General features: G+C 60.4%; 111 protein-coding genes and 9 pseudogenes. 64 read left to right on the top strand and 56 right to left on the bottom strand.

The annotated features are described in order from the left end of the window. Positions 1-151 precede the first annotated feature (151 nt). The gene (locus NKH98_RS11750) at positions 152-886 is read left to right on the top strand and encodes a GntR family transcriptional regulator (protein ID WP_352898553.1); all 735 of its coding nucleotides are present in this window, start codon (positions 152-154) and stop codon (positions 884-886) included. Positions 887-2,191: 1,305 nt separating this feature from the next. After that, positions 2,192-3,802, top strand: a complete 1,611-nt coding sequence (locus tag NKH98_RS11745) for an ABC transporter substrate-binding protein (RefSeq protein ID WP_352898551.1) — start codon at positions 2,192-2,194, stop codon at positions 3,800-3,802. Positions 3,803-3,970: 168 nt separating this feature from the next. Here the strand turns inward: NKH98_RS11745 and NKH98_RS11740 are convergent, their stop codons facing one another. After that, positions 3,971-4,735, bottom strand: a complete 765-nt coding sequence (locus tag NKH98_RS11740; RefSeq protein ID WP_352898549.1) for a GntR family transcriptional regulator — start codon at positions 4,733-4,735, stop codon at positions 3,971-3,973. Between the two features lie 304 nt (positions 4,736-5,039). Continuing rightward, a complete protein-coding gene (locus tag NKH98_RS11735) occupies positions 5,040-5,822 on the bottom strand; it encodes an HpcH/HpaI aldolase family protein (protein WP_352898547.1) in 783 nt (260 codons plus the stop codon). Between the two features lie 279 nt (positions 5,823-6,101). On the opposite strand from NKH98_RS11735, the gene NKH98_RS11730 reads away from it, so the two are divergent. Beyond that, positions 6,102-6,914, top strand: coding sequence for an SDR family NAD(P)-dependent oxidoreductase (locus NKH98_RS11730; protein WP_352898545.1), 813 nt, complete (start codon positions 6,102-6,104; stop codon positions 6,912-6,914). A 312-nt stretch (positions 6,915-7,226) separates the two neighbouring features. Here NKH98_RS11730 and NKH98_RS11725 read toward each other — a convergent pair whose 3' ends face one another. The 4 genes from NKH98_RS11725 to NKH98_RS11710 all read right to left on the bottom strand — a co-directional run bounded on the left by NKH98_RS11725 (position 7,227) and on the right by NKH98_RS11710 (position 11,171). After that, a complete protein-coding gene (locus NKH98_RS11725; RefSeq protein WP_352898728.1) occupies positions 7,227-8,243 on the bottom strand; it encodes an ABC transporter ATP-binding protein in 1,017 nt (338 codons plus the stop codon). A gap of 44 nt (positions 8,244-8,287) precedes the next feature. After that, positions 8,288-9,289 carry an ABC transporter ATP-binding protein gene (locus NKH98_RS11720; RefSeq protein WP_352898543.1) on the bottom strand — a complete coding sequence of 334 codons (1,002 nt, stop codon included), beginning with the start codon at positions 9,287-9,289 and terminating at the stop codon, positions 8,288-8,290. Further along, on the bottom strand, positions 9,286-9,903 hold the full coding sequence (locus NKH98_RS11715; RefSeq protein WP_352898726.1) for an ABC transporter permease: 618 nt from the start codon (positions 9,901-9,903) through the stop codon (positions 9,286-9,288). Before NKH98_RS11715 ends, NKH98_RS11720 begins: the two co-directional genes overlap by 4 nt. Before the next feature lie 248 nt (positions 9,904-10,151). Continuing rightward, on the bottom strand, positions 10,152-11,171 hold the full coding sequence (locus tag NKH98_RS11710) for an ABC transporter permease (RefSeq protein ID WP_050578024.1): 1,020 nt from the start codon (positions 11,169-11,171) through the stop codon (positions 10,152-10,154). A 470-nt stretch (positions 11,172-11,641) separates the two neighbouring features. Between NKH98_RS11710 and NKH98_RS11705 the strand changes: the two genes are divergently transcribed. The 13 genes and pseudogenes from NKH98_RS11705 to NKH98_RS11645 all read left to right on the top strand — a co-directional run bounded on the left by NKH98_RS11705 (position 11,642) and on the right by NKH98_RS11645 (position 25,978). Beyond that, positions 11,642-12,682: a threonine ammonia-lyase gene (locus NKH98_RS11705; RefSeq protein WP_352898542.1), complete on the top strand. Its 1,041-nt coding sequence runs from the start codon at positions 11,642-11,644 to the stop codon at positions 12,680-12,682. Further along, positions 12,661-13,119 (top strand): RidA family protein, encoded by a 459-nt coding sequence (locus NKH98_RS11700; protein WP_352898540.1) that lies wholly within the window; start codon positions 12,661-12,663, stop codon positions 13,117-13,119. The genes NKH98_RS11705 and NKH98_RS11700 overlap by 22 nt, the downstream gene beginning before the upstream one ends. Before the next feature lie 48 nt (positions 13,120-13,167). Beyond that, positions 13,168-13,299: pseudogene (locus tag NKH98_RS11695) on the top strand (FAD-binding protein); the annotation flags it as partial. Between the two features lie 281 nt (positions 13,300-13,580). Further along, the gene (locus NKH98_RS11690) at positions 13,581-14,846 is read left to right on the top strand and encodes a GMC oxidoreductase (protein ID WP_352898539.1); all 1,266 of its coding nucleotides are present in this window, start codon (positions 13,581-13,583) and stop codon (positions 14,844-14,846) included. Between the two features lie 32 nt (positions 14,847-14,878). Next, on the top strand, positions 14,879-15,925 hold the full coding sequence (locus NKH98_RS11685) for an amidohydrolase family protein (protein ID WP_352898537.1): 1,047 nt from the start codon (positions 14,879-14,881) through the stop codon (positions 15,923-15,925). Positions 15,926-15,958: 33 nt separating this feature from the next. Further along, on the top strand, positions 15,959-16,234 hold the full coding sequence (locus NKH98_RS11680; protein ID WP_352898534.1) for a transposase: 276 nt from the start codon (positions 15,959-15,961) through the stop codon (positions 16,232-16,234). Positions 16,235-16,310: 76 nt separating this feature from the next. Next, entirely contained in the window at positions 16,311-17,354 is a 1,044-nt protein-coding gene (locus tag NKH98_RS11675) for a zinc-dependent alcohol dehydrogenase family protein (protein WP_352898724.1), read from the top strand. Positions 17,355-17,699: 345 nt separating this feature from the next. Continuing rightward, positions 17,700-19,241 carry an acetolactate synthase large subunit gene (locus NKH98_RS11670; protein ID WP_502894237.1) on the top strand — a complete coding sequence of 514 codons (1,542 nt, stop codon included), beginning with the start codon at positions 17,700-17,702 and terminating at the stop codon, positions 19,239-19,241. Positions 19,242-19,721: 480 nt separating this feature from the next. Further along, the gene (locus tag NKH98_RS11665) at positions 19,722-20,819 is read left to right on the top strand and encodes a LacI family DNA-binding transcriptional regulator (protein ID WP_352898530.1); all 1,098 of its coding nucleotides are present in this window, start codon (positions 19,722-19,724) and stop codon (positions 20,817-20,819) included. 164 nt (positions 20,820-20,983) lie between these two features. After that, entirely contained in the window at positions 20,984-21,937 is a 954-nt protein-coding gene (locus tag NKH98_RS11660) for an ABC transporter substrate-binding protein (protein WP_352898528.1), read from the top strand. Between the two features lie 71 nt (positions 21,938-22,008). Then, positions 22,009-23,532, top strand: a complete 1,524-nt coding sequence (locus NKH98_RS11655; protein WP_352898526.1) for a sugar ABC transporter ATP-binding protein — start codon at positions 22,009-22,011, stop codon at positions 23,530-23,532. Then, on the top strand, positions 23,529-24,566 hold the full coding sequence (locus NKH98_RS11650; RefSeq protein WP_352898525.1) for an ABC transporter permease subunit: 1,038 nt from the start codon (positions 23,529-23,531) through the stop codon (positions 24,564-24,566). The genes NKH98_RS11655 and NKH98_RS11650 overlap by 4 nt, the downstream gene beginning before the upstream one ends. 62 nt (positions 24,567-24,628) lie before the next feature. Continuing rightward, on the top strand, positions 24,629-25,978 hold the full coding sequence (locus tag NKH98_RS11645) for a hypothetical protein (RefSeq protein WP_352898523.1): 1,350 nt from the start codon (positions 24,629-24,631) through the stop codon (positions 25,976-25,978). Positions 25,979-26,062: 84 nt separating this feature from the next. On the opposite strand, the gene NKH98_RS11640 is transcribed toward NKH98_RS11645, so the two are convergent. After that, positions 26,063-26,440: a hypothetical protein gene (locus NKH98_RS11640; protein WP_352898520.1), complete on the bottom strand. Its 378-nt coding sequence runs from the start codon at positions 26,438-26,440 to the stop codon at positions 26,063-26,065. Positions 26,441-26,716: 276 nt separating this feature from the next. After that, positions 26,717-28,201, bottom strand: a complete 1,485-nt coding sequence (locus NKH98_RS11635) for an NAD-dependent succinate-semialdehyde dehydrogenase (protein ID WP_352898519.1) — start codon at positions 28,199-28,201, stop codon at positions 26,717-26,719. Positions 28,202-28,327: 126 nt separating this feature from the next. On the opposite strand from NKH98_RS11635, the gene NKH98_RS11630 reads away from it, so the two are divergent. The 7 genes from NKH98_RS11630 to NKH98_RS11600 all read left to right on the top strand — a co-directional run bounded on the left by NKH98_RS11630 (position 28,328) and on the right by NKH98_RS11600 (position 35,758). Beyond that, positions 28,328-28,666 (top strand): tRNA-binding protein, encoded by a 339-nt coding sequence (locus NKH98_RS11630; RefSeq protein ID WP_352898517.1) that lies wholly within the window; start codon positions 28,328-28,330, stop codon positions 28,664-28,666. A 52-nt stretch (positions 28,667-28,718) separates the two neighbouring features. Beyond that, entirely contained in the window at positions 28,719-29,903 is a 1,185-nt protein-coding gene (locus NKH98_RS11625) for an NAD(P)/FAD-dependent oxidoreductase (RefSeq protein ID WP_352898515.1), read from the top strand. 87 nt (positions 29,904-29,990) lie between these two features. Next, entirely contained in the window at positions 29,991-31,295 is a 1,305-nt protein-coding gene (gene gabT / locus NKH98_RS11620) for a 4-aminobutyrate--2-oxoglutarate transaminase (protein ID WP_352898513.1), read from the top strand. 104 nt (positions 31,296-31,399) lie between these two features. Beyond that, entirely contained in the window at positions 31,400-32,296 is an 897-nt protein-coding gene (locus NKH98_RS11615) for an NAD(P)-dependent oxidoreductase (RefSeq protein ID WP_352898510.1), read from the top strand. Positions 32,297-32,349: 53 nt separating this feature from the next. Further along, positions 32,350-33,099: an electron transfer flavoprotein subunit beta/FixA family protein gene (locus NKH98_RS11610; RefSeq protein ID WP_352898508.1), complete on the top strand. Its 750-nt coding sequence runs from the start codon at positions 32,350-32,352 to the stop codon at positions 33,097-33,099. Between the two features lie 21 nt (positions 33,100-33,120). Beyond that, entirely contained in the window at positions 33,121-34,050 is a 930-nt protein-coding gene (locus NKH98_RS11605; RefSeq protein WP_352898505.1) for an electron transfer flavoprotein subunit alpha/FixB family protein, read from the top strand. Between the two features lie 439 nt (positions 34,051-34,489). Next, positions 34,490-35,758: a trimethylamine methyltransferase family protein gene (locus NKH98_RS11600; RefSeq protein ID WP_352898502.1), complete on the top strand. Its 1,269-nt coding sequence runs from the start codon at positions 34,490-34,492 to the stop codon at positions 35,756-35,758. A gap of 9 nt (positions 35,759-35,767) precedes the next feature. On the opposite strand, the gene NKH98_RS11595 is transcribed toward NKH98_RS11600, so the two are convergent. From NKH98_RS11595 to NKH98_RS11565, 7 genes and pseudogenes are all read right to left on the bottom strand, one after another. Next, a complete protein-coding gene (locus NKH98_RS11595; RefSeq protein WP_352898499.1) occupies positions 35,768-36,649 on the bottom strand; it encodes an ABC transporter permease in 882 nt (293 codons plus the stop codon). Further along, positions 36,646-36,888 carry an ABC transporter permease family protein gene (locus NKH98_RS11590; RefSeq protein ID WP_352898498.1) on the bottom strand — a complete coding sequence of 81 codons (243 nt, stop codon included), beginning with the start codon at positions 36,886-36,888 and terminating at the stop codon, positions 36,646-36,648. Before NKH98_RS11590 ends, NKH98_RS11595 begins: the two co-directional genes overlap by 4 nt. A 269-nt stretch (positions 36,889-37,157) precedes the next feature. Next, positions 37,158-38,505, bottom strand: a pseudogene (locus NKH98_RS11585) (aminotransferase class III-fold pyridoxal phosphate-dependent enzyme). A 240-nt stretch (positions 38,506-38,745) separates the two neighbouring features. After that, the gene (locus NKH98_RS11580; protein WP_352898496.1) at positions 38,746-39,237 is read right to left on the bottom strand and encodes an Lrp/AsnC family transcriptional regulator; all 492 of its coding nucleotides are present in this window, start codon (positions 39,235-39,237) and stop codon (positions 38,746-38,748) included. 21 nt (positions 39,238-39,258) lie between these two features. Next, positions 39,259-39,981 carry a haloacid dehalogenase type II gene (locus NKH98_RS11575; protein ID WP_352898493.1) on the bottom strand — a complete coding sequence of 241 codons (723 nt, stop codon included), beginning with the start codon at positions 39,979-39,981 and terminating at the stop codon, positions 39,259-39,261. 796 nt (positions 39,982-40,777) lie between these two features. Beyond that, entirely contained in the window at positions 40,778-40,999 is a 222-nt protein-coding gene (locus tag NKH98_RS11570; protein WP_352898723.1) for a hypothetical protein, read from the bottom strand. Between the two features lie 32 nt (positions 41,000-41,031). Then, positions 41,032-41,640, bottom strand: a complete 609-nt coding sequence (locus NKH98_RS11565) for an efflux RND transporter permease subunit (protein WP_352898491.1) — start codon at positions 41,638-41,640, stop codon at positions 41,032-41,034. Here NKH98_RS11565 and NKH98_RS11560 point away from each other — a divergent pair. After that, a pseudogene (locus NKH98_RS11560) lies at positions 41,636-41,731 on the top strand (P-type conjugative transfer ATPase TrbB); the annotation flags it as partial. The gene NKH98_RS11565 and the pseudogene NKH98_RS11560 sit on opposite strands and share 5 nt — an antisense overlap. A gap of 336 nt (positions 41,732-42,067) precedes the next feature. On the opposite strand, the gene NKH98_RS11555 reads toward NKH98_RS11560, so the two are convergent. Continuing rightward, positions 42,068-42,442 carry a single-stranded DNA-binding protein gene (locus NKH98_RS11555; protein WP_352898489.1) on the bottom strand — a complete coding sequence of 125 codons (375 nt, stop codon included), beginning with the start codon at positions 42,440-42,442 and terminating at the stop codon, positions 42,068-42,070. A gap of 40 nt (positions 42,443-42,482) precedes the next feature. After that, positions 42,483-42,989, bottom strand: a complete 507-nt coding sequence (locus tag NKH98_RS11550) for a hypothetical protein (RefSeq protein WP_352898487.1) — start codon at positions 42,987-42,989, stop codon at positions 42,483-42,485. A gap of 114 nt (positions 42,990-43,103) precedes the next feature. Between NKH98_RS11550 and NKH98_RS11545 the strand changes: the two genes are divergently transcribed. Then, positions 43,104-43,607, top strand: a complete 504-nt coding sequence (locus NKH98_RS11545) for a helix-turn-helix domain-containing protein (RefSeq protein WP_352898485.1) — start codon at positions 43,104-43,106, stop codon at positions 43,605-43,607. 102 nt (positions 43,608-43,709) lie between these two features. Here NKH98_RS11545 and NKH98_RS11540 read toward each other — a convergent pair whose 3' ends face one another. Beyond that, a complete protein-coding gene (locus tag NKH98_RS11540; protein ID WP_352898483.1) occupies positions 43,710-44,513 on the bottom strand; it encodes a hypothetical protein in 804 nt (267 codons plus the stop codon). Between the two features lie 759 nt (positions 44,514-45,272). Between NKH98_RS11540 and NKH98_RS11535 the strand changes: the two genes are divergently transcribed. From NKH98_RS11535 to NKH98_RS11495, 9 genes are all read left to right on the top strand, one after another. Further along, positions 45,273-45,470, top strand: a complete 198-nt coding sequence (locus NKH98_RS11535) for a hypothetical protein (protein ID WP_352898480.1) — start codon at positions 45,273-45,275, stop codon at positions 45,468-45,470. Next, entirely contained in the window at positions 45,467-45,949 is a 483-nt protein-coding gene (locus NKH98_RS11530; RefSeq protein WP_352898478.1) for a hypothetical protein, read from the top strand. The genes NKH98_RS11535 and NKH98_RS11530 overlap by 4 nt, the downstream gene beginning before the upstream one ends. Positions 45,950-46,539: 590 nt before the next feature. After that, positions 46,540-47,181, top strand: a complete 642-nt coding sequence (locus tag NKH98_RS11525; RefSeq protein WP_352898476.1) for a DNA-binding transcriptional response regulator — start codon at positions 46,540-46,542, stop codon at positions 47,179-47,181. 13 nt (positions 47,182-47,194) lie between these two features. After that, complete coding sequence (locus tag NKH98_RS11520; protein WP_352898474.1) at positions 47,195-47,773, top strand: putative pterin-binding protein; 579 nt, start codon at positions 47,195-47,197, stop codon at positions 47,771-47,773. After that, positions 47,770-49,035, top strand: a complete 1,266-nt coding sequence (locus tag NKH98_RS11515) for a sensor histidine kinase (protein WP_352898472.1) — start codon at positions 47,770-47,772, stop codon at positions 49,033-49,035. Before NKH98_RS11520 ends, NKH98_RS11515 begins: the two co-directional genes overlap by 4 nt. A gap of 2 nt (positions 49,036-49,037) precedes the next feature. Next, entirely contained in the window at positions 49,038-49,619 is a 582-nt protein-coding gene (locus tag NKH98_RS11510) for an NAD(P)H-dependent oxidoreductase (protein WP_352898470.1), read from the top strand. Between the two features lie 364 nt (positions 49,620-49,983). Beyond that, positions 49,984-50,382 (top strand): hypothetical protein, encoded by a 399-nt coding sequence (locus NKH98_RS11505; protein ID WP_352898468.1) that lies wholly within the window; start codon positions 49,984-49,986, stop codon positions 50,380-50,382. Positions 50,383-50,710: 328 nt separating this feature from the next. Further along, the gene (locus NKH98_RS11500; protein ID WP_352898466.1) at positions 50,711-51,097 is read left to right on the top strand and encodes a hypothetical protein; all 387 of its coding nucleotides are present in this window, start codon (positions 50,711-50,713) and stop codon (positions 51,095-51,097) included. Between the two features lie 59 nt (positions 51,098-51,156). Continuing rightward, positions 51,157-51,279, top strand: coding sequence for a hypothetical protein (locus NKH98_RS11495; RefSeq protein WP_352898464.1), 123 nt, complete (start codon positions 51,157-51,159; stop codon positions 51,277-51,279). Here the strand turns inward: NKH98_RS11495 and NKH98_RS11490 are convergent. The 4 genes from NKH98_RS11490 to NKH98_RS11475 are packed head-to-tail and all read right to left on the bottom strand — an operon-like array spanning position 51,273 to position 52,969. Further along, entirely contained in the window at positions 51,273-51,605 is a 333-nt protein-coding gene (locus NKH98_RS11490) for a hypothetical protein (RefSeq protein WP_352898461.1), read from the bottom strand. The genes NKH98_RS11495 and NKH98_RS11490 overlap by 7 nt on opposite strands. Further along, complete coding sequence (locus NKH98_RS11485) at positions 51,602-51,814, bottom strand: hypothetical protein (RefSeq protein WP_352898459.1); 213 nt, start codon at positions 51,812-51,814, stop codon at positions 51,602-51,604. Before NKH98_RS11485 ends, NKH98_RS11490 begins: the two co-directional genes overlap by 4 nt. Next, positions 51,811-52,371 (bottom strand): thermonuclease family protein, encoded by a 561-nt coding sequence (locus tag NKH98_RS11480; protein ID WP_352898457.1) that lies wholly within the window; start codon positions 52,369-52,371, stop codon positions 51,811-51,813. The genes NKH98_RS11485 and NKH98_RS11480 overlap by 4 nt, the downstream gene beginning before the upstream one ends. Beyond that, positions 52,352-52,969 (bottom strand): hypothetical protein, encoded by a 618-nt coding sequence (locus tag NKH98_RS11475; protein WP_352898456.1) that lies wholly within the window; start codon positions 52,967-52,969, stop codon positions 52,352-52,354. Before NKH98_RS11475 ends, NKH98_RS11480 begins: the two co-directional genes overlap by 20 nt. 244 nt (positions 52,970-53,213) lie before the next feature. Between NKH98_RS11475 and NKH98_RS11470 the strand changes: the two genes are divergently transcribed. From NKH98_RS11470 to NKH98_RS11410, 13 genes and pseudogenes are all read left to right on the top strand, one after another. Next, the gene (locus NKH98_RS11470; RefSeq protein ID WP_352898455.1) at positions 53,214-53,918 is read left to right on the top strand and encodes a lytic transglycosylase domain-containing protein; all 705 of its coding nucleotides are present in this window, start codon (positions 53,214-53,216) and stop codon (positions 53,916-53,918) included. Next, positions 53,860-54,207 carry a TrbC/VirB2 family type IV secretion system protein gene (locus NKH98_RS11465; RefSeq protein WP_352898453.1) on the top strand — a complete coding sequence of 116 codons (348 nt, stop codon included), beginning with the start codon at positions 53,860-53,862 and terminating at the stop codon, positions 54,205-54,207. The genes NKH98_RS11470 and NKH98_RS11465 overlap by 59 nt, the downstream gene beginning before the upstream one ends. A gap of 3 nt (positions 54,208-54,210) precedes the next feature. Continuing rightward, positions 54,211-54,456: a VirB3 family type IV secretion system protein gene (locus tag NKH98_RS11460; RefSeq protein ID WP_352898451.1), complete on the top strand. Its 246-nt coding sequence runs from the start codon at positions 54,211-54,213 to the stop codon at positions 54,454-54,456. A gap of 28 nt (positions 54,457-54,484) precedes the next feature. Next, positions 54,485-56,920 carry a VirB4 family type IV secretion/conjugal transfer ATPase gene (locus NKH98_RS11455; protein ID WP_352898449.1) on the top strand — a complete coding sequence of 812 codons (2,436 nt, stop codon included), beginning with the start codon at positions 54,485-54,487 and terminating at the stop codon, positions 56,918-56,920. After that, the gene (locus NKH98_RS11450; protein WP_352898448.1) at positions 56,904-58,079 is read left to right on the top strand and encodes a transglycosylase SLT domain-containing protein; all 1,176 of its coding nucleotides are present in this window, start codon (positions 56,904-56,906) and stop codon (positions 58,077-58,079) included. Before NKH98_RS11455 ends, NKH98_RS11450 begins: the two co-directional genes overlap by 17 nt. 19 nt (positions 58,080-58,098) lie before the next feature. Then, complete coding sequence (locus NKH98_RS11445) at positions 58,099-58,836, top strand: type IV secretion system protein (RefSeq protein WP_352898446.1); 738 nt, start codon at positions 58,099-58,101, stop codon at positions 58,834-58,836. A gap of 84 nt (positions 58,837-58,920) precedes the next feature. Then, complete coding sequence (locus NKH98_RS11440; protein ID WP_352898445.1) at positions 58,921-59,094, top strand: hypothetical protein; 174 nt, start codon at positions 58,921-58,923, stop codon at positions 59,092-59,094. Between the two features lie 3 nt (positions 59,095-59,097). Beyond that, positions 59,098-60,135 carry a TrbL/VirB6 family protein gene (locus tag NKH98_RS11435; protein ID WP_352898444.1) on the top strand — a complete coding sequence of 346 codons (1,038 nt, stop codon included), beginning with the start codon at positions 59,098-59,100 and terminating at the stop codon, positions 60,133-60,135. Between the two features lie 97 nt (positions 60,136-60,232). Then, positions 60,233-60,948, top strand: a pseudogene (locus NKH98_RS11430) (VirB8 family type IV secretion system protein). Further along, positions 60,945-61,754 carry a TrbG/VirB9 family P-type conjugative transfer protein gene (locus tag NKH98_RS11425; protein WP_352898443.1) on the top strand — a complete coding sequence of 270 codons (810 nt, stop codon included), beginning with the start codon at positions 60,945-60,947 and terminating at the stop codon, positions 61,752-61,754. Before NKH98_RS11430 ends, NKH98_RS11425 begins: the two are co-directional and overlap by 4 nt. After that, positions 61,754-63,199: a type IV secretion system protein VirB10 gene (virB10, locus tag NKH98_RS11420; protein WP_352898442.1), complete on the top strand. Its 1,446-nt coding sequence runs from the start codon at positions 61,754-61,756 to the stop codon at positions 63,197-63,199. The genes NKH98_RS11425 and virB10 overlap by 1 nt, the downstream gene beginning before the upstream one ends. 74 nt (positions 63,200-63,273) lie before the next feature. Further along, on the top strand, positions 63,274-64,248 hold the full coding sequence (gene virB11 / locus NKH98_RS11415) for a P-type DNA transfer ATPase VirB11 (RefSeq protein WP_502894236.1): 975 nt from the start codon (positions 63,274-63,276) through the stop codon (positions 64,246-64,248). A gap of 27 nt (positions 64,249-64,275) precedes the next feature. Further along, on the top strand, positions 64,276-66,450 hold the full coding sequence (locus NKH98_RS11410) for a type IV secretory system conjugative DNA transfer family protein (protein ID WP_352898440.1): 2,175 nt from the start codon (positions 64,276-64,278) through the stop codon (positions 66,448-66,450). A gap of 16 nt (positions 66,451-66,466) precedes the next feature. On the opposite strand, the gene NKH98_RS11405 is transcribed toward NKH98_RS11410, so the two are convergent. Then, positions 66,467-66,862 carry a YkvA family protein gene (locus tag NKH98_RS11405; protein ID WP_352898721.1) on the bottom strand — a complete coding sequence of 132 codons (396 nt, stop codon included), beginning with the start codon at positions 66,860-66,862 and terminating at the stop codon, positions 66,467-66,469. Positions 66,863-67,306: 444 nt separating this feature from the next. Then, positions 67,307-68,929 carry a gamma-glutamyltransferase gene (ggt, locus tag NKH98_RS11400; RefSeq protein ID WP_352898439.1) on the bottom strand — a complete coding sequence of 541 codons (1,623 nt, stop codon included), beginning with the start codon at positions 68,927-68,929 and terminating at the stop codon, positions 67,307-67,309. 238 nt (positions 68,930-69,167) lie between these two features. Here ggt and NKH98_RS11395 point away from each other — a divergent pair, with 238 nt between their 5' ends. Beyond that, entirely contained in the window at positions 69,168-69,953 is a 786-nt protein-coding gene (locus NKH98_RS11395; protein ID WP_352898436.1) for a class I SAM-dependent methyltransferase, read from the top strand. Between the two features lie 217 nt (positions 69,954-70,170). Here NKH98_RS11395 and NKH98_RS11390 read toward each other — a convergent pair whose 3' ends face one another. After that, positions 70,171-71,844, bottom strand: coding sequence for a relaxase/mobilization nuclease domain-containing protein (locus NKH98_RS11390; RefSeq protein ID WP_352898434.1), 1,674 nt, complete (start codon positions 71,842-71,844; stop codon positions 70,171-70,173). Between the two features lie 274 nt (positions 71,845-72,118). On the opposite strand from NKH98_RS11390, the gene NKH98_RS11385 reads away from it, so the two are divergent. Beyond that, entirely contained in the window at positions 72,119-72,280 is a 162-nt protein-coding gene (locus tag NKH98_RS11385) for a hypothetical protein (RefSeq protein WP_352898432.1), read from the top strand. A 232-nt stretch (positions 72,281-72,512) separates the two neighbouring features. On the opposite strand, the gene NKH98_RS11380 is transcribed toward NKH98_RS11385, so the two are convergent. Then, a complete protein-coding gene (locus NKH98_RS11380) occupies positions 72,513-73,004 on the bottom strand; it encodes a plasmid mobilization protein (RefSeq protein ID WP_352898430.1) in 492 nt (163 codons plus the stop codon). Positions 73,005-73,328: 324 nt separating this feature from the next. Here NKH98_RS11380 and NKH98_RS11375 point away from each other — a divergent pair, with 324 nt between their 5' ends. The 5 genes from NKH98_RS11375 to NKH98_RS11355 all read left to right on the top strand — a co-directional run bounded on the left by NKH98_RS11375 (position 73,329) and on the right by NKH98_RS11355 (position 75,976). Further along, a complete protein-coding gene (locus NKH98_RS11375; protein WP_352898428.1) occupies positions 73,329-74,018 on the top strand; it encodes an AAA family ATPase in 690 nt (229 codons plus the stop codon). 4 nt (positions 74,019-74,022) lie between these two features. Beyond that, complete coding sequence (locus tag NKH98_RS11370) at positions 74,023-74,346, top strand: hypothetical protein (RefSeq protein WP_352898426.1); 324 nt, start codon at positions 74,023-74,025, stop codon at positions 74,344-74,346. Positions 74,347-74,689: 343 nt separating this feature from the next. Beyond that, entirely contained in the window at positions 74,690-74,923 is a 234-nt protein-coding gene (locus tag NKH98_RS11365; protein WP_352898423.1) for a hypothetical protein, read from the top strand. Positions 74,924-75,201: 278 nt separating this feature from the next. After that, positions 75,202-75,480, top strand: coding sequence for an HU family DNA-binding protein (locus NKH98_RS11360; RefSeq protein ID WP_352631222.1), 279 nt, complete (start codon positions 75,202-75,204; stop codon positions 75,478-75,480). 217 nt (positions 75,481-75,697) lie between these two features. Next, complete coding sequence (locus NKH98_RS11355) at positions 75,698-75,976, top strand: WGR domain-containing protein (protein ID WP_352898419.1); 279 nt, start codon at positions 75,698-75,700, stop codon at positions 75,974-75,976. A 20-nt stretch (positions 75,977-75,996) separates the two neighbouring features. On the opposite strand, the gene NKH98_RS11350 is transcribed toward NKH98_RS11355, so the two are convergent. Beyond that, on the bottom strand, positions 75,997-76,308 hold the full coding sequence (locus tag NKH98_RS11350) for a DUF736 domain-containing protein (protein WP_352631226.1): 312 nt from the start codon (positions 76,306-76,308) through the stop codon (positions 75,997-75,999). 411 nt (positions 76,309-76,719) lie between these two features. On the opposite strand from NKH98_RS11350, the gene NKH98_RS11345 reads away from it, so the two are divergent. Next, positions 76,720-77,028, top strand: coding sequence for a hypothetical protein (locus NKH98_RS11345; RefSeq protein ID WP_352898738.1), 309 nt, complete (start codon positions 76,720-76,722; stop codon positions 77,026-77,028). A 91-nt stretch (positions 77,029-77,119) separates the two neighbouring features. On the opposite strand, the gene NKH98_RS11340 is transcribed toward NKH98_RS11345, so the two are convergent. From NKH98_RS11340 to NKH98_RS11245, 20 genes and pseudogenes are all read right to left on the bottom strand, one after another. Further along, the gene (locus NKH98_RS11340) at positions 77,120-78,049 is read right to left on the bottom strand and encodes an ArdC family protein (protein ID WP_352898416.1); all 930 of its coding nucleotides are present in this window, start codon (positions 78,047-78,049) and stop codon (positions 77,120-77,122) included. 243 nt (positions 78,050-78,292) lie between these two features. After that, the gene (locus tag NKH98_RS11335; protein WP_352898414.1) at positions 78,293-78,478 is read right to left on the bottom strand and encodes a hypothetical protein; all 186 of its coding nucleotides are present in this window, start codon (positions 78,476-78,478) and stop codon (positions 78,293-78,295) included. 614 nt (positions 78,479-79,092) lie between these two features. Then, complete coding sequence (locus tag NKH98_RS11330) at positions 79,093-79,440, bottom strand: zinc-binding dehydrogenase (protein ID WP_352898412.1); 348 nt, start codon at positions 79,438-79,440, stop codon at positions 79,093-79,095. Further along, a complete protein-coding gene (locus tag NKH98_RS11325) occupies positions 79,368-79,604 on the bottom strand; it encodes a zinc-binding dehydrogenase (RefSeq protein WP_352898719.1) in 237 nt (78 codons plus the stop codon). Before NKH98_RS11325 ends, NKH98_RS11330 begins: the two co-directional genes overlap by 73 nt. Continuing rightward, a complete protein-coding gene (locus tag NKH98_RS11320; RefSeq protein WP_352898717.1) occupies positions 79,498-80,082 on the bottom strand; it encodes an alcohol dehydrogenase catalytic domain-containing protein in 585 nt (194 codons plus the stop codon). Before NKH98_RS11320 ends, NKH98_RS11325 begins: the two co-directional genes overlap by 107 nt. A gap of 19 nt (positions 80,083-80,101) precedes the next feature. After that, positions 80,102-81,185 (bottom strand): annotated as a pseudogene (locus NKH98_RS11315) (Gfo/Idh/MocA family protein). Beyond that, the gene (locus NKH98_RS11310; protein WP_352898410.1) at positions 81,182-81,634 is read right to left on the bottom strand and encodes a nuclear transport factor 2 family protein; all 453 of its coding nucleotides are present in this window, start codon (positions 81,632-81,634) and stop codon (positions 81,182-81,184) included. The pseudogene NKH98_RS11315 and the gene NKH98_RS11310 overlap by 4 nt, the downstream one beginning before the upstream one ends. Positions 81,635-81,765: 131 nt before the next feature. Further along, positions 81,766-82,605 (bottom strand): SDR family NAD(P)-dependent oxidoreductase, encoded by an 840-nt coding sequence (locus NKH98_RS11305; protein WP_502894235.1) that lies wholly within the window; start codon positions 82,603-82,605, stop codon positions 81,766-81,768. Positions 82,606-82,724: 119 nt separating this feature from the next. Further along, positions 82,725-83,162, bottom strand: a complete 438-nt coding sequence (locus tag NKH98_RS11300; protein WP_352898407.1) for a DsrE family protein — start codon at positions 83,160-83,162, stop codon at positions 82,725-82,727. A gap of 107 nt (positions 83,163-83,269) precedes the next feature. Further along, positions 83,270-84,235, bottom strand: coding sequence for an MBL fold metallo-hydrolase (locus NKH98_RS11295; protein ID WP_352898714.1), 966 nt, complete (start codon positions 84,233-84,235; stop codon positions 83,270-83,272). An 86-nt stretch (positions 84,236-84,321) separates the two neighbouring features. Beyond that, on the bottom strand, positions 84,322-85,146 hold the full coding sequence (locus tag NKH98_RS11290) for an alpha/beta fold hydrolase (RefSeq protein WP_352898711.1): 825 nt from the start codon (positions 85,144-85,146) through the stop codon (positions 84,322-84,324). Positions 85,147-85,402: 256 nt separating this feature from the next. Further along, on the bottom strand, positions 85,403-85,702 hold the full coding sequence (locus NKH98_RS11285; RefSeq protein ID WP_056584964.1) for a tautomerase family protein: 300 nt from the start codon (positions 85,700-85,702) through the stop codon (positions 85,403-85,405). Positions 85,703-85,739: 37 nt separating this feature from the next. Continuing rightward, positions 85,740-86,720: a zinc-dependent alcohol dehydrogenase family protein gene (locus NKH98_RS11280; RefSeq protein WP_352898404.1), complete on the bottom strand. Its 981-nt coding sequence runs from the start codon at positions 86,718-86,720 to the stop codon at positions 85,740-85,742. 157 nt (positions 86,721-86,877) lie between these two features. Further along, positions 86,878-89,745, bottom strand: a complete 2,868-nt coding sequence (locus NKH98_RS11275) for an ATP-binding protein (protein ID WP_352898402.1) — start codon at positions 89,743-89,745, stop codon at positions 86,878-86,880. Positions 89,746-89,961: 216 nt separating this feature from the next. Further along, positions 89,962-90,930, bottom strand: coding sequence for an SDR family NAD(P)-dependent oxidoreductase (locus tag NKH98_RS11270; RefSeq protein ID WP_502894234.1), 969 nt, complete (start codon positions 90,928-90,930; stop codon positions 89,962-89,964). Positions 90,931-91,355: 425 nt separating this feature from the next. Further along, complete coding sequence (locus NKH98_RS11265; protein WP_352898397.1) at positions 91,356-91,943, bottom strand: hypothetical protein; 588 nt, start codon at positions 91,941-91,943, stop codon at positions 91,356-91,358. A gap of 465 nt (positions 91,944-92,408) precedes the next feature. After that, positions 92,409-92,744 (bottom strand): hypothetical protein, encoded by a 336-nt coding sequence (locus NKH98_RS11260; protein WP_352898395.1) that lies wholly within the window; start codon positions 92,742-92,744, stop codon positions 92,409-92,411. Beyond that, positions 92,741-93,628 carry a DUF7007 domain-containing protein gene (locus tag NKH98_RS11255; RefSeq protein WP_352898393.1) on the bottom strand — a complete coding sequence of 296 codons (888 nt, stop codon included), beginning with the start codon at positions 93,626-93,628 and terminating at the stop codon, positions 92,741-92,743. Before NKH98_RS11255 ends, NKH98_RS11260 begins: the two co-directional genes overlap by 4 nt. Beyond that, the gene (locus tag NKH98_RS11250) at positions 93,625-94,101 is read right to left on the bottom strand and encodes a UCP036055 family protein (RefSeq protein WP_352898392.1); all 477 of its coding nucleotides are present in this window, start codon (positions 94,099-94,101) and stop codon (positions 93,625-93,627) included. The genes NKH98_RS11255 and NKH98_RS11250 overlap by 4 nt, the downstream gene beginning before the upstream one ends. A gap of 90 nt (positions 94,102-94,191) precedes the next feature. After that, positions 94,192-95,889, bottom strand: coding sequence for a ParB N-terminal domain-containing protein (locus NKH98_RS11245; RefSeq protein ID WP_352898389.1), 1,698 nt, complete (start codon positions 95,887-95,889; stop codon positions 94,192-94,194). 340 nt (positions 95,890-96,229) lie between these two features. Between NKH98_RS11245 and NKH98_RS11240 the strand changes: the two genes are divergently transcribed. Next, positions 96,230-96,532 carry a BrnT family toxin gene (locus NKH98_RS11240; RefSeq protein WP_352898387.1) on the top strand — a complete coding sequence of 101 codons (303 nt, stop codon included), beginning with the start codon at positions 96,230-96,232 and terminating at the stop codon, positions 96,530-96,532. Next, positions 96,516-96,788, top strand: a complete 273-nt coding sequence (locus tag NKH98_RS11235; RefSeq protein ID WP_352898385.1) for a BrnA antitoxin family protein — start codon at positions 96,516-96,518, stop codon at positions 96,786-96,788. The genes NKH98_RS11240 and NKH98_RS11235 overlap by 17 nt, the downstream gene beginning before the upstream one ends. 12 nt (positions 96,789-96,800) lie before the next feature. Here NKH98_RS11235 and NKH98_RS11230 read toward each other — a convergent pair whose 3' ends face one another. From NKH98_RS11230 to NKH98_RS11215, 4 genes are all read right to left on the bottom strand, one after another. Then, positions 96,801-101,909 carry a helicase-like domain-containing protein gene (locus NKH98_RS11230; protein ID WP_352898383.1) on the bottom strand — a complete coding sequence of 1,703 codons (5,109 nt, stop codon included), beginning with the start codon at positions 101,907-101,909 and terminating at the stop codon, positions 96,801-96,803. 83 nt (positions 101,910-101,992) lie between these two features. After that, positions 101,993-102,391 (bottom strand): DUF3085 domain-containing protein, encoded by a 399-nt coding sequence (locus NKH98_RS11225; RefSeq protein WP_352898381.1) that lies wholly within the window; start codon positions 102,389-102,391, stop codon positions 101,993-101,995. A gap of 9 nt (positions 102,392-102,400) precedes the next feature. After that, positions 102,401-103,003 (bottom strand): DUF1419 domain-containing protein, encoded by a 603-nt coding sequence (locus NKH98_RS11220; RefSeq protein WP_352898378.1) that lies wholly within the window; start codon positions 103,001-103,003, stop codon positions 102,401-102,403. 462 nt (positions 103,004-103,465) lie between these two features. After that, the gene (locus tag NKH98_RS11215) at positions 103,466-104,371 is read right to left on the bottom strand and encodes a DUF3991 and toprim domain-containing protein (RefSeq protein WP_352898377.1); all 906 of its coding nucleotides are present in this window, start codon (positions 104,369-104,371) and stop codon (positions 103,466-103,468) included. 130 nt (positions 104,372-104,501) lie between these two features. Here NKH98_RS11215 and NKH98_RS11210 point away from each other — a divergent pair, with 130 nt between their 5' ends. Then, on the top strand, positions 104,502-104,840 hold the full coding sequence (locus NKH98_RS11210; protein ID WP_352898375.1) for a hypothetical protein: 339 nt from the start codon (positions 104,502-104,504) through the stop codon (positions 104,838-104,840). 139 nt (positions 104,841-104,979) lie between these two features. Here NKH98_RS11210 and NKH98_RS11205 read toward each other — a convergent pair. Together NKH98_RS11205 and NKH98_RS11200 are read right to left on the bottom strand one after the other, a co-directional pair. Beyond that, positions 104,980-105,266, bottom strand: a pseudogene (locus tag NKH98_RS11205) (SOS response-associated peptidase family protein); the annotation flags it as partial. Further along, a pseudogene (locus NKH98_RS11200) lies at positions 105,259-105,425 on the bottom strand (aminoglycoside phosphotransferase); the annotation flags it as partial. The pseudogenes NKH98_RS11200 and NKH98_RS11205, both read right to left, overlap by 8 nt. 334 nt (positions 105,426-105,759) lie before the next feature. On the opposite strand from NKH98_RS11200, the pseudogene NKH98_RS11195 reads away from it, so the two are divergent. Beyond that, positions 105,760-106,683 (top strand): annotated as a pseudogene (locus NKH98_RS11195) (IS110 family RNA-guided transposase); the annotation flags it as partial. A gap of 620 nt (positions 106,684-107,303) precedes the next feature. Beyond that, a complete protein-coding gene (locus tag NKH98_RS11190; RefSeq protein WP_023722567.1) occupies positions 107,304-107,522 on the top strand; it encodes a KTSC domain-containing protein in 219 nt (72 codons plus the stop codon). A gap of 312 nt (positions 107,523-107,834) precedes the next feature. Here NKH98_RS11190 and NKH98_RS11185 read toward each other — a convergent pair whose 3' ends face one another. After that, on the bottom strand, positions 107,835-108,023 hold the full coding sequence (locus NKH98_RS11185) for a hypothetical protein (RefSeq protein WP_352898374.1): 189 nt from the start codon (positions 108,021-108,023) through the stop codon (positions 107,835-107,837). Positions 108,024-108,487: 464 nt separating this feature from the next. Between NKH98_RS11185 and NKH98_RS11180 the strand changes: the two genes are divergently transcribed. Beyond that, positions 108,488-108,841, top strand: coding sequence for a hypothetical protein (locus NKH98_RS11180; RefSeq protein WP_352898372.1), 354 nt, complete (start codon positions 108,488-108,490; stop codon positions 108,839-108,841). 533 nt (positions 108,842-109,374) lie between these two features. Here the strand turns inward: NKH98_RS11180 and NKH98_RS11175 are convergent. Then, entirely contained in the window at positions 109,375-109,617 is a 243-nt protein-coding gene (locus tag NKH98_RS11175; protein ID WP_352898370.1) for a KTSC domain-containing protein, read from the bottom strand. Positions 109,618-110,104: 487 nt separating this feature from the next. Between NKH98_RS11175 and NKH98_RS11170 the strand changes: the two genes are divergently transcribed. Further along, positions 110,105-110,614, top strand: a complete 510-nt coding sequence (locus NKH98_RS11170) for a ferritin-like domain-containing protein (protein ID WP_352898369.1) — start codon at positions 110,105-110,107, stop codon at positions 110,612-110,614. Positions 110,615-111,926: 1,312 nt separating this feature from the next. Continuing rightward, on the top strand, positions 111,927-112,061 hold the full coding sequence (locus tag NKH98_RS11165) for a hypothetical protein (RefSeq protein WP_352898367.1): 135 nt from the start codon (positions 111,927-111,929) through the stop codon (positions 112,059-112,061). Between the two features lie 170 nt (positions 112,062-112,231). Here NKH98_RS11165 and NKH98_RS11160 read toward each other — a convergent pair whose 3' ends face one another. After that, positions 112,232-112,408: a hypothetical protein gene (locus tag NKH98_RS11160; protein ID WP_352898365.1), complete on the bottom strand. Its 177-nt coding sequence runs from the start codon at positions 112,406-112,408 to the stop codon at positions 112,232-112,234. 259 nt (positions 112,409-112,667) lie between these two features. Between NKH98_RS11160 and NKH98_RS11155 the strand changes: the two are divergent. After that, a pseudogene (locus tag NKH98_RS11155) lies at positions 112,668-113,123 on the top strand (hypothetical protein); the annotation flags it as partial.

Raw genomic sequence — 113,123 nt, 5'->3', positions numbered from 1 at the left:
ATCCGTCATCGGGACTGCTCTAAAACATGTTGCGGCTGACTGCTGCATGTGGATGATCACAGACTCCGACAGTGAATCCTGCCGCTACAGGTTTTGAGAGGCACGAGATTGGGATTCTGGTATTGTGGTGCCCGGCTACGGGCAGGGAGAAATGATGCTTGCGACAAAGACGGATGTTGAACGCTCGGATGAGGAAACGGACGACCGCATAGGGTTGAATCGCGACAGCCTGGCTGATCAGATTTATGCCAAGCTGCGCAGTGCGCTGATGACCGCTCGGTATGAGCCCGGTAGCCGTTTAAGCATCCGAAAGCTGGCCGCGACTTTTAACACCTCGCCGACACCCGTGCGTGAAGCAGTTATGCAGCTCGTAAGAGAGGGAGCCCTGGAACTGCGGTCGGGTTACCAGCCTATCGTGCCGGTTCTCTCGATTGCACAATACATCAAGATCCGCGACACTCGCATACCTCTTGAGCGGCTGGCCGCTGAACTTAGCACAGTCAATATTACAGAAGAGGGTATCCGACATGTTCGAGAGATCAATAACAAGTGGATGCAATTCGAAGCTGAGGGGGATTGGCAATCGGCCATTGCTGCTAATCATGAGTTTCATTTTACGGTGTATAGGGCATCCATGAACGATATTCTGGTTCGCATCATCGAGAACCTCTGGATGTTGTCTTACCCAGTTGTCTATTATCAATATCGGAACATACGCCTGAGCAGGTCTGGAGTGCACCCACATCTGCTGCTGATCGACGCGTTGGAAAGGCGGTCTCCGGCCGAAGCAGGCGAAATGGCGGTGCGCGATTTGCGCGAGGGTTCTTCCAGGATTATCGAACTGCTCAATTCGAAGAAAGAGAATCCGAAACAGAAGGTGATATAAGGCCAAGGGGAGCGAATTACCCAGCCGCCGGTCCGGCGGCTACTCGCCGCGCCTAAGGCCGGGTGAAGTTCGGCTGCGCGCGTTCTGAGGCTTTCGATGGCGAGATCATCCTGATCGAAAACTCTTATGCCACATTCCCCAGGCATGCGGTCACAGGAAAGACGGGCGCCAACGTGGTTGCATGGAACGTTCCGTAGGCGATGCCACCAAAACCACGCACTTGTCGACGCCGAAGCTCGCCGATTTGCCCTCGTACCGACGCGGGCAGGGCTGTTGAAGTACGACTCGGCGAGATTTCGTGCCTCTACCTCTGCGGAGAGGGCACGAATAGCGTCCCTGATCGTGGGCGGGATATGAGGCTTGAGCAAGTCCAGCACTGCGCGGCGAGTTTGACGTCATGTGCAGTTTAGAGGCATCGCTGCGGCGAGACCACAAAACTTCCTCGCCGACCAAGCAGCGATTTGGCGGTTTGAAGCCGACTGGCTGCGTCCATCTGCCATGGTTGTGCGCCGGAACGTATAGGGCGGTCCCGCTTGTCAAATCGGCTACAACCGTGGTCGTAGCAATCGCTGCCTTCTTTGTCGCGGCGCCAGCCTAAGCAGCTTAGCAACTCCAGAGACATTTGATATATCGTGGACCACAATTGAAATTACGCCAAGCTGCTTGCGAGGGGACAGCCATTGTATGGGAGGACTGCTTCCACTCGCGGACGTTCTCGATCATCCGGGCGTGGTCAAGCTCATCGGAATTGTATCGCAATTCCGGAGCCTGCTGTCTCGGGGTTCCATCGTTTACGAGGGGGTTTACCGCGCCACACACCATGAGGCGGTTGTGCACTGCCATTCGCGGGACGCGACAGCAGTTGCGCTCCTGATTGAAGGCATGGCGCGCTTCCGGGCGTAGTCCCGTCATCGGGGTAGAAATTGCAAGCGCGTCGCCCGGGGCCAGAATCCGATCACTTCAAGTTAGTTGTTGATATATCAAACGAGCGCTGTGCGGTATCGCCAAAACGTCATTGCCAAAAGCGGCAATTATGATATACCAAAATGACAGACCGTTGGGAGGACGGACAGAAATGCCGCCACACTCGCAGTTGGCTAGGACGGGGCCGTCGCACCGGCACGCACGTTCAGTCCCGCGTTAGCAGAATCTGCCAGTCACCGCTCGTCCGGCTTCTCCGAAGCATCCATGAAGCCATCGCCGGATGTCCACGACCAGCATCCGGTCCGAATGCCGATACGGCCAAGTCAATGTTGCGCGGCCGACTGGCGAATGAAAAGCGCACAAACAAAAAAGGGGAAGACCATGAATATTTCCTTGAAATCTCGCCCTTACCCGAACGGGTTGAGGGTCGCCGCAATTGCCGCATCGTTGATCGCTCCGGTCGCGGCTCCCACCTTCGCCTGGGGACAGGACAGGCCGCTCGTGATTGCCCGGAATCTGGACCTGAACTCACTCGATCCGTCGCGGGCCGGTTGCGACACGTGCATGATTTACCTGACGGCTACGTACGAAACGCTTGTTCATCTCGGCAAAGACGGGAGGTCCGTGGAGCCGGGACTGGCAGAGTCATGGGAGGCCAACGAGGACAACTCGGCTTTCGTGTTCAAGCTCAATCCCAAGGCCGTCTTTGCAGACGGTACTCCGGTGGAGGCAAAAGATGTCATCTGGTCCTGGAACAGGCTCATCAACGGCCAAGGCGGTAACGCCTGGACGCTGGGCACGATCAAGTCAATGGAGGCGCCCGACAGCCACACCGTCAAAGTCCAGCTGACCCAGCCGGATGGCGAGTTCCTTGGCAAGGTCATGGTGAGCAGCTCTGCGATCATCAACAGTGATCTGGCCGAGGCACACGGCGCACGGGCGGGGAAAGACGCCGGCACCGATCCTGCCGAGCCATGGTTTCTGTCCAACTCGGCTGGCAGTGGTCCCTTCGTGTTGGCGGCATACAGTCCCAATGCGGAGTTGCGATTGAAGCGGAACGATAAATATTGGGGGCAACCAGCAGGCGTCAGCGAGGTGCTCTTCAAGCAAGTAAAAGACTCGGTTGCGCAGGCGCAGTTGATCCAGAACGGTGATGTGGATATCGCGATGCAAATCGATCCTGATACGGCAAAGACCTTATCATCCCCCGATATCGTCGTCGATTCTTTGCCATCGGCGAACTATATCTATATGGCGCTTAGTCCTGGGGCGAAGGCTAACCCCGTTCCCATGACGAAGGAAATTCGACAGGCCATCGGCTATGCGGTGGATTACAAAGGCCTTGTCGAGTTCACCGTCGGTGGCGCCGGTCGGCTGCAGCCGTCTCCGGTTCCGAACGAATGGCCTGGCACGCAAGGCTTGCCGGAGCCTGAATACAACATCGAAAAGGCTAAGGAACTGCTGGAAAAGGCTGGATTGAAAGACGGGCTCGACCTTGAGGCGAAGTTTCCAAACATGAACTATTACGGAGTGGATATGTCCACTCTCATGCAGAAGCTTCAGCAGGATCTGTCCAAGGCCAACATTCGTATCAAGCTTGAACCGCTGACCTTTCCAGTCTGGCTTGATACCGTCCGTGGAGACGGCACGCCACTGACCGCGTCGTTCTATGCGCCTGACTATTATGGGACGGGGCAGTATATCGACAACTTTGGCATGATCCCGGGGACACGGTGGGCAAAGCGGTCCGGCGCCGAGCGCCTCGGATTGCTGAACGCCAAGGAGAAGGAGCTGCTGGACAAGGCACTGGCGGCTCCCGAGGCCAAGCGTGACGGATTCTTCAAGCAGGCTGCCTTGGAAATGATAGGGGATCGGGTCATCATCGGCCTCGTCAACCCCGACAACATTTACGTCTATAACAAACACGTGCAAGGCGTTCGTTACAGCCTCAACGACTTGATGCCACTGCGTGAACTAAGCTTCAGGCAATAGGTTGGCCACGTAACCCCAGCCCAAGGATAGTCGATCGACCGGCGAGGTGCTTCACCCGCCGGTCGATCAAAATTTTACCTGCGGGGCGTTGCGCCGAGACGTCGGCCGACATTGTCTGTTTTCAACTAGACCGAATATCTTGCTGTAAGCTGGCGCTGAATGCTTGGTTCAATCGAGCGCTGGGCCGTTTTTTTGCTTCGCTGCCGTCTTCTTCTTGCCGAGCCGCTGCGTTTCCTTCAACTGTTGAAGGATCAGGTAGGAGCCTTCGCGTGTGTCGCGCAAGACGAGGTCGCCGACCTCGCTCGGCGACCTGCGCACGAGCGCATCTATGATCAACACGTGCGGATGCACCTTCGATGCCGCTTGCAGAATGTTTGGATACTGGTTGTTCACGAACGGTCCGGAAAGTAGCCACAGGTTCTCGATAACGTGAACCAGGACCTCGTTTCCTGATGCCCGGTAGATCGTAAAATGAAACTCTTGGTTAGCAGCAAGAGCCGCTTTCCATTGCTCCTGCGCCTCAGACTTCACCCAGGTATCGTGAAGTTCGCGCAGTCTTTGGATTTCCTCCTCGGTAATGTTAACCGCACCCAATTCGGCAGCAAGCCGCTCCAGCGGAGCGCGTGTTTCCCGGATGCTGATGTATCGCGGAATTGACAGCACCGGAACCCGCGGCTGGTATCCAAGGCGCAATTCCAAGGCCCCCTCCCTTACGAGCTGAACAATCGCCTCCCGGACTGGCGTTGGAGACGTATTGTAGCTGACCGCCAGCTTGCGGATGCTCAGACGGGCTCCAGGCCCATAGAGACCTGTCATCAACGCAAGGCGCAGCCGCGTATAGATTTGTTCCGAAAGGCTATCGCGGTTTCGGTCGATGGCTTCGTCCGCCTCCTGGGCAGCGTCGTCGTCATCGTAGCTCTCGGTAACAGACATCGACTTCCTTTCCCAACGTTCAGCCGATCGGCTTACCCTGACGAAGGGGCAATCCTTTGTGACCTTCGCTCGACATAGGAGTTTGCGCCAATCAGTATAGTCGAAACGGCGCCAAAAAAACCACAGAGATGTTCACAACGCCGATGGGCAGAGGCTTTGCCTCTATACTATCACGCTGGCAGGCCCGCAGCCGTTCGGCTCCCAACTAGGGCACTCCAATTATCCTTCTGTTTGGCCGCAAAGGCGTGGCGGTTTGCGGCTGCTTGTTGGTCTTGGCCTTCGGACAGATGACCCGGAACGGCCGCTACCGGCTCAGGTCGCCTGCGGAGGTCTGGATGTCCTTGACTGTTTCCCGCGCGATCTGGCCAAGGAGCGTGGCGTCGCTGGTAATGGTCACGATGCGGAACCCCATGTCGATCATCCTTGCCGCATAGGCCGGAGCCGCACAGTGGAGGCCGGCAATCAGCCCCCTCTTGCCTGTCTCGTCGATTATGCGTGCGTAGACAGCAAGGAGTTCCGGATCCTCCAGGTCTAAGGCCGGGCGCAGGCCAAACGAGAAGGCCAAATCGCTTGGGCCGACATAGACGCCGCTAATGCCAGGAACGTCCAGGATTTCATCAAGGTTCTCGACGCCCTGGCGTGTCTCTATCATCGGCAAGATAAGCAGTTCCTCGTTTGCGAATTCCTGATAGAGGTTCCCGGGCTCTCCATAGCCACCCGCGCGAACCGGGCCGTTCGATCGGTTGCCAGCAGGGGGGTAGAGGCAGGCAGCGACGAAACCCCTCGCTTGCTCCGCAGTGTTGATCATCGGGCAGATGACGCCCCAGGCGCCAGCGTCGAGGACTTTGCCGATAATGCCAGGTTCGTTCCACGGAACTCTAACCATGGCCGTCACCGGATAGGCGCCGATCGCCTGAAAGCACTGCACCATAGTGAGGTAGTCCTGGACCCCATGTTGAAGGTCCACCGTGATGCTGTGCCACCCGGCCTTGGCCATGACTTCGGCGGAAAATCCCGAGGGGATAGCCAACCAACCGTTTAGACAGGCCTTGCCGCTCGCAAGACGCGCGTTCAGGGCGTTTTTCAAAAAAGTCTCCTGTGAGTTTTGGCCGTTTGATATATCTAAAGGTGCTCAGGTCTCGAGACGGAAAGACGCTGTAAAACCTGGCTCAACAAGAAACGGCTGGACCAAGTATCGCCGGTGCGACCTTTTCTACTTGCACCCTCTCGCACAAAATGCAAGTATGATATATCGTTTTACCCTAAATGTAGCCCCCGGTCGCTCTTGGTCTGACGACAGCCGATCAATGCTCTCTGGAGCGAGCTTTTTGGAAGCGATTTAGGCGTGCCACACGAGGGAAAAACAATGTCCAAATCCAAAGTGTTCCTAATCACCGGCGCGGCGAGCGGCATCGGCGCGGCGTTGGCCAAGCGGGCAGCCGAAGCCGGCAATACCGTCATTCTGGCCGACATCAACTTGGCTGGCGCAACAAGCGTCGCAGAGGGAATTGGGCCAAAGGCAGAAGCTGTTCGGCTCGATATCTGCTCGTCGCAGCAATGGGACCACGTTCTCGACGGAGTCAGGACGAAATTCGGCCGCTTGGATGTGTTGGTCAACAATGCCGCCATTGTCCACACCGGATACGCCCGCGATTTGAAGATGGAGCAGCATGAAGACACGATGATGACCAACTTCTTCGGGCCTGTCAGGGGGATGATGGCGGCACTTCCCAAGTTCAAGGCGCAAGGCCACGGTCATCTCGTGACGATATGCAGCATGACCGCCTTCCTGCCTTTTCCGGGCATCGCCAGCTACGCGGCAGCCAAGCATGCACTTCGTGCCTATCACCTCGCGCTTGCGCTAGAGGAGCGAGAAAGCCCTCTAAAATTCACGATTGTCCATCCAACGTCGACCGAAACGCCGATGCTCGACAAGGAAGCGGAAGACGACGCGATGGCCTTGTCGTTCGCGGGGACTCCCGTCACCGCGGAGTTTGTCGCTGGCATCGTGCTTGAGGCGATCCGGAAGAATACGGTCGAGGCATTTGCACCTCCTGAACGGGGCAAGGCTGTCAAGAAGCTTGGCGCCAGCCCACGCAGTCTTTGGAAAATGATGGAGCGAAACGCCGCGATTGGGGCCGAAAAACTTCGCGCGCGCCGGGCGGCCAAAAAAGGCTAGACCGATCAGGCTGCGAGGTGGAGTTGTGCGGAGCGGTTCCGCACCGCCGGCGGCCTGTGAACCTTGACTTGGTAAATAGGTGCGGGCGCGCCACGTCCGTAGGGGACAGCCCCGATCGCAGGCAGCCCATACATCGCGCCAGTCGAGTGCAGGGTCTTGGAAGAGGGCGGCCACGTGCGGCGTAGATGTGGCGCGAAGGTTCTGCCTCAGTTCGGCGGAACGCAGATAAGCTTAGCACAGCTCGGCGCGGCCTCTTAGGCTTCAATGCGCCCGCCCCTGTCTCGCCAGGCGCCTAAAAAGATCTCAACCGAACTATTGCGCTTGGGATTGCGATGCACGGTCCGGCTCAGGGAAGTGGCACGCTACACGGGAATTCCCTAATTCGCGCAGAACCGGGTCTTCTGTTGCGCATATGTCGCGTGCTTTCCAGCAACGCGTTCGGAATCGGCAACCGCTTGGAGGATTCACAGGATTTGGCAAATCGCCCTGAAGGACGATTCTTTTTCGGCGACGCTCGGTTCGGGGATCAGCCGTCGGAACGGCCGATAGCAACGCAACCGTGTAGGGGTGCCGAGGATTGCCGAAAATTTCTTCCCTGGAGGCGATCTCGACGATCCTTCCAAGATACATGACAGCGACCCTGTTAGATATGTGGCGGACGGTGGAAAGATTGTGAGCGACGAATAGGTAAGCGAGGCCGAGGCTCTCTTGCATTTCGGCGAGAAGGTTCAGGATGCCCGCCTGGATACTGACATCGAGCGCCGAGACGGGCTCGTCGAGGATAATGAGTTTCGGGTTGACCGCGAGTGCCCTCGCTATACCCACACGCTGGCGCTGGCCTCCCGAGAGCTCGTGTGGAAACCGCTGAAGGTGCTCTTTGTTCAGCTTCACCAATTCGATCAGCTCGCGGACGCGGCTCTGCCTCTCGCTTTTCGTGAGATCAAGCAGGCCGAGAGGTTCGGCAACGATTTCGCCAATCCGCATTCGTGGGTGCAGCGATGCGAAGGGATCCTGAAATACGACCTGAAGATGCCGGCGCTGCTGGCGCATCTCGTCATTGCTAAGCTTTGACAGGTCGACGCCATTCAAAAGGACTGCCCCGGAGGTCGGTTTGGTCAGCCTCAAAATACACCGCGCAAGCGTCGATTTTCCGCAACCGGATTCTCCGACCAGGCCAAGCGTCTCGCCGCGCATCAGATCAAAACTGACGCCTGCGACGGCTCGTACAACGGGGGCGCCGACGCCGGTCGCAAAGGCACCGCCTAGGCCGAACTCCTTGGTTAGGTTTTGCACGGAAAGCAGGACGGGCGCCGGCGCCTGGCCAGCCATTTCCGTATCACCATAGGGGGCCGATAGATTTTGGAGAATGTCCGTCATGCCGCTTTCCTTGGACTGCGGTATGCCGGAAGGCCATTTGCCAAGTGACATGCGACAGCTGAATTGCCTACTTTGGTGAGCAAAGGAGATAGCGCGCGACACTTCTCGATGGCGAAACTACACCGCGGGTGAAATGCGCAGCCATTCGGAATTGTTTGAGGCGTGGGGGGGGCGCCGCCGATGTCCGTCAGGCGTCCAATCTCCCCATTGATCTCCGGCAGAGAGCCCAGAAGGCCGCGGGTGTAGGGATGTGCGGGATTGTCGAAAAGGTCGTCGACGCTCGCCTGCTCGACGACCGACCCGGCGTACATCACGGAGACGGCTTCCGCCATTCCAGCAACGACGCCGAGGTCATGGGTAATCAGCACCAGCCCAGTGTTGTTGCGATGGCAGAGCTGCTCCAGCAGCTCAAGAATCTGGGCCTGTACCGTGACATCCAAAGCCGTGGTCGGTTCATCGGCGATGATCAAGTCGGGCTTGTTGGCGATGGCGATGGCGATCACCACCCGTTGGCGCATTCCGCCCGAGAACTCATGAGGATATTGCTCCATTCGCTTCTCAGGGAACGGAATTGCCACCTCGGCAAGCAAATCCATGGCTCGCCTGCGGATGTCGGTGTCCGACATCGCGGAGTTGTGAATGCGGATCGCTTCCATAACCTGGTCGCCGACTGTCAAGACTGGGTTGAGTGCGGTGAGAGGATCCTGAAAGATCATTGCCATTCGAGAGCCGCGCAGCCGTTGCAGCTCTTTCGGGGCGATGCCAACCAATTCGGTTCCAAGCAGCTTCGCAGAGCCGCTGATCAGGGTCGACTGGGGCAGGAGGCCCATGAGCGCGCGCATCGTCACACTCTTTCCCGATCCTGACTCGCCAACCACGCTTATGATCTCGCCCTTTCGCAGCGAGAACGTCACGCCCCTGACAGCGTCCACATGACCTTCGGAAGTGTCGAAGGCGACCTTGAGGTCTCGAACCTCAAGCAGGACAGCATCGCTCATGAGCCTTTCCTCGGGTCAAGGATGTCACGCACTCTGTCGCCGATGAAATTCAGCGCCAGCACGACGGTGAGAATGGCTAATCCCGGTGCTGTGGCGATCCACCAGTAATAGTAATTGACAGCACCGTCGGAGACCATAGCGCCCCATTCGGGCGCAGGCGGGGCGGCGCCCAGCCCGATAAAGCTGAGCGAGGCCGCAAGCAGCACGACCTGGCCGAAATCCATCGTGGCGTTGATCAGGATCGGCGTCCAGCAGAGGGGCAGAATATAGCGAGTCAACAGCCTCCGCGGCCTGACTCCGGACGAAATAGCCGCGTCCACATGTTCCATGTGTTTGACGCTTATGACTTGTGCTTGCATCAGCCGGGCATAAAGCGGCCACCAAACCACAATCATCGCCAGTGTCGCCGTCCACAGGCCGGGTCCCAGGGACGCCGCTACCGCCATGGCCAACAGCATCGGCGGGAACGACAGCGTTATGTCCACCATGCGCATGATCAAGGTGTTGGTCCATCCTCCGAAAAAACCGGCGATGGCGCCGAGCGCGCTACCGAAAAGAGCACCCGCAACCACCACCGTCGTTGCGATGGGGATCGAATATGACGCGCCGGCCATTGTTCGGGAAAATACGTCCCGGCCAAGCGAGTCCGTCCCAAACAGATGTGAATAGCTGGGCGGCTGCAGGCGATGCCCGACCATATCAAGAGACGGGTAAGGCGCCCAGAATTGCGAAGTCATCGCAGCGAAAATCCAGAACAGAATAATGACCAGGCCGATGCAGCCCGGCGCGCTCGACCAAAGGTTACGACGGCGCCTCGATCCCGTCCGAGGCAAGGTGGATGGGATGCTTGTCATCTGGATACCTATTGTAGCTTGATCCTGGGGTCGACGGATACGTATGTCAGGTCGGTGACGAGGTTTGTCAGGAGGAAGAACGCGCCACCGAGCAAGGTCACCCCCATGATCGCGGGGTAGTCAAGCGCCCGCGCGGAGTCGACTGCATACGAACCAATTCCAGGCCAGGAGAAAATCGTTTCGGTCAGAACGGCGCCAGTAAGAAGAAATGCGAAAGAATATCCAATAACCGTTATTGCGGGAATGAGTGCGTTTCTCAAGGCGTGATGGAAGAGAACGCCCCTGTCGGTTGCGCCTTTGGCCTTGGCCATCAAAATGTAATCCTGACCGAGAACATCGAGCATGCTGGCGCGGACCAAGCGTGAGATGATGCCCGTAATTGACCAGCCAAGCACTGCGGCGGGCAGTATCAGGTGCGACAAAGCCTCGAGAAAGGTCGAAAACTTGCCCTGGAGAAGCGCATCCACCGTGTAGAATCCTGTGAACGTGTCCAAGGCCGGCGAGCGCGAATCGAGGCGGCCAGGGCCTGGCATCAGCCCGAGTTGAACCGAGAAAATAGACAAGGCGGCCAGACCCGACCAAAAGACTGGCAGCGAAGAGCCAAGCAGTGCGAATAGCCTGACGAGATGGTCGACTAGCGTGTCACGCATTCTCGCCGCCAGGACCCCCAGCAAGATCCCGGAAGCAGACCCAACCAGCAATGCGGCCACAACGAGTTCCATAGTCGCGGGGAGGCGCTCCAGAAGGTCCTGGGACACTGGGCGCTTTGTCCGGAAAGACGTGCCAAGATCGCCGGAAGCGATGTTCTTGATGTACACGACGTATTGCTCAATTGGGCTTTTATCCAGGCCCCATCTTGCCTTGGCCGCCGCCACGGCCTCCGGATTGCTGAGCTGCCGTTCCGGTAGGATCGATGTCAAGGGATCTGCCTGCGCCAGATGCGATAGAATGAAAGCGATAGTCACCACGCCAAGCAGCAGCGGAGGCAGTCCGGCCAAACGCCTCAACATGTATCTATAGGCTTGCATCGGCTGCTCCTGTGCTGATCCCGGAGGTCATCGCCTTCCAAGTCGCGACTTTCCCAGGAAATGCGACACAGCGTCGGGCGATATCTGCTGTTGCCATGGCCTATGTCCTCTGGCGTGCCGAGCTGGCAGGGCTTTCATTTGATATATCATAAGTGCCAGTTTCGAGCGTCTGTCAATTTCTTTTTCGAGCGGTCGTCGTGATTTCGGCTGGGCAAAGTGGCGAGACAATACCACCTCCCGCCGCGACACACCTCAAGACGCAGGGGCTGGGGCGGTGTCGAAGCATGCCAATGCCAGATTGGGGCAAAACGTGGCCGTTATGCCCTTACAGAGCGCCGGAACTCACCGGCCAATCGCGCCCGGCCCTGACGGTCCGGTGCGCCTAACCCCCTCCACAAGGGCGGTATTCCCCCCGTTGACACTAAGAATCAGCAACGCTATACGATATATCAAATTCACGGGATGCCCTTATGAACGCCGCGCAAAACTCATTAGAGGTACAGATTCCAGCATTCGGAGAAATCGAGGAGGCGGCCAAACGCTTAAGGGACGTACTCCCGCGAACCCGCTTGTTTGAAAGCGAAACCTTGAATCAGCGGGCAGGCGGGAGGTTGTTGATCAAAGCGGAAACATTGCTGCCTACCGGCAGCTTCAAGGTGCGCGGGGCATGGAACACGGTTTCGCAGCTCTCAAGCGAGGCGAGTCGACATGGTATCGTGGCACTTTCTTCCGGCAATCATGGCCAGGCGGTTGCCTGGGCTGCACGCAAAGCTTCGATCGCGCGGACAGTCGTCTTCATGCCGTCAACCACACCGGCGGCCAAACTCGATCGGACGCGCGCATGGGGCGCCGAAATCAGGCTGTTCGACCGGGACAGCGCGGATAGGCAATCGCTCATTGAAGGCGCCGTCGAGAACGAAGGCCTGCATTATATACCGGCGTTTGACCATCGGCACGTCATCGCCGGCGCCGGCACCGTCGCGCTGGAGGTCGCAGAGGAATTAGCGGGCACCGCCATAGACACGTTCGTCGCCGCGTGCTCGGGCGGTGGGCTCATGGCCGGCTGCGCGCTTGCTATGGAAGCGTTTTCCCCAGCTACCGAAGTATGGGGGGTCGAGCCCGAGGGCTATGACGACACCGCGCAGAGCCTGCAGCAAGGGCACATCGTAACGCTTCCGGCCACAAGTCGCAGCATCTGCGATGCCATTCTCTCCCCATCTCCTGGTCCGCTAACGTTCCAGGTCAACAAGAGGCTCCTGTCTGGTGTCATGACGGGCACCGACGGGCAGGCAATGCAAGGCATGAAAAGCGCTTTTGAGGAGTTCGGCTTGGTGGCCGAGCCGGGCGGCGCCTTGGCTCTTGGAGTCGTGTTGGCCGATCGCGAGCGGACCGCTGGGCGCACAACTGTGGTCGTCTTGAGTGGACGAAATGTGGACCCGGGCATCTATGCCGACGCGATACTCGCCACATCCAATGTGGGGGAGAGACGATGTCTACCAAAGACAGATTAGAGGAGCTTGGCATTGAGCTTCCGCCAATTGTGCCAGCTTCTTATACCTACGCGCCGTTCAAGAAGATCGACAGGCTGACCTTCATTTCGGGACAAGTCCCGCGTTTGTCCGACGGCTCCTTTCTGACTGGGAAGGTGGGGCTCGACTGCAGCTTTGACGAGGCACGCGAGGCCGCGCGGCTTTGCGGCAAGCATCTGCTGTCAGTTGCGCGATCCGTGACAGGTTCACTCGATGACATCGAGTTCCTGAAGGTGTTCGGCATGGTGAATGCGGTTGCCGATTTTCGCGACCACGCCCGGGTGATGGAAGGGTGCTCGCAGCTTCTGGCGGAAGTCTTGGGGGATCGCGGCCGCCACGCGCGCTCCGCGGTTGGCATGGGATCGCTGCCGGCGAACGTCCGGGTAGAGATCGAAGCGGTGATAGCAATCGTCAATTGAAATACGGCCTGTCGCTCAGCACAAGGTCGGAATTGGAGCTTTTGCAGAGTGAAGAAGTTTGTCGACGATCCGGAAATACTCTCGCGGGAGTGGGATGTCATCGTTATAGGGACAGGTGTCGGGGGCGCAACAGCAGGCTATGCTCTTGCCAAGGCCGGAAAGTCAGTCCTTTTCTGCGAGAGGGGACGATATCATGTCGACTCGCCGGATTCATTGGCGGGAGACTGGCTGGAGGCTCTGACAGGGAGCGGATCAGGCGGCCTTACCGCTGAACAGAAGCGTCGTGGCGGCCGCTTCACAGGCTCCATCAATGACGTCACAGGACCCCAGACACGCCAAATCTGGCCCGTCCTAGGTATTGGTACGGGCGGCAGCAGCGCGCTCTACGGGATGGTCATGGAGCGCCTGTTCCCGTCCGATTTCACCCCGCGTCCCGCTATCGCGATGCCGAGGGGGCCAATTTGCCGACGTCCTGGCCGATCTCTTTCAACGAACTCAATGAATACTATTCCCAGGCCGAGGGTCTCTACGGCGTCCGTGCGACCGTGGACCCTTTGCGTCCGCCAGGTGAAACACGCAGCATCAGAGTGCCGCCGGCTTTCACCGCCTCTGTCGAAGAACTGGCCGAGAACTTCCGGAGCAAGGGCCTTCATCCCTACCATGTGCCGGTGGCATGCGAATACCTCCCGGGATGCCGTGAGTGTGTGGGCTATATATGTCCGCAGCGCTGCAAGCGGGATAGCGTCACCGCCTGTCTTGAGCCGGCCCTCGAACAGCATGGAGCCGCGCTGTTGTCGGAATGCGAGGTCGATACTCTCGACTCCGCCGACGGGCGGGTAACGGCCGTCAACGCCCGTTGGCGTGGAAAGCAAATTCGCCTGTCCGGCAGGAAGGTCATTCTCGCCGCCGGAGCCGTGCACACGCCTGCTATTCTCTTGCGCTCGAATGGAGCGGGCGGTCTCGCCAATGGCTCTGGCCAAGTGGGCAGAAACCTCATGAGGCATTTCGTCGATTATTACATCGTCTATACCAAGACGCGATATACGAGCGGCCCGCAAAAGCAAATTGCCATGAATGATTTCTACTTGATCGATGGCATGAAACTCGGGACGATCCAGTCAAACGGACGAATGCCTCCGGCCAGAAGCATAGCGGCCGGGTTCAAGGAGACGTTGCAGGAGGTCTGGCGACCCCTTGGCCTTCTGTATCCTGTCATCCGAGCGATCGTAGAGTTTCGCGTTCGACGCATGTTGTCGGGCGCACATGCTCTTGTATCGTTCATGGAGGATCTGCCGTATCAGTCCAACCGTATCGGGCTCTCGGAAGACAAGCAGAACATCACACTCGAATACTCAATTGGACCGTTCGAAGCGAGGCGCCTGGCGCAGTTCAGATTGCATATCGCAAACGCGCTCAAGCCGCTCAAATTCAAGAAGATCTATCGCGCCAGCGAGAACCGGGTCCTCGGCCATGTCTGCGGAACATGCCGGTTCGGCATTGATCCGCAGACCAGCGTCTTAAATCGCGACAATCGCGCCCATGAGATCGAGAACCTCTACGTGGTCGATGCCTCCTTTTTTCCCACCAGTGGCGGGATCAACCCGTCGCTGACAATCGCCGCAAATGCACTGCGCGTGGCTGACCGGATAGTTGCGCTCGATGATGGCGCCGTATCCCGTGTCGCCGGCAACCCACCAAACATTGTGGAAGCTAGGAAGCATTCGTAATCCACAAGGATCCGATCAGGAAGGGAATTGCTTTGACCATCAAAGAAATCGAGAAGTCCATGTTTGCCATATCGGAAGAATGGCTCGCCAAACACCGTGAAGAGATAATGGAGCCCGACCTTCCAATCATCGACGCTCATCATCACCTTTGGGATAGAGGCCACCGTTACATGCTGGCGGATATGCTCGCGGATATAGATGGGGGCCACAATATCGTCGGCACGGTCTATGTCCAATGCCGCTCAATGTATCGCGAGGGAGGTGATCCTGACTTGGCGCCAGTTGGCGAGGTCGAGTTCGCAAACGGAGTAGCCGCCCGTGCTGCGAGCGGTACCTATGGGAATGTCAGGGTCTGCGCAGGAATTGTCGGATTTGCCGACCTGTTTTTAGGGGACCGTGTCGACCGCGTCCTTGAAATGCAAATGCAACGCGGCGGAGAGCGGTTCAAGGGCGTAAGGCATAATTCGCCTTGGGACGCTGATCGGACCATCAAATCGACCCCGCTCGACTATCCCCGGCGGCTGCTGATGGATCCAGCTTTCCGGGCCGGGTTCTCGCGTCTGGAGCGGTATGGACTATCCTTTGACGGCTGGCTCTATCATCCGCAAATCGCCGAATTTGCGGATCTGGCGCGGACTTTTCCCGGAACCACCATGATACTCGACCATCTTGGCGCCCCCCTCGGGATCGGGGTCTATGCCGGCAAGAGGGATCAGGTTTTCGCTGACTGGAAAGCGAGCATGCAAGAGCTTGCCCTATGCAAGAACGTATATGTAAAGCTTGGGGGGCTAGGTTTGCACATAGTCGGCCTTGATCTTGATTTCCAACATCTGGACAAACCATCGACGTCAGCCGAGCTCGCCGAGGCGTGGCGCCCTTACATCGAAACGGCGATTGAATTGTTCGGCCCCGACAGGTGTATGTTCGAGTCAAATTTTCCGGTAGATAAAAGATCATATAGTTATCATGTCCTTTGGAATACATACAAACGGCTAGCAAGCAGCTATTCAGCTTCGGAAAAGGCTAACCTTTTCAGCAAAACTGCCAAGAGAGCTTACCGGCTGCAAGAAATTCCATGAGTCCGGGTCCAATAGAGGTTGAAGCGAGGGCCGATGACCAAGCAACACAGTGCTGACGAGATCGCCGCAAAGCTGCGTGAGGTTGACGTGACGATGTCTCAAGGGCTCAGCGTCGCTGAAGCGGTTCGGCTGATAGGCGTGACGCAAGCGACGTACGAGCGGTGGCTTCGGGAATATCACGCCCAAACGAACCACCAGTTGTTGCGCTTGGAGGAATTGGAAGTCGAGAACACCCAGCTTAGGCAAACGGTTGCTGAGCTGACGCGGGAAAATATGATCCTGGCCGAGGCCGCGCGCGGAAACTATTAAGCCCGCTCTGGCTCTCAAGTGGTCAGACGCGCGGCGCTCAAGCCGGGCCTATTCAGGCAAAATCAGGAGGCAGTTGGTGAAAGCAGTTGTATATGAGACTTTTTCGGGACTGCCAGAGATCAAGACTGTCCCCGACCCGAATGGAAGCCCGGGCGGCGCGGTCATAAAAGTCGAGGCTACCGGTGTCTGCCGTAGCGACTGGCACGCATGGGTGGGGCACGATCCGTCCATCGTTTTGCCGCATGTGCCTGGACACGAGTTCGCCGGCACTGTGGTGGCGAAGGGCAAAGACGTCACGCGGTGGCAGGTTGGCGATCGCGTCACGATGCCGTTTTCATCAGGCTGCGGCCACTGTCATCAGTGCCGAACCGGCCATCAGCACATCTGTGACGTGCCATTTACACCCGGATTCTCGCATTGGGGATCCTTTGCGCAGTATGTCGCCGTCGAGCAAGCCGACTTGAACCTCGTCCGCCTGCCCGATGCGCTCGAATTCAAGGCCGCGGCAAGCCTCGGCTGCCGTTTCGTCACTTCGTTCCGGGCCGTCGTCGAGCAGGGGCGTCTGAAGCCGGGCCAGTGGCTGGCGGTCTACGGATGCGGCGGCGTCGGCCTGTCGGCCATCATGATCGGCCATGCCATGGGCGCCCAGGTCGTTGCGGTGGACATCACGGCCGAAAAGCTCAGCCTTGCGAAGTCCCTCGGCGCGACCATCTGCATCAATGCCAATGATTTCCAGAACGTCCCAAAGGCGGTCGTCGAGGCCACCGGCGGTGGGGCACACGTTTCAATGGACGCGCTTGGAAACAAAGTCACCTGTTTCAATTCGGTCAAGAGTTTGCGCAAGCGGGGACGTCACATCCAGGTCGGTCTGACCCTCGGGTCGCAGAGCTCTCCCGAGATACCAATGGAGGACATCATCATGGGGGAACTGGAGATCTACGGAAGCCTGGGCATGCAATCTCACGCCTATGAGCCGATGTTCACCATGATCGGTCAGGGACTGCTTCCTATCGACCGCCTCATCGGTTCCACCACCGATCTCGCGGGCGCCATCACGACTTTGATGAAGATGGACAAGACGGATGTGCCGGGCGTGACTGTGGTCACCGACTTTGGTTGATCCCCAATTTTATGCAACCTTGGGTCCAACCATCGTCGTGAAAGGGATAGTGGGAAGTGCTTATGATTTACATGGGGAAATTCTTGGCGGCGAATGTTGACAAGCGCACATTCTGCGTACCTGGCGAATGAACTGCGCCACTTAAGTTGCAGACCAAACTTGTAGGTCGACCCGTCTATCCCCCGATTCGCCCCCTGACCTGCGGCAGAACCGCCACCGCAGGCGATCGCTTTGCAAAGCTGAGCGCGGCTGTTTCAAATTTTGCGGAATGACCCCCCAAGGTGGGCATGTCCGCCACGATATGGGGAGTTTTCGATGCCTGAGCATCAGTTGAGCAACGCAAAGATGAACGGTGCCGAAAGCTTGGTTCGGACGCTGCTCGCATCAGGGGTTGACACATGCTTTGCCAATCCGGGCACGAGCGAGATGCATTTCGTGGCAGCGCTCGACCAGATACCGGGAATGCACTGCGTTCTGGGCCTTCAGGAGAACGTCGTCACCGGTATGGCCGACGGCTATTTCCGGATAGCAGGAAAGCCCGCCTGCACGCTGTTGCATTGCGGGCCTGGCCTGAGCAACGGGCTCGGCAATCTCCACAACGCCCGCCGGGCAAAAAGTGGCATTGTCAATATCGTCGGTGACCAGGCGACATATCACCGGCCCTTCGATGCGCCCCTAACTGCCGATACCGAAGCACTCGCCCGCACGGTTTCCGGATGGGTTCGCACCAGCTTGTCATCGGCAAATGTCGGGCGCGATGCCGCAGTGGCTGTGCAGGCAGCGCACGCGGGCGGCGGCAGCATCTCGACGCTAATCTTACCCTCCGACGCATCATGGGACGAAGGCGGTGAAGTGGCTGGGCCTTTGCCAAAAGCAGGCTTCTCGCCGATGGATCCGTACGCGGTCGAAGGTGCAGCTCACATCCTCCGCGACAACAAGGACGTGCTGCTGCTCTTGGCTGGCGGAGCCGTTCTCGCGCCGGCGCAGGCACTCGTCGACCGAATTGCGCGCGCCACCGGCGCCAGCGTCATGGGGGATTTCGTGAACGCGCGGCTGGAGCGCGGCCAGGGGCGCATGCGTCTAGAGCGTGTGCCTTATACTACAGATGCGGCGGTGAATGCCCTGGCGCGTTTCCGCCACATCATTCTCGTCAACGCCCGTGCTCCAGTCGGCTTCTTCGCCTATCCGGGGAAGCCTTCCCGCCAGTATCCCCCAGATGCCCAGATCCATGTTCTCACTCGGCCCGAGCAGAATCCAGTGGCTGCATTGGAGGCACTTGCCGCTGCGCTAGGTGCACCCAAAACCGCAGCCTTTGTCTCGGGGCGCCGGCCTGAACTGGTCACTGGCAAACCATCTCCAGAGGGTTTGGCCCAGACACTGGCCGCTGTGATGCCGGAGCACGCAATCATATCCGACGAAAGCGTCTCATACGGGCGGGGCTTCTACCAACACACTTTCGATGCGCCGCCGCATGATTGGCTTCATCTGGCGGGGGGCGCCATAGGCGATGGGCTTCCTGTAGCGACAGGTGCAGCAATAGGAGCGGATGGCGATCGCCGCGTCATCAGCCTCCAAGCTGATGGGTCGGCTATGTATTCTCTACAATCGCTTTGGACGCAGGCGCGTGAGCGACTGCCCTGCACGACGATCATCCTAAGCAACAGAAAATACAATATACTAATCGGCGAGTACAAGGACGTCGGGGCGGTGCCTGGGAAGATTGCCATGGATATGCTGGATCTGTCGAACCCTGACATCGATTGGGTCAAGCTCGCAAACGGGATGGGCGTTGAAGCAGCTCCCGCTACCACACTCAAACAATGCGCTGACCTGATGCGGCAAAGCTTCAAGCAAAAAGCTCCGTTTCTGATCGAATTGGCCATCTAACATGACAGCGAGCGTTTTCATTGATCTCTGACGTCAGCAGTTAGTTTCGAACGCTAAAGGTCCGCAGGATCTGAGGAGTATGACAGGCCATGGCGTTCCGACAAGGTCGCGGCCAGGAGAGGCTCGTTCTGTGCACACGCTTCCTGAGCGATAGGACAGCGAGGGCGAAATGGAGGTCTAAGCGGGCTCGGCACTTCGCCTTTCAGGATGATGCGATCGCGCGGGCGCGCTCGCGCGGGATCGGCCAGCGGCACCGACATCAGGCTTGCGCCTCGGCGTGCGGTGGTCTCTCGTAGAGTTCCGCCTCAGGTGCGATCTCAACGAGCTTTCCCAGATACATGACCGCCACGCGGTGTGATGGCGCACAACCGATAACGTGCGATGAAGACAAACCGTTGACAACGCGCTTAGTGGTCGAGTATTAAACCTAATCGTTTAGGTTACGCCTGTGGGCTGACTTGACGACCGGAGGATCGACCCTTGGCAAGATCAACGATGCGCGACATCAGTCGCGCAACAGGCCTGTCTGTATTCACGGTGTCGCGCGCTCTCAGCGGAGCCGACGGGGTCTCCTCGGCAAGCCGACAGCAGGTGCTGAAAGCTGCGAGCGACCTCGGATATGTCCTTAACCGCGCGGCCCAGGAATTGCGCCGGGCCAGCCGAGACTCGGTTGCCGTCATTACCGCAAGTACCTCCAATTCCTATTACCTCGACCTGATGGCAGGCATCCAGCAGGCGCTGGAACCGTCCGAGTGGACGGTGGTTGTCGGCGACGTCGCGGTCAACGGCCTGTATGACGCCCGTCTGGAGGACAGGATGATCCACCGCTTAATCGAGTCGAGGACCGCCGGGGTAATCTCGACGCTGACGCTGACGGCCGAGAACACGCGGCTGCTTGAGCGCTGGGACATTCCGCTGGTCTTTGTCGACTCCTCGCCGCCTGCCGAGGCCTCGCATACGCCAAGTGTGACGACCGACAATTACAACGCCAGTCTGATGGTGGGCAAACATCTCGCCGATCATGGGTACAAGGACTGGCTGTTTCTGGTTTATCCGTCGAAATGGTCGACGCGCTTCGATCGCGAACGCGGCATAAGAGAGGCAGCGCGGAGCCACGGGGCCGACCTCTTGGTCCTGGAATCGGAGAACGACGCACAATCGGGTTACAGCACACTGGCGCGCCATCTCGACGTGACCGGCAAGATTCCGCGCGCGCTGATCGCAGGCAACAACCCGCTGCTGCTCGGCTCCATGAAACTTGCTGCCGAAAGGCGCATCGCAATACCGCAGGACATGGCCGTTGTGGCCTATGACGAATTCGCCTGGTCGGAGCTTACCGATCCGCCGATGACGGTGTTGAACGAGCATAGCGAGCAGATCGGACGCCTTGCGGCAGTGACCCTGCGCAGGATCATTGACAAGCAGGTCGAAGCCGAGAAGCAGGGCAAGGTTGCGACCCCGATCTATCTTCCCGAGGATCAGCAGCGTGTGCCTGCCCGTCTGACAATTCGCAGCTCCTGCGGATGTTCGAGAGACGGAGCCCATGCGCGCGGGCCGATGGCCTCGCAAGCAGCCTAACGACAACTAGAATTGGAAAGATGATGACCGAATGTTTCGCGCCAAACCTAAACGATTAGGCTAACCGAAATTCGGAGTCTGACCGCGGTGATTGTCGCGGCTCGGCAGCGAGGAAACCGTTTTTGCCGTCACATCACGACGGCGACCAACAAGGAGGAAAACCCATGAAAGCAACCACTAATATCCGGCTACTTGCCGCCGCATCCCTTCTGACGCTCGGCTTATCCTGCGGGGCATCACCGGCAGGGGCCGAAGGCAAGCTTCCCAGCAAGATCGAGAAAATCGGCCTGATGGTGCAGGACATGTCCAATCCGTTCTTCTCCGCCATGACGAAAGGCGCGGAAGATGCAGCCAAGCAGATCGGCGCCACCGTCAACGTGCAGGACGCGCAACTCGACCTAGCCAACCAAAACACCCAGATCGACGCCTTCATGCAGCAGGGCGTCAATCTGATCGTCATTTCTGCGGTAGACGAAGCCGGCATCGAGCCGGCTATCCAGCGGGCCAAGGAGGCCGGCATCATCGTCATCGCAGTCGATACTCCGGCTCACGGTGCCGACGCGGTGATCATGACCAATGCCGTACAGGCGGGCGAGAAATCATGCGAGTACCTGTTCCAGCAAATGGGCGGAAAGGGTCAGGTGCTCCTGGTGGACGGCACGCCCATCCAGACCATCATCGACCGTATCAATGGCTGCAAGACTGTCGCCGCGAAGTTCCCGGGCATCAAGATTGTCGGGCAGCAGGCCTCGAAGAATGACCGCGCCTCCGGGCTCGCCGTGACAACCGACATGCTGACGGCCAACCCGGATGTCACGGGTATTTTCGGCATGAACGACCCCTCGGCGCTCGGCGCCGTGCTTGCAGTCGAGCAGGCCGGCAAAACCAGCCAGATCAAGGTCACTGGCGTGGACGGCAGCCCCGAAGCGGTCGCCGAACTGAAGCGGGAGGGGTCGCCGTTTATCGGCTCTGCCACGCAGAACCCGGCGGAGATGGTGCGCCAGGCGGTTAAGGTCGCGCAGGACATGATTGCCGGCAAGGCGCCGAAGGACAAAACCATCCTTATCGAAAGCGTTCTGGTCACTCGCGACAACGTCACCCAGTATCCGGGTTGGTAAAATCTCCCAAAACCAGCCCGGCGGGGAGCGGCCTTGGCGCTGCTCCCCGTCTCAAGACCAATGAGGCTGCGATGAGCACCCAATCCCCACTGCTCGCCATCGAAGATGTTTCGAGGCGCTTCGGTGCCACACTGGCGTTGAACAAGGTTCGTTTCGATCTGCGAGCGGGCGAAGTGCATGCGCTGATGGGCGAAAACGGTGCCGGCAAATCCACCCTGATGAAGATTCTTGCCGGCAACATCCAACGCGATGCGGGACGTATCCTGATCGACGGCATCGAAGTCGAAATCCGCTCCCCGATCGAAGCCACAGCCCACGGCATTGCCATCATCCACCAGGAACTCAACACGGTGTCTGACATGACCGTCGCGGAGAATCTCGCACTTGGATGTGAGCCGCGCACGCGTTTGGGCATGCTCGACCGTGGCCGCATGGAGCAGCAGGCGCGTGAGAAGCTGGCACGCATCCATTCAACCATCGATCCGCAGCGACCGCTGGGTTCCTTGAGCGTCGGCATGCAGCAGATGGTCGAAATTGCACGCGCCGTGGGCGAAAATGCCCGCGTGCTGGTGCTCGATGAACCGACGGCGGCGCTGTCGCGCGCCGAGGCGCAGGAACTCTATCGGATCATCGCCCAAATGCGCTCGGCGGGCGTTGGTCTCATCTACATTTCGCACCGCATGGAAGAGGTCTGGCAATTGGCGGATCGCGTCACCGTTTTGCGTGACGGCGGCTATGTTGGAACCGGCACACTTGCCGAGATCAGCCCGCCGGACGTGGTGCGCATGATGGTCGGCCGTCCAGTTGCCGACCTCTACCATCACGACAAACGCAACCCTGGTGCCACCGTTCTCGAGGTCGCGGACCTGGCCAGCGAGAACGTCGGCCCGGTCGACCTCTCGGTTCGGGCCGGAGAAGTTGTGTGCATGGCGGGGCTGATCGGCTCGGGCAGGACCGAAGTCGGACGCCTGATTTTTGGAGCTGACCCACGCACCGCTGGTTCAGTCAGAATCGAAGGGCGTCCCAGTCGCCCGTCGGACCCATTCGAGGCGATTGCCGACGGCATCGGCATGGTGCCCGAGAACCGCAAAGAGCAAGGCCTGTTCCTCGAGCATTCGGTGGAGGACAACATTGCGATCAGTTCACTCGACCGCTTCGTCGCCGGAGGCGTGGTCAATCGGACGAAACGGCGCGATGCGGTTATGGAGCAGATGAAGAGGCTCAAACTCCGGCTCAACGCAGTCTCGCTGCCTGTGAAGGCCCTGTCTGGAGGAAATCAGCAAAAGGCGGCACTCGCGCGATGGCTGCTTCGCGATTCCAAGGTGCTGATCCTCGACGAGCCGACGCGCGGTGTCGACATCGGTGCAAAGCGCGAGATCTACGAGGAGATCGACCAACTCGCCCGCGCCGGGAAGGCCATCCTGATCATATCGTCTGACCTGCCGGAGGCGATCGGCATAAGCGATCGCCTGATGGTCATGCGCGAGGGCAGGATCGTGTCCGAATTGGTTTCGGAGAAAACATCGGAAGAAGAAGTGATGCTTCATGCGACGGGCACCGCGATCCGTGGCGGAAACACAGGAGTGCGACCGTGAATGCCGCTCGCGACGAGACCACTCAGGCGACACCAACCGCTCCGGATCGCGCCCCCTTCGATTTCGCCAAATGGTGGGATCGCGTCGGCATCCTCATGGTGCTGATGACGCTGGTGATCCTAATGTCGGCCATCGCGCCGAACTTCAACCGCGTCGACAATCTGCTCAACATTGCACGTGCCATATCGGTGAACGCCATCCTGGCGGCTGGCATGACGCTCGTCATCCTGACCGGCGGCATCGACCTTTCCGTCGGATCGATTGTTGCGGTTTCCGGTGTGGTCTCGGTCATCGCTGCCATCGCTGGGGTGCCAGCACCGGCTGCGATTTGCATTGGCGTTGCCGCCGGCGCGGCCTGCGGCCTGATCAACGGAGCGCTGACCGCCTACCTCTCGCTCGCGCCATTCATCGTCACCCTGGGGACGATGACCTTCTTGCGTGGCCTTGCCTACACCATCACCGAAGGCCAGCCGATCGTTTCGAGTTCCCTCAACTTCAAAGCCATCGGCAACGGATACCTCTGGGGTGTGCCCATGCCGGCCCTCGTGATGGCGATCGTCTATCTGATCGTGTGGTTTATCCTGGAACGGACACGCTATGGCCGCCACGTCTATGCCGTGGGCGGCAATGCCGAAGCCGCCAAGCTCGCCGGCGTGCGGGTCAAGCGAGTCATCACATCCGTCTATGTCCTGGCAGGCGGTTGTGCCGGCCTCGCAGGCGTCATCTTCGCCGCCCGCGTCATCTCGGCCCAGCCTACCGCCGGCACCGGCTACGAACTGGACGCAATCGCGGCGGTGGTGCTCGGCGGCACCAGTCTTGCCGGCGGCCGTGGCCGAATTGTCGGCACGCTCATAGGATCTGTGATCTTGGGCGTGCTGGGCACGGGTTTGATCCTGCTCAATGTGCCATTCTTCACCCAGCTTCTGATCAAGGGGGTCGTCATCATCGTGGCCGTCGCGATCGATAGTCTGAAGCAGCGGTCGGGGCTTTTCCGCTTCAGCAAAAAAGTGCCGCCCCGTGGCTCCGGCCGGTAACCACCACCTCCTAGCGGCGCCGCTTCATCCGAGCCCGCCACCCTTGCACTGGAAGAACCTGCATGACCCTTGCCGTCACCATCACAGATCCTCTCGCCGGCCGGCGCGACCATGAGCCGATCGTCTTTTCCGTCACGGCGGATCTACCGCATGCCCTGTGGTGGGCTCGCGACGATGCCGGCAACCGGGTGTTGTGCCAGCGCCTGACGCAGGCCAAGCCAGGAGAAACGCGATTCGTGGCGACCATAAGCTTCGTTGGCCGTCTGCGACTGACTATGAATGAACCATGCGATCCTGCTTCGGTTGACATTTCCGGCCTTAAGGTTCTCGAAGGCAGGGAAGCGGATTGCTTTGTGCGCCTTGACACTGGCGCGTTCGACCTTGAGCTCTGCTCCGGCACAGCTCGAGGCCTGGGCTCCTCTAAATGGGGGGTTCGTCACTTCCGGTCATTGCTTGACGATTTCGAACTGCTGCCATCCGGCAACAATGCAATGGGCGGCTTTTACGGGCCTTTCTTCACCCCGGAGAATGGCCTCATCAACCCTCCCGAACACACGACCGTTAACATCGAGACGCTGGAGTGTGGTCCGGTTCTGCACCATTATCGCATGCACGGCACGATCCCGGATGGCCTGCTGGATGAACTCAAGGGCAAGCGTTTCTCAATCGACTGGGTCTTCACCTACGGGACGCCTTTTTTCCAGCGCCGCTATTGGGTCGATCCGTTCCAGACCGTCATCAACGGCCGCTCCGTCGCCAACAAGATCACCGTTGGCGATGAGTTCGAGGGTGGCAACGGCAAACTCGTGTTCGACCGCTTCGCCGCCTATGGCGGAACGCGCTATCGGGCAGGGGACCCCTATGCCGGCGAGCTCGTCGCGATGGTGGCGGACACGGTGACCAACTCGCCCAGCCAAAGCCGGAAGTTCGAGGAATTCCGTTCGCATCTCAGCGACATCGAATCCGCGCATTGGGATCTCTATTGGCGGCTGTTCTGCAAATGGGAGGGCGTGCTCGGGGAAAATGAGCTGCGTGATCGGCTGGCGCGCGTTCGTGCCGCCGCGCACGTCAAGGCTGACCTGACGGATCGTCGTTGGGTCCTGACAGATCAGCCTGTCGATGTTTCCGCGGTCGAGCACGAAACGATATTTCCTGGTCCAGCCGACAAGACCGTGGAATTTGACGAGGCGACGGGTCGCGCCATGATCTGGTGGACATCGGAGCCGTCCGGGGCCTTCCAGATCGTCCAGCGACGGCAGTCCGGGTGGGTCAATTGGGGCAGCAACGGCGAGAATGAATGCCCGGAGCTTCCCGTCGGTGTGCAGATCAAGACCGCTTATGGCTATTTCGCCGATCGCTGGCAGGCCGTGGCAGATCAGCTGGAGATTGCCCCGATCGTGCGCGCCGAATAGAAGGCGCTCCGAAGCATGACGTCCTCTTGCAAGGCTCGATGGCGGCTTGGCCGAGTTTCGCTGATTGGACCGTTTAAGGGTTATTCAGCACTCTTCGGGCCATTGCGCCTCAGAACCGATGTGCTGCGTTCTCACTACACTATCGAAGGGAACGACAGCCCAGAGCGTGTTGTCGCCCTTCCCATGCCATCGCGTAAGATATGCGGACCAGCGCCCGAACCCAAGATGCAGGATCAAGTAGTACGCTATTCCACCGCCTAGACTGCGACGCTTCCACAATGCGCCTACCTTCAGACGGAAGCCACGGGGAGTGTTGCTGAAAAGGAAAAAGACATCCGGATTTGAATGGGCGGTTGCGCGCGTAGCTTCTCCTGTCACCTCCAAATCGAAAGCAAGTGTTGCGATTTTTCCCTTCAGCGAATGCCCGTCGATATTGATGTAGTTTGTGCTGGGCTTGCGCATCGCAACTCATTTCTGCAACATTATGCCGTTTCGGCGTCGGAGACAGCGGTCCACCTGAACGCCTTGAGACTTGATCCGCCGTGAGGAACGAACGACGCGCCGATGTTTGTCGGAACGTTGACCTCTGGTGGACGCAAAGCTACTTCTTGAACCAAACGACTATCGCAATGCCCAATATGCAAAAAAGCACGTAAAGCAGAGCCGCGATGCGTTCGCGCTTGGGCGAAAGCTTTGGCGTGTTCTCATCAGGCGGCGAGATGCGCTGTTCCATACCACCTAGATCCCACGAAGGTGGAGCGTTTTGAGTTCCAGAAACTCCTCCAGCCCGTGATGCGATCCCTCGCGACCGAGGCCGGATTCCTTGATGCCGCCGAAGGGCGCAGCTGTGGTCGATACGGATCCCGCATTGATTCCGACCATCCCGAACTCAAGAGCTTCGGCCACGCGGAAAGCGCGTGAGATGTCTCGTGTATAGAGATAGGATGCTAGACCAAACGGAGTGTCGTTCGACATTTCAATGGCTTGCTCTTCGGTCGAGAACCTGAACAGCGGGGCCACCGGGCCGAACGTCTCCTCCTTGGCGATCTTCATCTCAACCGTGGCATCCCGCAAAACCGTCGGCTCATAGAATAGACCTGATCGCAGCTTGCCGCCGACGACTACGGCTGCACCTTTGGACGTGGCATCATCGACATGTTCCTGGATCTTGGCTATCGCCGCCTGATTGATCATAGGACCAATGGCGGTGCCCTCCAGAAGGCCGTCACCGACTATGAGCTTGGAGGTTGCCGCGGCAAGCCTCTCGGCGAATGCGTCATAGACGCCATCCTGCACAAGGATGCGGTTTGCGCACACGCAAGTTTGACCGCCGTTGCGGAATTTGCTCCCCATCACACCGGCGACCGCCGCGTCGAGGTCGGCATCGTCAAATACCAAGAAAGGTGCATTGCCACCCAGTTCGAGCCCGACCCGCTTCACCGTCGCTGCGCACTGCTCCATCAAAATCTTGCCAACGCGGGTCGATCCGGTGAAGGTCAGCTTCCTTACAACGGGGCTGCTCGTCAATGCGCGGCCTATTTCGGCGGCTTGGCCGGTCACGACGTTGATAACGCCATTGGGTATGCCAGCCCTTTCGGCAAGGACACCAAGAGCCAAGGCAGAGAAGGGCGTGAGTTCCGCTGGCTTGATCACAATTGTGCAACCGGCTGCCAGAGCTGGGGCCGCCTTGCGAGTGATCATCGCATTCGGAAAGTTCCAGGGCGTGATTGCAGCGACAACCCCTATGGGATGTTTCTGCACGATGATGCGGCCGTCAGCTGACGCTGCCGGGATCGTCTCGCCGTATACGCGTCGGGCTTCTTCCGCGAACCATTTCACGAACGATGCACCGTAGACGATCTCGCCGCGTGCCTCCGCAAGCGGTTTGCCCTGTTCCAAAGTCATGATCCGCGCAAGGTCATCACTGTTTTCAATGATGAGATCGAACCACCGCTCCAATAGCGCCGCGCGTTCACCTGCGGTCTTCCGGCGCCACGATTTGAAAGCCAGATCCGCGGCCGCAATAGCGTCTTGTGTTTCCTCAGTGCTACATTTCGGTACATTGCCGATAATCCTGCCTGTGGCTGGGTTATCCACCGGAGTGGTGGCGGCACTGTTCGCTCCCACCCACTTTCCATCAATGTAGCACAGCTCGGTAAAAAGCGAGGGATCTTTCAGTTGCTGGGCAATGGTCACGGCGTTCTCCAAGGTTTGCCGCATCATCCGCCATCTGCTGCGGCACAATCTGCTGAAGCGATATCCAACATCGACAGCAACGCTCACAATTGCCCCGACGATCCATCCAACTTCGCTGCGCCACAAGCGCACAGTGGCCCAAAGAGGTGAGACATGGAAAAGGCCCAAATCGTCTATGACGATTTTGCAAAAGTTGAAATACGCATCGGGCGCGTTGTGGCAGTGTTGCCGTTCGAGCGTGCGCGACATCCCGCTTATAAGGTAGAGGTCGACTTCGGGCCGTTTGGTCGCAAGTGGTCAAGTGCTCAGATCACCAGCTATAAAGCGGATGAGCTGGTGGGTCAGCTGGTCGCCTGCGTGGTCAACATGCCGCCGCGCAACATCGCCGGATTTAGTTCCGAAATTCTAATTCTTGGAGCTCGCGATGCCGCTGGCGAAGTCAAGGTGCTGACTCCCACGCACAACATCGAGGTTGGCGAACCGGTATTTTAAAGTCTGTCGCGGGCACCCGTCCGAACGCAAAACAACGGCCTGAGGAACAAAGATGAGTGTAGAAACAGCAGACTTCATTGTCGTCGGTGCTGGCATCGCCGGCGCCTCAGTCGCCTACGAGCTGAGCTTGCATGGCAAAGTCATCGTTCTCGAAATGGAGTCGTCGCCGGGTTACCATTCGACCGGCCGATCTGCGGCTGTGATGTCGGAAAACTATGGCCCGGCCCTTTGGAGCCGGCTTGTCACCGCATCCCGAGCTTTTCTCGAGACGCCTCCGGACGGTTTTACGGACGTCCCGCTCGTCACACCCCGCGGGGCCCTCTTCCTTGCCCGCGATGGCGAGCAAGCGCAGCTCGCCGCGCAGGCGGAGGAGCTGCTGAGCAGAGGCGCGTCAATCGAGCTGACCTCTTCGGAAGAAGCTTTGCGGTTCTGCCCCGTCATCAGGACAAGCGAATTTGTCTCTGCGCTTTATGAGCCGGACTGTATGGACATCGACACAAACGCCCTCCTGACGGGCTATCTGAAAATGCTTCGAGCGCGAGGCGGACGGGTGGTCACAAACGGCAAGGTCGAAGCCTTGGAGCGTTCGGGCAACGTTTGGAGGATATCCACACCAAGCGGGTCATTTGAAGCGCCTGTGGTCATCAATGCTGCTGGAGGTTGGGTCCAGGAGATCGCGTCGCTTGCGGGGCTGCCCTATCGAAATGTCGTTCCGTTCCGCAGGACCGCGGTCGTGTTCGACCCTCCCTCGGGCAGTTCCATACAGAGTTGGCCGATGACATTCGATGTCGCCGAGACGTTCTATTTCAAGCCGGAAGCCGGGCGTATCATGGTATCGCCAGTCGATATGGCAGTGTCCGAACCCTGCGATGCGCAAGCAGATGAGCTCGAAGTGGCAATCGCTATCGATCGGATCCATACCTATACGACGATGGAGGTTCGCACCGTAAAGCACAAATGGGGCGGGCTGCGCACATTCGCTCCTGACCATGAGCCCGTTATCGGGCGCGACGCCGAAGAGCCTAGCTTCATCTGGCTGGCGGGGCAGGGCGGTAATGGCGTGATGGGCGGAGCGGCAGCGGCGCGGCTGGCGGCCAGCTTTGCGCGGAATGCCGAAATTCCATCTGACATCACAGCATTGGGCATTACGACAGAAAACGTGTCTCCCGGCCGCGCGTGCGTCCTCGACGCGAGTGGAGACAAGCCAGTGGTCGGGACGTTCGAAGCTTTCGGCTGATCCGCCAGCCGATCTGACCCGGCCGGGTCCGACGTCAAATGTCGCGTCTTGTCCCGATACAGTCACTCCATGATGGAAGGAAAACCCATGTCCTCGAACCAGCGCAGCCAAGATGAACTTCTGGCGGCCCGCGCGACAAATATCCCCAGAGGCCTGCTGACGGCACACCCCATCATCGTGGATCGCGCGGAAGGTGCTCACATCTGGGACACCGCGGGTCGCCGCTATCTCGACTTTGTTGGAGGCATTGGCGTCCTCAACGTTGGCCACAACCATCCCCGGGTGGTTGCGGCGGTCCAGGAGCAACTCCAGCGCGTCACTCACACAGCCTTCCAGGTGGCAGCGTATGAGCCTTACATCGTTCTGGCGGAGCGACTCAACAAGCTGATCGGCAAGGGTGCGGCATACAAGAGCGTATTCCTGACGACCGGCGCGGAAGCCGTGGAAAACGCGATAAAAATTGCGCGCGCCTACACCAACCGCCCAGGCGTGATTTCCTTTCGCGGCGGCTTCCATGGGCGCACGCTGCTTGGAGTAACGCTCACCGGCTTCGCTCAGCCGTACAAGCAGAATTTCGGCCCCTTTGCTGGCGAGGTCTTCCATTCGGCCTATCCTGATAGCTATCGCGGCATCACGACAGAAGGCGCTATTGCCTCGCTCGAGGAAGTGTTCGCCACTGAGGTCGCGCCCGATCGCGTCGCCGCCATCATCATTGAACCCGTGCAGGGCGACGGCGGCTTCCTGCAGGCTCCGCCTGAGTTCCTGCGCGCTCTCAGAGAGATAACGCAGCGCCACGGCATCGTCCTCATCGCTGACGAAATTCAAACCGGATTCGGTCGCACCGGAAAGCTCTTTGGCTTCGAGCACGCGGAAATTCAGCCCGACCTAGTCACGGTCGCGAAGAGCCTGGCCGGTGGCTTTCCGATCTCGGGTGTCGTCGGCAAGGCCGAGATCATGGATGCACCCGCTCCCGGTGGACTCGGTGGCACATATGGTGGCAATGCAGTCGCATGCGCCGCAGCACTGGCAGTTCTCGATGCATTCGAAGAAGACGGACTTATCGAGCGCGCCGCAACTTTGGGCACGAAATTGTCGAACGCCCTTGATGCGCTCAAGGCAGAGCACGCCGATATTGGCGTCGTGCGTGGCGTCGGGTTCATGCGCGCAATCGAGTTCGTGTCGGACAGCGTGACGAAGAGGCCCGATGCAGATCGTGCGCAACAGGTCATGGAGCGTGCTCGCGAGCGGGGTCTGCTTGTGATCAAGTGTGGGGTTAATCGCAACATCGTTCGCTTCCTGGCCCCCGTCACCCTCTCCGATGGAGAGCTCGACGAGGCTGTTGCCATCCTCGCCGACGCCTTGAATGCCGACAAGGTGTCTGCCGCCGCGTAGGGCTTTCAGGTGATCCGAACTGCGGCCGAGGCCGGAGACAACCTCTAGATTAGGCCGGATCTCGGCTGGGGAAGGTGGCTGAACGCCACCTCAGGGAAAGTCGCATGGGCGCGATATTTGTCGATTGTACTGAAGAATTGGCCCGCGTCATAAAGGACCGCAAGTTGCCGGTGCCCGGTGCGATCACGATCAACGAAGGGAACCCCACGCAAGCAGACCTCGTGGCAATGTGCGCGCAGGCCGAAGTGCTCCTCGTCGAGCACACGGTTGTTCCACCAGCTGTTCTCGATGCTTGTCCCTCAATACAAGCGATCATTTTTATGGGGACGGGGGCAGGAACATACGTCGATCTGCATGACGCCGCAAAACGCGATGTGCAGGTTTACACCACCCCTGGTTATGGAGATCGATCAGTTGCCGAGCACGCATTCGGTCTGATGTTCTCAGCAGCGCGCAGAATAGCCGAGATGGACCGAACGACCCGCTCCGGGCTCTGGTCGCCCGTGGGCGGATTGCAGTTGATGGGACAGAAGATTGCAGTGCTCGGCCTAGGTGGGATCGGAACCTGCATGGCGGACCTTGCGAGCGGAATTGGTATGGAGGTGGCAGCCTGGAACCGAACTGCCCGTGATTACCCAGGCTTTGTTGCGGATCTCGATGAAGCATTAGACAATGCAAGCGTCGTTTCCTTGCATCTGTCCCTCAACCCGGAAACGGCTGAAATTCTGAACGCTCGACGACTGCTCCTTCCAAAGAGGGGCTTTATTCTCGTCAATGCGGCGCGCGCCGGTCTGATCGAGGAAGCGGCGCTGTTGCAGATGTTGGCCGAAGGGCAGATTGGGCACGCAGCACTGGATGTGTTTCCGGAAGAACCGCTTCCCGCAGGCAGTCCTTACGTTTCACTGAACAATGTCACATTAACCGCTCATGCGGCCTACATGACAGATGCAGCTTACGAACAGCTGTGGCTCCGAACGGTCAAGGCTTATGAAAGGCTCTAGACCAATCGGACCCGCTCCGGCCGACGATCCACCTAAACTCGAGAGATAGACCAATGAAGATCCTTGTGCCCGTGAAGCGGGTGGTGGATGCGAACGTCAAGGTTCGCGTGAAGGCTGACGGCTCGGCGGTGGAACTCGCCAACGTCAAGATGGCGATGAACCCGTTCGACGAGATCGCGGTCGAAGAGGCGATCCGGCTGAAGGAAGCCGGCAAGGCCGAAGAGATCATCGTCGTATCGATCGGCCCGCAGCAGGCACAGGAAACCTTGCGCACCGCGCTCGCCATGGGCGCCGACCGCGCCATTTTGGTCAAGACCGACGAGCAGACCGAACCGCTCGGTGTCGCCAAGGTGCTGAAGGGCGTCGTCGACGCCGAACAGCCTGGCCTCGTCATCCTCGGCAAGCAGGCAATCGACGACGACTCGAACCAGACCGGCCAGATGCTGGCGGCGCTGCTGGGCTGGGCCCAAGGCACCTTCGCCTCCAAGATCGTGCTCGACGGCGACAAGGCCACGGTGACGCGCGAGGTCGATGGCGGCCTGCAGACGCTGGAACTGAAGATGCCGGCGATCGTCACCGCCGATTTGCGGCTGAACCAGCCACGCTACGCGTCGCTGCCCAACATCATGAAGGCCAAGAAGAAGCCGCTCGACGAGAAGAGCCCTGCCGATTACGGCGCCGACGTCAAGCCGCGGCTTAAAGTGATCAAGACCGAGGAGCCGGGCGGCCGCAAGGCGGGCGTCAAGGTCAAGAGCGTCGCCGAGCTGGTCGATAAGCTGAAGAACGAAGCCGGCGTGTTATAAGGCTGAGAAGGGACAAAAAAGATGACAATTCTTCTGATTGCCGAACACGACAATGCGACGCTTTCCGACCAGACCGCCAAGGCGCTTTCGGCGGCACTGCAGATCGGTTCGGACGTGCATGTGCTGGTTGCCGGCAAGGGCGCCAGGGGCGCGGCCGACGCCGCCGCCAAATTGAAGGGCGTCGGCAAGGTCCTGCTCGCCGAGGCCGACGAGCTCGCCGAGCACCTCGCCGAACCGACCGCAGCACTGGTTGTGTCGCTCGCGGGCGCTTACGACACCGTCATCGCGCCGGCGACTTCGTCGGGCAAGAATGTCGCGCCGCGCGTCGCTGCCCTGCTCGATGTCGCGCAGGTGTCCGAGATCATCGAAGTGGTGTCGCCGGACACCTTCAAGCGCCCGATCTATGCCGGCAATGCCATCCAGACGGTGCAGTCGACCGACCCCAAGAAGGTCATCACCGTGCGCACTGCCTCCTTCCAGGCGGCGCCCGAGGGCGGCTCGGCGGCTGTCGAGACCGTCAAGGCGGCGGCCAATCCGGGCCTCTCGGCCTTCGTCGAGAACAAGCTGTCGGAGACTGACCGTCCGGAGCTGACCTCGGCCAAGATCATCATCTCGGGCGGCCGCGCTCTCGGCTCCTCCGAGAAGTTCCAGGAGGTCATCCTGCCGGTCGCCGACAAGCTCGGCGCCGCGGTCGGCGCCTCGCGCGCCGCCGTCGATGCCGGCTATGCGCCGAACGACTGGCAGGTCGGCCAGACCGGCAAGGTCGTGGCGCCTGACCTCTACATTGCGGTCGGTATCTCCGGAGCCATCCAGCACCTTGCCGGCATGAAGGATTCGAAGGTCATCGTCGCCATCAACAAGGACGAGGAGGCGCCGATCTTCCAGGTTGCCGACTACGGCCTCGTCGGCGACCTCTTCGTCATCCTGCCGGAGCTGCAAAAGGCGCTTTGACGGGTGCCGGAGAATTTGTGATCCTTCTGATATCGAGACGAGTTTTCCACTTTAGGCACTTTGGTTACCAATCACGCCATCAGACTTGAATAGGGGGCCTCTGCGTTGCCCGCATACGGCTGCTGCGTCGCAGCAAACCCCGCACGATAGACGCTTGGTTCTGAGTTTCCGCTCGTCGTTGCGCACGCCAAACAAGACTATTGAGTCCCGCTGGGCGTAGGCTCGCACTTCGTGGAATTAAGTCGGCATTACGACCGGATAGCCAAGCCGTCACTTAGCGCGAACGGATATCACCGCCTCGCGGCAGGAAGGCGGAATGGGATCGGGTTAGGCCACATTGCATGGGCGCGCACATTCTAGTTTTCACGGCAATGGTCATCCTGCTTGCGCAAAGTCTGGTGATGGTGTTTTGCGCGAAGGCATATTTTGGGAGTGGGGCATGAAAGGTCATTCTGGCTGCCAGCAACGCGAGCTTTCGGATTATCTGGCGAGAAGCTTTTTGCCGGCAACAGATGCGGCGGCCTTTGATGCGATTGAGAAGGCGGCAGACCGGATTCTGGAGGAAGTCGGAATTCGATTCCAGAACGATCCTGAAACCATCGAGCAATTGAGACGAGCAGGTGGTGTCGTTGACCGCGAAGTTGTGCGTCTCGATGGATCCGCCCTTCGCCAGATTATTCGTAGAAGCGCGCCGCGCAGTTTTCGGCTGAGGGCCCGGAATCCCGATCGCGATACGGTCGTTGGCGGTCTGGCATGCACCAGTTTCGCCCCAATTTACGGCGCACCGGATGTTCTTTTGGAGAGTGGGCAACGGGTCAAAGGCTCGAGAGACATCTATCGTCAGCTTCTTGCGATTGCTCATGAAAGCCCAGGGCTCACCAATACGGGACACATGATCTGTGTCCTGGATGATGTATCGGAGGCTTCCCGTGCCTTTGAAATGCTGCTCGCGCACCTGACGTGCTCGGATAAACCATTCATGGGCAGTATCGCGTCCCCTGAGATCGCGATGGAGTATATCGATCTGACGGCAGCGGCGTTTCAGCGGCCGCCGCAAACAGGCGCCTGCAATCTGCTTCATCTGGTTAACTGCACTCCACCGCTGACCTACTGGGAAAATCCTTTGAAATGCCTCCGTATCATCGCCCGGGCCGGCGAGGCTGCGATGATCTCCTCCTACATGATGATGGGAGCGACGAGCCCCACAACGATCGCCGGATCGCTTATTCAGGGTTACGCTGAGGTGCTTCCGGGATTGGCGCTGACGCAGCTTTGGCGGCCGGGCGCCCCCGTCGTCATGGGAATTCTCGCCTGGCCGTTCGATATGAGAAGCATGCAGCCGAATTTCGGAGATCCCGCCTCACAGCTGGTACAACTTTATTCATCTGAACTCTCCCGACGACTTGGGATCCCCTCGCGCGGTGATGGGGCGGTCACATCTGCGAAGGTGGACGATGCGCAGGCCGGAAGCGAGGGCGCACGCGTCCTGGCGGCATCGGTGGTCTCCGGAGCGGACTTCATTCTGCATAGCGCGGGTTGGCTGGAACAGGGGCGCTGTGTGTCGGTCGCCAAGTTCCGCCGCGACGCGGCGGCAATCGCCGAGACGTATCTACAGACGTCGATCGCCTGTGAACCACCTGCGGCGCCGGATCCTGCCATCGAAGCGGAGATTCGAGGACGACTACTCAAAATAGCGATGGTCGCCTGAATTCGAATCCTACGTCGTGATGCCCCTCAGCCGCTCTGTACGGCGGCGCAACAGTTCTACTGTCACCAGCATGACAATCGCCAGAGCGATCAGCACAGTAGCTGCAGCCGTGATGGTGGGGCTGATCATTTCACGAATCCCGCTGAACATCTGGCGAGGCAGTGTGCGCTGGTCGGAACTGCCGATAAACAGGACACAGATTACTTCGTCCCAAGAGGTGACGAAGGCGAAGAGGGCGCCGGAAATGACGCCAGGCGCGATGAGCGGCAACATCACCCTGCGGAAGACCAGGGCAGGCGATCCGCCGAGGCTCGCGCCGGCCCGGATCAGCGACTGATCGAAACCCGTCAGGGTCGCCGTGACGGTGATCACGACGAAGGGGGTTGCAAGCAGCGTGTGGGCCAGAATGACGCCGGTATAAGTGTTGTTCAGGACGATGATGGGCTGCGACGTGACCATTAGCGGATTAGCATAGAAGAAGAAGAGCGCCGCGGCCGTGATGACCACGGGCACGATCATCGGCGAGATCAGCACCGCCATGACCGCAGCCCGGGCCGGAAAATTGGGTCGTGACAATCCCAGCGCTGCCAACGTTCCAAGGGAGGTCGAAAGAATGGTGCTGAAGAACGCGATGATGACGCTGTTCTTGACGGCCGTCGTCCAGCGATCATTGAAAAAGAAATCCTCATACCATCGCAATGACCAATCGCCCGTCGGGAAGGATAGGAACGGCGTAGCGTTGAAACTGATGGGCAGAACGATCACGATCGGCGAGATCAGGAAAAGCAGAACCAGACCGCAAAAGGCGAAGAAGAAAAGCCGCCAAGCGCGCTCCAGGGTCGAGGCATAAGGTGGCAGTCCGAGCAGCGGAAGAGGCGCCATCGCGATCATCCCAGCTTCATCTTGTCGATGCCGACCAGGTGATTATAGGCCCAGTAGAGCACCAGCGTGGCGATAAGAAGCGTTGCGCCCAAGGCGGACGCCTGCCCGAAATTGATGATGTTATTCATATAGTAGGACACGTAGTTGCTGACCATCTGATCGCGTGGTCCGCCGACGAGTGCCGGCGTGATATAGTAGCCCAGGCACAGGATGAAGGTCAGGAGGCAGCCGGCGGCAATGCGGGACACGGCGTTCGGCGCAAGCGCGGACGATGTGCTGCACCTGCTCCGTATTTCGCGGCCTCAAAACCGCGGTCGTGCGGCCGACATAGTGCCGGCGAAAGTCAGTCGTGTAGGCGGATATGATATCCTGATCGCGCGTGACGATCTCCTGCGGCAGATGGGCAAGCACCTCTTCCATGTGGTCCATAGTGGGGTCATTCATTGGCGGTGCTCATTCAACGCGGAATTGGAATCTGACCAGACCAGGTTGTGACTAAATCTTTGAGTTGGACTGCTCATAGGTCCTTGAAGTCCAGGGCCAAGTCGAGTGTCTTGTCGAGCCGTTCGATCAGCAGGTCCACCTCACTTTCGGTGATACAAAGGGGAGGAGCGAAACCGATCGTGTCATCGCCAAAAGCGCGGAAGATCAGACCATTGTTGTAGCCGGCCTCGAACAGGCGTGGACCGACTCGCGCGTCTCTCGAGGGCTTGCGTTTCGTTTCCTTGTCGGCAACGAGTTCAATGGCGCCCAGCAGGCCGACAGACCGTACGTCGCCGACCAGCGGGTGATCGCGAAACGCCCTCAATCTTCGTCCAAAATACTCGCCAACCCGCCTGCCGTTCTCAAGGAGGCCGCCTTCCTGGTAGAGCCGCATGACCTCAAGCCCGACTGCAGCGCTTACCGGATGCCCGGAATAGGTCAGACCGTGGCCGAACGCCGACCCGTCGGCCGTTCCGTCGGCGATGACCTCATAGATGCGGTCGGAAACGATTGCGGCGCCCATGGGCACATAGCCGGAGGTAAGGCCCTTCGCGACGGTCATGAAATCCGGTTCAATACCTTCATGCTCGCACGCGAACATCGGCCCCGTGCGGCCGAAACCGGTAATGACTTCATCAACGACGAAGAGAATTCCGAGCTCGCGGCAAGCTGCCTGCATGGCCGTTAGATAGCCTGTAGGCGGCACGATTACGCTCCCGGAACCCTGGACCGGCTCACATATAAACGCGGCGGCGTTCTCTTGGCCGATCTCGTGAATCTTGTCCTTCAGGGCCTGCACTGATGCTGCGATGATAGCCGCGGGATCTTGTCCCACAAGGTTGCGATAGGGGTAGGGCGAGCGGATGTAGTGCTGCCATGAGCGCGGCAGATCGAACTTGTCGTGGAAGATCGGAAGCGCCGTGAGACCGGCGCCGTTCGAACTGGAGCCGTGATAGCCGCGTTCGAGACTGATGAAGTGCTTCTTGCGCGTCAGACCGCGCACATTATTGTAGTAGCGGTGTCGACGGCGTCCGAACCGCCGAGCGTAAAGAAGACGTGGTTCAGGTCGCCAGGCGTAACTTCCGCCAGCTTCGTCGCAAGCCGGATTGCCGGCTCGCTGCCAAATGGAAATAGCCGGTTGCGTAGGGCAGCCGTCGCATCTGCTCCATCGCGACCTCGACGATGCTCTCCTGTCCATAACCCGCGTTTACACACCAAAGGTCGGCAAACCCGTCAAGCAGCGTGTGGCCGTACGCATCGGTGACGAAGCAGCCTTTGGCTGATTGCAACATGGTGACGCCGCGCTGTTCGTGCGCGCGAAGGGAGGTGACAGGATGGATGAGATGAGCACGATCATCTTCTATCAGGCTGTTCGACAGCATTTCGACACCTCGCAAGTTGGTTACGGATCATGCCGGCGACGCCTCCGATTAGTCGCTGCGGTTTCGACATCGGCAACCAAGCACTTGTGCCGAAAGAGGCAACAGGGAGGCACATTGTGCTGACCGTGCAATCCGCCTTACCAGAGGGACCAACAAGTTGTCCGCATCCTTTCCATGCCCGTTCGACCCTTCGCGCAGCGTTGCTGGGATGGCCTAACGCCAAGAAAAACGCTTGCATGGTCAACTGTCGTTGATCAATGACTTCAACGGGATGGGCCCGCGATCAAAGATCGTCTTGATCACGATGTAGCTGAAGTACTTCTCGACGCCAATGTTTCGGCTGAGGATCGACTCCATTATCTCCTGATATAGAGCAACATTTTTCGTTAGGAACTTAAGCAGGTAATCATACCCACCACTAACAAGATGACACTCCTGGAGTGTTTCATACTTGCGAATATTGGCCTCAAATTTGATGAAATCTTCCCGCTTGTGATCGTTCAATGTCACCTGCGTGAACACCGTTATGTGCTCCACGAGTTTGGAAAGATGGAGGCGGGCATTGTAACTTACAATGTAACCAGCTTCTTCCAGGCGCCTCACTCGTGAAAGGCAGGGGCTTGGTGACAATCCCACCAATTCAGCCAAATCGACGTTCGAAAGTCGCCCGTTTTGCTGAAGTTGCGCGAGAATGTTGATATCGATCCGGTCTAGTTTTGGTAATCCGACCATTCTCGCGCACCCCTAATTGCACTAGGCCCGGAGAGCTTCCTGGTGAGCCTTGGCTAAGTCGGCCATGCTATCGAACCTGAATTCATATTTAGGCATGTCGCCCGGATGCATGGTAGCGCCGAAGCCCTCCTGATTGTAGCGGCGATAGATCCAGCACGACGCGAGGCCATGATGGTTCGCCGGCCCGTGATCGTGGAACATGCTCTCGGCCGTGTGCAGGACTTGGTGCTTCTGGATGCCCAGCGTCTCCAGCTTCTTGATCATGTATTCGAAGTTGCGGTCCGAAGGCTTGTAGGAGCCGGCATCTTCCGCGGTGTAAATCGCGTCGAACTCGACCTGGAGCTTCTCGTTGCTCGCGGCAAAACTCTCATTGTCGACATTCGATAGAATGACCAGCTTATAGTGACGCTTGAGATATTGCAGGGCGCCCGCGGAGTCCGTGAATGCCGGCCAATTCTTCACCGACTTGCCGTATGCTACGCATTCAGCCCATGTAACCGATATGCCCCATTCTTCGGCTAAGCGCCTGTAGACGATCGGCAGAAGATCGCGGTAATTCTTGGCCGGCGTCTGCAATTGCTGGGACGATTCGTGACGGGCATGTGCCTCGAGCACTTGGTTCCGCGATAGCGCGACTGGAAGTCGGCTGGTCAAGGGCTTGAGGCCCTCGAACATGCCCGATTCCCAGTCGATCAGCGTACCATAGCAGTCAAAGGTCAGGGCTTTGAAGTCCGTCAGTTTCATGGCGTAGGTCCTTCGTGTCGATGAGATAAGCTGGCATTAAGTGGACGCGCTGACCTTCACTGCATAGACGAGACGCATTGCTCGGGATGCTCGCAATTGACTGCCTTCCAATCGTGAAGTGCGGTACGGCGCTATAAACGTGCATTTATTTCAAGCTGAGTTCAGGCGAAGCGCTTGTCTACCCTTTCAGGCGCTGACGCGCCCATCTGGGCTCGTACACAGTTCGAACGCCGGCATCTTGCGCTGAATCAACAACCAGTTGCCGTAGAATGCATGGACCCAGATGGCATGCTATGCCGAAAAGGGGGCTTCGATTTGGCATTTATGCTGGATTGGGAAAAGCCATCGCGGGCAATTGCCTAACCGGCTTAGAAACAGGCTGTCGGACCAAGGATGCGCTTTTGGCCGTGCTGCGCGAATCTGTAATAAACAGGATGGGCTCTCGCCAGCGGCCGAACAGATCGTGCTCGAAACTAGCGGCCTTGCTGACCCTGCGGCAATTGCTGCCTACGTAGGGGGCCCACCTTCCTTCCGCGCCAAAGCGCCAAGCCTCGGCTGCTGCCATAATGCCGATGAAACCGGATATCGACGGTATGTCGAGCTTCCAGCATCCAGTAGGCATTCTACTGGTTTTTCATTTCGCAAGCGGATGAACGATGAGCCCTCTATTTGTGAAATCGGCCAATGTAAACATTTGCTGATGATGGTCAAAAGACCGACAGTCCAAGCCTATCTTATCCCTTGCCACGAGATCATGTAAGACAGCGGCCAACCAAGTGCGCCTGGCAGGCTCTGGCTACACACCGTTCAGAGCTGTCTCTCCTGCCGTCACTTCTGCAGGAAGATCACGCGCGCCGCGACTTTCGATCGTGAGCAGCCAAAGCATCATGCAGGGCAACAGCGTCAGCGTCAGAACGGTGGCACCTGCAAGCCCCCCGATGATTGCGTAAGCCATCGGCCCCCAGAAGATCTCGGTGGCGATCGGGATCATGCCCAGAATCGCGGCGCATGCGGTCAGTACGATGGGACGAGCGCGATGTAGGGCCGCGGCTACAATGGCCTGGTCGGGCGTTGGCCGAGCGCGACGTTCTGATCCACTTCCTGGATGAGGATTTCCGCGTTGCGAATAATCATGCCTGACAATGCTATGACGCCGAGCTGCGCAACGAACCCCATCGGGGTGTTCGTAGGCAGCATTGCGGCCACGACACCAATGAGCCCGAAGGGAGCCATCAGCATTGCAACGGCCATGCGTGAGAAGCTCTGGAGCTGAACCATCAGCAGCGCCACAATCACGAGCAGCATGATCGGTACGACAGCGAAGACGGATGAGTTCCCCTTCTCCGCCTCCTCGGTAATGCCGCCAGCCACAATCGAATAGCCGGGCGGCAGGTCAGACCGAAGCGTTTGCAGATTTGCGTCGACTTCCCTCGCCACAGTCGCTGCCTGGACGCCCTTGGCGACATCCGCCTGAACGACAACCATCGGCTCGCCTTGCCGGCGCCATACGATCGGATCCTCCATGCCATACGCGACGGTTGCAACCTGGCGCAGCGGAACTGAGTTTCCATCACCGGTTCGCAGCTGGAGGTTGCCAATCGTTGCGACCGATGTCCGGTCCGCCTGGATGCCCTTGACGACAACGTCAACAAGCAGCACGATGAGGTTTCGCCCTGACCGGATCGTCGGCGGCGACGTCCGCGACGGGGCCGCCCTGACGCTGCTTAAGGCCTCAAACACCGGCCTTCCCGCTTAACGCGGATACACAGCCCTGATAAGAGCTGCTTGTGCAGCACTGCTTACGACCCCGCACAGAAGGGCGGGGCTGATGTAAAAGTTGAAGATCAAGCGATGAAGAAGCACACGATGCCAGTGGTCGCGACCGTGATCACATCCAGTAAGTCGTCTTCCATGACCAATCATCTTTGTTGTCGGATGGCTGCCAGGGCGCCACTCGGCCGAAGGGGAGGGGGCACGAACACAGCCGCGATAGTGGTGCCTTTGCCGGATTGCGCCGCCGCGACGACTAGGCCGCTGCAGAGTTGCCGGGACAAACGAACCGTGCTCAGCCGTCGGGCGGATCCTGTCAGTCGTTCGCATTGACATTGGCGGCCTGGAAGGCGTTGAACGTCGTTGCGACCAGATCGGTCGTGTAGACCGTCTCGCCGTCCTTTTCGTAGGATGAGTTGCTGATGCGGCCTTCGGCTATGACCGGCTGGCCTTTGGAAACGTTGTCTTTGATCCACGCGGCCTGATCATCGAACACGGTGACGGTGACCCAATCCGTCCTCGTTTCCTTTTTCCCGGCGTCGTTGGTCCAATGGCGGTCGGCAGCGATGCTGACCTTGACCGCCTTATTGAAGCTGGTGACGCTGCCTACGTTCCCGGCAACGGTGAAACGATTGATGCTGCGCATATTGGGATACCTTCTGTAATTAGGTGGCTCGATTTCCGTTCGCACGTCAATTAGAGTGTCATCATAGAATCGACGGAAGCAGCAGTCAGATGTTGAGATTGAACCATGTCCGCTGCCTCAAGCCCTGGGCATCGATGTACTCAACGTACCAAGGCTTTGACCGCATCGGCCGCGGCATGCTGATGGTCCTCTGGCAACTGTCGCCGTCACGGCGATTGGTGACTGGCTTGAAGATAGGCCTGCCGTTGCGATGGTCGAAGCACCCATTCTCGCTCTTCTCGCACATGTTTGGTTTCGAGCGGCTACCATCGTGCCCGACATCGCTGTAGCGGACTGTCCAACCGTCCGGGCAGTCGTCATAGACGTCTTTCCGCGCGGCAGAGGAGTTCGCGTCAGGGCATGTTGGCCAGAAGAAGCCGGGAAGCTTCATCGCGGCGATGAGCCGGTACATGGGCGGGTGGCAGCTAGGGGTTGCCTGCCAGTCGCCGGACACGCACAGCAGAACCTGACAGCCCCATTCGGAAGCCGGGGCGCTGCTGGCGTAAAGGGAGCCGGCCGCAATGGCGGCGGCATAGAGCAGAGATTTGGTCAACGGGAGCTCCTTTCACTGGCGTCGCAGTTTATACTTTAATTGATTTCTTGCGGCCGCGAAAGGAGGTTTGTATGGGGTTGGATGGCGGTGGAAAAATACGATCCGAGAAACGTCTTGGACAACCCAGAGCGCGATGTGATGCAGGCGCAGATAGCGGCAAAACTCGAAGAAGAACGACAGCGGCGCAATCTGTCGAATCGAGATTTCGTGGCGCTGATCAAGAGCTTTGCCAGCGAAACGGAATTCTCCTATCGCACCTACTATTTGACGATGCGGCGGGAGCAGAACCTCACGCTCGCGACGGTCGCGTTGTTCGCACGGGCTCTTGAAATCAGCGTCGCTGAACTGCTGCTGCCGGCGGCAGCGCTGGAGCCGTCGATGAAGCGGCTCGACGTCCAGCAGATCAAGGACAACATCGCGCGTGCAGTAAACGCCTTCCGCAGCCGCAAGGACATGCTGAAGAAGGAAGTTGCCGACTTGATCGGGATTTCGGTCGTCACCTATTACAAGATCGAGCAAGGGCAACAGAACCTGACGCTGGCGATTATCGGCATGATCACCAAAGGGCTTGCCGTGCCGACGGCCGCACTGCTCCTGGGCCGGGTGCCGAAGCGCTGATTTTTGCCTTGCTGGGCGCAAGGGGTTCCGGCAGGCTTGTTCAAAAGCCCCTTTGCGACGGTTCAACTAGGCCCGGGCTGGTGGGATTGGGCGTCCCAGCCGTCAGCCGGACGGTGGTTTGCGTCCAGCAAACCGCTGAAAGCGGCCCGAAGGGCCACCGGTCCGGTTGTAAGAAGGCTGTCCGCCTTTCTGTTTATTGCCGAAGGTTCCTGAGGACGCCGCTTTTTTGAACCCAGTCGGACAAAATTTAAGACCGAGGCCCGGCCGAAATTTTTTGAGCCATGCGAGCCAGCGCCCGCACTTGATTTTGACCAGGTTTGGCAGATGCCTGGCGCGCCATTGCGGGCGGTCCGTGATGTCGAGCAGGCCAAGATGGCGGGCCAGGCGCAGCGCGTTGCGGACGGTGGTGGCGCCGACGCCAGCGCGGTCGCCTATTTCCTTGACGCTCGATCCGCAAGAGCCGTGCTGGCGGCAGTCCGAGGCGACAATATAAAGCACGGCCCGTTCACCCTCCGTGAAGCGATCCCGCACATTTGGGGGTAGGGCGGCCATATCGCCCAAGCGTCGTTTTCTCGCCCATCGGGCTGGGCAGCGCGACCCGCTCGCCGCTTGGTGGAGCGACTGCTTGGATTTCGGGCGCTGCGGAAAGTAGGTGGTCGCCGGCGGCATACGCGCTTCGCGCGCCTCTTGTAGAAAGGAGCGGCGCGAATGGGCGGCCTCGCTGAGCTCTTGCGCCTCCCGGTCCCTCAAGGCGCCCTCGGCCAGCCCTCGCCAGACCAGTGCAAGATAGTGGTCGATCTGCTTAACCGTCGTGATGTCGGCAAGCCACCGGGCCATTTCGGTGTGTATGGTCACCACGTCTTTTCCTTGCTTGCGGCAAAGAAAATCCGTGGCGCGAAAGCGCATTTTCCTGTTGCGACTGTCAGGGGAAGCAGCTAGATTTTGCCATCTTCTTTTGGTGGCAATCTACGGAATTGGCGTTCCGTTCTGGCTACAACCTCTTGGAAATCCGGCCTTCGCGCCGGGTTTTCTTTTTGCCTGTATCCGTTCTCCACGATTCGATGATTTGCCACCGTAAGCGGCTGGGCGCATAAGTTAAAGTAAAAACCTGATCGCCGACAACCCTCGGCTTACGGTGCGCCGCCTCGCCCAATTCGGCCTTGCGCCGTCAGCGCTCGTACTCGGCCCGGATCGGGCTCGCTCCAAAGGGGCAGGGCGGCTGTCGGGGCAGGGCGGCTTGCGCCGCCCCTGTTGCTGGTTATTCTTCGTTGTCGTCAGTGTCGTGTCTTACTTCGCTTCGCAGCGGGGATGGACGCGGTTGAAGATGGCCGCAATCACATCTGCCGTGTAGACCGTCCTGCCGTCCTTTTCATAAGACGAGTTGCCAACGCGGCCTTCCACGTAAACGCTGTCGTTCACGTTGTTCCTGATCCAGTCGGCGCGCGTGCCGCTCAGGATCGACGGTAAGGCGAAAACTGGTAGGGGAACCACTCACCCGAGGGCCGGCGCAAGATTCTCGCATGCGGATCCGCAGCCAGTTCTGCACGGAGCCGGCGAAGACACGGAGGAAGAATAGGGGTGCCGGTTTTCGCCTTTGTTGGGGGAGGGGGCAGAGCCCTCCTTTCCCCACTAGCGACAAAGGAGTTGATACTTTAACATCGCTGCATGAGCGACGCTCAACAGATCGCGGACATGTATTTTGAGGAACTGCGCGAACGCGCAGAGCGCGAGGGGATTGACGCTGCGTTGCATGTGGCAGCGATGACGCTGGCGTTCTATCAGAACAGCGCCAGCACTGGATTTCATCGGCGACAAGGGCCGTTGCTGGTCACGCCGACGACTGACGGGCCGGAAGAACCATGAACAATGACAGCGTGTCACTCTTTCGAATGCGTGCGATCGCCCCCGCAGCGATCATCACTCTGCTGGTGCCCGGATTCACGTTTGCGCAGGCAGGCAATCCGATGTGGCAGTCAGGGTATAATTGGACGTGCGAAGCGACGGCCCGCACGATCTGTGAGCGAGACGGGACTTGCAAAATCGGCGATGCAGGCGGTGTGAAGTTCGAGATCGAATATGAAAACAGCCGTGCGCTGTTTCCCGACGGGAAGGTGAAGATCAAGCGACACTACCGGCAGACGGTCAATGACAGTCCCCTGCAGGCGGAGGTGAAAGTCGAGCTGGCCGACAACCGCGTCCTGTGGTTGACGGCGGTCGATGCGAGCCGAACTTACTCGCAAGCCTGGACGGGAGCCATTGTCGAACCGAAAGGAGGGGTCGTCCTTTCGATCACGCAAGGCGTTTTTTGCCTTCCAGAACCTGCGGGAATGCCAAAGGGATGACACCGGACAGTTTGACCAGAAGGCAGCGTCGGGAACTCCGATGGTGGGCCGCTGAACGCAAGGATCAGCGAGGCAGTGTGCCTTGCGTATCGTGTCACGGCGTCGGGCTGCGGCCGCTTGACAATGATCGCGATGCCGCCGTGATCAAGAACGGTGTGGGATACGCAGCTGAGCCTTGCCGCCGTTGCGCCGGCATGAGATTTTTTAGCCGCTAAGGGAACTGTTCCCGTCAAATCCATACCAGCCAATAGCCGCGTCCGGACCGGCAAAGAAGGCCAAATAGTTCACCTCTGCGACATTGTCGCTCCCCACAGAATCCATGAATTCCATGAGGGAAGGCGAGCAAGACTGCGCCGGTCCTCGTCGGCAAGGCATGCTGAGCCTAGGCGCAAAAGCGTATCGCGCCAAGTGATGCCGAGAAAACACAGTTCCCCGCGGGTCGCCTAGCCATCATTGAAAAAAGCAGCAGCGAAAAGGTTGACACAAACCTCAATTAAAGTACGACAATCAACGGTAGCAGGGGGCGACATTCATGTCCGAATCGGCGGCCGCAAATTGCGCCTTCGCCGGATTCGGCAGCGAGGTGTCGAATGCAGATTTTTCAAGTGCTGGTGATCGAGGACCAGCCCCTGTTTGGCGACATGCTTCAACGCCGCCTCAAGAGATTTTTTGGCAAGCAGACATTGATACTGGTGGCCGGAACGCTAGAGCGTGCAAAGCATTTGCTTCGAGACGGTGAATTCGATCTTGTCGTCACAGATGTTGGATTGCCAGGCCTTGACCCCACGTCTGAGACTGATCGAAAGATCGTAATCCAAGAGATTGCGGCCGCAGCTAGCGAAGCTATCCATATCGTCATGACCGGATCGCCAACTGTGGGCGAATCTGAAGAATGCCGCCGCCTCGGATGCGCCGCGTATATTGGCAAGAACGGACTTGGCCCGGATCTGCTGCAGGATATTCTTTCGCGCGCCGCTAATGGTCAATTCGTGGCTCAGCTGCCGGAAGCTGACGAGTCAGAGGCGGACTTTCGTCTGCACTATTCCGATCTAACGCAGCGTGAAGAGGAGATCTTCAATCGTGTGCTGCAGCGCCCTCGGGGATCAACACGCGCTGAGGTTTTCGAGCAGGTGAAAGAGCTTTGGGGGCTGGAATCGGGTGAAACGGTCAAGAAATACTACAAGAATGCGCGCGCCAAACTCGCCCGAAACGGGCTTTTGCCGAAAGTTTGAGATGGAGACGACGTTGAAAAGCAAGTTCCGCGGCCTCCGTCTCGTTGCGTCGACGGCCACGATTGCCATCGCCGGTGCGGTCGGCACTGTAAGTTTCGCTCAGGCGACATCTGAGGTGGACGATCCCGAAAAGCTGGTCATCGAGACGGACGCAGGAAACCAGTTGGTCTCCTTCAGCATCGACGCGATAAAAAAAGAGTTCCCGGTGCGCGAGCGCGCGACCCGCACGCCATGGACGACGTCTGGAGAAATCGTCCGGTTTCGAGGTGTTTATCTCAAAGATTTGTTGGCCAAGCATCACCTCGATGAACACAGGGCGGTAGAGGTCCGCGCAGACGACGGCTTTATGGCGCGAGTCCCGAAGGAAGACATCGACAGCTATGCTCCCATGATCGCGTATGAAAAAGAATGCACGGACGCAGATCGGCAGAATGGGAAATGCGACGCCGACGACACGTACCGTCAGCTCGACATAGACGAGTCCGGGCCGTTTTTCGTGGTCTGGCCCTATGACAAGCTGCCGGCGTCCTACATTCCCGCCCGTAACAATCTGTGGGTGTGGTGGGTTATTGCGGTGCGGCCGGTCAGATGACGAAGCGCATCAACTTCGTCGAGGTTCTCTACGTTGTTTTGTTGGGCGCTGTAGCAGTCAGCGTGTGGGCGTTCTTTCAAGCGGACCGGCAGCACCAACAGACCAGTCAGGTGCTCCAGGAAACCTATGAGATCCAATGGCGGGCCGCCCAAATTCGGGAACGCCTGACCGGTGTTATGACGGATCTCCAAATTGCGCTCGCCACTGGAAAGAAGTTGCCCCGGATTAACCGGGATGTTCGTCACCTGGCGCACAATGTCCGGCAAACAATATCACTGGAATATATTGGCCGCTATCTTGGCGGACAGGATATAGGGCGGCTGACGAACGCGCTCGAAGTGATTGAAACCGCGGTCGTCCCTGCGACTCAAGAGGCACGCACAAACTATAGCGAAGCGCTAGCGCAGCTGACCGATTTGAGATCGGACATGTTCCGTGTTTCCAACGCGGCGCTCGAGCACATGACCGCTTATAGCGATGCTGCGCACGCGCAAGAGCGGAACCGACGTCTTGGCTTTGTGCTGGTCATGGGCTTAGCCACCATCGTGCTCATCGCCGTGGGGTCCGCATGGCAGTCGCGTTTTGTCCAGTGGAAGGAGCAGCATCTGCGCTCGTTCTCCAGCCTGTTCGCGCACGCGACAACCTCCCATATCAGCGCACTCAGACTGTTTCTGGACGAAGTAAGAGAGGGAGAGGCCCCCGAAAAGGGCATGATCGATCAGGCGCAGGCGGCCGCCAGGGATCTCGAACGAATGAACACACGCTTGCGAGATATTATTATGGCCTACGAGCAACCGAAGGGGACCCTTGGAAGCCAGCTAAAATCTCTTTCAGCGCTGATCTCGGGCATTGCTGGAAATGTCGAGCGAAACGAAATCCTGAAACTGGATGTTACCGATCAAGCGTTGGCCGCGCGTGTACCCGCATCGCAATTTCACGTGATTCTGAGTGAATTGGTGCGAAACGCAGAGGCCGCGATGGAAGGTCGGGAATTCCCGCAGATAACAATACGCGCTCGGATCCATAAACCTCTGATCGGCGCGAAGCGGCTGATCATGAGCGTCGAAGACAACGGCAACGGCATGACCGAAAACGTCAAAAAAAATGCCACGATGCCATTCTTCTCGACCCGCGGTGGCAATCACACTGGCATGGGTCTGGCCAGCATTGTGGATCTAGTGCGCTGCATGAAAGGAAAGCTGCGGCTCAACTCCACCGCCGGCCGCGGCACCTCCGTCCAGTTCGATTTTCCTCTGGGGTAGCGATGCGTGTCTTGGTGCTTCATGCGCATCCGGATGATTCAAGCTATGGGGCGGCCTTGCATCGCGAGACTGTCGCCGGGCTTGAGACGGCGGGGCATGTTGTCGACAGCTGCAACCTGTACGCGGAAGCCTTCGATCCTGTGATGAGCTATCAGGATCGCATCGCCTACTACGAGATTCCTGACAACCGACAGGCGGTAGAGAACTATGTTCAGCGGCTCGAACGGGTCGACGGGCTGGTGATAGTTTCGCCCGTATGGACGCTGGGATTCCCCGCGATCCTCAAGGGCTATTTCGATCGAGTCTGGATACCGGGAGTGGCTTTCTCGCTTATTAATGGGCGGGTAAGGCCGAAACTCACCAATATTACGAAGCTTGGGGCTGTCATGACGTACGGTGCGCCTCGGGCTCAGACTTTCCTTGCGGGCGATCCCCCCCGAAAGGTCGTCAAGAGATTGCTGCGATCTCAGATCAGGCCGCTGGCGCCAGTGCTTTATCTCGCTCACTACGACATGGATCGCTCAACCGAGCACAGCCGATCACGGTTCCTGGGAAAGGTGAAAACCAGATTTGCACGATTTTAAATCGCCATCGGGTCCGGCTATGGTCGCTGCGCTGAGAATTGCCGCACAGGCTGACGGCCGAGCGAAGGCCGCTTTGATTGCCTGATTTAGAGGCGACGTGCCTACAACTTTGACAAAAGAAAAAAGGGGGTGGTATCGCCCCCTTTTTTTTGCTGGGCGTCGGGTTATCACTCGAATCGAAAGGGCTGCACGCAACTAGGAAAATTACTGCGATGCAGAGCCTGGGAAATGTCTCGGCCGGACTACAGCTCGCCGCGCCAGCAGAGCAGTTCTTTCCCCGGCCATCGAACAACAGTGTTTCAGTGAGAGTTCACCGTACTCACTGAGCTTCGGCATCCATATGTGCCGATTGAGGAGGCGGGATATGGTTCTGGCTGTGGTAGCGATTAACGGTGACCGCGTCGAGGATCCTGTCGCTGAGCGGCCGCTCATAACGATGCTGAAACGGCATCGTCAGTTGCGGGAGCAAGTGGAGCATCTGTGTCAGCGCCTCGTTGATTGCGAGACGGAAAGTCGGGCTTCGGCGCGGCTCGAGATGCGACTGAACGAGCTGCTTGCCCAGGAAGAGCATGCACGGGACGAGTTGCTTCGATTTGCGGTCGAAAGCATCGAGGATTGCGCCGCCAAGGCCGAGCACCTTCGCTGGTTGCTCAACAAGGGCGACAGTGGACTGGAGGACGCAGATTGGAACCTGCTCTTGCAGTCGTTTGTCGATCGTACCCCGGTGGGCGCTGGCGCTCTTGATCGTCGGCCCGAGCGGTAGCGAAACACCCCTTTTCCGACGTTTAGATTGAGCACCGCGACTTCCCGCTAAGGGTCATGGTTTCTCCTTCAATCTCTCCGATGGAAGGGCAGAAAGGGTCGTTCTTTCGTTCTTTCGCCTTCAACGTCCGAGGGGAATTGATCGATCGAACAGGTCCGCGATAAGCAGATCCGCGCGGTCGCTGGTCGTTCTCTGGCTGTAACGCAGATGACGGTGCCATCCATCCTGACATGAATGCGCCGACAGTCGTGCTACCGTAAGAACGCGGCCCGCCAGTGTTGCGATACCGATCTGCCAGCATGCCATGAAGTGAAGAGGAGAGTTCACCATGTCCGGGATCAACCGCCGCGCCTTGCTTCTCAGCTCCGGCAGCGCCATCATCGCCTCGACGATTGCGGCAACGGCTCACGCCGGAGAGCCGCGACGCCGGGACCGGGAACCGTCCCGCGACCTGCGGGCGCTGATAAAGGCGCACAAGGCAACGTACGCGGCGTTCGGCAAGGCAATCCAAGAAAGGGACGGCAGTAATCGCGAACACGACAGAGCCAGCCGGGCCGAGGAAAGGGCACTGCTGGCTGTCTGTGCCTATCCTGCGGTCAGGGAAGGTGATCGCCGGGCCAAGGCCAGATATCTTTTGAGGATCGAGAGCCGCGGCGAGCTCGACTTGGCAGAGCACATGCAGGCTCTTCTCCGTTCGACAATGTGGAAAGGATAGGGGACTGGCTTCCGCATCGCGGAACTTGGACGTCCGTGCCTTAATCAGAGCTTTCGACGATGGTCGTTGTTGCCGCCAAGGCGGCCCATGTGCGGACGCTGCTACGCGACGGTGCGAGCGGTCTGGACGAGAAGGACTGGGAGACGCTTTTGCAGTCGTTTTCAGATCATGACGGCTATTGATAGAGCGAGGCCATCCAGCCGCTCGGGGTTTTAGAAAAGCCGACGATGGATTGTCTCTTCCTTTGGCCGCCGAGACCGTCATAAGTTACGTCAACGGCGCATCGCACACCGGGTCCCAGGGTGTCTTTGTCGCATTGCCCCAACGACAATTGTAAATTCGGCCAATCATTGGGCTTGGCAGCTTGAAGCGACGCGCGAGCTTCTTCCTCTGTGGGAATTTCCAACTGGGAGTTTCCAGGCGCCGACGATGTTAGTGCATAGGTTCCGCCAACTCCTATGGCGATACCGATCACGAGAGCGATGGCAGAGGATGCGATGCTGTTCATGAATACCAAAGACTAAGGAGCAAATCGCCTAAAGCGGGAAATTGATTGCAAAGCCATGTGAGCGCCAGAAGGAAAAGGATGGCGGCTACAGCCCAACCGTTACCGCTGTCGAGATCGGCGAGATCGCGTTCAGCTTGCTTTTGCGCTTCCAGCCCCTCCGCATGCACGATTGTCATAGGGCGATTGTAGTGGGAATCTGGCATGGTCACTGGCCAGCTCCTTTCGTAGCCGTGGGCTGCGAGGTCTGCAGAAGCGCCTGGACGGGATGTGGGAATTTATAGGCCCACAAGCCCTCACTCGCGCCTTTTGCCGTCAGTTCCGCAACAACATAGCCCATGTTGACGGCGTTGCCATCCGGATAGGTTGCCGCAAAGGCGAAGCCAGAAGAAATCATGGCTGTGCCAACATCGATTGTCGAACCCTCGACCTCGGCGGCGCAAACTGCGAAAATCGCGTCGTCCCGCGCTCGCCCGATCGGTTGGCAAGTCACTGCCGCCGTCTGAAACAAGCCTCCGAGCTGGGCCAGCGAAAGACTTCCGCAGTCGTGTTTGTTACCGGCAGCGTCGGTGGCTATGCTGCCGCGTATACAGGACTGGACGCCATACAGGCGGTAGACCTGACCATCGGACTCCCAGGTGTCGCCGGTCTGCAACGTGATATTCTTAGGAACGGCGAAGCTCGATGCCACCTGCTGGCCATGGGCCGGAAGCAAGGTTGCGGCTATTGTCGTAGCCGTCAAAAGAATGTCACTGGCTCGTATCGCCAAGGCCCATTTCCTTTCCTATGACGGCCGACTCGAGGAGGTCGGGGCGAAGCGGCTTGCCCTTCTTGTCAACAGCGATCTGAGCAAAGCCCTGGAAGACCATCGAGTCATCGTCGTTGGCGACGAGAAACGGATCGTTGTTCGACCCTTGGCCAACGCGGGCGAAGCAGGACACAGGATCGGGCGTTCCGGGCGTCGATTGCAGTACCAGCGTCTTGCATAGGATTACGCTGGCGCGCTTGTTGTAGATCGTGCCGGCGTCGTCTTTCGCGGCGTCTCTGCAATCCCACGTCTGCACCCGATTGTAGATGACCTTCTTGGACGGGCAGGACGTGAGGCCGCGCAAGACATATTCGACGCCGTTGATCTTGCGATGGGTCGCGTCAATGATTTCGACGGGAGACGAGATATCGTCGACGGCGCGAGCGACGAGCTTGCCGGTTGCATCATAGCGTTCGAGAACGAAGACCTTCTTATGGGGTTCGGCGAACTGGCTGAGATATTCAACGCTCGGTTCAGTGAATGGTGACGGCTCGTCCTGGGCGGATGCCGCGCTCATCAAGGCAGCGGCGGCAACCAAGGCGGGAACGATCAATTTCATGACGGTATTCTCCGTTTTGTGGCTGCATCTGTGCGCGGCTGACCGAAAGCGTCAAGCGGCTGGCGCGGGCAGCGCCGAAGGCGCAACACGGGCGGCTTGGACGCGCTGAGGTCGCCCGCGCTATGGTCAGCAGCAAAAAGGGGCGAATTACCGACGAGAAAGAAAGCCATGGTTGTAGTCGCTTGTTGACGAGCGGGATTGCCGCGGTTATGACGTAAGTTAAAGTAATAACCGGAGCGACGCAATGGCCAGAGTTTCGTTCGTCGGAATTCTTGCGGCGGGGGTTGCGCTGACAACACAGGGCCATGCGCAGGATGCCGTCCCTCGGCACGCTCTGCAACCGGTAAATGTAGCAGCCCGCATGGCAGCGGCGTTTCGGAACGAGAAACCTGCCGCGTACACCGTGGCGTTGAACCATCAGTCGCCTGAGGCGCAGTCGCCAGCGGCAACCGAGTGTCCGGCAGTCGACAGCAAGGCCGTAAGCGACCTCGTGCGCGCGGTGGCGGCAGAGGAAGGTGTCGATGCTGACCTGGCCGATGCGGTGGCATGGGTGGAAAGCCGGCACGGCGCCGCGCGCAAGCAATCGTCGGCAGGCGCCGTGGGGATCATGCAGCTCATGCCGGGAACGGCGGGCGATCTTGGCGTTCGTGACAGGTGTGATGTCGAGGCGAACGTTCGCGGCGGCATCAAATATCTGAAGCACCTCTACGGTGAGTTCGGCGACCCACTGTTGATGCTCGCCGCATACAACGCTGGACCCGCAAACGTTCGCCAGAGCCGGGGCATTCCGGAGCTTCCGGAGACAGCCGGCTACATTATCAAGGTTCTCAACCGCTGGAAGCTGTCAGCCGTGGTCGGTTCGTCGCAGCCGGCGAATGTGTCTGAGGTCAATGGAGAAGGGAAACTCGAAAATGCGTGGAAGGACGGACATGTTATTGAAGTGGAATAAATTCACGCTGCAGTTCGCGGCTGCCGTTGCAATCGGCACGATTTTACAGCCGGTCGCCGCCTTCGCCCAGGACGCCGCACCCATCGAAGGTGTCTTCGATTGGCTGGTCGGCGTCCTGCAGGGCAACATCGCGCGCTCTATTGCGATCATCGCGGTCTGTTTCCTCGGGTTTATGGCAATGACCGGCCGCCTGGCCTGGCCGCTGGCGTTCTCAATCGTCGTCGGCATCGCTTTCGTGTTTGGCGCGTCGACACTGGTCGATGCAATCCGTGAGACCGCTTCGAGCTAGGGCATGAACGACAACGAAGACGACCTGCCGACGGCCGAGCCTGTGAGCCTCGCCTTAACGCGCCCCTTGATGGTGTTGGGCGTGCGTTACGAGGTTTTTTGGCTGAACGGCTTGGTCGGCGTCGTGTTTTTCATCGCCACCAGCAACATTCTGCTTCCGCCCCTCGTGGCCGTGATCGGCCACGGGGTGTCGGCCTATCTGTGTCAGCGCGACATTCACATGTTCATATTTTCGAGCGCCTTTTTCTGACCAAGCGGGCGATGGGAAACACCTCGTTTTGGGGAGCCAGGAGCTATTCTCCATGAGTATCAACGCTGATCTGAAATACGGCAAGCAGCGCAAAAAAGAGCAGGGCGTGAGTCAACACGTCCCTTTTTTGCGTCATGTGGATGATAATGTATTGGTGACCAAGGCGGGCTTTCTGGCCTGCATCATCCGCATGGGCGGTCTGCCGTTCCAGACGATGGACCAGTCAGAGCTCAACGCCCGTGTCCTGAACCGCAACACCACATTCCGCAATCTCTCGTCGTCGCGCTTTGCCGTCTATGCGACGATCATTCGTCGTCACATTACGCCGGACATCGAAGGTAGCTTCGACAACCCGTTTGTCGCTGAGCTGGACGCGCGTTACATGGAGGCGCTGTCCTCCAAAAACCTGTTCGTCAACGAAGTTTACATGACGGTCATACGCCGGCCGATGGCCGGCAAGATCGGCTGGGTGGACAAGATTTTTGATCAGTTTCGTTTGCAATCGGCCGGCGAGGAAACCCGCGCCGAAGCACTCAAGGAACTGCACGATGTGACCGACAGCATCGTCCAGGATTTCGGCGCCTATGGGGCACGCAAACTTGGGGTGGTCGAGCGCAACGCCAGCGTATTTTCAGAGCCTGGGGAATTTCTAGCCAAGATCTTGGCGGGCGCCGATGAGGTGGAAGTCCCGCTGCCCCGAATGAGCTTGGCTGAGGCGATTCCGACTCGGCAACTGCTATTCGGGCGCGAGGCGATCGAAATCAAGGGGGCAGAGCCCTCCAATTCGAAATTGGCCGCGATGATCTCCATGAAGGAGTATCCTCCCTACACAACGCCGGGCGGCCTCGACGGGCTTCTTCGCTTGCCTCATGAGATCATCATTACACAGTCCTTCGCCCTGGAGGACCGCGTTGCCGCAATAGGCCAAATCCGCAAGATCGGTCGACAGGTTATCGGCTCTGATGAAGGGGGCACCTCAGTCGAGCAATCCGTTCACGACGGCATGGACAAGCTGGCGCAAGGCGAAGTCGTGTTCGGCGACCATCATCTGACCGTTTGCGTGGTCGCTCGGTCAGTTCCGGAGCTCAACAAGGCAATTTCCGACGTGCAGTCGGAAATGTCGCGTCTGGCGATCATTCCGGTACGAGAGCGCATGAATATGGAGCCTGCTTTTTGGGCGCAACTGCCCGGGAATTTCAGCTACATCGCGCGCAAGGCATTGATCTCGTCGATGAATTTCGCGGGACTGTTTTCGGGGCATAATTTCCCGTCCGGCCAGAAGGACCGGCTGCATTGGAAACGTCCGATCGCCCTGCTCGAGACGACAAGCCAAACGGCCTACTATTTCAATTTCCATGTCGACGACGTGGGAAATTTCACGGTTTTTGGCCCGACCGGCTGGGGCAAGACCGTGGCGATGTCCTTCCTGCTGGCTCAAAGCATGAGAGTCGAGCCTCGGCCGCGCTGCGTCTATTTTGACAAGGATCGCGGCGCGGAAATCTTCGTGCGAGCGCTCGGCGGCCGCTATGAAGTTCTGCAGCCCGGTGTTCAAACCGGGTTCGCGCCCCTGCAGCTGGATGACACGCCGGAAAACCGGTCATTCGTCGATACGTTGCTCCAATATCTGCTGAAGCCTGACAACGCCACGTTGGAGCCCGCCGAGATCCGCGTGATCGGCGATGCGGTCGACCAGATTTTCAGGATTCCGAAGGAGCGGCGCGTCTTTTCGATGCTGCCGGAGGTTCTGCGCGGTCGTTTGCAACCGGGGATGAACGACCTGACACAACGGCTCGAGCCGTGGCTCGACACGAAGAGCAGAGGCTGGCTCTTCAACAATGCGACCGACCAACTCGACTTCTCGTCGGCGGTGATCGGCTTCGACATGACCAAAATCCTGAACGAGCCGAAAATCCGCACGGCGGCGCTGCTCTATATGTTTTTCCGCATAGACCAGGAGATAAACGGCGATCCGTTCCTGGTATTCCTCGATGAAGGCTGGAAGCTCCTGGATGACGACGTTTTCGTCGAGTTCATCAAGGACCTGTTGAAGACGATCCGCAAGCGCAACGGCGTGGTCGGCTTCGGCACCCAATCCGCGGACGATGTTGCAAAGTCGGCAATCTCGAACACGCTGATCGAGCAAACCTCCACCAACATTTTCTTTCCGAACCCGAAGGCCGATCAGGAATCCTACCGCAGACGGTTCACCTTGACGGCCAAGGAATTCCGGTTCGTCAGGGAGACGGCGAAGGAAAGCCGCGCGTTTCTTGTAAAGCATGCGTCGGATTCGATCGTCGCCAAACTCGACCTTTCGACGATGCCGGACCTGGTGAAGGTCCTGTCGGGCAACGAAAAGACAGTTCGCGAGTGTGAGGAGCTGCGCAAGCGCTGTGGCGAAGAGCCGACCGCGTGGCTCCCCTATTTTTGTGGATGGGAAACGGAAGCGGATGAGCAGGCAGCGTAGAGCCGGCCCGACGGCCGTATTGTTCGCAACGGCCGTGACGGCGCCGATGCTCACCGCCCCGAGCATTGGTCTGGCACAGATCGCTGTTGACGACGATCCCAACCTCGTCGAGCGGAAAAAAGATGAGTTCCAGAACGACAGTTCCAATGAGGACAAGAAGTCTGAAACTGGACAGCGCAAGGCCGTGGTCTGCACCTACACCAACAAATACCGGAACGAAATGTTTCGGCGCTCGCCGCAACAGGCGCTCGCACGCGATGCGGGCAATGTGTCCCTCATCCGGCACTACGCAAAGAAGTATGGCATTTCGGAAGGATTGGCGCTGTCCGTGTCCTACCAGGAAGCGCGCTTCGACACGTGCGCCGGCAGCCATACTGGCGTGAAAGGCGCGATGCAGCTCACCAAGAGGACGGGCCGCGGCCTCGGCTTCGATCGCGACATCAACGAGCAGAATGTCGAGGGCGGGGTGAAGCTGCTGAGCCAGGCGGTCAAGAAATGCGGCGGAACGAACTACGCATGCCTCGCCTCCTATTACAACGGTTCGACGGCGGCCGAACAGGCCAATTGGGCGGCCGGCGTCGGGCGCTGGCATGGATACTTCAATGAATATGCGGGGTCCGGTAAAGCGCTGGCTGCCGCCCCGCCGCCCTTCAGCGTCGAGGTTAGCGGCACCGCCGCTGCCGGTGCCGCACAGACTGGCGGTGTCAATGCCGTCAACAAGACGGCTGCGGGGCTCGAAGCAAGCGGTGCGCAGCGATCGCAGTATTCCAGCCTAATCGAGACGTTGGCGGCGGGTGTCGGGACCAAGGAAGAATACATGGACGCTTGGGACGAAAACTCCACGGCGCGCGGTTTGAATGCCGATCTGCTCAACCAGCTAGTCCAGGGCTCCGCAGCGGTGAACGACCTGTTGAACGCCCGTCTTCTGCAGCGCAACACCAAGCTTTCTCAGGTGTCTAAATTCGGCACCAGTGAGGGCACGGAAAACCCCTTCACCTGCGATCCCGTCATCCTGGGCAAGCTGGAAGTGCCGGACCATTTGTGGCCCGGCTGCGCCAAACGCGTCGTGGGACCGGGCGGCGCTGAAGAAAACACACTGGTTCCAAATGCCAACGCGGCGGCGGGTGCTTTGGAAATCATGCAACGCAACGCGCAATAGACTGAAAGGAGCCCCCATTATGAAACGGACTGTTGCAGCATCGTTATTCCTGGTCGCGTCGACTGCGCTCGGGAATGCGCAAATCGCGGTCATCGACGGCGCCAATCTGGATGTCGCGCGAGAGAACGCCGAGAACACCAACTCGATCATGAAGAGCAACGAGGACATCCTTGAGAAGTCGCAGGAGATCCTGCAGGCACTTTCCGGGACGCGAAACGGATCGCTCGGCATCGGTCAACAGGGGCTCGGCGGGGGAATGTCGATCGCCTCCGCGCCATCATTCGGATCGGTTCTCAACGGCGGGACGCTTTCCTTTGGCGGGCTTGGTGGTGAGGCGCAACAGATCGCCGGCGCCGTGATCAATGGCCTGCAGTTGGTCAAGCAGCTGAAAGCCGTCATCGAGGGTGAGGACCCGGGCGCTGTAAACAGCCTTTACAGCGGCAGCGTCAACGCCTCGGCGCTGCTGGCCGCACTGACGCAGCAAGCTTCGCAAGGCGTGACGACCCGGGAACAATCGTTGCAGTCGGCGACCGGCCAAATCGGTCAGGCGGAGAACGTCAAGGGTTCGGTGGATGAAAACACGCGCATGCAGCTGGAAACCGCGCGCTCGATCAATGAGCTGATCGGCGTCCAGAACGGCGCGGTATCGGCCCTCAACGAAGACCTGAAATTCCGGCTGACGCAACAATCTCAGGTACAAAAACTGATGCAATTCAAAGACGTTAACCCATTCAAGGATGCGGGCGGCTCACAGTAAATCGTTTGCTACGGAGCGAAGATCGCCGGCATCGATCCGGGGAACGGTGCCGGCGATCGTGACTCTGACGGCGGAGAAAAGCTCATGAATTCTCGGGTGTTTTTGGCGCTGATGATCGCCGCGCTGGCAACTGCCTGCGCAAGACCTGGCCGTGAGCTCAAGGCGCCCTGCGGCCCGATTTCCTCGTATGCGGCCAACGACGAGTGCGGCGCGTTGAAGCCGGCAAACTCGGCATTCGACAAGGTGGTGTCGGAATAAGACATGAGCCCCGTTTCGACCATCATCAGCGACCTTCTGAGCGGTGTCGATCAGGCCGGTGCTCGCTTTGTAGAGGTCCTGTACAAGCGCATCGGCCTTTATAGCGAAAACCTGTTTTTCGCGATGTTGCTTCTCTACGTGGTCATTTGGGGTTACATGCAGATTTTCGGCCGCTCGACGGCCTCGCCGCTGGAGGCCGCGTGGCGCCTCGGCCGCGCGATGTTCATATACTGGATGGTCACGAACTGGGCTCCGTTCTCTGAGACGATCTATACGCTCGTCCAGTCGATCCCGGAAGTTCTGGCCAACCGCATCGTCCAAACGATTTCGTCGACGACCGGCACTCAGGTCTCATCGGTCGATGCTGTCCCGGCAATGTTCGACGCCCTCTACGAAGCGACGTTGCGGGTGGTGCCGGAACTCTACACGTCAGTGTTGACCGATTTCTTCGGCGCCCTTCTGGCGATCATCATCATCATTTTTACCCTGCTTTTCATCGGCGTCGCCGTAGCGGCGATTATCGCTGCAAAAGTCCTTCTTTTCATCATCCTGGCTCTTGGGCCGGTGTGGATCATCATGGCCCTTTTCAATTATTCCTTCAAATTCACCGAAGGCTTTTTCTCCGTCACTGCGAATTTGGTGGTGCAGCAGTTGCTGATCTACGGCTTCCTGGGTTTCTACTACTACATGGTTCAGCTCTCCGTTTCCGCGATGGAGGGCGGCGCCGGGACCGACATAACCGGCAAGCTTTCTCACGTTATGCCACTCCTGCTGGTCACGCTGGTCGGGTTCTATGTTCTGTTACAAATACCCATCATCGCGGGCATTTTGACCGGGAGTGGACCGATAGGTACCGCCGGAGCCATTCACGGCATTCGGCGCTCGGCAAGGGGAACGGTGGACAACGCAGTTACGCGGACCGCGACGCGGGCTGGCAGTTCGCTCCTTAGGAGATCAGCCGAAGGACGCCCCCGATTTGCGGCTGATTTGGGGAAGGCAAGCATTCAACGCGAGACGGCCAAAAACGCGTCCTCGCTATAGGGCCCACGGGCAGACGGTAGAACGCGCCGAATTCGTCATCAATTGCTTGCGATCTGATGGCGGCGAGAAGCGAGTTTGAAAGCAAGGCTAAATTAAAGTGTCAAACGAACCGACTGAAACTGGCTTGGTCGACCAGCGTTATTACCAGCAAGGCAAATCGTGGGAAGACGACACCCATCGCCGTTTACGGCGGTCACGAACATTCGCTTGGCTGCTGGCCGGGGTCTTCGGCGTCATGGCGCTTCTCTCACTGGTGGCGCTCGTCCTGCTTTTCCCGCTCAAGCAATACGAGCCCTATATGGTCGCTGTCGACAAGACGACCGGCTACCTCGAAATTGCGCGAGCCCTGAAACCGGGTGACCTGGCCCAGGATGAAGCGGTCACGGCGGCGAACATCGTGCGCTATATCAGGGCGCGCGAGACCTATGACCCGCGCATGATCAAATCGAATTTCGATCTGGCGCAGCTCTATTCGACCGGAGCAGCCGCCGAAGATCTCGTGCGGGAATTCACGCCCTCAAACCGAACTCCAAAGACAAGCGCTTCGGGACCGACACGACCATCAGCGTCACGGTGAAGTCGGTGTCGTTCCTGAATCGCACGACGGCAACGGTCCGCCTTTCGACCGAAGAGAAACGGCAGAACACGACGCGGCGTGAGCACTGGGTGGCGGTCGTCAAATTCCGTTACACCAGCACGCCGCTCAGGAACGAGTATCGGTTCGACAATCCATTGGGCTTCCAGATCACGGAATACCGGCGTGACCAGGAATCGCTGCCCGAAGCCGCACCGGCCGACAGGACGGTCCAATGAGGTGGCGGCTGAGAACGGTCGCGTTGTCGGCCGCACTTTGCGTTGCGTTGTCAGGCCCGGCGCTGTCGCGCGACAACCGGATTCGCTACGTCACCTTCAACAACGACAATGTCGAGACGGTCCAGGCGGCGATCGGCGTCTCGACGATGATCCAGCTGAGCCCGACGGAAGTAATCGAAACGATTTCGGCCGGCGACACGATCGGTTGGTCGATCGTCCCGAAGAAGGGATCGGGCATCCTGTTCGTCAAGCCGCTGGTCGAAAAGGCCGAGACTAACGTCAATATCGTCACCAACAAGCGGGTCTATTCTCTGCTCCTGGTCGGCTCGCGCGAACCGTCCCTGCGGGCATCGTTCCATGTTCGCTTCAAATACCCTGACGAGGACGTGAACGCGCGGCTCCTCGCCCAGGCCGAAGAAAGCGTCCGCAATCCATCGCTAAAGAACATCGACCCGTCGATGCTGAATTACGACTATGCCTATCGCGGTGATGACTCGCTCAAGCCGCGCGTCGTGTTCGATGACGGAACGAAAATGTTCCTGCAATTCACGGGCGACGTGCCGGCGATCTTCGTTGTCGAGGCTAAAGGCAGTGAGTCCCTGGTGAATCTGCGCACCGAAGGCGAATACACGATCGTCGACAAGGTTGCACAGCAATTTACCCTGCGCGCCGGCGACAAGACGTTGTGCCTGTACAACCGTCAATCCCCATCGCAGCGCTTGCCGGATCCGATTGGAGACATTTATGGCCCGTCGAAACTCGACAAGAAGAGCGAGCGCGGGCAGTTCGATCAGAGGAGCCGCTGATGTCGAACATAGATTATCATGAGCTCGACGGTGGTAGCCCCGTTGCCCGGCGAAGTGCAGGTTTGGGCACGAAACTCGGCATAGCCGCGATCGGGCTGCTTCTGGCCGGTGGCCTGTTGTATATCAATTGGCCGAGCGGGCCGTCCGACCGGAACGCGACATCGAACGAGGACGAAGCTTTCGAGACCTCGACTTTTCAGCCGCGCGAGCTGGCGACGCCGGTGACGGCATTGCCTCCGCAAGACCAGATTGTCATTCCGCCTCCTCAGACACCGCCGCCGCAACAGTCGGCCGACGTCGACCAGACGGTCGCGCCAGGCCTCGATCTCGAGGAGCAGCGGCGTTTGCTTGAACAGCAAATGCGCGAAGCCGAGGCGCGCCGGCTAGCCGAAGAGGACGCCCGTCGCCGCGAGGAAGAGGCACGGTTGGCGGAGGAGGCACGCAAGCGCAAGGAGCAGGAAGAAAAGGAACTGTGGGAACGGCTGCGCTCGAACCAGATCGTCACTGACGGCGAACAGGACGCCCCGGCGGGCGAAGCGGGCGCGGCGATCGCCGGCGACGGGCAGCTCGTTCCTGTTCCCGGGGCAGACCTGGACCCCAACAAGGCGTTCCTCGCCCAGGCCGAAGTAAGTCGGAACGCCAAGGCGACGGCGACGAAGAACTACCGCACGGATGCCGTGATTGCTGAGGGCACCATGATCCGCGGTTTTCTCGAAACGGCGATCAACACGGACCTGCCCGGCATGGTCCGTGCGGTGGTTCGCGAGGATGTGTATTCCCTTGACGGCCGCCGCGTGCTGATCCCGAAGGGGTCGCGGCTGACAGGCGAATACAAGTCCGGCATTGCTCGCGGCCAAACGCGCGTCTTTATCGTCTGGAACCGGATGATCCGGTCCGACGGCGTGTCGGTCAACATCGGCTCGCCTGGCGCTGACAACCTTGGCCGTGGCGGCATGGCAGGTCGTGTCGATCGTCACTGGCTGGAGCGCTTCGGCTCGGCGATCGTGCTGTCGATCGTTGGCGGTGCGGCGGAATACCTTTCGGCGCTCGCCGACCCGAACGGCGGCCAGCGCCAAGAGACCATTACCCGTGTCGATCCTATCACCGGCGAGGTGACAACGATCACGATCGATCCGGAGAGGACGGAAGAGGAAGCCCGCCAGATCGCGATCGAACGCTCCGCAAGCACAATGACCGAACTGGCCAAGGAGGCTTTCGAGGATTCGCGCAATATCCCGCCGACGATCTATGTCGACCAAGGTACGTCAGTGATCGTTTTTGTGCGGCGCGATCTCGATTTTTCGGAACTCTACGCCGATCCGGTCCAGCAAGAGCTGGCGAGGCTGAAGCGCGGCGGCAGACCGCGTGTCGCGATCGACCCTGTTCCCCTCTACATGACGCCAAAGGACAACTGGTTTCCGGCAGCACCTCCGGTGACAAAATGAACATGATCAAACACCCGGCCGCCGCTTCGCCGGCCACATCGTCGGGCCCGTATGCCAAATTCCCGATTTTGGAAATGGAATTGGAACCGCTTCACGAACTGCTACGGCAGGACGATGTGTCCGAGCTTTCCGTCAACAGGCCAGGCGAAATCTTTGTCGAGCGGCTTGGCGCCAAAGAAATGGAGCGGATCGTTGACACCAGGCTCACCGAGAAATGGATTCGCAACCTCGCAACCCTCGTCGCCAGCTCGACCAATCAACAGGTGAATGAAGAAAAGCCGATACTGTCGGCGGCACTCCCCAGCGGCGAGCGCATTCAATTCGTACTGCCGCCGGCGGCACCGGACGGCGGCGCGATTTCGATCCGCAAGCAGGTCATCATGGATATGACCGTCGACGACTATGCCCGGCGCGGCGCCTTCGAAGAAACGCGCATGGGCAATGAGCTCGGCTTGTCGGAAGAGGAAACGGCACTGGTTGAGCTGATCGGCGGCTCTGATCCGATGAAATTCCTGGAGCATGCGGTCAAGAATCGCGTGTCAATCGTTGTTTCGGGCGGCACTTCGACCGGCAAGACGACCTTCTTGAACGCCTTGCTAAAGTTAATTCCTCCGAGCGAACGGATAATCACGATCGAGGATACACGCGAGCTCAAGCCCGTCACGCCGAATACGGTCGCCCTGCTCTCGTCCAAAGGCGACCAGGGCTTGGCCAAGGTCGACGCGCAAAGCCTTCTCGAGGCATCGTTGCGCATGCGACCGGACCGGCTGTTGCTCGGCGAGCTGCGCGGCGCGGAAGCTTTTTCCTTTCTGCAAGCGATCAACACCGGACACCCTGGATCGTTGACCACGGTGCACGCCAATTCGGCGCGCGCGGCCTACGAACGTCTGGCGCTAATGGTCATGCAGGGTGGCGTGAGGCTCTCTCGCGAAGAGATCATGGATTACCTGAAAGAGGTGATCCCGATCGTCGTCCAGCTCTCGCGTCGGGATGCCGGACGGCGGGTGGTGAGCGAGGTCAAATTCACAAAAGCCGAGCGCCTCGGCTGATCCTGGAAGGCGACAAATGAGGGCGTAATGGTGCAAGTCATCAAGGGATTAGTCGTGACGCTCATGGTCTTGGCCGTGGGCGTTGTTTTTTTTGCCATCGCCTATGCAGGCGTCCATTGGTACGAGACAGGCTCCTTCGCCCTAATCCAGGATCTCGACCGGAATCCTTTTGCCACGCTGCGCCGTGCCTACGCCGATGTTGCCATTCTCGGCCGCTATCAGCAGGCGCTTTATGCGGCCGGCCTGGCGCTGATCGGCGTGATGGTGCTGGCCGTCATGACCGTGCTGATGACCCGCAAGGCAACGAACGATGCCAAGTTTCTGAGCCTGGCGGAAGTCAATCGGGCCGGATTGACGAAACGCGGCGGCGTCTTCATCGGCCGCGCGGGCGGCAGCCTCGTGAACGTTGTTGGCGCGTTCACGCAGCGCGGCTCCAACAAGAGGCGGTTGACCAAGCCGAGGCTCGTAGGCGGGAAAAAACTTTGGGTCGACGGCGACGACGTCGGCGGTTTCGTCGTCGGGCCGCCGCGATCGGGCAAGGGTGCCGCGCTGATCATCCCGAATGCCTTGCTGTGGCCGGATTCGGTTGTCGTGCTGGACATGCGCGGCGAGACCTATCAGGCGACAGCGGGCTATCGGTCGACCTTTTCCAAGGTCATTCGGTTCTCGCCGGCCGACGAAAACGGCGATACGGAGTGCTACAACCCGCTCGATTTCATTAGCCTCGACAGCGATCAGCGCGATATCGACATCCGCAACATCGCGGCCGCTCTCTTTCCGCGCCCGACGACAGGCGAAACCTACTGGGTCGACGACGGTCGCATGCTCTTTGCCGGCGTGATCTCCTACGTCATGGAGACGCCCCGCCTCGAGGACAGCCAGCGGACGCTGCGCCAGGCGCTTCGCATCATGAATGGCGCCGACCGGCCGTTCCTGGAATGGATTCAGGCACTCCGCGACGAGGAAGCGAGGGAAATTTCCGACTACACGCTACAGATGCTCGCGAGCTACGCCGACATGTCGGACAAGCAGTTTTCCGGCCTGTTCGGCAGCGTGAGAACCGGTCTTAACCCGTTCATGAACGAGCGGCTTTTGCGGGCGACCGACAGGAGCACGTTCGACATCCGCAATCTCAAGCGGGACAAGGTCTCGCTCTATCTCGACTTCCGGGTCGAGCAGATTCGTTCGATCGGGCCGCTTTTCAACGTCCTAATCACGCACCTGATGAACTACATGGCAAAGGAGGTGCCAGGCCGCGGAGAACACCGCGTTCTCATCCTGCTCGACGAGTTTCAGAACCTCGGAAAGCTCGAGAACGTCATGGAAGCGGCCACGATCCTCGGCGGCTACGGCGTGCCCACCTGGTTCTTTGTCCAGTCGCTCAAGTCGGTGGATACCATCTACCGGGAGGAAGGCCGCAAAACGCTGGTCAACTCCGCGCGTGTCCAGGTGTTTTTTGGCGCGCAGGACGCTGAAGACCTGAAATACATTTCCGACACCCTGGGCGAGCGTACGGAGGTCCAGAAGGACGTCAGCAAGACCCAAGCGACGATGTTCGACATGCATCACGCGCGCACTGTGCACGTGAAGAAGGTGCGTCGACCCTTGATGCGCCCCGACGAAATCCGCACCATGAGCCGGAACAAATGCATCATTCTTCCTCGCGGCTCGCATGCGATTTTCGGCACCCGCAATTTCTATTTTGCCGACGCTGAGCTGTCGAAACGTGCCTGGATGCCGATTCCGGTCTTCAAGGCGGCGGCCGCCAAGGTCGACAAGGAACCGCGAGCCGGCCCGAAAGCAGCACCACAACCGAGTGGTGGTTTTGGCGACATGTTGGTTCCGCCGCGGTTTGCGCGCGCGAACGAAGCGGCGCCTGCGTCCACGCGGCCGCGCGGTGCTGTTTTCGCGGCCAAAGCCGGCCGGCGCCCTCCCCCACCAACGCGTCCCGTCACCGGGACGACCTACATTGCAGCGAACCCCACACCATCAACCAGTCGGCCACCCCTGCCTCGGAACACCCCTGACCTGGCTGCAATTACGCGCGCCGCCGGGCGAAACGACGCAGTATTGACAGAAGCACAGGCAAGGCTTGCGGAGGTAATCAGCCGGGTCGCGAAGGTCGCCGCGAAGGCGGCCAATAACTCGGAAGCCGACGCCGGGTTGCGCGATCTCGAGACGGCGTTGCAGGGGATTGATTAGGCAAGACCCTGCAAAGTCAGTGCGGCGCGCCGCCTTGAAAAACATACCGATAGCTAAGCCACGCTGTCAGTGTGATCGCTACTGCCCAGAGGCAGAAGATCACAACGGCGGCGGTGCGGCTAACGGGGCGCTCCCCTGCAAGAGCGGCGGCAGCTCGGTGCTCCGCCATGACTTCTGGCGGGATCATTTTCACCACGGCCAGAATGCCGAGAGGCAGGAGTATCAAGTCATCGAGATACCCCAGCACCGGAACGAAATCGGGGATCAGATCGATTGGCGAAAGAGCGTATCCGGCAACGCAAAGAGCCAGCGCCTTCGCATACCACGGCGTGCGAGGATCGCGAGCAGCGAGATAGATGGCGTGCACGTCGCGTTTGATCGTGCGCGCCCAGACTTTCAGCTTGCCACCCATTTGAACGAGTGTAGCGGATAATAGGGGCTGCACAATTGGCCAGTGATCGCCGCGCAGAGCGATGAAGGAGGCCGCTAGGGGTAGCGGATTGAGATCATCCGCGCTTCGGCGCAAGATCATCGCGAATTTCGGTTCACATTAATTGCGACTGTAGATTCGCGCCGGCTCACAATAAGTGAGACCGGGCTCAAATTATCTGAGACCAGCTCACGCCCGTGAGACTGAGCGATGCGCTGGCCGTCCGCAAGGTCACAGTAGGGTGGAAAAGCTGCCGTCAGGTTTGCCCACCGGAACGGGCAGGCAGCGCCATGAGCCGCCGTTCCCGGCGGATCTCCGGACCGGACGTTCACGCTCCGGCACGAGTCGACCCTTCTCGGAAGTTCGCGAACCCTCGGTCGGCGTCACGCCCATGACCCCAAAACGGACATCGCCCCCTCGGCGATCTTAATAACCGATCGCGCAGCCGTCCTTGCGAGAATCGGAGCCGCCGATCAGGTTGCCCTTCTCCCAGTCGATGACGATGCCCTGGCCGCCGCCATGCGGCAGCGGACGGACCACGACGTTGTGCCCGCGCGACTTCAATCCGGCGATCGACGCTTCCGGCACGCCGCGCTCCACCTCGGTGACCTCGTCTACATAGAAAACACGGGGCGCGTCGATCGCCTGCTGAATGTCCATTCCGTAGTCGACCATGTTGGTGACGACGTGCGCGTGACCCATCGGCTGGAAGTCCGCGCCCATCACGCCGAACGACATCGCGCAGCGTCCATCGCGCATCGCGAGCGCCGGAATGATTCTATGCATCGGCCGCTTGCCCGGCGCGATGGTGTTCGGGTGGTCCGGCTCGACCACGAATCCCGTTCCGCGATTGTGCAGCATCACGCCGGTCTTCTCGGTACAGATACCGGTGCCAAAGCCCGAGTAGAGCGAATTGATCAGCGACACCGCCGTGCGGTCGCGGTCCACGACCGTGAGATAGATCGTATCGCTCGACGGCGCGGGCGACTTCGGCAGCGGCACGCGCTTGCCGGGATCAAGCAACTTCGCGAGCTTCTTCGCAAAGCCCTTGTCGAGCAGCCCGGCAACCGGCTCACGCATGCAGGCAGGATCGGCGATGTGCGTGTCGCGTACGCCGAACGCAAGCCGCGCGGCTTCGAGCGCGAGATGCAACCGCTCCGGGCCTATCGGATCGAGACTCTTCAGATCGAACTGCTCGAGGATATTCAGCAGCACCAGCGCGGTCAGCCCCTGCCCGTTGGGCGGCAGTTCGACGACATCGAGCCCGCGATAGTTCGTCGAGATCGGCTCAACGACATCGCCCTTGTGGGTCGCGAGATCTTCCGCCGCCAGCAGCCCGCCTGCGGCCTGAACGGTCGCGGCGATGTCGGCTGCGATCGCGCCCTCGTAGAACGTCTTCGCACCGCCTGCCGCGATCGCCTTCAAGGTCGCGGCGAGCGCCGGCAGGCGCATCATATGCCCGACCTCGGGCGATTTTCCGTCGACCAGAAAGTGCTTCACTGAGCCGGTATGCGGCGCGAGCTTGTCGACCATCGTGGCCCAGTCGGCCGCGACGCGCGGCGCGATCGGGAAGCCGTCCGTGGCGTGGCGGATGGCGTGCTGCAGCACCTTGTCGAGACCGAATCGGCCGTGCGCCTTGAGGATCGCCTCCCACGCATCGATCGCGCCTGGCACGGTAACCGCATGCGGCGATGTCACCGGAATCTTGCGCGGCAGGCCCGCCGCGAGCATCCGCTCGGTCGTGGCGGCAGACGCCGCGCGGCCCGAACCGTTGTAGCCCCAGACCGGCGCATTCGGTTTCGCGACGAGGCAGAAGCAGTCCCCGCCGATGCCGGTCATCGCCGGCTCGACCACGCCTAGCGTCGCGACAGCCGCAACGGCGGCATCGGCGGCGGTGCCGCCAGCCTTGAGAACGTCGACGGCAGCGATACTGGCAAGCGGGTGGGAAGTCGCGGCCATTCCTTCACGCGCGTAAACGGGCGAACGGCCGGGAAAATGGAAATCGCGTGGTGTCATGTTGGCTTGAGCAATGCAGGCATGCGCGACCATACACGTAAATGGTGCATGAGCCTATTGGGGCCACTCACCACTACTAAACGTCCGCTCCTGACACGACTAAGCCGATTGAACGAGTGACGGGAAGGGCAGAGAACCACCCCAGCCAGTCGTTCGACGCTCAGCTCGGGCCCCCTGCAGCTCGAATGATTTAACCAGCGAGAGGCGCCAACACCGCCATTCGCTTCTCAAAGTTGATATTGTGAGGCTCAGTCTGGGAGAGGTGGTCTCGATGAGCCAGATCGAAATCCGCTATGACGATGGGGTCGCCTATGAAAAGATGATGGGCACCTGGAGCCGAGCGGCCGGCGAAATCTTCCTGGAATGGCTCGCGCCCTCGCAAGGCTTACGCTGGATCGACGTCGGCTGTGGAACTGGCGCGTTTACGGAATTGATTATTGAACGTTGGGCGCCCGCTGACGTCCAAGGGGTTGATCCCTCTGATGCGCAGCTATCGTTTGCACGGACGCGACCCTTGGGTCAAATCGTCAAGTTTCAATGGGGTGACGCCCTGAGCCTTCCGTTTTCGGAGGCCGAGTTCGATGTTGCCGTTATGGCGCTGGTGATCTTCTTCGTTCCTGATCCCGCCAAGGGCGTTGTCGAGATGGCGCGGGTAGTTCGTCCAGGCGGCATCGTGGCAGCTTACGTGTGGGACATGTTCGGTGGGGGACATCCGCTTGAGATGATGCACACCGAATTGAGCGCGATTGGTTTCCCTCCTGTACATCCGCCGCGTTCGGAAATAACCGGCCTGGAAGCACTGCGGCTATTGTGGCGAAATGCCTCCCTGGATGAGATCGAGACGCGAGAGATCACAGTTCGACGAACATTTGCTGATTTTGAGGAGTATTGGACGACCAGCACGCTCGCGGCTACCGTGCGTCAAACCATCGCCGCCATGCATCCAAGTGATGTTGAGCTGCTTAAAGAGCGCATGCGTGGACGCTTATCCGCGGATGCTGAGGGGCATGTCACCTGCGGTGCCCGTGCGAATGCAATAAGAGGTGTCCGATCTTGATAGGAAGTACTTTCTCCAATCGAGCATTTACATCCTGTTTGTGGGACTTGATGTCCGCCCTGGGTCATGAATACCGGTTTCGGCGAACGACGGTTTTCGGGCCGCCAAATCGTCTCGGGAAGGTCCGGATAGGGTCACTTCGTTCCCTTGACCTCCCATCAGGGATGGTCCGCAAGGGGTCCGACTCACGTCCTCTGGAAGGCTGCCACCCCGCTACTCAACGCTCCCGATCGTCGTCCAAAGAGCGCTGAGTGTCGCGGTTTTGCCGTTCGACACGGTCCGCCTGCTGCTCGGCCTTCTTTCCCGACGCGGCCTGTTTGTCGGGCTGTCGCGGGTTTTGCTCGTTCGCCCGGTCCTGCGTCTTGGCCTGTTGCTCTTTTTTGCGAAGAGAGCGGCCTTCGTCGCGTTCTGTGTCCGTGGCCTCGGTTCCGCCAGTAGCCGCCTGCACCCGCACATCATTCAGCCGTTCGTTCAAGAGGCCGCTCATTTCCTCCCGTATGCCAGCGAGCTCCTGTTTGTCTTCCGTCTTTGACAAGGAGCCGTCGATCCTATCAAAGGCCTTGTTCACCTCCGCGATCTTACGGCGGAGTTCCAATGGCGACAATTCCATGCTCACGATCTCCTGTATGCGGTCAGATAGGCCAATTAGAGTATTAACTTTTTCGACCGACGGCGATAGCGATGTCCCCTCCCCGCGCGACGCCGGCGTCGTGCGAAGGTCGGACCGCTGAACCGCGACCTCGGCGATCGCAGCCAAAAACGCTGCGGCGCCGGCGGCCGCTTGCGACCCGGGCATAGCCGCGCGCGTCATAGTGGCGGTCACCTGCCAGCCACGCGAGATCCCTGCACCATAGGCGGCGATCGTCTTTGCCTCAAAAGCGGCCTGCCGCTTCGCTTCGACGCGCTGCGCGATCGTCGGCGACACAGAGTAACGCGTATCCCGTTTCGATCGTTCGTACGCACCGGCCTGGCGCATGTTGAACGGCCGAGAGGCGGCAAAGTCCATGCGGCTGGTCGCCACCATGCCAATCCCCTCATCGCGGGCCTTTTCGGCGAAGGCCGCGCGCCAGTCGTACAGGTCCGCTTTGCTGAAATGCAGCTGCCGGCCGCTTTCCGAGCGCGCAAGGATCATCGCGTGCACGTGGACGTGCCCGGTCTCCGGATGATGCGCGATCGCCCATTTGTGGTCCGGAACCTTTTCGGCAAGCACGTTCTCGGCCGCGCGCAGCAACGCACGCGCGTCTGTGCCGGCCTTGGCCGAAAAGACGACGTGATAAACGTTGCGCGGCTCCACCGTCTTGAAATCCGCCTTCCACGACGCATAAAGCGCTTCGGCTGCCTTATCCGCACGCTGGCCGGCCGGCAACTCTTCGCCGTCGGACTTGATCACGCCGGCGTTGGCACGAATGAATTTCTGCAAAAAATATTGGCCGCCTCTTTCGGTCGAAACGGCCGCTTTGATCTCGGCCTGGCGGACGACGCCGGCGTCCTTCAGCCGGGCCGTGATTCCGTCATCGGCCCGTTGCAGGACCCCTCCCCTGCCGTTTTCGTGGTCGAGTTTCTGCAACGCCTTTGCAAGTGCCGCCGCTTTCATATCGGTGTAGGCATAGACCTTCACGGTGCTGCCGGCGCGCGCATAGACGAACGGCTTGCTGCCGAACGCGGCATTCAATGCGTCGTGCAGATCATCCCGGCCGGGATCGCCGGAGAGGTTGATGTCGACCTCGATGAAATTCGTGTTCTGGAATGGCTCGCGAAAGTCTTCCTGCCACTCCTCCAGAAGCGCCCGCCGCTGTTCGCGGGTCTCGACACTGAGCCCCGAGCTGGTGAAGACCTCGATATCGCGTTTCTTGCCGTCCTCATCGGGCCTGGTGCCGAGATATTCGAGCAAGGCGCCGGCAGCACCCTTCCTCCCGGCTGTCGAAATGACCTTGAACAACGCTGGCTGCGCGCCGGCCGCGGTCGCGGCGCGCGCCGCGATCGCCTGCGATTGGCTTGGCCCGCGCGTTGTCTTGGCAAAGGCGACCGGAACCGGGTGGCCGCCACCGCCGCCCCCTCCCCGTCGCCGTCCTTCATCCTCGTCATTGGCGACCGCAAGTGCTGCGACTTTGGTGAAAACTGCGATCGGGTCATTTTGTCCCGCAAACGGCCGTAGAGCGGCGGTGATGGTTGCCGATCCGGCGACTGCCGCCGCCACTGTGAGCGACGCCGGCGCGCCTGGCGTTGAAATTCCAGTGGCAGCGAATTTCACGGCTGTCGGCGCGGCCGCTTTTGCCATCGCCGACGTGGCCGCCGCTGCGGCTGGAAGCTGCGCCGACGGACCGTAAGTGGTGCCCTTCCTTGTTCCAATCGCACGCCCGGCCGGTCGCGTTGCCGCAACATTGTCTATACTCGGTGCAGCCAGCGGCGAGCTCCAGGCGGCAACCGTAGCCGCATAAGCCTTGCGCCGGATCGCCTCGGCCTCCGACAGTCCATCCGCGATTCCCGCATCGGCCGCCGCCGGCGCGGTACCGCCAAGCATCTCGTCTATGCTGAGCGATAGGTTGTCGAAATGCCCGCTCATTGATGGGTGCCCCGGCGCGCCCGGGCTGGCCGCGCCATGTCCGCAAGTCGTTTGTTCATCGGTTGCATCATCCCAAGAAGCGCCGCGAGGCTTTTGGCGAGAGCCGGTTCGTAGCCAACGCGACCGGCATTCATCGCGCGGACGGCCTGATTGAGATTGCCGCCGATCTTGCGCAACTGCTCCTGAAGCCTTTCGACTGCCGGACGATCGACGTCCGCAACCGGCAGAAACAGTCCCGTTTCGGCGCGCAACAGTCGCCGGATGACTTCCGATTCCGGCAATCCTTCGCGTGCGCTGACCGCGGCGAGCGCCGCTTTTTCCTCAGCGGTGACGCGGAAGCGGACGACTTCTCCGTAGCTGGCGGTCTTCAGGGGCACGATCTTGTTTTTCCCCCATGTTTTCCGACCTAAGCCCGCAACGCGGGCGCGCAAAAGAGGATTTGTTCCACAAAACTCGCTATCCTGCCAAAGAAGAAATACCTTAAACATGGGGGAGAAACAAGAGAAACACATGCGCCGCTTTCGGGTGCATTTCATTTTCCTCCTACGCGCTGCTGCGCATACATCGTTTATAATGGCGCGATGCTTTAGCTCTATAGTGGTATTACTCTATGCCATTGTAGCGGCATATCAACACACCATCACAATGGCACAGCGTCACGGCGGCACAACGCTGCAATTAACAGCGGCATAACGTCATGCCGCTACGGCTCTGCAGCGCCATAAATTAAAGTATCAACTCGCTTGAAAATTGCAGCGCCGCAACGTTATAAATCAGAACGCTATAGCGCTTTCTGCGAAGGACGGAGCCTGATGATCATCACTGTTGCCGTGGCAAAAGGCGGCGTTGGAAAATCCACCCTCGTGCGTGCCATGGCGAGCGTCGCCACACATCAAGGCCACCAGGTTTTTGTCATTGACGCTGACGAGCGCAAGAACATCGATCGCTGGTCCATGCTGCTCGACCGCTTCGGCAACAAGCCCGAAAATCTGGAGATCGTGGCAGTCACGACGCCGACCGACATCCTCGCGCTCGGCCAGGAACAGGACAGGAAGGGCAAGCTGGTCATCATCGACACCGAAGGCAAGACCAACGACGAACTGACCGCAGCGCTTTTTGCTGCCGATATCGCCGTGGTACCGGTGCATCTTGCCATGGACGACATTACCGCGGCTCATCAGCTTGTGAACGGGCACATTCCCCTAGTCGCCGAGAATCGCGGCTTTGCCCTGCCGGTGATGTATGTCTTCACGAACAACACCGTCATCGACAAGCGGGCAAGGGCGCTTGCCGACTTGCGCGAGATCATCCAGCAAGACGGCACACGAATTGCCAGTGAGGAAATGCCCTACCGTATTGCTTACAAGGACATGCAGACCGGCGCGACGCTCTACGCGGGCGGCCGGGTGGACCCGAAAGCCATTGTCGAATCCGAGGCAATATTTGCCGAGATTGTCCGGTACGTGATTGAGGCCGCCAATCGGTCGGCCGCAGCGGAGTGACGTGATGGACGACAACGCCAAGAAGGACGCCCTGTTGAGCGTGATGCAGCCGGCTCGGGCTGTACTTCCCAAGCTCAATCGCCCGAAACTGGAGCTGAGCGGCACGGATATCCGCAAGGTGAAGGAAGAGGGCGAAAAACGCGATCCTGTCGCCGGAAAATCGCTCCGGGAGGACAAGAAGGAACCGACGACCGTCTATATCGCCGCCAAAGACAAGCGGCGCCTGCGCCTGCTCGCTGCTTCGGAGGGTCGGCGCGTCAACGACTACTATGTTGAAGCAGTCAACGACTTTCTCGAGAAGCACGCCGACCGTCTGCCGAAACTGTGATCGCGTTTCGCGCTGTCAAGGCAACCGCTTCGCGGCGCGCTGATCTGCTGCGCAGATCCGGCGACCTTGACAGTGCTCAAGCCACGGTCACGGGGGCTTGGGAACATCGACGGGCCATTCTGCCCGTCGATGCGGACGGAACCTACAACGCGGTTGATACCATGTCTTCACTCGACGCGCGGTTTGAGACGATTTCGCCCTCCAGGAAATAAGCACCTGTTTGCCCGCCGGCTCGGCCCAAAAGCAATCTTGGTCGGACCACAATTTTTCTAGCGTTGCGGCACCGCTTGCGTATTATTTTCCTAGACAAAGCAGCGGCTAGCTTGTGGCGTAGGGGGCGACAATGCAGCAACCACAAAGGTCGGTTTCAGCGAACTTGGATGCCTATGAAGCTGTTTTCACAGCGTTAGCCAAATATAGGCCCGGGAGCATCCTTTCGACCCGCGACGTTCTCACCGACATTCGGCAGCTCTGCCCGAGTTGCGAGCACACCGATGAGGAGCTCGTCGGCTTCATCGTCGAAACCTTAACTGGTCAGACCATCGGCGTGTGCTTCGACCATCGGGACGCGGCCTAGCGACCACCCCTATGGGCTACGGGGGATATGACGAACTGGAGGGCAGAAGCTCCAGGCGCTGACGTGGCCGCAAGCGCACGGTGAGAAGAGATGCCGCTTTGAGATTTCGGAAGCTGCTGGTGTGCATCCGCCTCTTGTCAGCGCATCGAAGATCCTGGAATTGGTATCCGCGGCTATTTCCAGTGGATTGCCGACGAACCCCTCGCTCCGTGAGTTCCAGTGGCATGTTGTGATTGCCATAGGTAGGCGAGGATGATGCAACAGAGGATATGCAGATCATGACGACGACAACCGAAATCGCCGACAAGATTGCCGCGGAGCAGAGCCTGAGCAAGGCGCAGGCCAAGGCAATCGTGGAAAGCGTGTTTAAGGAGATCTCTGACGCCGCCCGATCGGGGGCGGAAACCAGCATACCGGGCTTCGGCAAGTTCAAGGTCAAGGACACGCCGGCGCGCGAGGGCCGCAACCCGTCGACCGGCGCCACGATCAAAATCGCCGCCTCGAGAAAGCTCACCTTCGCGCCGGCGAAGGCGGTGAAGGATGCGTTGAACGGCTGACCGCTCTGGCGGCTCGTTTCCGGTGGGCCGAGATCGTCGAGAAATCGAAGGCCCCGGTTCGCAAACTGCACCGATTGGCGGGGGAGCCGATGTTGTCAACCTCGGCGCCTCGGGGCGTGTGCCGGTCCAACGACCCATCACGAGAATGAATCGATCCGGGTCCAGCGATTCAAAGCTGTCATTGGACGGCGGACTCCGCCTGCGCGATGCTGTTGGCATGGTTGCGCAACGCTATCGCCTCTATATCGAACGCATGGACGCGAGCCGGAACATGGCCCGGTTCTACGCCATGTCGCTCGATGAGACGCTGTTCGGTCAGACATGCCTGATCCGCCGTTGGGGACGGATCGGGACGCGCGGGCGGATGGTCCAGCATTCCTTCGACAGCGAGGGTGAGGCAGTCGGCCTATTCCTGCAATTGCTGCGCACCAAGCGGCAGCGCGGCTATTCGCCGAGGATTGCCGCTCGACACGCAGAAGCGGCCCCGTCTGATTGACGGGGCCGCTGCGGAGCCGATCAGTCACGGTTCGGGCGGGACCAGATGAGCTGGAGGCCTTCCTGTCCATCCACCTCGATCAGGGTGGCGTAGATCGGGGCCGGGAAGCTCGGATCGTCCAGCTTTACCGAAAGGTAATCGCGCTCGGTTTCCTTGGCGGTCTTCTGCCAGGCGGCGCCCAGTTCCACGGCACCCGAGTAGATGCGGAAGTGCGGGCCCTTGTCGGAGGGATTGTCGACCCGCTCGATGCGCGCCTTGACGTTGAGGTTGAGGGTCTTGATTGTGCCGGTGAAGCCGTTGGCGGAGGTGGTGAAGGTGCCGATGGTGGCCATGGTGATGTTCCTTTCCTTGTGTTTCGGGCCGCGCCCTTCGCGGCCGCGATGGCAGTCGACAGACCGGAGACGATCGGACCGCACCCGCCAGGGCCGGAATGCAATGGAGGGCGGCCGGAAGCGGCTTTCTTGGGTAGCGCGAGGAAAGGCGGCGAAGCCGGCAGGGGAAGAAAGTTCCGGATGGCCGTTGCGGGAGAACGATCGAGGCGCAGCCGGTTTCCGGTCAGACATGCCTCATCGAGCCGCAGAGGGGTTGGCCAGGTGCAAGGTGCTGAAGGAACGAGCTGGCCCACGTGTCGGAGTTCGGCATTGATGGTATCGTGGTGCGAAAGCATGCCGCCGTAACCGGTGTCGGCATGGGCCGTTGCGGGTGACGGGCTCCCTCGATGAAGGTCGGTAGCTCTATCACCGATGACCGTGGCAGTGATCGGCCAGGTCCGGGAGTACCGCGAGATCGCGTCGCCGAACACTGTTGTCGACCTGGCGCCCTTGATTGTCCACGCGCCTCGCATGCCGATCTCCACGATTTGGCGGCAAGGTTCCCTCGCATCTCCTGTTGCCACGCATTCCAAGACCAGATCCGGTCACGGACCATCAAGCAGAAGAGGACGCTTCCGAAAGGAAATGCTGGCTCAGTTCGAACAGAAGCATGTGTCAGACGCCGCACATGCCCTCGCATTCGTTCATCCGATCGAGCTGACCGTGATCTGCCAGCGTTGACAGATCTGCGTGATCGAGCGGCACGGCCGAGCGATGCAGATAATCGGGGAAGGTCCGTGACCCTCCCCGCCGACGATCGGTGCGTGGAACATCATGCGGCCTCGCGTGCTTCGGAGGCCGCCGGCTGAAGGCCGTGCAGGAAAGCGACGGCGCGCTGCGCCTGGGCAGCGGCCGAGAAGATCGCTCGCTTGTCTTCGGCGAGCACCTTGAGCCACGAATCCAGGTACCTCGCATGATCGGGCCGGGGCTCGAGCTCCGGTGCGATGCCGAGATCGGCGCAAAGGAAACAGCTTCCAAGTTCGGCGATCAGCTCCTCGCGCACACGCTCGCTGCGATCCTTGGCGTAGCGGCTGAGATCGCGGTCTACGCGATGCGGTGCCGACGTCCAATGCGTGGCTTCATGACTCAGGGTCGCAACATATGACGCAGCGTCGCGGAAGGTCTGGAACGGCGGCATCTGGATGTGGTCGGTCGCCGGCGAGAAGTAGGCGCGGTCGCCGCCATGCCGGATCACCGCACCGGTATTGGCGAAGAACCGGTCGGCATACTCGATGCGCGCGATCGGATCGCGCACGGGTTCTGCCTTCTGCCCGTAGTAATGGTCCGGCAGGCCATCGATCTGCGCGATGTTGAAAACGGAGTAGGCCTTGAGGAACGGAATCTCGCGATCGAATTCCTCACCAGCAGCGTCGGTCTCCGTCCTGGTGAAGCGGCTGGCGAAGACAACCATCGAGCCGGTCTCGCCCTTGCGAACCGCGCCGCCGAGCTCGAGGGCCTGCTTGAACGTCATCCAAATCGGGATGGCGTAGCCACGCGCGATGGTCTCGGACCACAGCAGCAGCACGTTCATGCCGCTGTAGGGCAGGCCGTTATGGCGTAGCGGCCGCGTAACGCGGCCGATGGCGTTGGTGGAATGCCACGGCTGCATCCAGGGGCGGACGCCCTTCTCCAACTCCGCGACGATGTGATCAGTGATGCGCGCATAGATTTCGACGCGCTGCCCTTTCTCTTTCCTGCTCATTTTCATGAACCTCCAGTTCTGGAGGCCGCGCCGATCGCGGCCCCGTCACGGGGTCCGCTTGGGCGGAGCAGGATGGCGGGCCGCGCACCTGCAAGGCCGGAGCGGAGCGGAGGACGGCGAAGCCGTTGCGCTGACCGACCGGCTCCGCCAGGACCGCGGGGCAGGACGGGGGCGGGAGCAGGCGCAGAAAAGAAGCGAGGCGGGGCGGGGCGCCGCCTCGATGCGGTCCGGAGAAAGGTCGGTTCAATGAACCGACCGGCCGCCGCTATAGGGATCGTATTCGAACAGGATTTCGACGTCGGCGTCATCGAGCTCGTCGGCGGGCAGGACGCCGTATTCGTCGTCGACCTGGAAGAGGATGACCGGGGCCATGAGGGTGCGGGCGAGGTGCCAGGCGGCCTTCTGGGCGAGAGTGAGATCGTGCGACATCTGAGGGCTCCATCTTGGAGCGGGCCAATTCCCGCTCGATGGCTCCGTCAGTGTGCGGCGGCGGGCGCGATCACCGCGCAGGCTTCTGCCAAGCGGCCGCAGCTTGCTAGCGGACCCCTTGCGGGTTGATCGTGGAAGATCCGCCGCCGCACCAGGAAAGCCATTACGAGAGCGGGATTGGGTGCGCTAAGTCCCCGGAGCCTAAGTCGGCGTTCCGATTCGCTTGAGGTGCCGTCACCGCGGTGAAGGGGATTTGTCCGAGGTGATCAGGGTGGAAGCGATGCCGCTGCGCGCGTGATGAGGTGATTTGCGCCAGAAAGGGTCGTAGCCCGTAGGCAATGGCAAATACGGGGCCGGAACCAGACGGACTCCTACTCGTGTCGGTAAAGCGAATAGCGGACATACAAAGATCTTGTGGGAGCCCGCTCAGCAATGAGTCGACGCCCGGGAAGATCCGCATTTTAGTCGCGTCTTGACGCTGGAGTTTCGTGATCCCTAGGGCCATCATCGCCGAGCGCCGTCGCGAGTTCGACTGCGTCTGGGCAACTGGGTCGATGCCGCACATGCCTACGCCAAATCACGTCCGATGTGGAATGAGAGGGGGCTGCCCAAAATCAGATTTTCAGAACTACCCGCCCTATTGTTTCTCCTGCCTCCAACGCCAGGTGCGCGTCGCCGACGCCGTCGAACGACGCGACCCGATCAATGTGCGCACGCAGTTTGCCATCGTCGACCATAGCGGCGATCGCGTCGAGAATCTTGAACTGCCTGAGCCTCTTTCCGTTATCGCGGGTGATCTGCGGCAGACCGATGTTGACGAACGAAACGTCCAGATTCTTCCACCCCGCAAGCGCGTTGCCGCCGCTCGGCCAGTCGGAGACAACGGTGTTCACCAGCCGGCCGTAGGGCGCGGCGTGTTCGAAGCTTCGTGCGAAGTTCTCATGTCCGACAAAGTCGAACACGCGTCGGCGCCGTCCTTGCCGCTCCATGACCTCAGCTTCTCGTTGACGTCCTCGCTCCTATACCGGATCGCTATATCGGCCCCCAGCCTCAGCGCAAACGCCGCTTTGAGCTCGCTCGATACCGTGGTGGCCGTCCGGGCTCCAACCGTCGAAAGATACTGGATTGCTATATGGCCCAGGCCACCCGCGCCTCCGTGCACCAGGACATGGTCTCCGGATTTGACGTTCCCTTTTTCGAAAACAGCTTCCCATGCCGTCAGGCTGACGACTGGCAGCGCCGCGGCCTGCACAAAGTCCACGCTCGCCGGCTTCCGAGAGACGTACGCTCCGTGGATCACCTTGTATTCCGCATAGCTCCCCGCATTGCCTGGAGCCGTCGATGTACCAGACCTCGTCCCCGACATTGATCCCACCAGCCGCCGCGCCGATCTCCTCGACCACGCCGATACCGTCGATTCCGAGGATCGTCGGCGACCCTGTTTTCGCATCGGGATCGTGCCTCTTGCCGCTTTTCCTGTTCTGCCAGTCGGCCGGGTTCACCCCGGCCGCACGTACCCTGACGAGCACGTCCGAAGGCCTCTCGACTCTTGGCCTTGCTATCTCGCGGACTTGCAGGACCTCGGGTCCACCCGCTGCGTCCATCACTAGGGCCTGCATCGTCTCAGACATCGCGCGCCACCCCACCGATCTGCTCAATCGCGTTGATCAGCCGATGCAGTTTGACCGCGTCTCCGAACGACGGACTTTGACGGGTGCCCGACGTCATGTCGGAAGCGAAAAGTTCGTAGAGTTTCTTGACGTTGCCCGTCAGGACGTCGTCGCCGGGACAGAAATCGTCAGGCACGGAGACCGGGTGGAGCGCCTCATCCGCTTGCGCCCCCATGAGCTTGAACCCACCCAAGCCTACGTAGCCGACCGGGCTCGTCAGCAACAGGTCGCCACTGCTGCCGTTGATCTCCACGTGGAAGTTGGTCGCACGCGACAGTCCTCCACGGAAATGGCTCGTCACCATGCCGCCTGACGTGAGCTTGCCAATGAAGGCGATCTGGTCGGCGACGTCGAGCGAAACAACCTCCTTGCTTTCCATCATCCTGATCGTCGGACGACGGCTGAGCAATGTCCCCGATACGCTAAGGAAGTCCTCGTCGAGAGCAAAGAGCAAGGCGTCGATAGTATGGGCGAATGGGACGTGCAGCATGCTCGCACCCTTGGACTGGTCCAGGGTGTACCGAAAAGCCTCTTCGAGTTCCTCGCCCCAAGTGATCCCCGAACCGATGACCGATGCAGACAGGACCTCGCCTAGATAGCCCTGTTGGATCAGTTCCCGCATATGCCGGATGGTCGGGTTTGCGCGAGTTTGAAGCCCGATTATCGCCGAGACGCCCTTTTCGGCGGCAAGCGAGTTCATCGTCTCCGCATCACGCAGGTTCATTCCGAGTGGCCATTCGGAAAACACGGACTTTCCCGCTTCAAGCGCCGCAGTTACTAGTTGAAGGTGTTCCGGCACCCTGACGGTGACGACCCAGGTCGACATCAGGGTGGTTCACGAGGTCCTCCGTCGACGAGACCGCGTGCTCGAAACCGAACTTCTCGGCTGACGCACGCGCAGTTTCAATCCGGTGATGGCTCACGACAGAAAGGCGGAACTGCGGTAAGCCTCTTAACGCAGGCACATGGGCGGTCGAGGCCCAACCGCGGTCTGGGTGCACGCCGATTATGCCAACTCTGATCGGTGCATTGGTCATTGGACGCGCTCCTTGAGCGTGATTTCCAGAATGGTCCGACGGAGCTCGAGCTTGGCGATGCGCCACTGCCCATCCTCGGATTCCCAGCTTTCATGATAGTGCCCGTAGCCGTGCATGCTGGCGGGGCGAGTGTCGGCGGTGGGCGGGAAGACGAGATAATCCTCCATCGACCAGATCGCGTGCACTTCGCTGTCGGACACCCGCTCCATTTCCGCGTTGTGCACCTGATGAATTGTCCGCGCGCCTTCGAGATAACGGGCGCTAGTCGTGACGAACTCGTCGACGGAAGTGAAGACTTGGATCGTCTGTCCTTCGGCGTCGATAAGCCGGATGTCCGGCGTGGCGGAAAAAAGCTTCCGAAATTCCTCCCAATGCTTGGTGTCAACATATCGGCAATAGCGGGCTTTCCTCATTCCGATCTCGTCGAACGCTTGGGTGTCGTTGCGCATTGAAACCTCCTATCGTGAGCGTTCATAGGTCGCTTGCTCTAGACGGTTGAGATCGTGCAGTTCTGAACTCTTGTCGGATCGTCCACCCTAGTCGCCGAGACCGACCACTTGTTGGGTGGTGTCCATCATCCTCATTCTCCCAAAGAGCCTACGGCCATCTCCCACAGACGTTGCGCGTTGGCGCTATCGAGCGCGTATGAGGGAACGCCCTCCAACCTCAACTGGGGGCGACTCGGCACGACCGGAGCCTCGGCGCAGTTCTCGAAATACCGTCCGTTCGTTCCCTCAACCAACGGCGAGGCCGCGAGAAGCACCGATGTGGCAGCCCCCTCTTCGGGTGTCTTGCGAAGATGTTCGGGCGTGCGTAGCCCTCCGGTATGACGCTGCAGGTTTGTAGCGATGGCTCCCGGATTGAGCGCATTCGACACGATCCCGTCGTCGGCCCATCGATCCCGGATCCCCACGGACAGGAGGGTGCAAGCCGTCTTCGACTGGGCATAGGCCAGAAGGGGGTCATAGGGGATGAAGTGGAAGTTCAGGTCGTCCCAGAAGACCGGGCCGAACAGGCTGCCACTGGAGCTGACGGATACCACGCGCGCGCCCTGGGCCTTGGCGAGAGCTCTGCGGAGTCCTAGGGTCAGTGCGAAGTGCCCCAGGAAGTTGGTCGCGAACTGCATTTCCCATCCCTGGGAATTGCGTTCCAGCTCTGGCAACGCCATGATCCCCGCATTGTTGACGAGCGCGTGAACGGGACCTTCCCAGTCGTCGACGAAGCGATCGACGGAGCGGCGGTCCGCGAGATCGAGCTGACGCAACTGGATCGCAGGATTGCCGGTCTTCATCCGGAGGTCTATCGCGACCTCCTCGGCGGTTTCAGGGCGGCGAGCGGCGATGACAACTGTGGCCCCAGCCGCGGCGAGCGCCGAGGTCGTCTCGATGCCGATCCCGCTTGCGCCGCCGGTGACAATCATCGTCTTTCCCCGGAGGTCGACACCTCGAAGGACTTCGGAAGCGGTCGAATGGAACCCGAATGGCAATTGGAGCATGGTCGCCTCCTGCCTGGTGAGAGACTAGATCAGTCGACCGACCGTCACTCTGAGATCTTGACGAAACCCTGCTGCACGAGCTGGATCGTGCGGGCCATGGCGTCGAGATTGACCTTAATGCGGGGAAGAAGATCAGCGTTTCCCCAGCCGTTGACCTTTGCGGTCGCGCCGCATAGTTCGACCTTGACGCCGATATCGATGAGGTCGGTAACCAGCTTCTTGTAGGGGTTGCCAGTGGCGATGTTGCGCGAAGCATTGTAAGCTGCGTCATTCAATGTGACGTGGCCCGCGTTGGTGTGGAAGACCACGATCACGTCCGACGCCGAGTTCCAGTTCGCGACGTCCGTGGTGATCAGCTGAAGATGGAAAAGCGCCGCGGGCAGGTCGCCTTCGAACTGAAGGCTCCCGATGCTGTGGACCGATTTCACTTCCTTCAGTTCGACCGGGATATCGATGAACAGAGCGCTTTTTGTTTCCGACATAGCTGTCTCCTAAGGGTTCGAGTTCTGTCAAAGGGGCGTCCCGATGGCGCGCGGGGGGTGGGGGGAGTAACGCGCCAGAGAGATCGTCCGATGACTGAAGGTTCGTGCTAGACGCCCTCGTAGACCAGCCGCGTGAAGAAGCCGGGATCGATGACGAAATTGCCCCACTTGGCATCGAACGCCGCCGTGGGCTTGGCGGCGACGGCCTCGTCTCTCGATCGCCCCTGGCGCTTGAGCGCTGCGACGTTCTCGCGGATGGCGACAAGCATGTCGCGGAACTCCTGCAGCTCGGCGCGGTTGCTCACCGGGGTTCCGTGGCCTGGGACAATGATCGTCTTGTCGGTCGACAGGGCCAGGTTCGCATCCGAGGCGGCGATCATCCCGTCGATGCTGCCGCCCGTCGAATAATCGATGAACGGATATATGCCGTTCCAGTAGGTGTCGCCGACATGGAGAGCATCGGCCTCGCCGAACATCACTGAAATATCGCCGTCGGTGTGCGCCGGACCATAGTGTTTCAGTGCGAGCGACTGGCCATTCAGCTTGAGCGAATGCTCCTTTGAGAATACGTGCTTAGGCACCCCGCTCTGCTCCAGCGGCAGGAAATTGTAGTCCCAGTTCTCCACCCGCTGCACATGCGAGAGGTACTTGCGGGTATTCTCGTGCGCGATGATCTGCGCTCCGCCGGCACCGATCCATGGGTTGCCATCCGCGTGATCGAAATGCCAGTGGGTATTGATGAGATGGGTCACGGGCTCGGGGGAGAGGGCGGAGAGTGCCTTGGTCATCTGGAGGCGCGACACGCTGATGCCTGCATCGACCATGACCAGACCGTCCTTGCCGCTCAATACCGCGACGTTGCCGCCCGAGCCTTCCAGAATAGTGATATTGTTCCTCAGCTTGTAGGTGGAAATCGCGGACTTGGCAGCGCTGTCCTTGATCAAGCTGACAAGGCCGCGCGCTTCGGCGTAGGCATTGCGGGGGCTCATCCAGCCACCGGTCGCCGCGAAGGTGGCAGCGCCTATGCAGCAAAGGCAAAATCCACGGCGGGAGAGCATGTGTTTCGTCTTCATGACACACCTTTCCGCAGCCGGCCTCAGGTGAGCCGACAGCGTGAGTTGATTTGGGTAAGGGCAGGCCTTTCGGCCCGCCCAGGCGGTCACGCCTTGATGAAGGCCAGAAGGTCCGCGTTGATCACGTCGGCATGCGTTGTGAACATTCCATGCGGGTAGCCATCGTAGATCTTGAGCTTCCCGTTCTTGAGCAGCTTGACGGAGAGTTCGGCAGAGTCGGCGATTGGCACGACCTGGTCGTCGCTTCCGTGCATTATCAGCACCGGAACGTCGATGATCTGCAGGTCCTCGGTGAAATCGGTCTCCGAGAAAACCTTGATGCACTCATAGTGCGCATTCGCTCCGCCCATCATGCCTTGACGCCACCAATTGCGGATCGTCCCCTCGGAGATCGTGGCACCGGGACGGTTGAACCCGTAGAAAGGTCCGGTGGCGATATCGAGGTAGAGTTGCGCTCGGTTGGCCGCCAAGGCTGCGCGGTAGCCGTCGAAGACCTCGATCGGGAGTCCTCCAGGGTTCTTGGCGGACTTGGCCATTACGGGAGGGATGGCGGAGATGAGCACCGCTTTGGCGACCCGGCCCTTGCCGTGCCGGGCGACGTACCTGGTGACTTCGCCGCCGCCCGTAGAGTGGCCGATGTGGATAGCGTCGCGGAGGTCGAGCGCCTCGGCGAGAGCTGCGACGTCGGCCGCATAGGTGTCCATGTCGTTGCCGCCCGAGGTCTGGCTGGAACGGCCGTGGCCCCTCCGGTCGTGGGCGATGACCCGGAATCCCTTGCCGAGGAAGTACAACATCTGGTTGTCCCAGTCGTCGGCGCTCAGCGGCCAACCGTGGTGGAACACGATCGGCTGTCCGGTGCCCCAGTCCTTGTAGAAAATCTGCGCGCCGTCTTTTGTCTTGATGCTGCTCATGGTCTCATTTCCATCTTCAGGGGTTGCACTGGTTGAATTCGACGACGCCGTGGCGGCCAGAGGCAACGTCGCGGCAAGAGCGACGACTCCCGCCCCGATCAGGACTTCCCGTCTCGTCGTCGTGGTGGGCATTGTCGTGGATGTGCTCGTATCCATTTTTCTTTCCTCTGCGACCTGGACGCGGTTCCACTGGCGGCTCCGGACATATTCTGTCCGGATGCTCTCTCTTCGGCCGTGTCGATATTTTGCTATGTCGTCAGCCCAAAACTGGCGCTGCCGCGGCCCACTCTTTTCGGGTGGTAGGCGTACCGTCGATCATCTCGACGACCTCCTTGGATTTCGAGAGGGTGGTCATCAACGATTTCGGCCCTTCGAACGGCCTGCCGCCGATGTGCCACCCGTCGGTGTGCAGTTCCTCGATGAGGACCCACACCACTTCGCGGAAGGCCTCCGACCCTTCGAACTTCACCATCACGTCGGTCAAGGCCTTGGCCATGGCATGTTTCTCCTCCGGCGTGAACACGCCGTCGACCAGTTTCACATTGACAAATGGCATGATGCATTTCCTTTGCTTAGAGATTGAAGGTGCCGCTTTAGTCGGCGACGTCGATCACGATTTTGCCGTTAGCGGTTCGGTTTTCGATCTCGGCGTATGCTTCCGCGATGGTCTCGAAACTGAAGCGGCGGGGATCGACGAGAGCTGTGAACTTTCCTGCTTCTGCGAGTCGCTTCGCCTCCCGCAGGATTTGCCCGTGATGGGCGCGGCCTTCCCCGGTCAGGATCGGCAGGAGCGTGAAGACGCCCGAGTAGCTTGCCGCTCGGAACGAGAGCGGACCGAGCGAGTGCGTGCCCCATCCGAGGCAGCTGACGACATGGCCGAAGCGGGTCACGGCGTTGAACGCGGCGTCGATCCCGGCTCCGCCCACGGTATCGTAGACGATGTCGAAGCCGCGCCCGCCCGTGTGGTCTTTGACGTACTCCTCGACCGTCGTCTGATGCCTGTCGATCGCCGTGGCGCACAATTCCTCGATCTGGCGCTGCTTGGCGGCCTTGTCCACGGCGAAGACCTCGGCCCCGAAAGCCCGTGCGATCTGGATGGCAACGTGGCCGACGCCACCCGCGCCAAGTACGAGGACCTTCTGGCGCGCCTGAACCTGCGCGCGATCCACCAGGCCCTCCCAGGCGGTGATGAAGACCAGCGGCAACGCTGCCGCTTCGCGCATGGTCAGGTTGGCAGGCTTGGGAGCCAGTAAATCGGCGTCGACGGCGACGAGGGTCGCGAGCGAACCCTGGAGACCGCCGACGCCACCCGTCATGCCGAAGACCTCGTCCTGCGGCTTGAACGCAGTCACCCCTGGACCGACAGCCTCGACGATCCCGGCCACGTCCATACCGAGAATGGCCGGCAGCGGATGCCGCGCATGCGGAGCTTGGCCGCTTCTGATCTTGAGATCGAGTGGGTTGACGCTGCTCGCCTTGACGCGGACAAGGACCTCGCCCGCCGCGGGCGCTGGGCAGACCATGCTGGTGCGGACGAAGTCCGAGTTCGTCTCGTGCAGGACGAGCGCATCCATCTTGGTCGCCGTAGTCTTCATCTGTCTGCCTCACTGCGGTGTCGACGCTATCCGTCGACGGACAGAAGATGGCAAAGCTCCGTGATCTCAAGCCAGTGAATCGCAGTGAAATCTTGTGACGAGCAGGAGCACAAACGTGCGGAGCCGCGCGGGAAGATCAGGATACCTCGGCCAAAAGAGCCTTGGCCGCCACCATATCGGCTGTGTCGAAACCTTCGATGAACCGATTATAAACCGCCGCCAACAATGCACGTGCCCGAGCGGCGTCTCCGCGATCACGCGCCAACCTCGTCAAACTCGTGGTCGCCCGCAGCTCCCAGGACAGCGCGTCCTGCCGCCCCGCCACCTCGACCGAATGGAGATAGCATCGTTCGACCCTCTCGAGGTCGTGGCCGCCGCGCCAAAGGACATCGCCCTTCAGGCGATAGAGTTCTGCGACGCACCAGAACTCGTCCTTCGCTTCGCTGGCGCTGATCGCCGCATCCACCAGCGACCGCGCTTCGACGTGTTGTCCCAGAGAAGACAGGCCCTCGGCCAGAAAGCCGAGAAATCTGACATTGTAGAGGTTGAAGAGTTTTACCTGGCGGAGTTCAGCCAGCCCGTTCCGGAGAAGGGGTACGCCTCTCTCAGGGAGCCCTCGCTGGATCAGAAGCGCCGCCTTCCAGCACCGACCGAACACCTCCCATGGGCCGAGAACGTTCGTCTTGGCCAAATCGAGTAGCTCGGTGATAGCCGAATCCGCAGCCGCCAGGTCGCCGACATGAACCAGGACCGGACATGACCAGCGGGCCAAGGCTTCACACAGCGAGATCGCGTGGCCCGAGTCCCGCGCGGCCGCGACGGCGGTATGGACTGCCTTGATTGCTTGATCCGGAAGGCCTTGCATCCACAGGAGCTGGGCGGGCTGGATTCGTGCCGAAACCGACTGGCCGAATCTGAAACGCACTGAACTCGCGGAGGCGGTTTCAGCGGCGATATCGTGGGCCAACATGAGATCGGCGTGACGGCGGGCACCACGGAAGTCCCCCATGCAGAACAGGGTCATGCTGAGCATTCGGTCACCGATGAACCGATCGAGTCCGCTTTGGGCGAGCGCCACGAAACGTTCGGCGTTTCCCAGCGACGCCCTGTAGTCACCCATGCCCACCTGTGCTACCCACAAGCCCCAAAGAGCCTCTGCTTGAGCGTCGACGTCCCCCAGCTCCTCCGATATCTCCAACGCCTTGGCGAAAGCGGCCGGAGCTTGTGGCGCGAAGCCGATCTTGAATGCTTGGGAGAGCCCAAGCGCCCTGTAGAGCTGCATGATCTGACGAGCGTGCTCGTTTCGTCGCTTTCCCGGGTCGATGCCTAGCAGCGCGCGCTGGACACTGGTCAGGCATTCGTCGACTAGAGAAAGCTGATACCACATCGGAATGGCGGCGACGGTGACCGCGAGGCCAACTTCTATATCGCCCTGCCCCGAGTAGGCCCAATCCAGAACGAAGCGCACGTTGTTGATATGCGGAGCATACCTCAAAAGCCATTCTTCCCTCGGCAGGGTTTCGACTTCCTCCTGCGAATGCCCTAGGACATCGCACAGATAGCTCGCGAGTTGCCGCATGACGGCATTGAGCTCTCCTTCCTCCCGCACCTTTTCCAGAACAAAGGCCCGTGTCGTGTCGAGAATACGGTATCGCGCGGCCTTGCCCCGAGCGTCGACCGCCACCAGGGATTTGGCGACGAGGTCAGCGAGATGACCTAGCACATCGCGTTCCGTGGCATCCGGGTCGGTTGCGACGGCGACGGCCGCCACCCGCCCGAAGTCTCCTGCGAACATTGCGAGCCGGCGCAGAACCCTCTGCTCACCTTCTGATAGCGCCCCGTAGCTCCAGTCGATCATCGCTGCCAGGGTTTGATGGCGGGGGAGAGCGGTGCGCCGACCGCCCGTCAGCAGCCGCAGACGGTCATTCAGAAGCTCCGCTATACCGCGCGTGCCAAATGCCTCCACCCGCGCTGCGGCGAGCTCGATCGCGAGGGCGATCCCATCGAGTTGGCGGCATATATGGGTGACCACGGGAGCTTCGTCATCGTTGAACGAATACTCGCTTCCGGAAGAGGTCGCCCGCTCGACGAACAGGCGAATGGCAGGATATTCCAACGCGTCGGCGGCAGTCAGGCCGGCCGCGGAAGGCGGCATGTCGAGAGGGGGGAGCCTGTAGACGCTTTCGCCCTCCACCCGCAACGCCTCGCGGCTGGTGGCAAGGATGGCAATTTCTGGCGCTTCCCGGAGCAAGGCCTCCGCCAGACGGGCTGTGGCTTCGAGAACGAGTTCGCAACTGTCGAGCACGAGCAGCATATGTTTCCCGCGAAGGTGCGCGATGAGGCTCGCGGTCGGATCCCCCAATGTTTCCGGGAGGCGAAGCTGTGAGGCCAAGACTGAAGGGACGAGTTTGGAATTCGTGATCGGGGCCAGGTCCACGAAGCAAAGGCCATGTTCATGCGATAACAACAATTGTTCTGCCACGCGAAAGCCCATGGTTGTCTTGCCGATGCCACCTGGTCCGACAATGGTGACCATACGGAACCGTTGAAAGCGCCCTTCAACGGTCTTGATCGCTTCGTCACGTCCGATGGGGTGCGTCAGCGGTCTTGGAAGGTTGTTCAGGGCGGCGTGCGTCTCGGGCTCGTTTTCAACTTGAGTGCGGGTGACAGTCGCAATGAACCGATAGCCTCTTGACGGAACGGCGACGATGTATCGCGGAGCGGCTTGATCGTCGCCGAGCACCCTGCGTAGTAATGCGATCTGAGCTCTGAGGTTCGACTCCTCCACGAAGGTGTTGGGCCAGGCTCGCGCTGTCAATTCACCCCTCGCTACCAGTTCGCCCGGTCGCTCGGTCAACGCGATGAGTATTTCGAGCGCTCGGGAGCCGATCGAGACGGGCTCGTTGTTCTTGAGCAGAAGATGTCGCCCCGGATGGAGCAGGAATGAGCCAAAGGCGAGCGCCGAATCTGCGGCGGGTGCCTTCGCGGAAGCTTGCGCTTGCATTCTATCCTTCCCTGATAACGGAGCGTTGTCGGCACATAGTATAGAGTGACGGTGCGAAGGAGATCTAGCGTGCCTAGTCAAATAACGTACGAATTTATGATCAATTTATCTTCGAAGTAACATACGATCCTCAGGTAATGCGGCGTCGATCATTTCTGCGGGCTTGACGCTGGCAGTCTTTTGGCGCGGACCTGCCTCAAGGGTCGACATGGTGCCTCAGGTTATTGCGATATCCAATCCGGTCAGCCTTGCGCTCGCGCGCCACAACTTCTCGGCCCTCTCCAGGTTGATCGCATAGGGACGCACCCCAAACCCCTCACTGGGCTCTACGAGTGCGACGTCGCAATTCTCGCAATAGACACCGCCAATCGAATCCAACACTGCCGCAGTAGCGCACCAGACCGTCGTCCCGGCGCCTTGCCCCACGGTTTTCATATCCCTCGCCGGATCAATGATGGGGGACCCATCTGGCGCGACGGCATCGAAGGCGTCGAGTTCCGATCGTGACAGGTGCCGAATCCCTGGTGTCATTATCATTCCGGGGTGTACCGAAAAGGCACGAACCCCGTGACGGCGGCCCCGCGTGTCGAGCGCGACCGCGAAAAGTGCGTTCGCAGTTTTTGATTGGCCGTAGGCCATCCATTTATCATAGGGACGTCTTACAAAATCCAGATCGTCGAGATCGACATCGCAGATCTGATGGCCTCGGGACGAAAGGATAACCACTCGAGATTTTGCCGCCGCAATCAATGCTGGCCATAGCAGTGCCGTGAGCCGAAAGTGCCCGAGATAGTTTATAGAGAAATGGCCCTCGTGACCTTCTTGATCGCGGAACAGCGGCCTGGCCATCACGCCCGCGTTTAGGACCAGAATATCAAGTCGGCTTTGCCGCTCGAGAAAGGCCGTGGCAAAGGTTTTGATTGAGACGCCATCGATTAAGTTAAGGGACCAGACCTCTACCCCGTCAATTCCCCTCAAAGCGGCTCGGGCGACGAGAGGGTCAATCGCAGGTACGCAGATCCTGGCGCCGCATGCTGCCAGCACTCGGACGGTTTCCAGGCCCAGCCCGGAGGAACCACCAGTCACCAATGCAACTTGACCGGCAAGGTCCACGCCACGTGCCACTTCCTCCGCGGTCACGCCAGGTCCTAAAGAGGTATCGAGCGGGCTTTGCCATTCACGGATTTTGTTCCCCAGCTTCGCCCCCTACGAATGCACGGCACACAAACACCCAATAGCAGTTTTCTTCGGTGCTGTCGTCAAAGCACGCCTTGGCCGTCAGAACGGTGGAACAGTTCCCACCGGGAGGTGATAGCTATAGGGGCCTTCGGCACTCTCGGGCCCCGGCAGCCGACGGTCGCTCACACTCCAGAACCGCCAATAGTCGTCATCCGACTTTCCAATTCATTGCTCGTCAGTTTTAGGGCCTGCAACGGTCAGGAACCGAGAGAACCAGCCGATGAGATACGTCCGCTTTCAGGAAGTGCTCAAACCTGCTTGAGCGTCCGAGATGGGCGCGAAGCCGCCCTTCGCACATTGTGGACCCGTTCCGATTTTATGGTCTCTTTGGGTATGAAGAAGCGGGCGGAGCCGAGGCTCCGCCCAAGGCTTTATCTTAAGGCCGCCATCTGCAGCTCGGCGGCCTTGCGGTCGATGGACTGGCCCGGAATCTCCACGGGCCGCTCGAAGGGCTTCCAGGCCTCGCCGACAACGTGCTCGTAGGCGGTGACGGCGCCCTCGGCGGCCATGCGAAGTGCGTGGGCCTGGAGGGCCATGTCGGCCGCGAACTCGCGCTTGCGCTGGGCGGCGCTGTCGAAGCCGACCGGACCACCGACATCCTCGTCCCGGTCGTCGCAGGCGGCCTTGGCCGTCGCGTCACGGGCCTCGGTCACTGCCCGGCTGTAGAACTGGCCGGCGCCGTGGGCGGAACCCACAAACGCCCCGACGATGCGCTGAAGGTGGATCTGCATGGCGCGTTCGCCAAGTCCCTCGTCGAGGGCCGCGGCTGTGTCGACGATGAGCTTTTCGTGCAGGTCGCGGATGCCGTCGCTGTCGAGGACCGGGAGGCCGAAGCTCTCGGCGATGAGGGAGCATTGTGCGGCGTCGGGGCACGCGAGCCGGACCATCTGCAGGGTGGTGCCTTTGCGGAGCGGAACGACGCGGGCGCTCGGGCGGGAAGTGGCAGCTTTCTTGGTCATGGCATGTCCTTTCTTCAGGTTCCCGAAGCTCGGACCGGCCCCGTGCCGGCCCTCCCTCGGGCGCGGTCTGACAAGAACCGGCGGAATGACGGGCGTTTCAGGGTCCGGGCGGACCGAGGCGAGCATGGAAGGTTTGCGGCCCAGCAGGGCTTCTTCAGCCCTCGCGCGGGACGCGGGCCTGCCATGTCGAGACCGGTTCGATCCGGCCGCCCCGCGGCGCGGAACGCGGCCTTGAAGCGACCGGCCGCCGGTTCAGGACCGCAGGAAGCCCGAGGGAGGGCCGGCACGGGCCTCGATTTCGACAATGGGAACCGAAGGACAGGCGGTCATGACCATCTGCCAATTCGTGGGTCTCGATCCTGCAGGATCGCTGCCGCGACCACCATTGCCACGATGGTCGCTCGCGTGCTTGTCGCATCCGGCATCATCGGCAGCGTTGGCCATGTCGGCCGAACAGCGGCACGGCTAGACCTGCTCGCTCGTATCGGCGGCTTCGGCGTGCCGGTCGAGGAACCTGGCGATCGCCTGCTCCTGCCGCGCGAGCTTGCGCGACAGGGCGTCGAGTTCCGGCTGGCGCTCAGCGGTTAGAGCTGCGAGCTGGGACCGATAGCGCTCGAGGAACGCGCCAGGATCGGGCGCCTTGCCCCGACGATAGTGTGTCCGGCGTGGAAGCAGGCCGGGGATCAGCGCGGTCATGCGGCGTGTGATCTGCCGGTCGACCATGTCCAGTTGACGCTGCATTTGTCGGCGCGCCTCCTCCATGCAGGAGAGCTGGCGGCGCAGCTCGGGCGCGAGGGTCATGGCGACCCCCTCCCCCGCCAGCCGACGAAACTAGACGGTCCGGCATAGACGGCATGCCGGTCCGGATCGATGACCAAGCCGAAGCGGCCCATATCGTACTCGTCGGCAGGGACGAGAAAGCGGCGCTCCTCGGTGCCGGTGCCGCGTTTACCGCTGGGCGTGGCGACGCACTCGACGAACCCTTTCTGCTCCTCCGAGGTGATCGCTGAAACGACAATCCAGTCAGCGGCGTGCTCGGCCTCGAACGCACGCTGGTCCTTCTTGCGGGACTCGCCCGGGGCGAGGATGGTGCCGAAGATTGCTTCCCACGCGTCGGGCCAGGAAGCCTTGATGGTCCGCTCGGCGTAGCGGCGCTCGAGCGCGGTGAAGAGGTTCGGGAAGGTGATGGCAACGATCGCCCAACACTCGTCGTCTTCGTACCATCCGCCAGCGGCGCGGAGCATCGAATGGACCTTGCGGTTCCGCTCGGCCGAGAGCTTGAAGCCACCGTGACCAGCGGTCGAGTGCGAGGTGACGCCTTCGGCATAAACCGTGGCGCCCTGCGACGGCCCCCAGGGCGTGTGCGCGCCACCGGGAATGTCGCGGCGGCCGAGCGCACGCTTTTCCAGGTAGTTCTGGGCCTGCTCGAGCACTTTCGCCCGAAAGGCGTTCTCGTCGGCGAGGTCACCGCCATGGCCGTAGAAGTCCGAGCGGCTCCATTCCGCCATTGGCCGGGCGATACGCCAGCCGCTGGCGAGATAGTGTCTCCCGTCGCGGCCGGGCGCCATGGCATAGGCGTTCTGACCGACAAGGGCGACCGGCATGCCGTCGGCGCTATACCCAAACGAAGCCCCGGACGCATCCGGGGCTTCGGGTGAATCTGAGGGTTGAAGTGCCTGGCTCATGCCGCCGCCCTCCCCTCGACGGCATCGGCGGCGGCCTCATCGGCCGCGACCTCCTCGAACACAGCGTTCGGATAGCCGTGCAGCGACAACCATTGCTCGGCGGCGGCGCGATGCGGCGCGAGATGAACCAGATCGGCATAGTCGCCGGACCGATCAAAGACCCGCACCGAACCGACAGACGGGCGCTCGATGATGGTGAAGTGCAGGCTGGAGCCCACCGAGAACGTCCGGTGGACGCGAATGGCGATGACGCCGCCGGCGCCGTAGTCGGCTTCGTGCAGGGTGAAGCTCGCGTATGGGTCGAGCGTGCCGATGTCGCGGCCGCCCTGTTTGCGGATGAGCCGTCCCTGGCTGTTGCTGTTCTTCCAGGCGTCGAGTTTCCTGCGGTGCCGCTCCGGCGGCCGCGGCGTTCCGTCTGACCAGGCGACGATGGCGCCGATGGGTGCGTGTTCGAAGATTGCATGTGCGGACATGATGTCCTCCTGTTCGGGAAGGTGAAAACAAAACCGCCGCCGGGAGCCCCGGCGGCGGAAAAGCGATCGAAGAAGAGAGTTGGCGCGGTCCTACTCGGCCGCCTCGCGATAGCCCTCCTCGAGTTCGTCGGTCGGCGCTCCGTCGACCACCCGGTCCTCACCGGCGACGACGCCCTCTTCGTCAGGGCCATCGTCGTCCTCGACCTCGGTGACGGCGCTCTTGGCAAGCCACTCGGCGAGGCCGGCCCCGTCCGCCGCGAACAGGGCAGCGGGATGGACGAAGTGGCCCTCCCTGAAGTGCTCGACGAGGGCGGCGCGGGTGTCCTTCACCCGCGCCCGCGGCAGCACCGGCGTATCGCTGCACGAGGTTTCGAGCGCCGGACGCGACAGGCAGGAGAGGAAGTCCTCCGTGCCCATATTGGCGAGGAACCCATCGGCGCCGATCGCACTGCCGGCGACGATCGACACGATGCCGGACTTGCTGATGTTTTCCCGGCACGAGAGCACGTCGATCAGCACGCCGCGCGCGGCGATGCGCAGCGTATCGGTGTCAAAGGCGAACTTGCCCTCGGCATCGAACAGGGTCGCAGCGTGACGGGGGAAGCGGCGGCCGAACCCGTGGTCACCGCCTGCCCCGGAATCGACACGGACGTTCTGGCCGGCGAAGGCGAGGACGAGCAGCGCCATCAGCGTGTCGTCCTCGATGGGCGCGCGCGACAGCGCCTCATGCAGGGCATCGGTGCGCAGGTCGCCGATCATCTCGATGCCCTTGCGCGTGACGTCGGGACGGGGCTTGGAGACAACGATCGCCTCGTCGTCGCCGCCGGCGTCTTCCGCGCTCTTGCCCTTGGCCTTCTTCGTCTCGGGCATGCGGAAGTGAAGCGACTTCACCTTGCCCTCGCGATCGAGATACATCGCGGTGTGGTCCGATTTCTTGGGCGTGCCGTAGACGCGTTCGGCCTTGGGCGGCAGCTTCACCTCGCCCCAGCTGTTGGTCTCGGCGATGACGCCCTTCTTGGGAAGGTGCTGCGTCATCCATTCCTGCTGGGCGCCGAGGAAGGCCTCCACATCAGTGGTGTAGCGGCTATCCTGGTCGGCCGGCGCGAACAGGTCCTCGACCCAAGCGATGCCATAGGCCTCTCGCAGATCGTCGCCGAAGCTGGCGTCACGCGCATACATGCGGGTCTTGACCAGGCCGTTGGCGACGGCCCACCACGAGACCTGGGGATCGCCCTTGGTCGGCTTGTGCGCCTTCCAGACCTCCTTCTGCTCCTCGAGCGAGGCGGCCGCGATGGCGCGGAGCTGGCGCTCGTCGGGCATGTCACCCTTTGCCATATGATCCAGCATCGCCGGCAGCACATTGGCGAGCAGCCTCAGCTTCTTGATCTGCCGCACCGACTGGGCGAGCGCGATGCCAATCGCCTCCTCGGTCCAGCCGAGCGCCACGAGACGCTCGATGGCCCGCCACTGGTCGACGGGGTTGAGCTGCTCATGCGCGATCGTCGTGACCAGCGAACGCATGGCGCCGCCATCCTCGGCGCGGGGAACGACGAGAACGGCGACTTCCTCGAGGCCGGCGGCAATCGCCTGCTTGACGCGACGGTGGCCCTCGTCGATGACGAAGCCGTTGCCGCCATCCGCCTCGGCGGCGACGATGGGCGGCTGCACGATGCCAACAGCCTTGATCGTCGCCAGCAGCAGGGCGTCGGCCTGCGGGCTGGACTTGGAGCGGCGCGCCTTGTCGGGATTGTCCTTGAGCGAGCGCGGATCAACGAATTTCAGTTCCATGGGAATGCTCCTTGGAGGGTTGCGGACGCGGCCTTTTCGCCGGTCCTTTCTCGTCTTCTTTCCGAAGACATCCCCCGGCCCGCGGAGCGGGCGGGCCGGTGCAACTGCCTGGTGAGCATCCCTGCCCGGCAGGCCAAGCGGGGCTTTCAGCCCTGCGCCGGACGACGCGGCCGGGATTGCGAGGCTGGCGGTTGAGCGTCAGCGCCACCGGTCCGATCGATCAGCGAGCGGGTTTTCCTTGCCCGCCATTTTCCTCCCCCCATGTTGTCCAAATCTGCAGGGCGGAGCCCTCACGCCTCACGGAGCTTGAAATCCGTGTATATTATGGCAATATACACTGATGATTGAATGGGAACGGATTGCCGGCTTCGACTGGGATGCAGGCAATGCCCGCAAGAGCATCGACAAGCACGAGGTCAGCCAGGCCGAGGCGGAACAGGTCTTCTTCAACGAGCCGTTACTGACTGTTCCCGACGCAAAGCACAGCGCCATCGAGCAACGAATTCATGCTCTGGGGCGCACCGATGACGGAAGGCTGCTGCACATCACCTTCACGCTTCGGGACAAGGACACCAAGATCCGGGTGATTTCCGCCCGGGATATGAGCCGCAAGGAGCGAGGCTACTATGACCAAGACAGCTAAGCCGGTTCCGACTTTTGCATCGGAGGCCGAGGAGCGTGCCTTCTGGGAGACCAACGACTCCAGTGAGCATGTCGATTGGAGCAAGGCGGAACGGGTCCGCCTGCCCAACCTCAAGCCGTCGTCGACCTCGATCTCGTTGCGGCTGCCCAATAGCCTGCTCGAACGGATCAAGGTCGCGGCGAACAAGCGCGACGTGCCCTATCAGTCCCTTATCAAGACCTGGCTGTCCGAGAAGATTGACGCCTCTAGAGGCTAAGGGAGGCCGACCTTAAGCCACCTCCACCACTCCCGTCCTGGGGTCCGCGACGTCCTGGGCGAGTGATTTCTCGATGTCGCCAAGCTGTCGGCGTTTTTCGGCCAGCTCACCCGAGAATGCGAAGGTACCGCCTTCGCGCGAACGATATGACGCGAGGCGCCGCTCGGCGTCAGAGAGCCGATGCCGATAACGCTCCTGCTCGTCCTCTAGGCTGGCGAGGACGTGCTCCAGGCGGGCGATCGCACCGAGGGGTGTCGTGGTCACGGGGAGCTCGATTTCCGTCTCGGCCCCGGTGCGCATCAGCACGGTGGCGTACCGATAGCCATCCTGGCCGAAGCGCTTGCCGGAGTATTCGAGCTCGAAGCCACCGAGCGTCGCGATCGCGACATCGCCGGCGTGCTGGAGCTGGACCAGCGTCAGGATCTCCTTCATCAACGCCCGACCGGCGAGCTTGCGTTCGGCGAAGATCGCGTCGCCGACCAGCATCCGGAAGGCCTCGCCCGCGGTCGGAACCAGACGCTCAAGATCCTCGGCGATCTCGCTGATGCGACGTGTCGAATAGTCGATGTCGCGTTCGGCGTCGCGGATCTGGCGGCGGATGGCGAACTGATCGTCCTGATAGGCCGAGCGCAGGCGTTCGAGCCGGGCGATGTCGGCTTCGAGGCCGGCTTTCCGCATGAGGCGCGGATCGCCCGATGCAATGGCCTTGGCCATGGCGAACTGGCTCGCCTGTCCCTCGCCGAGATCCTCGAGCCGGCGGATGGAGGTGTCGCCTGAAAGCGCTGCCGCGATGAACCGGGCCTTCCGCTCATTGTTCTGCCACATCTGCGCATCCATCGACCCTTCCGTGGCATAGGCGAAGATGTCGACGACGTCGTGCTGGTTGCCCTGTCGCAGGATACGGCCCTCGCGCTGCTCGATCTGCGAGGGCAGCCACGGCACGTCGAGATGGTGAAGAGCCTTGAGGCGCAGCTGCGCATTGACGCCGGTGCCCATCGTATCGGAGGAGCCGATGAGGAAGCGGACCTTGCCGGCGCAGACATCGCCGAACAACCGCTGCTTGCCCTCCGACTTCTTGAACTCCTGCATGAAGGCGATCTCGGAGGCAGGGACGCCGAGACGCACGAGCTCATCCCGAATCCAGCGATAGGCCGAGAAGCCCCGGGTCTTCTCGACGCTGAGCGTGCCGAGATCGGAGAAGATCATCTGGGCGGCGCCGGTCTGCTCGAACGGCTTGCCGTCCGGACGGACATAGGCAACGTCCGCCGTCTCCTGCCAGATGCGAAAAGCATTGCCGACGAGGTCGTTGAGCTTGTTGTCGAGCTCATTGTCACTGTCGGCATCGACCAGGCGTAGGTCGATCGCGGCATGGCGCCCGTCGGTGATGACCGAGAGCAGGATATCGTCACCGGGTTCGGGTAGCCGGTCGCGTTGTTCGATCGCCTTGATGCGAGCATCGAGCAGGAGCTGGTAGCGCTTGAAGGCCGACGAGGGCTTGGAGGTCCTGATCTGCCGTGTGCCGGTCGAGAGCGCCGGCACCTTCACATAGTCGCGCAGGTCCGCCGGCATCACGACATCCGCGAAGGAGCGGAACATGGCGATGAGCTCGGGGACGTTGACGAAGGTGGCGAAACGCGTCACCGGCTTGTATTTGCCGTTGGGCTGCAATTCGAGCTCGGTGGTCACGTCGCCGAAGGTCGACGCCCAGGCGTCGAATTCGTGCAGGCCGCGCTCGGACAACGCGGCATAGCCGAGATAGCGCTGCACCGAGAACATCTCGCCCAGCGTATTGGTAATCGGCGTGCCCGACGCGAGTACAAGCGCCCGTCCGGGGTTCTTCGTCTCGAGAAGCCGAGACTTCACATAGAGGTCCCAGGCGCGCTGCGAGCCGTTCGGGTCGACACCCTTGAGTGTCGACATGTTGGTGGCGAAGCTGAGCTTCCTGAACTCCTGCGCTTCATCGACGATGATCTGGTCGATGCCGATTTCGGAGATGGTGAGCAGGTCGTCCTTGCGGGTGGCGAGCGCCTCCAGCCGCTCCTTGAGGCCCTCCTTCAGGCGCTCGAGACGCTTGCGCGACACGCGATCGCCGCTTTCGACCTTGGTCAACAGCGTCTCGTAGAGCTCGAGCTCGTCCTGAATCATCTGCTGCTCGAACGCGGACGGCACGCCGATGAAGCGGAACGCCGAATGGGTGATGATGATCGCGTCCCAGGTCGCGGTCGCCGCCCGCGACAGGAAGCGGTGCCGCTTGTCTTTGGTGAAGTTGGTCTCGTCGGCGACCAGGATGCGTGCGGTCGGATAGAGCGCGAGGAACTCGCGTGCCGCCTGCGCGAGACAGTGGCCCGGCACGACCAGCATGGCCTTGGCGATGAGCCCGAGGCGGCGCTGCTCCATGATGGCGGCCGCCATGGTCATGGTTTTGCCGGCGCCAACGGCATGGGCGAGGTAGGTCGCGCCGGCAGAGATGATGCGCCAGATGCCGCGCTTCTGGTGCCCATAAAGAGAAAAGGCGCCAGAGGCGCCCGGGAGTTGGAGATGGTCGCCGTTGAAACTTCGCGGCGCGATATTGTTGAAGCGGTCATTATAGACCCGCGCCAGCCGGTCGGTCCGGTCGGGATCGGACCAGATCCAGCTCTGGAATGCCGTCTTGATCCTGGTCAGCTTCTCCTTGGCCGCCTCCGTATCGACGACATTGAGCACGCGCTTCTCGGCTTGGCGCTCCTTGATGATGTCGAATATCTGCGGCACGCGGCTGTTGAGCGCATCGGCGATGAGCTCGCCGGCATGACGGCGCTCGGTGCCCCATTCGGAGGTGCCGGCGGCCATCCAGCCGAGCTGCCGGGCGTCGACAGTCCATGAGGCCAGTTCGGGCATGTGGTGGATGCGGATCTCGGCACCCATTGTCTCCTTGACGAAGGCGACAACGTCGGCGGCCGGAATCCATGGCGCGCCGAGACGCGCGGTGATGTCGGATGGACCGAGGTCGGCCGGCTGGACCGTGACCATGGCCCGGACATTGCGATCGAAGGCCGGATCGAGCGCGGCAGCCGCTTGCGCCGTTTTGAGCTTGTCGCGGACCTTGCCGGAGAGATAGGCGTCATCCGTCTGCCATGACCCGCTTTCCGGATCGCGGAAAATGGTACCGCCCAGGTCCGCGATCACCGTCTCGGCATCGACATGCAGCAATTCTGCAATGTGATCGACATCGACATGGCCGCGCTCGTTGAGCACCACGGCCAAGGCATCGGCGGCCGAGGTGATGATGGGCACTGAGGGCGGCGCAATCACCCGCTCGGTGAAGATCGGGCCGGGCCGAGCCGTGTCGGTATCGAGGTCATAGTCCTCAATGGAAGCGACCAGCCAGCAATCGGGATCGTCAAGGAACGGCTGCAGGTTCGGCCGGCGATGCGTCTCACGCACCTCCCCGGTCTCCGGGTCTTCCGTGGTGGACACGACCGTGGTGTTGACCGGACCGAAGGCCCGGACGAAGTTCGACCAGGCAATGCGCAGCTTGACCTGCGCCGGCTTCCAGGGCCGGTCGAGCTCCTGGGCCTTGAGGACTTCGCGCACTGCGTCGCGAATCGGGATAAGCTTTCGGATGATGCGGGCGTGCTTGTCGGGCACGCCTTCGGCGCCGCGTCGCTTTCGCGCGGGAATCGTCACAGGCGCGCCGTCGACCATCTGCATCAGCGCCGTGTTCGGCGCGATGAAATAGCTACCCTCGCGGATCGACGAAGCGTCGGGCAGCGTCTCCCCTTCCCCATCGTCGCCGGCGCTGGGATCGATGACCTCGGGCGTGCCGTCGTAGATGGCTCCCGGGAGAAGACAGATCGCATCGGCAAGCGCTTGGTCGAGATCGACGCCGTCGACCGGCAGGCACGTGTAGGCCTCGCCAAAAGGTCCGGAGGCCGTGGCATGCGTGCCGAGCACGAAATCGGGATGACGCGCGAACCAGCGGTTCACCTGGATTGCGCCCACATCATCATCGGCGGGACGGACGTGTTCGAGATCGAGCCAGGTGACATCGCCCTCGGCCTCTCCTGGCTGGCGCTTTCGGAAGAAGAGGATATCGACCACCACGTCGGTGCCGGCTTCGGCGCGGAAGCTGCCTTCTGGAAGGCGGATTGCCGCGACGAGATCGGCCGATTTTGCGATGTGCTCGCGGGCAGAGCTGTCGGCCTTGTCCATTGTCCCCGCGCTCGTGACGAATGCCCCGAATCCGCCCGGCTTCAGGAGATCGACGGACCGCGCGATGAAATAGTCATGCAGGCGCAGCCCCATGGATCGATAGGCGCGGTCCGAGCGGACGGTGCGATCGGAGAAGGGCGGATTACCGATGGCGAGGTCAAACACTGCCGGCAGATCGGCACGGGCAAAGTCGGCGTTGACGATACGCGCCCGCGGCTGCAGCAGCCGGGAAATGCGGGCGGTGACCGGATCCAGCTCGACACCGGTGAGATGCACCTGGTCGCGAAGTCCCGCCGGCATGAGCGCCGCGAACAGCCCGCTGCCGATGCCGGGTTCGAGCACCCTGCCCCCGCGCCAGCCGAGACGCTGCAGCCCGGCCCAGATCGCCCGGACGATGAACTCGGGCGTGAAATGCGCATACTGCGTGCAGCGCGCCAGCGACGCGTAGTCCTGGTCCGAGACCGCCTCCTCGAGTGCGGCACCGATCTCATGCCAACCGGCGCGGAAACCGTCCTCGCCGGGACGCCGGAACACGCCATTGGTGAGCTCCGAGGCCCCGAAGCCAGTGAACCGCATGAGCCGCGCCTGTTCGTCGGCAGTCGCCGGACGATCCTCGGCCTCGATCTTGGCGGCGAGCCGGATAGCCGCCAGGTTGTCGCTCGCGCGCTGCTTCCAGCCTGTGGCAAGACCACGATCGCCTTCGAGAATGAAGTTCTCGCCTCGCGCGACTGGCTCGCCCGCGCGGTCGGGTCGAGGAGCCGGCAGCGGGCCGGGCGGCGATTTCCGCGCCTCCGGCGCCGAGGACGGCCGGTCATCCTCGAGGTCGTTGATGTCGAAGTCGCCGCCGAAGGCCGTTATCCCGAGACCGAGGCCGGACGAAAGGGCGGTGTTGTTGAACAGGTCGAGCGTGAAGGGATCGTCGTTGGACATTGTGGTGTCTCCTGAAGGGATGGCGCGCACGAACGCCAGCCGAGCACGTCGGCCGGGGATCTGCGGCGTGGGTTCGGAAGAGGTCAGCGGGTGATCAGCGAGAGCGCGATTTCGGTCTCGGTGAGCTCCAGGTTGAGGTGCGTCGATCGCATGTTGCGGTCGAAGAGCGGGATCAACCGCTCGGCTTCGATAAACTCGATGCCGTCATCGCCGCCGAAGTGGCGGCGCTTGTAGTCCCACCAGTCGGGATTGCCGGACGGATGGCATTGCTCTGAATAGATGACGAGCGGACGTTCGCCCTCGGCGAGTTTTCCGTTGGACATGATGTAGACCCCCTCGTCGCCGACAAGCCAGATTCCGGGCTTCTCGCCCTCACCGGGCCGGGCACCGTAATAGGGATTGCGGAACCCGCCATTGACGGCGGCATCGGAAATCCCGCGGTCGACGACTTTGCGGATGCCAAGAATGGGAAAGGTGAACATTGCCCCACCTCACGCCGCCGCTTTGACGGGAAGGTGCCGCAGATGCACCGGCAGCTTGGCCGCGATCTCCTCGTCGGTCAGATCATCGAGCAGCTTGAGCTCGGTCCGTCCCCGGCCGTAGACGAGAACGGTGCGCTTGCCGCGGTGCTGGGCTAAGAAGCGTTCGCCGGCATAGCCGCGATATTCGTCATGGGTGGCGCTCCAGATATGCTCCAGGCGCTCCTCCTGCGTCATCGCCTTCACCGGCCAGGTCTCGCGCTCGACGATAGTGTCGCGCATCTCGACAGGAGAGCGAGCGACATTCAGGTCGCAATAGGCATGGAAGTACCGGATCCGGCCGTCGATGCGTAACGTATAGAAGATGCTGGTGATCGAGTCGGTGAGGAACTCACGCATGGCGAACATCTCACCCCGCATCCAGAGCGGCGGCAGGATTTCGAGCATGCAGTCGTGGTCGGCTCGGGCGATCTCGAACCATTCGCCGACGAACAACGCGCTGTCGTCAATCTGCCAGCGATCGGGGCGCTGGGCATGACGGTCAAACAGGCGGAACATCTGCCGGCGATCGGCGACGCCCTGGTAGATCTTGCGGGAGGGAGAGACGGGGCTCATAGCGGGCTCCTTGGCCAGTTGCGGGGCTGGAGCGCGGTTCATCCTCTTGACGTCACCATCATCTTCAGCCCTTGCGGACCCCTCCCCGCGGCCGCCTCTCCGTCCGGGCGGGTCAAAGGGCCGGCGCCAGCCGGGCGAAGCTTCACCCTTGAGGCGACCGGCGGGCATGCGGCAGCCGGAATTGATTTTCTTCTCGCCGCCTCATTTCCCTCCCCAATTTGGTCGCGCGCAGCGGCTCTCATGCACGGGCGCGACCAACAGCCGTGATTGCACTCATGTTGCTTGGCACAACCACAACGCACGGGCGAGATCGTGCTGGATATCTACATTCCGGGAGCCGAGGGCAGGACGTCGAGGGCACTGCGGCAGCATGCCGAGGCCGGCTGGGCGCTCCGCTACTGGTCCACACGACGACGGCAAAACCGATGTTGAACCCCAGGAATGCTCCCCAGGTAGTGGTTGTCAGCGCTGCTGCGTGGTTCTTGGTTTCAGCATCGCGTTCCAGTCCTCGGCCGCCGGCTTCAACCGCTCGAACTCGCAAGAGAGCTCGAAGGCAAGCTCGCGCAGGCGAGCGACGAAGACCTCGCCCTGAGGATTGGCATCGGTGGCCGCGACAAGCCGTGCCTCCGGCCGCTCTGCCACCAGGCGAATGGCCACGTCAGTCGCTGGCGACCAGCCGCCGCCGGTGCTGACATAGAGCGTGTCTGGTCTGCTTGCCTCGATCGCAGCAAGGCTCATGGCGTCGATAGCGGCTTCGGTCACACAAACGCGGCCGGCGTCTGCCGGACCAAGCCGGAACAGAACCTTGCTGCCGCCCGTCGCAAAGCCGCGCCATTCCGGGCCGCGTTCCTCCCAACCGGTGACGATGCCGGCCGCATCGGTATGTGCCGCCCACATGCTGCCATGCGGGCCTTCGCGCAGGTCGTTCCGAGTGATCGCGGTGCGGATCACCGGTTCTGGAATATGCCGATTGTCGCACAGGTAGCGCCATGTCGCCGATCCGCGCCAAGGCTTGCGCCGAGCCTGCCAACGTTCAGTGATGGAAAGGTCCGGCTCCCGTTCCCGGGACTGCCGGGTCCATGCGGGCTCCGAGGGCACGAAGCCGACCAGGGATGCGACCTGAACGAATGCTTCCAGGAAATCGCAGCCGTCCAGATGCTGGACCAGCGAATAGACATCGCCCTTGGCGTCCGAAAGCGGATCGAACCAGCCCTTGCCGTCGTGGATGACGATGATGATCGCGTCCCCGCGGCGATATTTCATCGCCCTGCGCGTGCTCTCCTTTAGATCGAGCGCAAACCCGCAATGCTCGAGCACAGCGCCGCAGGGCACTTTTTCTTTCAGCTCTTCCAGTTCTGCTTTTTCCATATTCGCCTACACGTGCCCTGACGCGCTCCTTTCTATTCGATTCCCGCCCCAAGCTTATGGGGCATGAACCGGATGCCGCGAAGAGCAAGGCGGGCAAGGGCGCGGCCGGCAACTCGGCGATAGTGCCGGGTTGCCGGAACTGCAGGCCGCGGCGGAGCTTCCCTTGCCGGCCGCAGCGCGCAAGCGGCAACACCACCTACCATCAGGTATCGCGGCGCTCTTCCTCGGTCACGATCGCGCGGACCGGGTCAATATCCATCGCCGCCTGCAGCGCGATCCGGCCGACCTCGGCGGCGATCTTGGCCCAGTGATAGAACTCGCCGGTGTCACCTTGCAGGCGCGCTCGGGTCGCGCGGCGCGGTGCCTCGTAATTGCGTTGACCTATTCGGCCAAGATGAGCCTACGGGCATCGGCTCGCCAACGCCGCCGAATCGCCCGTCTGTGTTCGACCATTACCAGATCGCGGTAAACATGGACCCCTCCTTCGCACGACAGCCCCAGTGCGCGTCAGGGATGGCTGCCCGAACGGCTGAAGCCCCCTTTCGATTCAGCTCCGCCAACAGCCCGGCCCGCAGGGCGACGCCAATCACGAAGTTCGGGTTTTTGATTCAAAATGCGAGCACCGCCTGTGCAGATGCTTCGCGAGGCTTGGAAACCACGAACGTGCCGGCAGGCAACGGCCGAAGCAGCTCTTCTTCCAAGCCGGTCCGGTCGAGCCAAACCATCCGCTGATCGCGCCGCAGCACCGCCATCTGCCGGTCGTGGAAGGGCGCCACGTCGTCGTTCGCCTCGATCGTCAGGATGGCATAAGCCTCAGGCCAGTCCCGTGTCGCCGGGCGCCAGACTCCGGCGAGTAGAAGTCACCGTCGGCGAGCGAGAAACTATAGGCCTTGTTTGTTAGGGTCGCCATGAAAAACACCTGTCCTGTGCCCGACGAGCCGCGACCACGCTGCCCTACATCGGGCAACGCCGTCCGGCGGCATCGCGGCAAGGTCGATCCTGGTTCTGGTCTCGGATTGCAGGAGGCGATTGACGAACGCCAGCCTGGTCGTACGCGGAGTTCGTGAGAAAGCTTAACTACGTCAGCGACATTGACATCGAAAATGCGACCACCGAGCGAAAGGTGCAAATCTCGCTCCGCTGACGCTTCAAAGCCAAGCCCGCGCGCCTCACCGATAAGAGCTTGTCTTATGACTTTCATTGCGAAGAGCCGAGAATGAATCGCTGGGAGAGAGTAGCAGCTCTCCCCTCAGCGGCGAGGGATGGATCGTCGACGCGCTGGCCATTTGAGGGCCGAGCTAAAGTTTGATCACCCTCGTCTTTTCCCGAAGGCCTGAACGGATACGCGCAGTTTGAGCTGCGCATGACAAGCAGAGGCACGGCAAAAGATGACAGACATTACCATTGGCGTCGACCTCTCGAAAGAGGCGCTGGACGCCTTTCGCTTTCCCGACGGCGAGAGCTGCCGCTTCGACAACACGGCCAAGGGCCACAAGGCGCTGATGCGCTGGATCGGCTCCGAGGTTACACGGATCGTCTATGAGCCGACCGGAGCTTACCATCGCGGGTTTGAGTGCCGGCTCGCCGAGGCCGGACTGCCACTGGTCAAGGTCAATCCGCGCCAGGCACGCCACTTCGCGGAGGCGACCGGCAAGCTGGCCAAGACCGACCGATGCGACGCCGCCATGCTGGCGCGCATGGGGGCAGTGCTGGCGTTGACGGCGCGGTCGCCTCGCAGCGCCCTCCTCAATGAACTCAAGGATCTGCACATGGCCCGTGCGGCTCTGATCAAGGACCGCACCGCAGCCAGGAACAGAGCCAAGACCCTGATCCTTGCCCTGCTCAGGCGCCACAACGGCGAGCGGCTGAAGCAGATCCAACGTCAGCTCGCCGATATCGATCAGACGATCCTTACTCTCTTCAAAGCCGATCCCGACCTTGCCCAGCGCCTCGACATCCTGACCAGCATACCCGGCGTCTCGCACACCACCGCATTCGCGCTCATCATCGATATGCCGGAACTCGGAACCCTCGAGCCGCCAGAAGCCGCAAGCCTCGCCGGCCTCGCTCCGGTCGCCCGTCAGTCGGGCAAATGGACCGGCCGCGCCTTCATTCGCGGCGGCCGGGCCAATGTTCGCCAGGCCCTCTACATGCCGGCCCTCGTCGCCATGCGCTTCAACCCCGACCTCAAGGCAAAATACCAGACCCTAAAGGCGGCAGGAAAACCCTCCAAGGTCGCCATCACCGCATTGATGCGAAAGCTCATCATCCTCGCAAACGCTCTCCTCAAGGCGCAGCGAAAATGGGGCCCCTCAAACCCCTTGATCAAAACGGATACTTTAGCGATCGCGTTGGCGGCATCGTCGCGGGGCCTTCCGAATGTCGAATAGGCCCGCCCGCGGCGCTCGGACTTGATCTCGGCGTGGGTTTCCCTTGCCTGTCAACGCCTTGCAAATGAGCGAAACCAAGCTGTCGCGCGCTCGCTCGTGGAGTGCGCCTTTCGGCCGCCATGCAAGGAAATCATCAACGCTCATCCAATCAACCGGGTTTGTGTCGGCGTCTGGCTCGCTGACTTCCACATACAGATGCAGTTCGTCCGGCACGAAGACGATCCTCCACAATCCTTTGATACCATTGGCAAGGTTGTAGGCGAGGACGGTCAGGACGGGGCACTCCTTTCGCCGTGGAGGGTGCCTATCTCACGGGAAAATTCCATCGCCAGAAGCAGTATTGACGCTCGCTTTCTCAGAAATCCAACGTCCGCGTGATGCCGAAAGGTGCAGCTAGCTTTTTGTGCATCTCGATGGAACACGGGACCGCCGCGAAAGTTCGGTGCAGGCAGCGAATCCTCCCCTCCAGGTATTGCTGCAGATCGGTATCCCGATCGGCCCGCGCTCCCCGCAAGGCGCGGGCCTCGGCCTGTGGTGCGCTCATGCCATCTACTTCGATCCGCAAGATGGAATATGATCTGGATAGAAGGACCCTCTCGGTGTGGTTCGTCGCCAGCGGCAAGCGGTACGAGTTTGAGGGGGTACCGCCGGAAACCTTTGCCGCGTTCCGGGCCGCGTTCGCCAAGGGCCGCTATTTCAACGACCACATCCGCAACAATTTCCGCTACCGGCTGGTTGCGAGCGATAGCGACCCGGGATGACCTGACCTGGCGGCGGCTCAATCGTCCTGTCGCTCCAACCGGCGGTTGGTGGACGCGTTGCCGCTGTTGCGCTTAGGGTTGGTTACGGTCCGCGCTCACTTGGCAAGCCCACCCCCCGCATCCCCCCGCCTGGTGAAAAGCGTTTGATCGGTCCCGCCGTTCTGGCAGTGCGGCGGGACTTTTTTGCGGTCCAGGTGGAACATCGGCGCGCGGGGAAGGCGCGGTGCACGCAGCACCCTTTTCTCATCCAACGTACGTCGGTGGCGCGCTGAAGGGTCTCAACGTCGGTCTGCCGGAGCTCAACTAGCTGGACTAGTGCTCGACCGGAAGCGGCTCGTGCTGCGGCTCAGCGTGGTGGAACACCTGTCCAAGATCGCGCGCGTCGAACGTTTGGCCGCAGACTGGGCAGTAGACCATGTGCTTCGACTCGTCCTCTACCGGCCCGTCATGCGGCCTGCCCTCATAGCCTGTCGCGATGTTGTCGGTTCTAATCCGGGGCAACGACAAGTGCCTTTCATCGTTTTGGCGGCCGATATTTCTCCATTAGCCGGACCTTGTCACGGTCGACCGTGACCAGCGGCCCGAGGTCGATCGTCACGGTGTCCTCGTCGATGCGCGTGACCTCGCCTTTCCGGTCGATTTGCTGGCCTCGGTTTACCTTGGTGTGATCGATGATGGAATGTGGGAAGTCGTAACCTGGGATAGAGACGCTTACGCGGTCCTCTGTTATCCGCCTTCGAACCGTGCAGTAATCGCCACCTGGTCACCAATGCCTATTCCCCGAGCCATGCCATGGATTCTGGTGCGGGCAGCGTCTTCTTCAAGAGGCTTCTAATATACGCCCGCCATCCTAAGGCTGACGTACGACCAGAGTTACAAAAGTTGAACTTCATCGGGGAACACTCCTTCTGTCTACCTGTTGGATTTGCCAGGCGCATCCCGCGCTTTCAGACAGGAGAAAGAAGATGAAACGCATCCTTTTGGCTTCGGCCGTGCTGACGGTGTCGGCTGGGCTTTCCTTTGCCCAGACGACGAGCGGAACTTCGAGCGGAAGCTCGACGAGCGGCACCTCGACCACCACAACCATGCCCAGCACGACGGATCAGGGCACCGGCACGACGACCAGCGGGACCAACATGTCCGGCGATCAGGGCACCGACACGACCACCACCAGCGGCACCACAAATCCGAACTCGGCCAGAGACTGCGCGCCCGGCCAGCAGACTGGCAGCGCTCAGCAGGCGGCGCCTGGTCAGCAGGACACGACAGCCAATACCGCCGCGCCGGGCCAGGTGAAAAAGACCGACGAAGGTTGCTGATTGGCACATCGGCTCAGGTTGGAATCACCAGCGTGGCTGGTCTCCCCCGACCACCGACTAAGATAAACTCGGCTGGTGAGCAAGTTGCCGCCAGCCGAGCATCAGTCCATGAACCCTTGCGCTTGCTTGTGCTTCAGTGGGGCACGCCTGGCTTCTTTTTTGCGTTCGGTCAGATAGATACGCGATCGCCTCTATTCTAGCGCTGAACAGACCTGATGGCGCGCTGACGCAGGACACTCACCGAAAAGCCCGCGTCTCTGGATTGAGCAGACGCGGGCTGGTCGGAGCACCACCGATCGTGCAGCAATATCGTATGGAGGATGTACTGCGTGCATCGAACCTTCTTCGCGCCCCATGTTCCCGGACCCACCAAAGTCCCGCCGCAATCCATGACGGCGGGACCGATCAAGCGCTTTGCATCAGGCGGGGGGCACGCAGGGGTTGGGGTTTCCAAGCGAGCGCCGACCGTAAGCGACCCTAAGCGCAACAGCGGCAACGCGTCGGTTGGACGATTGAGCGACCGGCAGGTCAGGTCATCCAGGGTCGTTGTCGCTCGCAAGTAGATGGTACCGGAAACAATTGCGGATATGTTCGTTGAAATAGCGGCCCCTGGCGAACGCGGCCCGGAACGCCGCAAAGGTTTCCGGCAGTACCCCCTCAAACTCGTATCTCTTATACCTCTGGCCACGAACCAGACCGAAAGGATGTCGGGATGGTATTCCGTTTTGCGTATCGATGTGGAGGCATGACGGCGGCTCGATTCGAAAAGCAATCAACGAGCGGAGAGCCCGTCGCGTTCCTTGCGACCGTGATGGTGCGGTGAGGCACGAGTCTCAATGCGGAGCGCCAGCGGCCGCGATCAGCGCCTCGTCGAGAAACCACTTCAGCTTCGCCGAGCGCTGGGAGTTTCACCTGCTTGCCGTTCTTACTTGCCCGGAACGACAGACGGCGGTCGCGGTATGCCATGCGGGGCAGCTTCAACATGTCGCCGCGTGGGATGGCGAGGACGCAGGCCAGTGCCAGTTGGACTTTGTAATGGAACGCGCAGCGGGGAGCACGTGTGGTTGATCGGCGCGTCTCGCGTTCATGGTCCGTTTTCCTGGCGCCGATCTTCCGCGATCTTGGCCCTCACCCGCATCGCTGCAGGATTTTCGCGAGGTGAATTGAGACCCGCCACGACTGTCAGGAGTCGTTCGGCGGGCTCTACTTCGGAACAATGTCCTCTTCTGAAAGTTTTTCCTTACATCGCAAAGGAGATTCGAGATGTCAGAAAGCCGCGAATGGTTTGTCCAATGGCTTAGAGATGCTCATGCCATGGAAGAGCAGGCCGAAACGATGTTGAACGGGCAGTTGAGCCGTATCGAGAATTATCCCGAACTGAGCGACCGGATCCGACAGCACCTCCACGAGACCAAGCAGCAGGCTGCCCGGCTGAAGACTTGTCTCGATCAGATGGATGAGGGTTCATCCATGATGAAGGACGCTGGCGGCAAGCTGACCGCGATGGCGCAATCGCTGAGCGGTGTCTTCGCCGGAGACGAGGTGATGAAAGGATCACTCGCCAGTTACACGTTCGAGCACATGGAAATAGCCTCCTACACGATCCTGATTGCCGCTGCTCGATCGCTCGGCGAAACCGAGGTTCTTCGGGCTTGCGAAGAGAACCTGCGAGAGGAAGTCTTGATGGCGGATTGGCTGAAAACCCATCTTCCCTCAACAACCGAGCAGTTCCTTGCGCGGGCCGAGGCGGATAGCGACAGCGCCAAGCGGTGATCGGGTGGGAACGCATTGATCGTGAAGTGCGGGCTCGGCGCGGAGGCTGGTTAACACCGGCTCGATGTCGATTACTAGGAGCGGCGGCGGACGGCAACGATCGAGGGTGCCCACCGATCGTTGCCGCCAAAGAGAAACACAAAATTGCTTGTAGGCGCTGCAGCGCGCTCGATACCTGCTTCCGGCGTCGGCGTTTTTCGAATTTACCGGAATGACGTATCTGAAGGCAAAGATCGACTTCCGCTCCACGCTCCTCGTTTGTGGCCATCGCCGGATCGAGAGGAAGTCCGCCGCTCCTCTAACACGGGGCCGGGCGCGCCAAAGTCATCGCTGAATGTAAAGCCATTTCTGCAGAATTCGATGCACACAATGCCGATCCGAGGCCAACTGGGAGTGCATACCCCAGCTTGGAATTGTGCGGAACCGTACGAAGTCGATTGCAAGCAACCAACCTGGTTGGCCGGCATTAATTTAGCAAAGCGTGAATTAGGAAGGCATCGGGAGGAAGACCATGCTGCACGTTAACATGCCTCGCGAATATTTGAGGTCGGCGATGAGGTGGCGCTGGCAGGTATCGTCATCGCGATTCTCCCTAGCGGCCGCGCCAGAGTGAGCATTCCTTCGTATGACCATCCTTATACGATTGATCCGCCACCCAAAATCCGGGCCGGCCACCGAGTGGTTCTGGTTGGGGACGTCACCCGCATCGATCGCGGGGCGAACAACTCTCTGTGCGGATTGACTGCGGCGGGGTGATCACGGTCGACAAGTCGGCGATCACTCGGCTGAGAAAGCACCGCCGGACTTCAGCGGGTTGACGCTCCGGCGATACAACGGCCGGTGTCGGCGTAGGGAAGATGCCAAACCCTTTGAACAGCCCAAGGGTGCAGCGCGGTCCAGCCGGATATGGAGCGGACGGTCGGATAAATGGGAGCTCGACGGCTAGGGCACGCGTCCAGCGTAGTGCGTCCCTGGCGTCTTCGGATTACTGGTGAAGCAAGTCAGATCTGGCCTATCGCAACCGCGCCTCACCTGCCGTCCAGCGTTCGGATTTGCGATCGTCGCTCTCGGCAACAGTCGGCGCGCCCGTCCAGGACGTGTCGCACGTGTGCGCTGTCGAAGGAGACGATCCGGTCGATCGTAACCTTTCTCTGCAATGAGCGCCTTGTCGCCGGCGATGGGCCTCCGGCTCTTACGCATTATGGAGATCACATGTTGGTCCCGGCACCCGATGCCGGGAGCAGGTCTGCTTCGGAGCGTCGTGACAGAACTGGGCGACATGGTTGCGGTGGAGTAGGCGCCGTCGCCCTGGATGAACAACAACCTGTCGCATGTGGTGGATGCGTTGTCGAAGCTTTCGGTTGGTCACGGCCGCGGCCGCATCGACAACGACCGCAACGGCATCAAGTCGTTGCTGAAAGCCCGCAAGTTATCTGTCAAGACATAGCGTGCCGACGAAGGTCCCGCCCTTGCGACAGGGATTCGTTTAGCCCGATCGGCAACGCGACCGGCCACATGAGCGAGAGCTTACCCTCGGTGTTGGTCTCGACCCGGCTCGCATAGAGGCCGTGAACGGACATATCCAAACACTCATCGACGGTCGTCGATCACTGCCGACTACGAGTCGAGGTCGTATGGCTCGTGGCCTAGCTCGTTGTGATGAAGCGCCTCTGCCATACACCTGATGTCGAACGCTTGGCCGCACGCCGGGCAGAGGACGAAATACTCCTCCTCCCGAAGTGGCGATGCATCGTGGTGTTGGGGGATGACGATGTCATTGTATTCGTCGGGCATTGGGTCCTCCGGCAACGCCGCCCGCCATGCTGGAACGCCTGCCGGCAGGATTTGTTTCAAAGTTACTGCGCTTAAGAAGAGGGCCGGAACGGGTGAAGCACAATGTCGGTAAACGCAAGGCGACGACAATCAGCGGCCCCGCTAACAATCGTGGTTGCGGCTTTAGAGCATCGTGGTTCAGACCGCTGGCGGATTAGAACTTTGTTGGCTTTGCGATCGGCTCATCGCTGCCGAAAATCAGTGACCTATATAAAGGGGCATGTCCACGCGCCGAAAAACCGATGCAACAGCGAAGCTGATTGGAGAGTGGCCTTTAAGCCCGGCTGCAACGCTTGGATCGTCCGTCAGAGCGACGGGTATTTTTCTCGAAATACGCGCCCGCCTCCCAACGGAGTTCAGGAAATTGCTCAATCTCGAGTCCCGCGTGCTTACCCTGCGCCTGTCTGAGGGCGCCGAGAATGATGTGCAGGTGGTATTCAGGATCGTATCCAAAGCACTGCAGAATATCGAAGACCTGCCCGTAATCCCCCGTGAAAATCGAGGACATTCTGACGATCTCGACGGCCGAACGGCACCGCTGGCTGAAAGGTGGTCGCTTGCAGAGCGCCGGGACGAAAACCGTGAAACTCCGCGGGCGGGCAAGGAACATCACCTTTCACGTGTTCGACCCGCAGTACGTGGAGGATGTGCTTGACCGCGACCTGGTTACGGTCTG

The organism is Mesorhizobium sp. M0833, assembly GCF_040319905.1.
Classification (GTDB): domain Bacteria; phylum Pseudomonadota; class Alphaproteobacteria; order Rhizobiales; family Rhizobiaceae; genus Mesorhizobium.
The sequence above is the reverse complement of the archived record's forward strand: the minus strand, read 5'-3'. Positions and strand labels throughout refer to the sequence as shown.

Excerpts from the sequence above, each read along its gene's own strand:
- NKH98_RS11295 (WP_352898714.1), bottom strand. The coding sequence starts at position 84,235 with ATGAAGACGAAACACATGCTCTCCCGCCGTGGATTTTGCCTTTGCTGC.
- NKH98_RS11235 (WP_352898385.1), top strand. The coding sequence starts at position 96,516 with ATGACCAAGACAGCTAAGCCGGTTCCGACTTTTGCATCGGAGGCCGAG.
- NKH98_RS11355 (WP_352898419.1), top strand. The coding sequence starts at position 75,698 with ATGGTTGCGCAACGCTATCGCCTCTATATCGAACGCATGGACGCGAGC.
- NKH98_RS11525 (WP_352898476.1), top strand. The coding sequence starts at position 46,540 with ATGCAGATTTTTCAAGTGCTGGTGATCGAGGACCAGCCCCTGTTTGGC.
- NKH98_RS11670 (WP_502894237.1), top strand. The coding sequence starts at position 17,700 with ATGAACGGTGCCGAAAGCTTGGTTCGGACGCTGCTCGCATCAGGGGTT.
- virB10 (WP_352898442.1), top strand. The coding sequence starts at position 61,754 with ATGTCGAACATAGATTATCATGAGCTCGACGGTGGTAGCCCCGTTGCC.
- NKH98_RS11215 (WP_352898377.1), bottom strand. The coding sequence starts at position 104,371 with ATGGAAAAAGCAGAACTGGAAGAGCTGAAAGAAAAAGTGCCCTGCGGC.
- NKH98_RS11705 (WP_352898542.1), top strand. The coding sequence starts at position 11,642 with ATGAACGCCGCGCAAAACTCATTAGAGGTACAGATTCCAGCATTCGGA.
- NKH98_RS11305 (WP_502894235.1), bottom strand. The coding sequence starts at position 82,605 with ATGATTGTCACCGGCGGCGCAAGCGGGATCGGCATCGAGACGACCTCG.
- NKH98_RS11730 (WP_352898545.1), top strand. The coding sequence starts at position 6,102 with ATGTCCAAATCCAAAGTGTTCCTAATCACCGGCGCGGCGAGCGGCATC.
- NKH98_RS11230 (WP_352898383.1), bottom strand. The coding sequence starts at position 101,909 with ATGTCCAACGACGATCCCTTCACGCTCGACCTGTTCAACAACACCGCC.
- NKH98_RS11395 (WP_352898436.1), top strand. The coding sequence starts at position 69,168 with ATGAGCCAGATCGAAATCCGCTATGACGATGGGGTCGCCTATGAAAAG.
- ggt (WP_352898439.1), bottom strand. The coding sequence starts at position 68,929 with ATGGTCGCGCATGCCTGCATTGCTCAAGCCAACATGACACCACGCGAT.
- NKH98_RS11725 (WP_352898728.1), bottom strand. The coding sequence starts at position 8,243 with ATGGCTGGCCAGGCGCCGGCGCCCGTCCTGCTTTCCGTGCAAAACCTA.
- NKH98_RS11740 (WP_352898549.1), bottom strand. The coding sequence starts at position 4,735 with ATGTCTGTTACCGAGAGCTACGATGACGACGACGCTGCCCAGGAGGCG.
- NKH98_RS11600 (WP_352898502.1), top strand. The coding sequence starts at position 34,490 with ATGAAAGGTCATTCTGGCTGCCAGCAACGCGAGCTTTCGGATTATCTG.
- NKH98_RS11460 (WP_352898451.1), top strand. The coding sequence starts at position 54,211 with ATGAACGACAACGAAGACGACCTGCCGACGGCCGAGCCTGTGAGCCTC.
- NKH98_RS11515 (WP_352898472.1), top strand. The coding sequence starts at position 47,770 with ATGACGAAGCGCATCAACTTCGTCGAGGTTCTCTACGTTGTTTTGTTG.
- NKH98_RS11490 (WP_352898461.1), bottom strand. The coding sequence starts at position 51,605 with ATGAACAGCATCGCATCCTCTGCCATCGCTCTCGTGATCGGTATCGCC.
- NKH98_RS11625 (WP_352898515.1), top strand. The coding sequence starts at position 28,719 with ATGAGTGTAGAAACAGCAGACTTCATTGTCGTCGGTGCTGGCATCGCC.
- NKH98_RS11615 (WP_352898510.1), top strand. The coding sequence starts at position 31,400 with ATGGGCGCGATATTTGTCGATTGTACTGAAGAATTGGCCCGCGTCATA.
- NKH98_RS11335 (WP_352898414.1), bottom strand. The coding sequence starts at position 78,478 with ATGTCGCACGATCTCACTCTCGCCCAGAAGGCCGCCTGGCACCTCGCC.
- NKH98_RS11610 (WP_352898508.1), top strand. The coding sequence starts at position 32,350 with ATGAAGATCCTTGTGCCCGTGAAGCGGGTGGTGGATGCGAACGTCAAG.
- NKH98_RS11190 (WP_023722567.1), top strand. The coding sequence starts at position 107,304 with ATGCCATCTACTTCGATCCGCAAGATGGAATATGATCTGGATAGAAGG.
- NKH98_RS11450 (WP_352898448.1), top strand. The coding sequence starts at position 56,904 with ATGAGCAGGCAGCGTAGAGCCGGCCCGACGGCCGTATTGTTCGCAACG.
- NKH98_RS11470 (WP_352898455.1), top strand. The coding sequence starts at position 53,214 with ATGGCCAGAGTTTCGTTCGTCGGAATTCTTGCGGCGGGGGTTGCGCTG.
- NKH98_RS11580 (WP_352898496.1), bottom strand. The coding sequence starts at position 39,237 with ATGGTCGGATTACCAAAACTAGACCGGATCGATATCAACATTCTCGCG.
- NKH98_RS11495 (WP_352898464.1), top strand. The coding sequence starts at position 51,157 with ATGGTCGTTGTTGCCGCCAAGGCGGCCCATGTGCGGACGCTGCTACGC.
- NKH98_RS11595 (WP_352898499.1), bottom strand. The coding sequence starts at position 36,649 with ATGATCGCGATGGCGCCTCTTCCGCTGCTCGGACTGCCACCTTATGCC.
- NKH98_RS11225 (WP_352898381.1), bottom strand. The coding sequence starts at position 102,391 with ATGTTCACCTTTCCCATTCTTGGCATCCGCAAAGTCGTCGACCGCGGG.
- NKH98_RS11260 (WP_352898395.1), bottom strand. The coding sequence starts at position 92,744 with ATGACCCTCGCGCCCGAGCTGCGCCGCCAGCTCTCCTGCATGGAGGAG.
- NKH98_RS11535 (WP_352898480.1), top strand. The coding sequence starts at position 45,273 with ATGAGCGACGCTCAACAGATCGCGGACATGTATTTTGAGGAACTGCGC.
- NKH98_RS11160 (WP_352898365.1), bottom strand. The coding sequence starts at position 112,408 with ATGCCCGACGAATACAATGACATCGTCATCCCCCAACACCACGATGCA.
- NKH98_RS11365 (WP_352898423.1), top strand. The coding sequence starts at position 74,690 with ATGCAGCAACCACAAAGGTCGGTTTCAGCGAACTTGGATGCCTATGAA.
- NKH98_RS11340 (WP_352898416.1), bottom strand. The coding sequence starts at position 78,049 with ATGAGCAGGAAAGAGAAAGGGCAGCGCGTCGAAATCTATGCGCGCATC.
- NKH98_RS11680 (WP_352898534.1), top strand. The coding sequence starts at position 15,959 with ATGACCAAGCAACACAGTGCTGACGAGATCGCCGCAAAGCTGCGTGAG.
- NKH98_RS11265 (WP_352898397.1), bottom strand. The coding sequence starts at position 91,943 with ATGACCAAGAAAGCTGCCACTTCCCGCCCGAGCGCCCGCGTCGTTCCG.
- NKH98_RS11425 (WP_352898443.1), top strand. The coding sequence starts at position 60,945 with ATGAGGTGGCGGCTGAGAACGGTCGCGTTGTCGGCCGCACTTTGCGTT.
- NKH98_RS11440 (WP_352898445.1), top strand. The coding sequence starts at position 58,921 with ATGAATTCTCGGGTGTTTTTGGCGCTGATGATCGCCGCGCTGGCAACT.
- NKH98_RS11575 (WP_352898493.1), bottom strand. The coding sequence starts at position 39,981 with ATGAAACTGACGGACTTCAAAGCCCTGACCTTTGACTGCTATGGTACG.
- NKH98_RS11510 (WP_352898470.1), top strand. The coding sequence starts at position 49,038 with ATGCGTGTCTTGGTGCTTCATGCGCATCCGGATGATTCAAGCTATGGG.
- NKH98_RS11645 (WP_352898523.1), top strand. The coding sequence starts at position 24,629 with ATGACCCTTGCCGTCACCATCACAGATCCTCTCGCCGGCCGGCGCGAC.
- NKH98_RS11605 (WP_352898505.1), top strand. The coding sequence starts at position 33,121 with ATGACAATTCTTCTGATTGCCGAACACGACAATGCGACGCTTTCCGAC.
- gabT (WP_352898513.1), top strand. The coding sequence starts at position 29,991 with ATGTCCTCGAACCAGCGCAGCCAAGATGAACTTCTGGCGGCCCGCGCG.
- NKH98_RS11220 (WP_352898378.1), bottom strand. The coding sequence starts at position 103,003 with ATGAGCCCCGTCTCTCCCTCCCGCAAGATCTACCAGGGCGTCGCCGAT.
- NKH98_RS11380 (WP_352898430.1), bottom strand. The coding sequence starts at position 73,004 with ATGTTTAAGGTATTTCTTCTTTGGCAGGATAGCGAGTTTTGTGGAACA.
- NKH98_RS11360 (WP_352631222.1), top strand. The coding sequence starts at position 75,202 with ATGACGACGACAACCGAAATCGCCGACAAGATTGCCGCGGAGCAGAGC.
- NKH98_RS11465 (WP_352898453.1), top strand. The coding sequence starts at position 53,860 with ATGGAGAAGGGAAACTCGAAAATGCGTGGAAGGACGGACATGTTATTG.
- NKH98_RS11370 (WP_352898426.1), top strand. The coding sequence starts at position 74,023 with ATGGACGACAACGCCAAGAAGGACGCCCTGTTGAGCGTGATGCAGCCG.
- NKH98_RS11345 (WP_352898738.1), top strand. The coding sequence starts at position 76,720 with ATGACCGTGGCAGTGATCGGCCAGGTCCGGGAGTACCGCGAGATCGCG.
- NKH98_RS11715 (WP_352898726.1), bottom strand. The coding sequence starts at position 9,903 with ATGGCCGGCGCGTCATATTCGATCCCCATCGCAACGACGGTGGTGGTT.
- NKH98_RS11255 (WP_352898393.1), bottom strand. The coding sequence starts at position 93,628 with ATGAGCCAGGCACTTCAACCCTCAGATTCACCCGAAGCCCCGGATGCG.
- NKH98_RS11180 (WP_352898372.1), top strand. The coding sequence starts at position 108,488 with ATGAAACGCATCCTTTTGGCTTCGGCCGTGCTGACGGTGTCGGCTGGG.
- NKH98_RS11300 (WP_352898407.1), bottom strand. The coding sequence starts at position 83,162 with ATGTCGGAAACAAAAAGCGCTCTGTTCATCGATATCCCGGTCGAACTG.
- NKH98_RS11275 (WP_352898402.1), bottom strand. The coding sequence starts at position 89,745 with ATGCAAGCGCAAGCTTCCGCGAAGGCACCCGCCGCAGATTCGGCGCTC.
- virB11 (WP_502894236.1), top strand. The coding sequence starts at position 63,274 with ATGGAATTGGAACCGCTTCACGAACTGCTACGGCAGGACGATGTGTCC.
- NKH98_RS11285 (WP_056584964.1), bottom strand. The coding sequence starts at position 85,702 with ATGCCATTTGTCAATGTGAAACTGGTCGACGGCGTGTTCACGCCGGAG.
- NKH98_RS11505 (WP_352898468.1), top strand. The coding sequence starts at position 49,984 with ATGGTTCTGGCTGTGGTAGCGATTAACGGTGACCGCGTCGAGGATCCT.
- NKH98_RS11280 (WP_352898404.1), bottom strand. The coding sequence starts at position 86,720 with ATGGATGCGCTCGTCCTGCACGAGACGAACTCGGACTTCGTCCGCACC.
- NKH98_RS11320 (WP_352898717.1), bottom strand. The coding sequence starts at position 80,082 with ATGGACGCAGCGGGTGGACCCGAGGTCCTGCAAGTCCGCGAGATAGCA.
- NKH98_RS11385 (WP_352898432.1), top strand. The coding sequence starts at position 72,119 with ATGGTTGCCGATCCGGCGACTGCCGCCGCCACTGTGAGCGACGCCGGC.
- NKH98_RS11290 (WP_352898711.1), bottom strand. The coding sequence starts at position 85,146 with ATGAGCAGCATCAAGACAAAAGACGGCGCGCAGATTTTCTACAAGGAC.
- NKH98_RS11500 (WP_352898466.1), top strand. The coding sequence starts at position 50,711 with ATGTCCGGGATCAACCGCCGCGCCTTGCTTCTCAGCTCCGGCAGCGCC.
- NKH98_RS11660 (WP_352898528.1), top strand. The coding sequence starts at position 20,984 with ATGAAAGCAACCACTAATATCCGGCTACTTGCCGCCGCATCCCTTCTG.
- NKH98_RS11410 (WP_352898440.1), top strand. The coding sequence starts at position 64,276 with ATGGTGCAAGTCATCAAGGGATTAGTCGTGACGCTCATGGTCTTGGCC.
- NKH98_RS11630 (WP_352898517.1), top strand. The coding sequence starts at position 28,328 with ATGGAAAAGGCCCAAATCGTCTATGACGATTTTGCAAAAGTTGAAATA.
- NKH98_RS11710 (WP_050578024.1), bottom strand. The coding sequence starts at position 11,171 with ATGCAAGCCTATAGATACATGTTGAGGCGTTTGGCCGGACTGCCTCCG.
- NKH98_RS11435 (WP_352898444.1), top strand. The coding sequence starts at position 59,098 with ATGAGCCCCGTTTCGACCATCATCAGCGACCTTCTGAGCGGTGTCGAT.
- NKH98_RS11375 (WP_352898428.1), top strand. The coding sequence starts at position 73,329 with ATGATCATCACTGTTGCCGTGGCAAAAGGCGGCGTTGGAAAATCCACC.
- NKH98_RS11350 (WP_352631226.1), bottom strand. The coding sequence starts at position 76,308 with ATGGCCACCATCGGCACCTTCACCACCTCCGCCAACGGCTTCACCGGC.
- NKH98_RS11170 (WP_352898369.1), top strand. The coding sequence starts at position 110,105 with ATGTCAGAAAGCCGCGAATGGTTTGTCCAATGGCTTAGAGATGCTCAT.
- NKH98_RS11745 (WP_352898551.1), top strand. The coding sequence starts at position 2,192 with ATGAATATTTCCTTGAAATCTCGCCCTTACCCGAACGGGTTGAGGGTC.
- NKH98_RS11640 (WP_352898520.1), bottom strand. The coding sequence starts at position 26,440 with ATGCGCAAGCCCAGCACAAACTACATCAATATCGACGGGCATTCGCTG.
- NKH98_RS11655 (WP_352898526.1), top strand. The coding sequence starts at position 22,009 with ATGAGCACCCAATCCCCACTGCTCGCCATCGAAGATGTTTCGAGGCGC.
- NKH98_RS11445 (WP_352898446.1), top strand. The coding sequence starts at position 58,099 with ATGAAACGGACTGTTGCAGCATCGTTATTCCTGGTCGCGTCGACTGCG.
- NKH98_RS11750 (WP_352898553.1), top strand. The coding sequence starts at position 152 with ATGATGCTTGCGACAAAGACGGATGTTGAACGCTCGGATGAGGAAACG.
- NKH98_RS11540 (WP_352898483.1), bottom strand. The coding sequence starts at position 44,513 with ATGCGCTTTCGCGCCACGGATTTTCTTTGCCGCAAGCAAGGAAAAGAC.
- NKH98_RS11530 (WP_352898478.1), top strand. The coding sequence starts at position 45,467 with ATGAACAATGACAGCGTGTCACTCTTTCGAATGCGTGCGATCGCCCCC.
- NKH98_RS11405 (WP_352898721.1), bottom strand. The coding sequence starts at position 66,862 with ATGGGTGGCAAGCTGAAAGTCTGGGCGCGCACGATCAAACGCGACGTG.
- NKH98_RS11245 (WP_352898389.1), bottom strand. The coding sequence starts at position 95,889 with ATGGAACTGAAATTCGTTGATCCGCGCTCGCTCAAGGACAATCCCGAC.
- NKH98_RS11475 (WP_352898456.1), bottom strand. The coding sequence starts at position 52,969 with ATGAAATTGATCGTTCCCGCCTTGGTTGCCGCCGCTGCCTTGATGAGC.
- NKH98_RS11720 (WP_352898543.1), bottom strand. The coding sequence starts at position 9,289 with ATGAGCGATGCTGTCCTGCTTGAGGTTCGAGACCTCAAGGTCGCCTTC.
- NKH98_RS11310 (WP_352898410.1), bottom strand. The coding sequence starts at position 81,634 with ATGCGCAACGACACCCAAGCGTTCGACGAGATCGGAATGAGGAAAGCC.
- NKH98_RS11700 (WP_352898540.1), top strand. The coding sequence starts at position 12,661 with ATGTCTACCAAAGACAGATTAGAGGAGCTTGGCATTGAGCTTCCGCCA.
- NKH98_RS11240 (WP_352898387.1), top strand. The coding sequence starts at position 96,230 with ATGATTGAATGGGAACGGATTGCCGGCTTCGACTGGGATGCAGGCAAT.
- NKH98_RS11250 (WP_352898392.1), bottom strand. The coding sequence starts at position 94,101 with ATGTCCGCACATGCAATCTTCGAACACGCACCCATCGGCGCCATCGTC.
- NKH98_RS11635 (WP_352898519.1), bottom strand. The coding sequence starts at position 28,201 with ATGATGCGGCAAACCTTGGAGAACGCCGTGACCATTGCCCAGCAACTG.
- NKH98_RS11165 (WP_352898367.1), top strand. The coding sequence starts at position 111,927 with ATGAACAACAACCTGTCGCATGTGGTGGATGCGTTGTCGAAGCTTTCG.